Origin of the sequence: Serratia sp. TMDUHS_CL (assembly GCF_037137105.1) — a bacterium.
Taxonomy (GTDB): Bacteria; Pseudomonadota; Gammaproteobacteria; order Enterobacterales; family Enterobacteriaceae; genus Serratia; species Serratia nevei.
Genome location: NZ_JBBBDV010000003.1, coordinates 282975 through 397058 on the forward strand (window position 1 = coordinate 282975; position 114084 = coordinate 397058).

A 114084-nucleotide genomic window follows, 5' to 3' on the forward strand; every position below is an offset into this window, starting at 1 on the left:
ATGGACTGTCGCAGCGACTGCGGCGCCTGCTGTATCGCGCCGTCAATATCCAGCCCGATCCCCGGCATGCCGAACGGCAAGCCCGCCAATACCCGCTGCATTCACCTGGATGAACGGCTGCGCTGCGGCCTGTTTCATTCGCCGCTGCGGCCGAAAGTGTGCGGCAGCCTGCAGCCGAGCCGCGACATGTGCCACGATCACCGCGATCAGGCGCTGATTTATCTCGCCAGGCTGGAAGCGGACACCGCGCCCTAAGCGTCTTTCAACCGCCACAGGCACAGCGTGGCCCCCACCGTCATCGCCAGCGCGGCGTAAAACACCGCATGGTAGTTCCAGATTTCCGCCACCGCGCCGGCGATCGAGCCGGCGATGATCCAGCCCACCCGGGTGGTGTTGGTGAACAGCGTGGTGGCCGCGCCGGCCTGGCCGGGCATCAAATCCTGAAAATAGAGCATGCCGATCCCCGCCAGCACGCCGATAAACGCCGCATTCAGCAGCTGCAGGGCGATGAGCTGCCAGCTGCCGGTGATAAACAGCAGGCCGCAGTAGAACAGCACGCCGGCGACCACCGCCCCGCGCATCAGGCGGCGTTTGCCGCAGCGCTTCGCCGCCAGGCCGGCGAGCAGCATGACCGGGATCTCCAGCCCGGCGGCGGCGCCCATCAATATCCCGGCCAGCCGCTCCGGTAGCCGCAGCTCGTGCACCACGTACAGCGGCATGTTGATCAGGTACATGCTGTTGGCGGTCCACATCAGGGTGCAGGCGACGAACAGCAGCAGCGAATCGCGGCGGTGCTGCCGCGGTGCGGCCAGGGGCGCGTTCGTCGCCGCGGTTTTCGGCATCGAGGGCAGCCGTTTCCACACCAGCAGGCCGCACAGCACAAAGGCCGCCGCGCCCGCCAGATACATGGCCTTAAAGCCGAAGCCCAGCGCCAGCGCGAAGGCGATCGGCGGGCCAATGACCCAGGCCAGGGAGACCTGGGCGCGCATGATGGAGGTGAACATCACCGCCTCGCGGCCGGTACGGTCGGCATGCTCACGTGCCAGCGCAAACATCTGCGGGTTGGCGGTGGAGCCGAAGCTGGTGAGCACCACGCCGACGATCAGCAGCAGGTAATAGTCGCGGTTCCAGGCGAACAGCGTGAACCCCAGCGCACCCAGCATGCAGCAGAGGAAGATCAGCGATTTGCGGTCGCCTTGTTTATCCGAACGGCCGGCGAGAAACTGGCTGACCAGAATGCCGATCACCGCGCTGCCGGTAAAGAACAGCCCGACCAGCGCCGGCCGTACCTTGACCTCGGTTTCCAGAAACAGGCTCAGCGTCGGGGTTTGCAACGCACCGGCGATACCGGTCAGGAACGCCACCGCCAAAAAGGCCAGCGAAGTGAGATCGGGCGCGCGTCGCGTTACTGCGGATGAAGTCGGCATGGTGGTTGAGAATTCGTCGAAAAAGGAAGGTCGCGCGCATCATACGCCCGTTGAAATGAAACGCAAACCGCTCCCTTGCGGCGAAGGGTAAACGGATATGTCGTGCGGCGACGAGAAAAAAGGGGCGCGTCGCGCCCCCCAGACCGTTGACAAAGGAGGAAAAAACGTGGTTTTTCCTCCTTTGTGGTCATCAGCCGAAAATCAATTCATTGATTTTCCCTGTTTGTTATCCGCTGCTTTCTGCAAACCGGGCAATGACATGAGGTTTGTCATCAACCTCAGGGGCGCGTCGCGCCCCTTTGCTTGCCGGTAAATCAGGCGCCTTGTGGCACCGCGTGCGCGGTATTTTTCAATACCGGCCCCCGATACTTCTCGATCTGCAGCTGCGCCATCTGCCCGCAGTTGCCCTGCGCCAGGCTGGAAGAGCCGATGTCGAAGGTCAGGCAGTTGACATTGCCGTTCTTGCACAGCGAGCCGGGTTGCGCCGGATCGGCCGGATCGAACCAGGCACCTTCGCTGATGCGCACCACGCCCGGTCGCACGTCTTCGCTGACCACCGCGCCCACCAGGATCTGGCCACGATCGTTGAACGCCCGCACCAGATCGCCGCCGCTGATGCCGCGCGGCTGCGCGTCCTGCGGATGGATCAGGATAGCTTCACGATCCGCTACCGCGTATTTCTCGCGCAGCGGCGTGTTGTCGAGCTGAGAGTGCAGCCGGTTGGTCGGGTGCGCGGTATTGAGCGACAGCGGATATTTGGCCGCTTCCGGCCCGCGATACCACTCGTGCGGCGGCATCCAGGTCGGGATGCCGGGGCAATCCTCGTAATGCATTTTGGCGATGGCGTCGGAGTAGATCTCGATCTTGCCCGACGGCGTGCCCAGCGGGTTCAACAGCGGGTTGTCGCGATAGTCGGCGAAGCGCACCCACTGCGTGTTGGCCTCCGGCACCGGGAAGCGCACGTAGTTGTTGGATTGCCAGAACATGTCGAACGGCGGCAGCGCCACCCGGGCCGCGCGCGCCTGGTTCTTCATGTCGTCGTACATGCCTTTCAGCCACTGGGTTTCGTCTTTGCCCTCGGTAAAGGCCTCCTGCACGCCCAGCCTGGCCGCCATCGCCGAGAAGATGTCGAAGTCGCTGCGCGACTCGTGCTGCGGCGGCACGCATTGATGCATCGGGAACACATAGAGCTGCGAATAGTCGCCGCCCATTTCCAGATCGTTGCGCTCGTAGCTGGTGGTGGCCGGCAGCACGATGTCGGCATGCTTGGCGGTGGCGGTCCAGTAAGGCTCGTTGACCACGATGGTGTCCGGCCGCTGCCAGGCTTTGACCAGGTTATTGGTGTCCTGATGCTGGTGGAAGGTGTTGCCGCCCGCCACATACACCATTTTCACCTCAGGGTAAGTGACCTTGGCACCGTTGAAGTCGATGGTTTTGCCCGGATTGCTCAGGCATTCGGCGATGCGCGCCACCGGGATCGGCGCCGGGGAGTTCTTCGGCGCGTTGCCGGCGGAGATGCCGGCGATGATGCCGCCCTTGGCGGTCGGGCTGCCGCCGGAGGAATAGTGGTAGCTGAAGCCGAAGCCGCCGCCCGGCAGGCCGATCTGGCCGAGCATCGCCGCCACCGTCACCAGCAGCCAGTGCTGCTGTTCGCCGTGGTGCTGGCGCTGAATGCCCCAGCCGCCCATGATCATGGTGCGATGCTTCGCCATCTCGCGCGCCAGACCGCGCAGAGTGTCGGCATCGACGCCGCTGATGTCGGCCGCCCATTCGGCGGTTTTCGCCACGCCGTCGCTCTCGCCCAGCAGGTAGGCCTGGAACTTGTCGAAGCCGACGGTGTAGGTTTTCAGGAAGTCCGGGTTATGCAGCTTCTCGGTCAGCAGCGTGTGGGCGATGCCGATCAGCATGGCGCCGTCGGTATAAGGACGCGGGGCGATCCACTGCGCATTGACGAACTTGGCGCTGTCGCTGTGCACCGGATCGATGCTGATCACCCGGGTGCCTTTCTTCTTCAGCGCCTCGAAGCCGGTCTGGCCGACGTGATCCGGCACGTTCCAGCTGTTTTTCAGCGTGACCATCGGGTTGCAGCCCCACAGGATCACCAGCTCGCTGTTCTCGATCACGTTCGGCCAGGCGGTCTGCTGTTCGTAGACCTCCATCGAACCGACCACGTGCGACATGATCACCTGCGCCGCGCCGGTGGAGTAGTCGCCGGCGTAGCCGAGGAAACCGCCGGTCAGGTTCATCAGGCGCTGCAGCAGCGTGCGGCTGTTGTGCAGCATGCCGACGCTTTTCCAGCCGTAGGAACCGGCGTAGATCGACTGCGGCCCGTGATCTTTTTGCAGGCGAACGATCTCATTGCACACCAGCTCGGTCGCTTTGTCCCAGCTGACGCGCACCCACTCGTCGCGGCCGCGCAGCTCGGTATGGCTGCCGGGGCCGCCTTCCAGCCAGCTTTTACGCACCATCGGATATTTGATGCGGTTCTCGGCGTGCACCTGATAAGGCGCCATGGTGATCAGCTCATTGGGGTACGGATCGTCCTGCACCGGCTGCACGCCGACCATCTTGCCGTCTTGCACGATGGCCTCGAATGCGCCCCAGTGGGCGCCGGTCAGAATGCCTTTTTGCGCCTGACGCAAGACGATGAATTGCGGCAGCGCTTCGCTGATGGCCTGCGCCAGCGCCGCTTTGGGCCATAAGCCTGCCAGCAGCGGGGCGGCGGCCAGCGCGGCGGCCCCGGTCAGGAAGCGGCGGCGGCTCATTGTTAACGGTTGTTGGTTGCTCATTGCGCTTCTCCCTTAAAGCTTGGCCGGTGCGGCAGGTGGCATGTCGCTGGCGTGTTTTTGTACGTATTGCGTCAGCACGCGCAGCTGTTCCTGCGTCAGCGAGGTGCGCGGCGCCATGCCTTTGATGACGCCGATCCATTGGTTGGCGTTGAAGCGATCGAGCGCGGTCAGCCCGTGGCAACCGGTGCAGTTGGCCGACATCATGTCCGCGGCGTAGCGCCAGATTTTTTGCTGATCGTCGATCAACTGTTTACGCGGCAGCCACACCTGCAGAGAAACCTGATGCCAGACCAGGCCGGTTTCCGCATCGGTCTGGGTGGAGGCGGTCTTCAGCTGTTGGCGCGCGTCTTCACCCAGCAGCACGCTGAGGATGCGTTTGCCCTGCGCGGCGTAGAACACTTCGCTGACGCCGTCCTGCTGCCAGCCGCTGACGGTGGCCAGCACCTTGTCGCCCTGCTGCTTAACCACCTGCACTTCGGTGGACGGCATCAGGTTGCCGGCGTTATGGCTGTCATCCGCGCTGAGGAAGAACGGCTCGGTGGCGATGGTGTAGAGGGTGGTGGCGTCCGGTGCGGTCAGCGCCGCGGCCTTCGCCAGCTCGGCGGCGCCGGCCTGGGTTTCGCCGCTCATGTCTGGCAGGATGTGGGCCACGCCCTTATGGCAATCGATGCAGGTCTCGCCCTGTTTGATCGCCACCGGGTGCTGCAGGCGCGCCTCAGGGCGCTGGGCGGTGATGTCCATGGCGTCGTAGCTGTGGCAGGAGCGGCAGGTGGCTGAGTCGTTCTCTTTCAGCGTTTTCCAGACTGACTGCGCCATCGCCAGCTTGTGCGCTTCGTATTTTTCCGGCGTATCGATGGTGCCGACCATCTCGCCGTAAATGTCTTTCACCGCGCGGATTTTGGTCCACAGGTAATCGATCGGCTGGTGCGGCACGTGGCAGTCGGCGCACTCGGCGCGGATGCCCTTGGTGTTTTGGAAGTGGACGCTGCCCTGATATTCGGCCAGCGGTTGTTGCATGGTGTGGCAGGAAACGCAGAAGGCGGTATCGCTGGTTTTATGGAAGACGGTGGCGGTCCCGGCCAACAGCGCCGCGCCGAGGATAATCCCCAGCAGCAAAAGCCATAGCCACCCCCACCGGCGCTTTTTTTCAAAGCCAGTCAGTTTTTTGCTCATGATAAACCCGCTTATAATTATGAATTTAAAATAAAATCTTGCCAAAAGGCCGCCGACCGGAGGTCAGAATGCCACGTCGATTGCAGGGGTAATAATAGAAGAGGGTTAACCCCATAGGGTTATCCGTAGTCAAAAAAAGGGCATATATCGCAAAAAATAGCGTTATATTCTAATTTATACAGCGATGAGGCAGGGCGGCAGGGGAAGCGAGCGCAACATGCGCTCGCGATGGGTCAGGCCGTGGGCACATAGGCCTGGCCGCTCAGCCACAGGCGGATGGCGGTGCGGCTGGCTTCGAAATGCGGCTCCGGCAGGGCGTCTGGCGCGCACCAGCGCCACTCGGCGCACTTTTCAGGTTCTTTCAACTCGGCGCTGCCGCCGGGATGATCCACCTGCAGGCAAACAGACACCGTGTGTTTGCCTTCGGCGCGCCAGGTTTGCAGATTGTTGCTGACGCCCACGAAGCGCGGCGGGTCGATAAGCAACCCGGTCTCTTCGGCGATTTCGCGCTGGGCACACTGCTCGAAGGTTTCACCGGCCTCCAGATGCCCGCCGGGGATCGACCAAAAGGGCGCGTGCGGGCCGCAGCGTTTGCCCAACAAAATCTCGCCCTGCGGGTTGACGATGATCACCCCGACGCCCGTCACTACGTTCATGCTTTTCTCCGTCAGCAAAGTTTCAGCACAGTATGTCATTTTGCCCTGGCGCTGACCAATGCGCCGGCGAAAGTGTGCGTAAGCTCAAAAATCTGCAATGGCGAAAGGGAGAAAGCTTGCTTTCACCTTGCGCTGCTTACACACTCCTTGAAACGTTTCAGCGTTATCCGGCCGCTTGTGGCGAGCGGGTAGCGCTCCTTTTTCTCAATGAAGCTGAAACGATTCAATTCAGCAGGAGAGGAGAATCATGTTCCAGTTGTCACCGCAAGACATTCATCTGGGCGCCGCTGCCGACGGTAAGCAGGAGGCCATCCGCCAGGTGGCCGCCGCCCTGACCGAAGCCGGCTGCGTCAGCGCCGGTTACGTGGACGGCATGCTGCAGCGCGAACTGCAGACGTCCACCTATCTGGGCAACGGCATCGCCATTCCGCACGGCACCACCGATACTCGCGATCTGGTGCTGAAAACCGGCGTGCAGGTATTCCAGTTCCCGCAGGGCATCGCCTGGGGCGAAGGCCAGACCGCCTATGTGGCGATCGGCATCGCCGCCCGTTCCGACGAGCATTTGGCGCTGCTGCGCCAGCTCACGCACGTGCTGAGTGATGACAGCGTGGCGGAGCGGCTGGCGAAAACCACCTCCGCGGAAGAGCTGCGCAGCCTGCTGATGGGCGAACAGCAGAGCGCCGAATTCCAGTTCGACGTTTCGCTGATTGCGCTCGACGTCGCGGCCGACAGCCTGATGACGCTGCAGGCGCTGAACGCCGGCCGGCTGCAAAAGGCCGGCGCGGTCAACGCGCAGTTCGTCAGCGATGCCATCACCCGCAAGCCGCTGAACCTGGGGCAGGGCATCTGGCTGAGCGACAGCGTCGAAGGCAACCTGGCCAGCGCGGCCACCGTCAGCCGTCCGGCGCAGGCTTTCGTGGAAGACGGTGAGCCGGTGGCGCTGCTGCTGACGGTGTCGGTTGCCGATGCGCAGCCGCTGGCGGTGCTCAACTACCTCAGCGACCTGCTGCTGGCCAACAAAGCTGAACGCCTGCTGAAGGCGGATGCCGCCGGGGTGCTGGCGCTGCTGACCAGCGAAGTGGCCGAGGAAAGCAGCGTGCTGAGCGCCGAGTTTGTGATCCGCAACGAGCACGGCCTGCACGCACGGCCGGGCACGGCGCTGGTCAACGTGATCAAAAGTTTCAACAGTAACATCACCGTCACCAACCTGGACGGCAGCGGTAAGCCGGCCAACGGGCGCAGCCTGATGAAGGTGGTGGCGCTGGGCGTGAAGAAAGGGCATCACCTGCGCTTTACCGCCAATGGAGAAGATGCTGAAGCCGCGCTGAAGGCGATCGGCGAAGCGATTAATGAAGGACTGGGCGAGGGCGCAGCATGAGCAGAAGAGTAGCAACGATCACCTTGAACCCGGCGTACGATCTGGTGGGCTTCTGCCCGCAGATCGAGCGCGGGGAAGTCAACCGGGTAAAAACCGCCGGCCTGCACGCCGCCGGTAAGGGCATCAACGTCGCCAAAGTGTTGAAGGATTTGGGCATCGACGTCACCGTCGGCGGTTTTCTGGGCAAAGACAATCAGGACGGTTTCCAGCTGCTGTTCAGCGATCTGGGGATCGCCAACCGCTTCCAGGTGGTGCCGGGCCGCACCCGCATCAACGTCAAGCTGACGGAAAAAGACGGTGAAGTGACCGACTTCAACTTCTCCGGTTTTGAAGTGACGCCGCAGGACTGGGATCGCTTCGTCAGCGACTCGCTGAGCTGGCTGGGCCAGTTCGACATGGTGGCGGTGAGCGGCAGCCTGCCGGCCGGTGTCGATCCCGATGCCTTTACCGACTGGATGACCCAGCTGCGCGCCAAGTGCCCGTGCATCATTTTCGACAGCAGCCGCGAAGCGCTGGTCGCCGGGCTGAAGGCCTCGCCGTGGCTGGTGAAGCCGAACCGCCGCGAGCTGGAAATCTGGGCCGGCCGCCCGCTGCCGACGCTGGCGGACGTGGTCGAGGCCACGCATGCGCTGCGCGAACAGGGCATCGCCCACGTGGTGATCTCCCTCGGCGCGGAAGGTGCGCTGTGGGTTAACGCGTCCGGCGCCTGGATCGCCAAACCGCCGTCCTGTGAGGTGGTCAGCACCGTGGGCGCCGGCGATTCGATGGTCGGGGGCCTGATTTACGGCCTGCTGATGCGCGAATCCAGTGAACATACCCTGCGTCTGGCCACGGCGGTAGCGGCGCTGGCGGTCAGCCAGAGCAACGTCGGCGTGACCGATCGTCCCCAGTTGGCCGCGATGATGGCGCGCGTCGATCTGAAACCTTTCAATCAATAGCAGGAGGCAGAATGAAAACGCTGCTGATGGTAGACAGTTCGCTGGGGCAGGCCCGAGGCCACCTGGCGAAACGCATGCTGGAGGCTGCCGCGGCCAAAACCGGCCTGACGCTGGTCGAGTCGCTGCAGGACGCCGAACTGGTGGCGGTGGCGGGGCAGTCTGCCCCTGCTGACGCCGGGCTGAACGGCAAATTGGTGTATGTGGGCGACGTAGAGCAGGCGGTGCGTGAACCGGACGCTTTTCTGGCGCGCGCCAAGGCCGAAGCTGAAACCTATCAGGCACCGCAGGCGGCGGCGCCGGTGAAAGCCGATGGGCAAAAACGCATCGTGGCGATCACCGCTTGCCCAACCGGCGTGGCGCACACCTTTATGGCGGCCGAGGCCATTGAAAGTGAAGCGAAGAAACGCGGCTGGTGGGTGAAGGTGGAAACGCGCGGCTCCGTCGGCGCCGGCAACGCCATCACCCCGGAAGAAGTGGCGGCGGCGGATCTGGTGATCGTCGCGGCGGATATCGAGGTGGATCTGGATAAGTTTGCCGGCAAGCCGATGTACCGCACTTCCACCGGCCTGGCGCTGAAGAAAACCGCCCAGGAACTGGACAAGGCGCTGGCCGAGGCCGAGGTGTTCCAGCCGCAGCAGCGCGGTAGCGCGGCGCCGGCGGGTAAAAAGAAAGAGGGCAACGGCCCGTATCGCCACCTGCTGACCGGCGTGTCCTACATGCTGCCGATGGTGGTGGCCGGCGGTCTGTGTATCGCGCTGTCGTTCGTGTTCGGCATCAAGGCGTTTGAAGTCAAAGGCACGTTGGCGGCGGCGCTGATGCAGATCGGCGGCGGCTCCGCCTTTGCGCTGATGGTGCCGGTATTGGCCGGTTTCATCGCCTTCTCCATCGCGGATCGCCCGGGCCTGACGCCGGGCCTGATCGGCGGCATGCTGGCCGTGAGCACCGGCGCCGGGTTCCTCGGCGGCATCATCGCCGGTTTCCTGGCGGGTTACGTCGCCAAGGCGATCAGCAGCAAGCTGCGCCTGCCGCAAAGTATGGAAGCGCTGAAGCCAATTCTGATCATTCCGCTGGTCGCCAGCCTGATCACCGGCCTCATCATGATTTACGTAGTCGGCACGCCGGTGGCGAAAATCATGGAAGGCCTGACCCATTGGCTGCAGTCGCTGGGCACCGCCAACGCGGTGCTGCTGGGGGCGATTCTCGGCGCGATGATGTGTACCGACATGGGCGGCCCGGTGAACAAAGCGGCCTACGCCTTTGGCGTGGCGCTGCTCAGCTCCTCGGTGTATGCGCCAATGGCGGCGATCATGGCCGCCGGCATGGTGCCTCCGCTGGCGATGGGGCTGGCGACGCTGCTGGCGCGCCACAAGTTCGAGAAATCCGAACGGGAAGGCGGCAAAGCGGCGCTGGTGCTGGGCCTGTGCTTTATCTCTGAAGGGGCGATCCCGTTCGCCGCCCGCGATCCGATGCGCGTGCTGCCTTGCTGCATCGCCGGCGGTGCGCTGACCGGTGCGCTGTCGATGGCGTTCGGCGCCAAACTGATGGCGCCGCACGGCGGGCTGTTCGTGCTGCTGATCCCGGGTGCAATCACGCCGGTGCTGCTGTATCTGGTGGCGATCGCCGCCGGTACCCTGCTGGCGGGCGTGGCTTATGCCCTGCTGAAGCGTGCTGAAACGTCGGTCGCCGCCGCGGCGTAACTGACGTCGGTATCGCCAAAACGCGCAGCCCTGGGTTGCGCGTTTTTGTTTGTGGTTGAGGCAGTTAGCACGATTTACCCCTGGCCAAAAGCCACACCGCTTTCTAAGCTGACAGCGCGACTTTGTTCATGCGAACAAGGAATGACTCAAGGAGATTCATCCGTGGCTAAAAAAGTGGCGATCGTACTGGCATCCGGTTTCGCCGATTGGGAATACGCGCTGATTGCCGGCGTTGGCGGCCCGTTTTATGGGCTGGAGGTGGCGTTTTTTGCGCCGCAGGTCGGAAAGTTTCGCTCACAGGGCGGGCTGACGGTAGAGATTGAAAAAGGCGTGGCCGAATTGGCGGATTGGCGCCCCGAGGTGCTGGTGGTGGTCGGTGGCACTCTATGGGAAACCGAACGGGCACCGGATATCAGCGCGTTGCTCAACGAGCAGTTTCAACGCGGCGCAACCCTGGCGGGCATTTGCGGTGGAACGTTGGCGTTGGCGCGGGCCGGCCTGTTGAACGGCAGGGCGCATACTTCCAACGATGCCGGGTTTTTGACGCGCCATGCTGAGGGCTACACCGGGCAGAGCCATTTCGTTGCGAGCGCCGCCGCCGTCGTGGATGACCGTGTCATTACGGCACCGGGATCGGCACCGGTCAGCTTTACCGCCGCCGTGTTCAGGGCTGCGGGCCTGGATGAAGAGACGCTGCGCCAGTTCAGCGCCATGTTGGCGGCGGAGCACGCGGTGGGGGAAACCGCTCGCGCCTAGGCGAGCGGCCAGAGGTGGGTTACTGCTGCGCCTTCAGCCAGGCGATCTCTTCCGCCCAGATATCCGGATTTACCGTTTCCAGAATCAGCGGGATATTGTCGAAACGCGGATCGCGCATGATGTAGCTGAACACCGTTTTGCCGATGTTGCCCTCTCCCAGGCTGTGGTGGCGGTCGACGCGGCTGTTGAACTCGCTCTTGGCATCGTTCAGGTGCATGCCGCGCAGGTAGTTGAAACCGACGATGTCGCCAAGCTGCTTAAAAGTGCGCTCGCACTCTTCTTCGGTACGCAGATCGTATCCGGCGGCGAAGGCGTGGCAGGTGTCGATGCAAACGCCGACGCGGCTCTTGTCTTCCACGCCGGCGATGATCGCCGCCAGATGTTCGAATTTGAAGCCCAGGTTGCTGCCCTGGCCGGCGGTGTTTTCGATCACCGCCGTCACGCCGGCGGTTTTGTCCAGCGCGATGTTGATCGATTCGGCGATGCGCGCTAGGCACTTGTCTTCATCGATTTGCAGCAGGTGGCTGCCCGGGTGGAAGTTCAGCAGCGTCAGCCCCAGCTGTTCGCAGCGCTGCAACTCGTCGATAAACGCCTCGCGCGATTTTTCCAACGCCTCGGCCACCGGGTGGCCCAGGTTGATCAGGTAGCTGTCGTGCGGCAGGATTTGCCCCGGCCCGAAGCCGTACTGCGCGCAGGCGCTCTTGAACTTATCGATCACGTCGGCGGCCAGCGGCGCGGCCTTCCATTGACGCTGATTTTTGGTGAACAGGGCGAACGCGGTCGCCTCCAATTCGTGCGCGCGGATAACCGCCTGATCCACGCCGCCTGACGCGCTGACATGTGCACCGACAAACTTCATCTTCATTCTCCTGTGTTATCGGTGACATTATGGCATTGATGGCGGGCGGATTGAATGATGAAAAGCGGCGGCCCGCCGAAGCGGGCCGCTGAAGGGGATGATTAGAGCCAGTGTTGCACCAGCTGGTTTATCGCGCCGCCGCCGACCAGCAGCCAGACGAACAGCAGCGTGGCCAACAGAATCGGTTTCATCCCGGCCTGGCGCACGGCGCTGATGTGGGTGGTCAGCCCCAACGCCGCCATCGCCATCGCCAGCATCCAAGTGTCGGCGGTGATCAGATGGTGCACCAGCGTGGCCGGCAGCAGGTTGAAGGAGTTCAGCCCGGCGACGGCGATAAACAGCACGGCAAACCACGGAATGGTGATGGCGGATTTTTCCGCCTTGCCTGCGCTGCCGCGGCTGATGTAGCCCGACAGCAGCAGCAGGAACGGCGCCAGCATCATTACGCGGATCATCTTGGCGATCACCGCCGCATTTTCGGCGTCCGGCCCGATGGCGTGCCCGGCCGCAACCACCTGAGCCACTTCGTGGATGGTGGAGCCGGCGTAGATGCCGAAGGTTTCCTGGCTGAACGGCAGCCACTGGAAGTGTTCATTCAGCTGATACAGCCATGGGTAGGCGAAGATCGCCAGGGTGCCGAACACCACCACGGTCGAGACCGCCACCGCCACTTTGCTGGAGTCGGCCTTCAGCACCGGCTCGGTGGCCATCACCGCCGCCGCGCCGCAAATGCTGCTGCCGGCGCCGATCAGCATCGCGGTCTGGCTGTCGATGCCAAACACTTTCTTGCCGAGCCAGCAGGCCAGCAGGAAGGTGGTGGTCAGGGTCAGCGCATCGATGATGATGCCGCTGGCGCCCACGTCGGCGATTTGCTGAAAGGTCAGGCGGAAGCCGTAAAGGATAATGCCCAGACGCAGCAGGCGTTGTTTGGCCAGCTGTACGCCGCCGTGACAAACGGTTTGCCAGCGGGGATACAGCGTGTTGCCCACCAGAATGCCGAACAGGATCGCCAGCGTCAGCGCCCCCAGGCCCAGCTCCGCCACCCAGGGAATGTCGCCGGCCCAGACGGCCAGCGCGGTGAGCGCGCCGGTGAGCGCCAGCCCCGGCACCAGGCGCGGCAGGCCGAACAGCGGAAAGCGTCGCTCGGGATAAGTGTGAGTGGTATCAGTCGCCATAAAAGTCAGTCCTTCAGTCTGTTTCTTGCTGCTAAGAGTACGTTTGGGCTGAATAAAAGAGAAATTGATTATATATTTATAACCTATCTGAATAAGTGGTATGGCGTCAGGCATTGGCATAAAGCCGCATTGCGGCTAGGGTGAGGAGGAGCGGCGAGCCGCCGTCAACTTTCCAACTGAACAGGAGCAGGCGATGGATACCGACGATCAACGCAGAGAGCAGATAGACCAGGAAGTGGGGCGCGCGGTGCGGCGGTTGATTGAAGAAAACAAGGTGGTCGATCGCGATCGCCTGGTGGCGATGCTGCAATTAATACAGCGGGACGAAGCCGGCACGCCGCGCGAGGCGGTGCTGGCCGCGGCGGCGCAGCTGGTCGCCTTGGGCAAGTAACGCGCCGAATTGGCCGTAAACCGGGTAGCCTCGCCGGGCTACCCACATCATGTTGACATCATTTTGCGGTTCTCTGGCAGAACCCTTTTTCACTACCGGGACGGCTATGCATATCACGTTGCGTCAACTGGAAGTCTTCACCGAAGTGCTGAAAAGCGGTTCGACCACTCAGGCCTCGGTGGTGCTGGCGCTGTCGCAGTCGGCGGTCAGCGCGGCGTTGGCGGATCTGGAGGGGCAACTGGGCGTGCAGCTGTTCGATCGCGTCGGCAAACGGCTGGTGATCAACGAGCACGGCCGGTTGTTGTATCCCAAGGCGCTGGCGCTGCTGGAGCAGGCGGGGGAGATCGAGCAGCTGTTTCGCCATGACGGCGGGGCGCTGCGCATCGCCGCCAGCAGCACCATCGGCAACTACATGCTGCCGGAGATGATCGCCCGTTACCGCCGGGACTTTCCGGCCACGCCGCTGGAGCTGAACGTCGGCAACAGCCAGGACGTGATCGTGGCGGTGGCGGATTTCCGCGTCGATCTGGGGCTGATCGAAGGGCCTTGCCATATGCCGGAGCTGGTGACGCAGCCGTGGCTGGAGGACGAGCTGGTGGTGTTCGCCGCGCCGGACAACCCGCTGACCCGTCAACCGCCGACGCTCGAGGCGTTGGCCAATGCGCCGTGGATCTTGCGCGAGCGCGGTTCGGGCACCCGCGAGGTGCTGGATCATCTGCTGTTGGCGCACCTGCCGCACTTCCAGCTGGTGATGGAGCTCGGCAACTCGGAGGCTATCAAGCACGCGGTGCGGCACGGCATCGGCATCAGCTGCCTGTCGCGGCGGGTGGTGGCGGAACAGCTGGCCAGCGGCGCGCTGGTAGAACTGCCGGTACCGCTGCCGCCGCTGCGGCGCACCCTGTACCTGATCCGCCATCGGCAAAAGCACATTTCCAACGCATTACAGCGTTTTCTCAGCTATTGCGCGCTGTAATCGGCAGCGCGTCACGCCCTCTGCTGCCGCGCAGGCCGGAAAAAGCATAAAAACCTGCGCGCGCTCACATTAATGAGAGTAAGTAAGGCCATAAGGGCCGCGGCTAATAATTGCCTCTGAATTATGAAGCTATCTTATATCAGTGCAATGTTGCTAGTTCACCGGCGGGTATTTGTTACAATCCGCCCTCATTTTTCAAAGAGCAGATAGGGTACGAATGGCTCAGCAGGATATAAAAACATCGGGGCAGCAAGCACCCGGATTGCGCCGCGAGCTGAAAGCCCGGCATTTGACCATGATCGCCATCGGCGGCTCCATCGGCACCGGCCTGTTCGTCGCCTCGGGGGCCACGGTTTCTCAGGCAGGCCCCGGCGGGGCGCTGTTGTCTTACGCGCTGATCGGTTTGATGGTGTACTTCCTGATGACCAGCCTGGGCGAGCTGGCGGCCTTTATGCCGGTCTCCGGTTCATTCTCCACTTACGGCGCCAAATACGTGGAAGAAGGCTTCGGCTTCGCGCTGGGCTGGAACTACTGGTACAACTGGGCGGTGACCATCGCCGTTGATCTGGTGGCCTCGCAGTTGGTGATGAGCTACTGGTTCCCGGACACCCCCGGCTGGATCTGGAGCGCGCTGTTCCTCGGCCTGATGTTCCTGCTGAACTACATTTCGGTGAAAGGGTTCGGCGAGGCGGAATACTGGTTCGCGCTGATCAAGGTCAGCACCGTGATTATCTTCATCGCCGTCGGCGTGCTGATGATCGTCGGCATTCTGAAGGGTGGCGAGCACGCCGGCTGGCAGAACTGGACGATAGGGGACGCGCCGTTCGCCGGTGGCTTCTCGGCGATGATCGGCGTGGCCATGATCGTCGGCTTCTCGTTCCAGGGCACCGAACTCATCGGCATCGCGGCCGGCGAATCGGAAAACCCGGGTAAAAACATCCCGCGCGCGGTGCGTCAGGTGTTCTGGCGTATCCTGCTGTTCTATATCTTCGCCATTCTGATCATCAGCCTGATCATTCCGTATACCGATCCGAGCCTGCTGCGCAACGACGTGAAGGACATCAGCGTCAGCCCGTTCACCCTGGTGTTCCAGCATGCCGGCCTGCTGTCGGCGGCGGCGGTGATGAACGCGGTGATCCTGACGGCGGTGCTGTCGGCCGGTAACTCGGGCATGTACGCCTCTACCCGCATGCTGTTCACCCTGGCGTCGGAAGGCAAGGCGCCGCGCATCTTCGCCAAGCTGTCGAAAGGCGGCGTGCCGCGCAACGCGCTGTACGCGACCTGCGTGGTGGCCGGGCTGTGCTTCCTGACGTCGATGTTCGGCAACCAGTCGGTTTACCTGTGGCTGCTGAATACCTCGGGCATGACCGGTTTCATCGCCTGGTTGGGCATCGCTATCAGCCACTATCGCTTCCGTCGCGGTTACATGCTGCAGGGGCGCGATCTGAACGACTTGCCGTACCGTTCCGGGTTCTTCCCGCTGGGGCCGATCTTCGCCTTCGTGCTGTGCCTGATCATTACCCTGGGCCAGAACTACCAGGCCTTCCTGCAAGACAAGATCGACTGGTACGGCGTGACCGCGACCTACATCGGCATTCCGCTGTTCCTGCTGATCTGGTTTGGTTACAAGCTGTCGCGCGGCACCCGCGTCGTGAAGTACAGCGAAATGGAATTCCCGAAGATGGACGTGAAGTAATTTTCGGAGAGTGAGACGCGGCGGGGGTTCCCGCCGCGTGTGGTTTTACTTTTTCCCGCCTTTGGCTTCCGCCAGCGCCTGCTGCGCCGAGCTCATCAAATCTTCCACCGTCGCATAATCCTGCGTCAACGCCAAAATGCCGGCGTTGAGCTGCATGTTCACCTCGCCGAATGCGCCAAAATCGTAGGGCGCCTCCAGCGGCGGCACGATGCGCGCGAGGAACTCGCTTTCCGCGCCGTAGGGCAGATCGTGCACCAGTATCAAAAACAGGCCGCCGGTATAGCGGCAGACGTAGTCGCTGGGGCGGATCAGCGTCTTGAGGCGCTCGCCGACGGTGCGCAGCACGTCATCGCCAATCTGGACGCCGTGGCTTTGGTAGAGCGCAGCCAGCGGACCGAACTCAAGAATGAACAGGTGGGAGATCGTCTGCGCCGCTGCGGGGCGGCAGATGCTGCGCATCACCACCTCGCCGCCCGCTCGGTTGAGGAAGCCGGTCAGGCGATCGCGGTGCGACGCCTGCTGCTTCTCCCAAGCCAGCGTGACGTGCTGTACCCGCTGACGGTGGTAGCGAGCGATCATGCCATGGGCCAGCACCAGCCACAGCGGCGCGAGGTCCGCCAGGACAAACAGGTTTTGCACGCGCGACAGCGGTGCCGCCAGCAGGTAGGGCAGCGTCAGCGCGATCACCTCAAGCAGCGCGAAGCGCGGCGCGGCGGCGTGGCGCTGCATCAGCCAGCAGGCCAGGGCGGTGATCGTCAGCCCGGCGAACAGGATTAAAACGAAGCGGCCTGACAGCATCGCCAGCGCGGCGCTGGCGCCGACCAGCAGCATCCACAGCAGCACCGTCACCAGCATGGCGTCCGGCCAGGCGGGTTGGCGCCGCTGCGCCAACCCGGCGCGTCCGGCGGTTAACAGCAACAGCAGCAGCAGCAAACCGATACCGACCAGCCGCTGGTTCAGCCAGGCATACCCCACCAACAGCGCCGCCGGCCCCACGGCATTCAGCCAGGGGGTGAGGGGAGAGGGCGTCAGCGTGAGCCGCAGCTGGCGTTGAAACGGCTCGTCGTCGGCGTGCAGCGGGCTGTACAACAGCCAGTTCAGCAGCGCCGGGCGTTTGGGCGTTACCGCCGGAGATGGACTTCTCATTACAGCCTCGTCAATAAAGGCCGCTCTTGCGGCGGCCTGAAGGTTTTTTGCACGCGCGGTGCTGTGGTTTTGGATTCTAAGTGGTTTTTTCGTTATTTGTCAGAGTCTGGTCGGATCAGGAATAACTTTCAGAATAATGAACCTAATGGCCGTTGGCGGGGTAAAGGCGAGGGGATGAAAAATGGCGATAGAAAACAATTTATTACATTTTCATAACGCCGTTTTCACCTATTGATATGATTGATAAGTATTATCGTTTGCTTTATTGTTAACGGCTGCGCGCAGGCTGTCGCCGCGCGCTTTCCGGTTTACGGCGGACGCTTTCGCACCGCTGTCATGATGGTTGTAACAGGTATCCTAACTAATGAGCGTATCCACCGATCCCATGACTGAAGCCAAGGGGCAACCCGACGCCGGCGTGATGGGGCGTTATCAGCATATTCTTCGCCATCGCCTGTTGATGATGGGCGTGTTGGCACTGGCAATCCTGGGCTCGCTGCTGCTGGATTTCACCATGGGGCCGTCCGGGCTGTCGCTGTCGTCCTTATGGCAAACGCTGCTCGATCCCGCCGCGGCCGATGCCGGCACGCGGGTGATCGTCTGGGACATCCGCTTGCCTTACGCGCTGATGGCGGTGGTGGTGGGCTTTGCGCTCGGCCTGGCCGGGGCGGAAATGCAGACCATCCTGAATAACCCGCTGGCCAGCCCCTTTACCCTCGGCGTGTCTTCCGCCGCGGCCTTTGGCGCCGCGCTGGCGATCGTGCTCGGCATCGGCATTCCGGGCATTCCCGATCAGTGGTTCATCTCCGCCAACGCCTTTATCTTTGCGCTGTTCGCCGCGCTGATGCTCGACGGCATCACGCGCTGGACGCGGGTCGCCACCTCCGGCGTGGTGCTGTTCGGCATCGCGCTGGTGTTTACCTTCAACGCGCTGGTATCGATGATGCAGTTCATCGCCAGCGAGGACACGCTGCAGGGGCTGGTATTCTGGACCATGGGCAGCCTGGCGCGCGCCTCGTGGGACAAGCTGGGCATCCTGTTCGGCGTATTCGCCGTGCTGCTGCCGCTGTCGATGATGAGCTCGTGGAAACTGACCGCGCTGCGTCTGGGTGAAGATCGGGCGGTGAGCTTCGGTATCGATGTGCGCCGTCTGCGGCTGGCCACGCTGCTGCGCATCAGCATTCTCTCGGCGCTGGCGGTGGCCTTCGTCGGGCCGATCGGCTTTATCGGCCTGGTGGCGCCGCACATCGCCCGCATGATCTTCGGCGAAGATCACCGCTTCTATCTGCCGGCCAGCGCGCTGATTGGCGCGCTGGTGCTGTCGATGGCCTCGGTGGCGTCGAAAAATCTGGTGCCCGGGGTGATCATTCCGGTGGGCATCGTCACGTCGCTAGTCGGGGTGCCGTTCTTCCTGAGCATTATTCTGCGCCACCGGGGGAACGTATGATCCAGGGCTTACGAATAGAAAACTTCTCGGCGGGCTACCCGAAGCGCCCGGTGATCGACGATCTCTCGGTGCCGATGCTGCCACGGGGGCAAATCACCGTGCTGCTGGGGCCGAACGGCAGCGGCAAATCGACGCTGCTGCGCTCGCTGGCCGGGCTGAACCCGGCGCAGGGCAAGCTGTGGCTGGACGACGGCGATCTGATGCAGATGCCGTTCGCCCGTCGGGCGGAGAAAGTGGTCTATCTGCCGCAGTCGCTGCCCGCCGGGGTGCATCTGCACGTGCTGGAGTCGATCATCGTGGCGCAGCGCGCCTCGGGCGGCCGCAGCAACGCCGGCAGCGAAGCGGAAGTGATGGCCCTGCTGGAGCAGTTGGGCATCGCGCACCTGGCGCTGAGCTACCTCGATCAACTGTCCGGCGGCCAGAAACAGCTGGTGGGATTGGCGCAGTCGCTGATCCGTCAGCCCTCGCTGTTGCTGCTGGATGAGCCGCTGAGCGCGCTCGATCTCAACTATCAGTTCCACGTGATGGATTTGGTGCGCCGCGAAACCCGCAAGCGCAATATCGTGACGGTGGTGGTAGTGCATGACATCAACATCGCGCTGCGCCACGGCGACCACGTGCTGATGCTGCAGGATGGCGATCTGATCGCCGACGGTGCGCCGGAGCAGGTGATTACGCCGCAGAGCCTGGCACGGGTCTACGGCGTGCGCGGGCGCATCGAACGCTGCTCGCAGGGCACGCCGCAGGTGCTGATAGACGGCCTGGTAAACCAGCCGACGATTTAACCCAAGAAAAAGCCCGGCATCGCCGGGCTTTCTTTATCGCGCAGTGTGGTTCAGCGCCTCGCTCACGCGTTCGACGACGTGCTGGGCGGTGACGATGCCGCCGGACAGATACACCTCGGCCGCCGGCAGGTAAACCACCTGGCCTTTTTTCACCGCTGTGGTTTTCTTCAGCGCGGTACCGGTAAGGATTTTCTGCGGTGCCACCGCGTTCGGCCGTCCGGTCGCGGCGTCTCTGTCGATAACGAACAGCCAGTCCGGATTCAGTTTGGCCACCTGCTCAGGCGTCAGCTTGTTGCCGCGCACGTCTTTTTCGTCGGACTGCAGCGCAGACGAGAAGCCGAGGGCGTCATAGACGAAGCTGAAACGGCTCTTGGGGGCGTAGGCGCTGATCTTGCCGCCGGAGAACAGCACCACCAGCCCGCGCCCGGCCTGAGCGGCCTGTGGTTTGACCGCCGCGATCTGCGCATCCAGCTTATCGACCGCCGCCTGCGCCTGCTGCCGCTTATCGAACAGCTCGCCCAGCTGCAGCGTGCGCTGTTTCAGGCTGCCCAGCTGATCCTGCGGATCGACGGACATGTTCAGCGTCGGCGCCAGCGCGTTCAGCTCGTCATAGGCTTTGGACGCCCGGCCGGCGATCAGGATCAGATCCGGCTTGGCGGCGCGCAGCACGGCCATATCCGGCTCGAACAGGGTGCCGGCATTGAGGTATTTGTCATCCTGATAACGCTTCAGATTATCCGGCAAGTTCTTGCGGTTGCCGGGCAGCGCCAGCGGCTCGACGCCCAACAGCTGCAGCGTTTCAAGCGAGGCGTAATCCAGCACCACGATGCGCTGCGGGTGCTTTTTCACCTCGGTGCTGCCGTTCAGGTGCTGGACGTTGACGGTGGCCGGCGCCACCGGCGCGTCGGTTTTGCTGTGGCAACCCGCCAGCGCCATCGCGGCCAGCAGGGCGATCATCAGGGGGGAGCGGCGTAATCTCATGGGGCTTCCTCACGGTGATGGAATGAAAAGGGCGCGCAGCGCGCGCCCAGGGGCATCAGAAGTTGTAGGTCATGCCGACGGTGTAACGGCGGCCGTCCAGCGTGGTGCGGTAGTGGTCGTAATCCACGGTTTTGTCGAGGATGTTGTAAACCCCGCCGGTCAGCTGCAGGTTCTTCGCCGCCTGATAACTCAGGCCCGCATCGACAAAGGTGTAGGATGGGGTGCTGGTCTCCATCGACGTGCGGCTCAGGTAGTCAGAGGTGCGGCTGCGGAAGTTGACGCGCGACCACAGGCTGAGGTCCTGCGTGGCCTGCCAGTCCAGCACGGTGTTGAGCATGTGCTTCGGCATCTGGTTGAGCGCCTTACCCTGGAAGTCGCCGCTCTTCTGTTCGGAAGCGGTGTAGGTGTAGTTGGTGTTCCACTTCCAGTCTTTGTTGATCTGCCAGCCGAAGGTGGCCTCTACGCCGCGCATATTGGCTTTGTCGACGTTGACGCGATCGCTGATAAAGTCATAGACATCGTTGCCGATCTTGCAGTCCGGCGTGTCTTCGCAGCGGCGTACTTCGGTGATCTTGTTCTTGAAGTCGGTGTTGAAGACCGTCACGCCGGCGTTGACGCCTTTCAGGCTATCCCACATCAGGCCGATCTCTTCGCTCAGGCTCTTCTCCGGCTGCAGATCCGGGTTGCCGACGATGATGCCGTTACGCACGCCGCCGCCGGTGACCTGGCCCCAGCTGGCGGAGGATTGGCGCAGATCCGGCGAACGGTAGCCGGCGGAGACGCCGCCTTTCATCGTCCACTGCTCGGTCAGGTGCCAGACGCCGTACATGCGCGGCGACCAGTGGCTGCCGAAGTTCTGATCGCGGTCCATACGGATGCCGCTGGTCAGGCTGAAGTCGTTGGTCAGCGCCCATTCGTCTTCGGCGAACAGCGCCCAGCTCCAGCGCGTCAGCTGGTTGACGTCTTTCGCCGAGCTCAGCTGGTTGCCGCTGTCGCCCAATTTCTCATAGCGGTATTGGCCGCCGAGGTTCAGCATATGGGAACCCAGCTCGAACTGGTTCTGGGTGTTGAAGATGGTGTTATACATCTTCATCTTGCGACCCGGGTTATTGGTCTCTTCCCGCTGAACGTAGCTGGTGGAGTTGCCGAAGTCGTAATAACCGTTGTGGGTCAGCGAGTAGTTGGTGCGCGTGTAGAGATCTTCGCTGCGAGAGGTAGGTTTGCACTTGCCTTTGCTGCAACGCTCTGCCACCACCGATTTGCCCGGTGTGCTGTTGCGATCCTGCAGCGAGCGGCCGATTTCGAAGTCGAATTCGTTTTTCTCGTCCGGCGTCAGGGTGAACACCGCGGTGCCGCTGCGCATGCGCTGTTCGTTGTAACCGTTGGCGATTTTATCTTCGGCGCGGCGCGACAGCAAGCCGTTGACCCGCACGCCGAGCAGGCCTTCAATCAGCGGGCCGGAGGCGTAGGCGTTGGTCTGGAACAGATCGCCGGAATCGCGGTTTTCCTGAAGGGTGGCGTCGCCGTGCAGCGAGCCTTTCCACTCGGTGCGGGAGGTCTTGCGGGTGATGACGTTGATCACGCCGCCCATGGCGTCGGAACCGTACAGCGAAGACATCGGCCCGCGCACCACTTCGATACGCTCGATGGCTTCCATCGGCGGCAGCCAGCCCTGTTCGATGCCGGCGTTGTCGCTGTTCGGACGGGTACCGCGGGTGTCAACGCGCTTGCCGTCCACCAAGATCAGCGTGTACTTGGAGGACATGCCGCGGATGCTGATGTCACTGCTGCTGGCGCCGCCGGTGACCACCACGCCCGGCACGTCTTTCAGCGCGTCGGTCACGTCGCGATAGGCCTTGTCTTCAATTTGCTGGCGTGGGATCACCGAGATGGAAGCGGCGGAGTCCTGAATTTTTTGCTGGAAGCCGGAGGCGGTGACGACCATGGTGTCCTGGGTGTCATCCTGCGGCGCGGCCAGCGCGGCGGTGGCGCTGAGTGAGGCGACGACCAGAGCGGCGAGCTTGCTGTAACGTGGCGTTTCCATGAGGTAAACCTTTCCTGGATTGAAGTGAAAGTAATTAACCAATTGAATTTCTAATGAAATTATTCATCGTTCGCTGAGAAATACTTCGCTTCGTCAGCGTTGCGTGAGGGTATTGTAAGGATTTTTTACTGAATGTAAACGCTAATGATAATTCATATCATTTGTATGCTTGTTCTGCTGACGGGAAAGGGTAACCGGATGAATTAAAGGGAAAAGCGGCGCAGCGAGCGTGCGCCGGGGAGGATCAGCGTTTCTGGATGTAGGTGATGGCCAGCGCCAGCGCCAGCACCAGGCCTTTGATAATGTCCATGGCGTAGTAGGGCACCGACAGCATCACCAGGCCGTTTTGCAGCACGCCGAGGATCACCGCGCCGATCAGGGTGCCGAGCGCATTGGGTTTACCGGCCCCGGCCAGCGAGAAGCCGATATAGGCCGCCGCCACCGCGTCCATCAGATAACCGCCGCCGGCGTTGACCTGCGAAGAGCCGATACGTGACGCCAGCAAGATGCCGCCAAGCGCCGCCAGCCAAGAGGAAATGACGTAAGCGGCAACCCTGTAACGCACGGTGCGGATGCCCGACAGACGCGCCGCTTCGGGGTTGCCGCCGATGGCATACATGCGGCGGCCATGCTTGGTCAACGACAGGAACAGCTGCACCGCGACGGTGACCGCCAGCATGATCAGCACGATCACCGGCACCTGGCCGAGGGCGGAAAACATTTCCGGGATCAGGCCTTCCGCCATGTCACCATTCGGCAGCACCATGTTTTGGGTGATGGATCCGCCGTAGCTGTAGGTCATCGCCACGCCCTGGATCACGAACAGGCTGGCCAGCGTCGCCAGCATATCGGGAATTCTGAACACCACGATCAGCAGGGCGTTGAACAGGCCGACCAGCGTGCACAGCAGCAGCGTTACCACGATGGCGCCGGTGGTGCCGAACCCGTGCCAGACGAACAGCGAAATCACCAGCGCGTTGGCCAACGAGGCGGTTGAGCCGACCGACAGATCGAAACCGCCGACCGACAGCGAGATAGAGACGCCGATGGCGATCACCGTCACGATGGCGATCGAACGCAGGATATTGATGATGTTGTTGGCATCGAGAAAGTTGTCCGACGCCAGGCCGAACAGGGCGATCAGCGCCGCCACGGTCAGCAACATGCCCCATTTGTAGAGGAAATCGAACAGCTGTTGGCGCCAGGGCAGCGCAGGCCGCTGGGCTAATTCTTTACTCACGCAGGGGTTCCTCCGGTGGAATAGAGCAATAAGGTTTCTTCGTCGATGTCGGCGGCGTTCAACTCCGCCACGATGCGGCCGTCCCACAGCACGCAGATGCGATCGCACAGGCCAACCAGCTCGGCGAACTCGCCGGAGGCGTAAATCACGCCTTTGCCGGCGCGCGCCAGGCCGTCGATCAGGCCAAACAGCTCCTGCTTGGCCTTGATGTCCACGCCCTTGGTCGGTTCATCGAAGATCAGCACCTCGGCGTCGCCGCGCAGCCATTTGCCGATCGCCACTTTTTGTTGATTGCCGCCGGACAGGCGCGCCAGCCGCTGTTGCGGGCCCGAGGCGCGAATGTTCAGGCGTTGCATGATCTCGCGCGCCCAGCGCAGCTCTTGCCGCCGGCTGAACAGGCTCCAGCGCGAGAAGCTGTCGTCGGCGCTGACGCTCAGGTTCATCGGGATCGCCTCATCGATGAAGATGCCCTCTTTGCGGCGCTCTTCCGGCACCAGCGCCAATCCTTGTTCGACCGAGAGGTGCGGCGCGCGCGGTGCCCAGGGTTGCCCGCGCAGTTCGCCGCGCTCGAGCTGCACGGCGCTGGCGCCGAACAGCGCTTTGCACAGCTCGGTTTTGCCGGCTCCGGCCAGCCCGGCGATGCCGAGAATTTCGCCCTCATGCAGCCGCAGCGAAACGTCGCGCAGCTTGTGGCGATCGCGCAAGCCTTGCACCTGCAGCAGCATTCGCTCGGCGTGCGGCGGGCGCGGCGGCGGGAAAATGTCGTCCAGCCGATGGCCGAGCATCTTCTCGACGATCTGCTCGCCGCTCAGCCCGCGCATGGGGTCTTCACTGACGCGCCGGCCGTCGCGCAGTACCGTCAGCCGATCGCAAATGTCGCTCAGTTCGTGGATGCGGTGGGAAATAAACACGATGCCGATGCCTTCGGATTGCAGGCGGCGCACCACGTTAAACAGGCGCTCGCTCTCGGCGCGATCGAGCGGCGCGGTCGGTTCGTCGAGCACCAGAAAACGGCAGCGGTGCGACAGCGCACGCGCCAGCAACACCTGCTGTTTTTCCGCCAGCGTGCAGTCCGCCAGCCGCCTGCGCGGGTTGAGCGGCAGCGCCCATTGCTGCAGCAACTGCGCGGCGCGGCGGTGCAGCTCCGCCCAGTTCAGCCAGTGGCCCGGCTCGTTCAGCCAGTCCAGCATGATGTTTTCCGCCACCGACAGCGTGGGGATCAGCGCGACGTCGACCTCTTGCTGCACCACGTGAATACCGTGGCGGCGCGCCTGCAGCGGGGAGTGGATCGCCACCGCCTGGCCGTCGATCAGGATCTCGCCGCGATAATGATCGTGGGCGCCGGAGAGGATCGCCATCAGCGTCGACTTGCCCGCGCCGTTGGCGCCGACCAGCGCGTGGATTGAACCGCCCTGCAGCGTGAAGTCCACGTCCTGCAGCGCGTTGAAGCCGGCGAAGGCGATCGAGATATTGCGCATCTCGAGGCGTGAAGGCGTTGCGGTTGGCATAGAGCAATAAGGCCGTTTAGATGTTTAGATGGCTGTTCTGCTCTGTTGTAACACAGATTGCGCCGTTGGCAACCAACAAAATGGCATAACGGCGGTGAAAAACGCGTTGGCGGGCAGGGGCGCAACCCGCGTCAGGCTGCGCCGGTGCGAGAAGCGTCAGAAGGTGGTGGGGGTGTGAGCGCTGACGATGCGGCAGATGCGCGCCGAGGTATTGCTGAAGCTGTGCGGGATGCCGGTATTAATGGCGTAGCTCTGACCGGCGGTCAGGCAGTAGCTCTGGCCGTTGATGGTCAGCACGATCTCGCCTTCCAGCAGGGTGCCGATCTCTTCGCCCTGGTGTTTGATCTTTTCGCCGGTGGTGGTGCCGGGCTGGTAGGTTTCCAGCATCATCGCCAGGTTGCGCGTCGGGCTGCCGTTGTGCACCAGCTTCATCGACACCCCCTGGCTGCCGATCTCAATCAGGTCCTCGGCGTCGATCACCACGCGCGGTTCGTCGGCGGCTTCCGGTTCGGCAAAGAATTCAGACAGCGACAGGCCATACACCTTCAGCAGCTTTTGCAGCGTGCTGATGGCCGGGCTGACCTTGTCCTGTTCGATGGTGCTGATCGCACTGTGGGTTAACCCGGACAGTTCGGCGACCCGGCGCTGCGACAAACCCAATTGCTGACGGATCTGCGACAGGCGTTTGCCCGGTGCCAAGCTGGCTTCGCTCATAGCGGTACTTCCTTCTGGTAGGGGCGACAGGCAGACATGAATATCGCTATCGGGCGCCTGTCTGGGCGATAACGATGCTGCATGATATCGGTAGTTAGGGCAGGTTTGGAAAATATATTGCCCATGTTCACTCTCGGTGCGTTGGACGAAATAGTTGACGCAAAAAGGACGGTAAGGCCTTTTCGGTCAATATTTTATCAATTTAGCAGCCGGTGGCGAATAATCAAACAGGATTGTAACATTTGCAAACCTATTCTGTTAAGGCTATGTTTCATATTGTGGATGTTATTTTGAGCGCCCAGCAGCGGCGCGGCCTGGCGAGAAATCCAATCATGTGTTGAATCGAACGGCGGACGGGCGCCAACGCGCCTTAAGAGCATAATGGCGGGTGACGTATGCAAACCAATAGCGCAGCAGTTGAACATTTTGCACAGCATCATGAAGAGAGGCGAAGTAGCGCGTTCCAAAATGAGGTTGCTCATTATTTGGAACGCCATCCCGCCACGCAGTATGTCGATATCCTTCTCACCGATCTCAATGGTTCCTTCCGCGGCAAACGCATACCCGTCTCAGGGTTGAAAAAACTGGAAAAAGGCAACTACTTCCCCGCGTCGGTGTTCGCCATGGACATCCTCGGCAACGTGGTGGAGGAAACCGGTCTTGGGCAGGAGCTCGGCGAACCGGACCGCGTATGCCTGCCGGTGCCCGGCTCGCTGACGCCGTCGGCCGCCGATCCGGAGCATATCGGCCAGGTGCTGCTGACCATGCTGGATGAAGATGGCACTCCCTTTGACGTTGAACCCCGCAATGTGCTGAACCGCGTGTGGCAGGCGCTGCGACAGCGCGGCTTGTTCCCGGTGGCAGCGGTAGAGCTGGAGTTTTATCTCATCGATCGGCAGCGCGACGCGGAGGGCGATCTGCAGCCGCCGTGTGCGCCCGGCACCCAGGAGCGCAACACCCAAAGCCAGGTGTATTCCGTCGATAACCTGAACCATTTCGCCGAGGTGCTGAACGACATCGACGCGCTGGCGAAACTGCAGGGGCTGCCGGCGGACGGCGCGGTGGCGGAGGCGTCGCCGGGGCAGTTCGAGGTCAACCTGCGTCATACCGACGATATCTTGCTGGCCTGCGACCACGCGCTGGCGCTGAAGCGGCTGGTGCGGCTGGTGGCCGAGAACCACGACATGCACGCCACCTTTATGGCCAAACCCTATGAGGATTACGCCGGCAGCGGCATGCACGTGCATGTCAGCATGCAGGACGGGGCGGGCAACAACCTGTTCGCCGACGCGGAAGGCGAGGATTCACCGCTATTGAAACAGGCGCTGGCCGGGATGATCACCCTGATGCCGGCATCGATGGCGCTGCTGGCGCCGAACGTCAACGCCTACCGGCGCTTCCAGCCGGGGATGTATGTGCCGATCCAGGCCGCCTGGGGCCACAACAACCGCACCGTGGCGCTGCGCATTCCCTGCGGCGAACCGGAGAACCACCGGGTGGAGTACCGCGTGGCCGGTGCCGACGCCAATCCCTATCTGGTGATGGCGGCGATCCTGGCAGGCATGCTGTACGGGCTGGACAACGCGCTGCCGCTGCCAGAGCCGGTGACCGGCAACGGCCTGGAGCAGGACGGGCTGCCGTTGCCGATCCGCCAGAGCGACGCATTGTACGAGTTCGAACACCAGCACGCGCTGACCCATTATCTGGGCGAGCGTTTTACCCAGGTTTATCACGCCTGCAAGACGGACGAACTGCTGCAGTTTGAACGGCGGGTGACGGAAACCGAGATCGACTGGATGTTGAAAAATGCCTGAATGGGCGTATAAAGTAAGAGGTATGTGCGGGCGACCGGCCTGCTGGTAGCGGATTAATTCGCCTGCCGGGCTGGTTTTCCGTTCGATCGACAAAAAGAATTTGTATTTGAGGGCTTCCGGATCTTGTCATCCGGAGGCATTCTGGTGCAAAATATCTCAAATGCAGATAGCCGACGTTTTAACGCGTCGGTTATTTTTTTTGCATTAAGTTTTACCAACGTAGCGTTTCATACACCAAGCGAGGCCGGACACCGATCCGGATAGATAAATAGTTTCGTGCACGATCAAACAAAACTTTATGGTCGTGACTCATGAGGATTAGAAAGATGGGGCAATTTTTCACTTTAGCACCGGTGCCCGCCGGTTTCCGCTGTGGCCGCAGCGACTATGGAGCAGCCGAGGTTTCCTCGACCCGTTATCCAGCTTACAATCCCCTTCTTTTAGAATTAAGTCGCTCGTTGCGAAGTTTCCCCGCAACCTTAAGTCTTGGCGTGTCCGCCATCCGCAAGGCTCAAGGTAAGGGGGGGCTGAACAATGTCCGATAATACCCTCAACGCCGCTCCGGCTCAGCGCACCCAGCTGCGCAAAACCCTGACTTTGGTTCCGGTAGTGATGATGGGCCTGGCTTATCTGCAGCCAATGACCATCTTCGATACCTTCGGCATCGTATCCGGCCTGACCGATGGTCACGTCGCGACTGCGTACGCCTTCGCTCTGCTGGCGATCCTGTTTACCGCCCTGAGCTACGGCAAGCTGGTGAAGAAGTTCCCTTCCGCCGGTTCTGCCTACACTTACGCCCAGAAAGCCATCAGCCCGCACGTCGGCTTTATGGTGGGCTGGTCATCGCTGCTGGACTACCTGTTCATGCCGATGATTAACATCTTGCTGGCCAAGATTTACCTGGAAGCGATTTTCCCGGGCGTCCCGTCCTGGATCTTCGTGGCGGTGCTGGTCGGCTTGATGACGATTTTCAACCTGCGCGGCATCAAGCTGGTGGCTAACCTGAACTCCATCATCGTGGTGGTGCAGGTGGCGATCATGATCGTGTTCCTCGGCCTGGTGATCAACGGCATTTACCACGGCGAAGGCGCCGGTACGCTGGTCAGCAGCCGTCCGTTCTGGTCCGATAACGCCCACGTGGTGCCGATGATTACCGGCGCGACCATCCTGTGCTTCTCGTTCCTGGGCTTCGACGGCATCAGCTCGCTGTCTGAAGAGACCAAAGACGCAGAGAAAGTGATCCCGAAAGCCATCTTCCTGACGGCGCTGATCGGCGGCATCATCTTTATCGTGGTGTCTTACTTCGTGCAGCTGTACTTCCCGGACATCTCGCGCTTCAAGGATCCTGACGCGTCGCAGCCTGAAATCATGCTGTACGTGGCGGGCAAGTTCTTCCAGTCGGTGATCCTGGTGTTCTCCTGCGTGACGGTATTGGCGTCTGGCATGGCGGCACATGCGGGCGTTTCGCGTCTGATGTACGTGATGGGCCGCGACGGCGTGTTCCCGACTCGCTTCTTCGGCTATGTGCATCCGAAGTGGCGTACCCCGGCGCTGAACGTGCTGCTGGTGGGCGCCATCGCGCTGTCCGCGGTATCGTTTGACCTGGTGACCGCGACCGCGCTGATCAACTTCGGTGCGCTGGTGGCCTTCACCTTCGTCAACCTGTCGGTGATCTCGCAGTTCTATATCCGCGACAAGATGAACCGCACCGTGAAGGACACGTTCAACTACCTGATCCTGCCGGTGATGGGCGCACTGACCGTCGGCGCGCTGTGGGTCAACCTGGAAGCCAGCTCGATGACGCTGGGTCTGGTCTGGGCGGCTATCGGCCTGATCTACCTGGCCTTCGTCACCCGCAGCTTCCGTTTGCCGGTGCCGCAAGCGAGCGAAGACGCCGCCTAAGCGCGAGCCGTCTCCTCTGCCATCAAAAAGGCCGCATTCGCGGCCTTTTCCTTTTCTGCTTGCAGCGGGTTTTACCCCACCAATTCTTTGCCGTAATCGAACAGCGCTTTCAGCAGGGCGGTTTTCTCTTTGTCGCCTTCGTGCAGGTTATACAGCGATTCGAGCTGCAGCAGGTAACTCTGCACGCGCTCCGCGCTCAACGCTTCCTGGCGGTGCTGCAGCCAGCGGCGCTGCTCGGCATCGTCCAGCGTATTCGGGTAGTTGCGCGCGCGGAAGCGGAACAGCAGCTCTTTCATGCGGCCGTCGCTGAAGGCCAGATCCAACGCCGGCAGGTTTTGCGGCTTGGTCTGCTGAATAATCCTCATTGCCGCCTTGTCGGCGTCGCTGAAGAAACCGTCGTACAACCGGGCGTCGACGTCGTCGGAGCCTTTGAACGGCTCGGCTTCGGCGAACAGCGCCACCACTTTCTCGCGCACTTCCGGGTGCTGTTTCAGCAGCTGCAGGTTCTGCAGGCAGGTCTGGCGATCGATGCCCAGCCGCTCGGCGTTCTCCGGCAGCAGGGTTTTGGCCGGCGCCAGCACCGGGCATTTGTTGATGTGCACCAGCTTGATCGGCACCGGCGCCTGATCCGGCGCCAGGTCGTCGCGGCGGGTATACAGGCGTTCACGCAGCTGCTCGGCGCTCAGCGTCAGCAGCGGCGTCATATCGCCGGCGAGATCGCACATGATCACCGCGTTCTTGTTGTCCGGGTGCCAGGCCAACGGCGACACCCAGCTGGTGTTGCCGCGTGCTGCGCCGAACATGCCGGAGACATGCACCAGCGGCGTCATTTCGGCGACGTCGATCAGGGCGTTCAGCTTGTGCTTGTTGCGGTGCTGCAGCAGGAAATCGAACAGCCGGGGCTGCGCCTGCTTGACCAGTTTGGCCATGGCGATGGTGGCGTAAACGTCCGACATCGCGTCGTGAGCCTGCGTGTGCTCGACGCCGTTGGCGCGCGTCAGGTGTTCGAGGCGGAAGCTGGGGAAGCCGTCTTCGTTTTCCGGCCAGACGATGCCGTCGGGGCGCAGGGCATAGCAGGCGCGCATCACATCCAGCAGATCCCAGCGCGAGTTGCCGTTTTGCCAGCTGTAGGCATAGGGATCGTAGAAATTGCGATAGAAGATATTGCGGCTCACTTCGTCATCGAAGCGGATGTTGTTGTAACCGAGAATGCAGGTGCCGGCCACGCTGAAGGCCTGATGGATTTGGTGGGTGAACTCGGCCTCGTTAACGCCTTTGGCGCGCGCCACCTGTGGCGTGATGCCGGTGATCATCACCGCCTCGGGTTCCGGCAGGTAGTCGTCGGCCGGGGCGCAGTAGATGACCAGCGGCTCTTCGATAATGTTGAAATCCATATCGGTGCGCACGCCGGCGAACTGCGCCGGGCGATCCAGCGACGGGCTTTTGCCGAAGGTTTCGTAATCGTGAATATAAAATGTGGCCGTTGCCTTGCTGCTCAAAATCGCGTCTCTTCAGTGGCGGATACAAGATGCCCCTATTGTAACGGCGTGGGGAGCGATGCCAAGCGGCGGTTAGCGAAATGCGCGCAATTACGCACGGCGATAATAATCCAGCCGTTGATGAAAGTAGGGGAGCAGGTGGTCGGGGATCTGTTGTTCCGTTTCCGCCTGGGTCGAGGCGATGCCGTAGCGCTCGTTGTAGATCACGCTGATGGCCAGCAAATCGGTTTCTATTTTTTCGCGTTGTGCCTGCGGTAAGCTATCCAGCTTTCGAGCCATCGTTATCTCCCTGTTAACCTTAGGGCATAATAGGATCGTTAGCGGGTCTTGTCCCTACCCATTCCGGGGGGCGGTGGACGCCTGAGCGCCTTGCTGCGAGCAGGGGGCCAGGCTGTGGCGCGCGGCGAACTCGCTCTGCGGCTGGTGTGCATTGAGGCGATCCGCCCGGTTATACAGCGAACAGGCGCCGCCGATGACCGCCACCCAAAACAGGGTGCACAGCAGCAAAACCCCCAACCAGGCTTTTTGGTTATAGGTCATAAGTCCTCCACGGACGAGAAGAGAAATAACATTGACCGTTAAATTAAATCAGGGGCTACATCAATGGTATTTAAACAGTAGGGATTAATCGCAATGCGTGCCCGACTCTTTTGTTACGAAATCCATGATGGATGTTTCAAAAGATTCCTTAAGATAATATTAAGAAAATTGAGTAGGGGCGCCGTAATTCTATTTAATATTTGTTTAATTATCCGCAGATACAATCTTCCACATTCAATGCCAATGTGGGTGACAATTATGAAAACGCTACTGTTGACCGGCGCTACCGGCTTTCTCGGTGGTGCAGTTCTCGAAAAATTATTGATTGAAAATCAGTCTATTAATTATCTTTTACTGGTGCGCGCCGATGATGCGCAGCAAGGGCTGGCCCGTATTCGCGCGAATATGGAAAAGTTTAATATCGATGCGAACCTGCTGGCTAAAATTACGATAGAAAATATATTGTTGGGCGACCTTTCCGAGCCGGCCGACTTTTTAACTGACGCACGTATTAACAATGTCACGCACGTTATTAACTGTGCGGCCGTTGCTTCATTTGGTAATAACCCGCTCATTTGGAAGGTAAACGTAGAAGGCACTCTGGCCTTTGCCGAAAGAATGGCGCAGGTGCCGGGATTAAAACGTTTCCTGCACGTCGGTACCGCCATGTCTTGTTCGCCGGAGCCGGGTTCGCTGGTGGCGGAGAGCGGCGAGTTTGAGGAAGACGCCGAGCACCTGGTGGAATATACGCGTTCCAAATCCACCATCGAACAGCTGATGCGGCAACGCTGCCCGCAAATGCCGCTGACCATCGCTCGTCCGTCGATCGTGGTGGGGCACACCCGCCTGGGCTGCCAGCCTTCCAGCAGCATTTTCTGGGTGTTTGGCATGGCGCTGATGCTGCGCAAATTCATGTGCTCGCTGCAGGACAATATCGACGTGATCCCGGCGGACTACTGCGCGGATGCGCTGGTGATGCTGATGAACAGCGAAACGCTGGAGAACGACGTGTATCACATCTCCGCCGGCGTGGAGAGCAGCGTCAGCTTTGCCGAAATTGACAACGCCATGGCGGCCGCGCTGGAAAAAGCGCCGGTGGGCGATGAGTATGCGCAGGTGACGTATGACGCGCTGGTGAAAATGCGCCGCCAGCTGAAAGACATTTTCGGCCCGTGCAACGAGCGGCTGATGCTGAAAGCGATGCGCCTGTACGGATCGTTCGCCATGCTCAACGTGCGTTTCAGCAACGAGAAGATCCTCAAGCTGGGCATGCCGAAGCCGCCGCGCTTCACCGACTACATCGCCGGCTGCGTGCAGTCGACCCGCGGGCTGTCTATCCAGCAGCAGATGGTGGTGGACTTCAAATAACCGCCGGGCGCAGCGGGCCCCGAGGTTGTTCCGCTACCAGGACGAAGAGGACCAGAAGACGCGGCCGAGCACCACCAGTTGCTCTTTGCGCTGCTGATAGCTGAGGTGCTCGTCCTGGTACTCTTCCCGGTTGAGGGAGCGGATGATGACGCCGCCGTCCGGCTGCTCGATCAGCACCTTCACCCGCAGCAAATTGCCGTGGCGGATGGCGTAGGTCTTGCCTTCCCGGATGCGCGTGTCGTCGGTGTTGATGCCGACCACGTCGCCGTCCTGCAGGCGCGGCTCCATGCTTGAGCCGGAGATGCGAATAATACGCGCGGCGTTGACCGCCACCCCCATCTTGTGCAGGTAGTAACGGCGGAAGATCAGCGAAAACTCCTCGCGATCGACGATTTCGTAGCAGCCGTCGCCGGCGGAAAAATCAATATCCAGCAGCGGGATCTCCACAAACTCTTCCTTGTCCTGTTCGGTATCTTCCCATACCACCGGTTTCAAACGGGCGGGCTGGAAGTCCGACTCCGCCGCCACGTTGTCAAACGGGCGCACCAGCTGCTTTTCGTGAAACACGTCGAACCAGCCCTTGGGCAAATTCAGCCTGGCCTCGATCCGCCTGGCCAGATTGTCGCCAAGATTGCGGGAGGATTTTTCCCCGATGATTTGGCTCAGCGTCGGCGCGGAAGACTCAACCAGCGTGGCGAACTCATTCTGGTTGACGCCTTGCCGGGCGTAGCGGGCCATCAATTCGCGCAGATTGTTGCGCCTGATTTCTTTAGTTTCCATTGTTCGATGATCGCACTCTTTAGCAAAAAGGTAAATAACGGTTTTGCTAAAAAACGCTTGCGCATAATTTAGCAATTAGCTAAAACAAAAAGGGTGAGCCAAAGGTTCACCTGTGCGGAGCGGCCTGTCATGATGAGAGGCCGCTCAGTGAAATCAAACGAGAGAGGGACTTTACGATGTACAAGATTGATTACAATAGCTACCGATCGGTCGCCAGCTTCGGCCACCGCGTGCGCTTTCTGGTGCTGCACTACACGGCGCAAAACTTTGCCGACTCGGTGAAGTCGTTGACCGGAAAATCGGTCAGCGCGCACTATCTGGTGCCGGATCCGGCCGAGGCCACCTATCAGGCCGCCGGCTTTAGCGGCGTGCGCATTTTCAACCTGGTGGACGAGAACGAGCGCGCCTGGCATGCCGGTACCAGCCAGTGGGGCACCCGCAGCAATATCAACGACACCTCGATCGGCATCGAGATCGTCAACCTGGCGAGCGGCGACGGTGAAAACATCACCTTCCCGCCGTTCAACCCGCAGCAGATCGAGGCGGTCACCCAACTGGCGCAAAACATCCTGCAGCGTTACCCGGACATCTCGCCGGTGAACGTGGTGGCGCACTCCGACATCGCGCCGGGCCGCAAGAGCGATCCGGGCCCGCAGTTCCCGTGGCAGCAGCTGTATCAGGCCGGCGTCGGCGCCTGGTATGACGAGGCGACCAAGCAGCAGCGCCAGCAGGAATACTGCCACCAGGGGCTGCCGGCGCAGGCCGAGCTGCTGAAGCTGTTCGCCCAATACGGCTACGACACCTCGGCGGCCAATACCGCAGAAGGCTATCGCCAGCTGGTGCGCGCGTTCCAGCTGCACTTCCGCCAGCAGAAGTATGACGGCGTGATGGATGTCGAAACCGCCGCCGTGCTGCGCGCGCTGGTCGACAAGTACGCCGCCTGAGCCTGACCGCGAATGGGGGACGCCTCATTCGCCTTTTCCTTGCCGGGCTTCCTCCGCTAAAATAGCGGCCTGGCTGGTCTTTATCGGAGGCATTGTGCGCCTCGATCGAAAAATCTCTTCCCTTGAATTGCTGACCTACCGCCACTATCGCATTGTCCACGGCGTGCGCATCGGGCTGGCGTTTATTCTGACCTTTCTGCTGATCCGCTTGCTGGCGGTGCCCGAAGGCACCTGGCCGCTGATCACCCTGGTGGTGGTGATGGGGCCGATCTCGTTTTGGGGCAACGTGCTGCAGCGGGCGCTGCAACGCATTGCCGGCACGGTGTTCGGCGCCGTGTCCGGCCTGATCGCCCTGTATCTGGAACTCTATTCGCTGCCGCTGATGCTGGCTTGGTGCGGCGTGGTGATGTTCGTCTGCGGCTACCTGACGCTGGGCAAACGGCCGTATATGGCGCTGCTGGTGGGGATCACGCTGGCGGTGGTGTGCGGCGCTGGCGCCGGCGACATGCATACCGCGCTGTGGCGCAGCGGCGACGTGATCTTCGGCTCGCTGCTGGCGCTGCTGTTCACCAGCATCTACCCACAGCGCGCCTATATTTTGTGGCGCATGCAGATGGCGGACTGCCTGCAAACCGCCGCCCGCCTCTACGGCGCGTATTTTTCGCCGAACGTCATTGAGCGGCCGCGGCTGGAGCCGCAGCTCAAGGATCTGCTGAATCAGGTGGTGAAGCTGCGCAGCCTGATCGTGCCCGCCAGCAAGGAAACCCGCATCCCCAAAGCGGTGTTCGAGGCGGTGCAAACCCTCAGCCGCAATCTGGTGTGCACGCTGGAGCTGATGGCCGACGCCTACTGGGCCTCGCGCGAAACGCACTTCATCATGTTGAACGCCCGCACGCTGCGCAGCACCCAGCTGCTGACGCTGAGCTCGCTGGAATCGCTGGCGGTGCTGATGCGTGAAGGGCCCCAGGCGCAGCGGCAGGCGGCGGCGGGGCAGCTGGCGGAGATCGCCGGCGAGCTGAAAACGCTGATGCAAGAGGTCAGCCTCGGCCAGCACGGCGAAGCGCCGATTTACGGCTATGTCTGGCTCAGCATGGAGCTGGCGCAGCAGCTGGAAGAGCTGGGGGATCTGCTCCAGGTCTGCACCGCCGCCGGGCGCGAATAAGGGGTCAGATCATGAAGGCGGCGCTTTGGGTTTTGGCCGCCGGGGCAAAGTGGGTAAGATAAGGCAATCACTGTTGTGCCGGACCGCCACAAACCTGTATCTTGGTGCCATGTGGCCGTAAGCAAATGAATCTGTGTATTACTAAAGCAAGGGTATAAAGATGGATAATGCAAATAAGCCGAGTTTCCAGGATGTGCTGGAGTTTGTGCGTATGTTCCGCCGCAAAAACAAACTGCAACGCGAGATCGTCGACAACGAAAAGAAAATTCGTGATAACCAGAAGCGCGTGCTGCTGCTCGACAACCTGAGTGAGTACATCAAGCCCGGCATGAGCATTGAAGACATTCAGGGCATCATCGCCAATATGCGCAGCGACTACGAAGATCGCGTTGATGACTACATCATCAAAAATGCCGATCTGTCCAAAGAACGCCGCGAGCTGTCCAAAAAGCTGAAAGCGATGGGCGAAGTGAAGTAACCCGCTTTAGCGGGCCGGGCGTCCTGCCTGGCCCGCATCCTTATCCCGCCTGATTTTCCGTTCTTGCCGACACTGCCGTTTCCGTTGGGGCGTTCCCCGGCGGCCGAAGGCGCCTCCCCATCCTGCAGGATCTGCAGGTGACCGCCGGGGAACGCTGGTTACTGCTCCGCGCCGTACATGTCGAAGTCGAAATACCTGTCGTTGATTTTCTTGTAAGTACCGTTGGCGCGGATCGCCTGCAGCGCGGCGTTGAAGGCGTTCAGCAGCGCGGTATCGTCTTTGCGCACCCCGATGCCGTCGCCGACGCCGAAGTATTTGCTGTCGGTCAGCTCGGCGCCGATAAAGGCGAAATCTTTGCCGCCGGGCGTTTTGAAGAACTCGCTGGCGCTGACGCTGGCCAGCAGCGACTCATCCAGGCGGCCGTTGGCCAAATCTTCGTTCACTTCCTGTTGGCTTTGGTAAGCCACCACGTTAACGCCGGCCGGGCGCCACAGCGCGTTGGCGTAGGCCTCCTGGCTGGAGCCTTGCTGCACGCCGACCGATTTGCCTTTCAGGGAGGCGACGGTAGGCTGCAGGTTGCTGCCCTTATGCGCCACCAGCCGCGCCGGGGCGTTCGAGACTTTGCTGGAGAAGGCGATCTGCTGCCGGCGCTGCGGCGTGATGGTCATCGACGAGGCGATGGCGTCGAACTTCTTCGCCTGCAGGCCGGGGATCATGCCGTCCCAGCTGCTTTCTACCCACACGCATTTGGCCTGCATCTGGTCGCACAGCGCCTGGGCGATATCGACGCCGAAGCCGGTCAGCTTGCCCTGCGGGGTTTTATATTCCAGCGGTGGAAAGGTGGGATCGATGCCTAGCTTGATCACTTTGCCGCTGAATTCACCGCTCAGCGCGGGAAAGCTCGCGGCCAGCGGCAGCAACAACAACAGCCCTTTGATGGTTTTCATGTCATTTCCTCAGCGTTGGCGATTAAACCGCAGGGCGAGCCAAAAAGCGCTCGACCAATTTGACCCAGTAGGTGGCGCCCAGCGACAGACTGTCGTCGTTGAAGTCATAACCGGGATTGTGCAGAGAATTGCCCGGCGTGGCGGGGCCGTTGCCGATCGAGATATAGCTGCCCGGGCACTTCTCCAGCATAAAGGCGAAATCTTCGCTGGCGGTGAACGGCCGCAGCGTGGGGATAACCCGGCTCTCTCCGGCCCATTCCAGTGCCACCGCGCGCGCCAGCTCGGTTTCTGCCGGATGGTTCACCAGCACCGGGTAGCCGTGCTGATAGTCGATCTCCGCGCGGGCGCCGAAGCTGGCGGCCTGCGCCGTGACCAGCTCGGTGATGCGCTGCTCCAGCCGCTCACGCACCGCCGCCGTCAGCGCGCGCACGCTGAGCGTCAGGGTGGCGGTCGCCGGGATCACGTTGGCGGCCTGGCCGGCCTGCATCGCCCCCACGGTGACGATCGCCGTTTCCTGCGGATCGATATTGCGCGCCACGATGGTTTGCAGGCTCATGACGATGGCCGCGCAGGCCACCACCGGATCGACGGTGCTCTGCGGCACCGCGCCGTGGCCGCCGTGGCCGTGCAGGGTGATGTGTACCGTATCGGCCGAGCACATGAAGGGGCCGCTGGCGAAGCCCAGGTGGCCGGTGGGGAAGCCGGGCACGTTGTGCATGGCGAACACCGCGTCGCAAGGGAAGCGCTCAAACAGGCCGTCTTCAATCATCACTCTGGCGCCGCCGCCGCCTTCTTCCGCCGGCTGAAAGATCAGGTGCAGCGTGCCGCTAAAGTTCGGCTGCTGCGCCAGATAGCGCGCCGCCGCCAGCAGCATGGCGGTGTGCCCGTCGTGGCCGCAGGCGTGCATCACCCCGGCATGGGTGCTGGCGTGCGGCAAACCGGTCGTTTCGGCAATCGGCAGGGCGTCCATGTCGGCGCGGATGCCGAGCGATTTTCCCGGCCCGCGCTGCAGTGTGGCGACAACGCCGGTTTGTCCTACGCCGCGCGTGACGCGGTAACCCCATTCCTCCAACCGCTGCGCCACCAGATCCGACGTCGCGAACTCCTGGAAGCCCAGCTCCGGGTGGGCGTGAATGTGGCGGCGAAGCGCGACCATCTCATCATGAACGGCGGCGATCTCAGGCAGTACGAGTGAAGGGTTCATCACGGTCTCCGGCAAAAGAGTCCCGACCAACGGGCACGGAACGGGGCAGAGGGATAGGCATCGAGACTAGCAAACTCCGTTTTTGCCGGGTAGCCGCCGTTCGGTTATGCTGACAACCAATGATTGTCAGGAGGTGAACATGAAACTGCACCAACTGCAGGCGCTGGTGGCCAGCGCCGACAGCGGCAGCATTCGCGCGGCGGCGCGGCATCTGGGGCTGTCGCAGGCGGCGGTGACACGCGCGCTGCGCGAACTGGAGCAGGAACAGGCGCTGCCGCTGCTGATCCGCACCCCGACCGGGCTGGGCTTTACCCCCTACGGCAAAACCCTGCTGGCGCACGCCCGGCTGGTGTTGAATCAGCTGGAGCAGGCTCAGGGAGAAATGGCGGCGCTGCGCGGGCGGGCGGCGGATCTGGTCAAGGCGGCGATCACCCCCTGGTTGATGCTGACGGTGCTGCCGCCGGCGGTGATGGCGTTTCGCAGCAAGGTGCCGGCGGTGCGGCTGGAACTGTCGGAAAGCCTGATGGCCAACGCCCAGTCGCAGCTGCGCGAGGGCACGATGGACTTTGCCATTACGCCGCTGCCGGCGTCGTCGGCGCCGCAGGAGTTCCACTGCGAGCCGCTGCTGGAGTATGAAACGGCGTACATGGTGCGGCGCGGCCACCCGCTGGCGCACAGTACCTCGCTGCATCAGCTGCTGGAGCAGGATTGGGTGATGAGCTATACCCCGGAAAGTTTCGATGCGCTGCTCGACGAGGTGTTTCACCGCCACGGCGCGCGCCTGCCGCGCCAGCGCATTATCCAGGCGCATTCGTTCGGCATGCTGCAGGCGCTGGTGGAGTCCGCCGAGATGTGCACCTGGTGCCCGCGGCCGATCGTCGCGCTGCCGCAGTTCGCCTCCCGCGTGCAGCCGCTGGCGCTGCGGGAGAGCTGCCAGCCGGCGCAGCTGAATATCGTCACCCGGCGTAACAGCATTCTGAGCGCCGCCGCCCATGCGTTTATCGACACGCTGGTGCGCACCCTGCGCCAGCAGACGCGATCGTCGCGGCCGGAAGATCGCCAGATCTACGATCGCGTGCGCCTGCTGATTTAGCGGATCCCCCCGGTTCGCCGATCTCGTAAATGGGATCGCGATCCGCATTTGTAGCATTTTTAGCCGCAATGTTAACGATATGTGATTTCGCTCAAATAATTATTTTTGCAGCTTTGGTTATATGTCGCTCTATGTTCACGTTGTCATTTTGAGTTTTCCTGGGTGTTTGATGATTAATCAATTGAAATTTATCACTTTATAACGTTGGTTGTTTTTTGTTGGATAAAAATGACAACGTCAACATTAAGAAAATTCAAGCGTTTAACGAGTGTATTGGAGGAAGAGATGAGCCAGTTGCCGGAAAAAATGCGTGCGGTCGTTTGCCACGGCCCGCAGGACTATCGTTTCGAACAGGTGCCCACGCCGCTGCCGAAGGCGCGCGAGCTGGTGATCAAGGTGGAAGGCTGCGGCATCTGCGCCGGCGACTGCAAGTGCAAGAATGGCGCACAGATGTTTTGGGGGGAGAACCCGTGGGTTAAACCGCCGGTGGTGCCGGGCCACGAGTTCTACGGCCGCATCGCCGCGCTGGGCGAGGGCGCGGAAGGCAAATACCGGCTCGGCGAGCGGGTGATCGCCGAGCAGATCGTGCCGTGCTGGGAGTGCCGCTACTGCAAATCCGGCAGCTACTGGATGTGTGAGACGCATAACATTTACGGCTTTCAAAAAGACGTGGCGGAGGGCGGCATGGCGGAGTACATGCGCTTTTCCGAGAACGCCATCGTGCACAAGATCCCGGAAAGCCTGAGCCATGAAGACGCGGTATTGATTGAACCGATGGCCTGCGCCATCCACACCGTGGCGCGCGGCGACATCCAGCTGGACGACGTGGTGGTGCTGGCTGGCGCCGGGCCGCTCGGGCTGTGCATGGTGCAGGTGGCGCGCCTGAAAACGCCGAAGAAACTGATCGTGATCGACGCCATCGACGAACGGCTGGCGCTGGCGAAGGAATTTGGCGCCGACGTGGTGATCAACCCGCTGAAGGAAGACGCCGACCAGATCGTCAAATCGCTGACCGGCGGCTACGGCTGCGACGTCTACATCGAGGCCACCGGCGCGCCGATCGGCGTCACCCAGGGGCTGCAGATGATCCGCAAGCTGGGCCGCTTCGTGGAGTTCAGCGTGTTCGGTAAGGAAACCACCGTCGACTGGTCCATCATCGGCGATCGCAAGGAGCTGGACATTCGCGGCGCGCACCTGGCGCCCTACAGCTACGAAATCGCCATCGATCTGTTCGAGCGCGGGCTGGTGACTTCCAACGGCGTGGTTACCCACAGCTATTCATTGAACGACTGGGACGAAGCCTTCGCCCTGGCGGACTCGACCGACTCCATCAAGGTGATCCTGGTTCCCTGACCCTCCCGCTGTACCGCTGTTGCAGTCACGATCGCCGGCCCGCTCGCAATGGGGGGCCGGCCGGTCGGTCAAACGTAAAGACATGCTGTTGCTCTGATAACCACAACAAGAAGCTTCCCTACAGGAGAATTGGCTATGTTTTCATTATTCAAAAAGACCCTGCCTTTTATCGTCGCCGGTGGAATGTTGGCGGCCAGCCATGGGGCGCTGGCCAAGCAAATCACTATCGGTATGTCGTTCCAGGAAATGAACAACGACTACTTCGTCACCATGAAGCAGGCGCTGGATCAGGCGGCGGCGGATATCGGCGCCAAGGTGTACGTGGCCGATGCGCGCCATGACGTCGCCAAACAGATCGGCGACGTGGAAGACATGCTGCAGAAGAAGGTGGACATCCTGCTGATCAACCCGACCGATTCGGTAGGGGTGCAGTCGGCGGTGATCTCCGCCCATAAGGCCGGCGCGGTGGTGGTGGCGATCGACGCCCAGGCGGAAGGGCCGCTGGACGCGTTCGTCGGCTCGGAAAACTACGACGCCGGCTTCCAGGCGGGTGAGTACCTGGCGAAAGCGCTGGGCGGCAAAGGCAAGGTGGCGATCCTCGACGGCATCCCAGTGGTGCCGATCCTGGAGCGCGTGCGCGGCTTTGAAGCGGCGATGAAGAAATACCCCGACATCAAGATCGTCACCAAGCAAAACGGCAAGCAGGAACGCGACACCGCGCTGACCGTGACCGAAAACATGCTGCAGTCGGCGCCGGATCTGGCGGGTATCTTCAGCGTCAACGACGTCGGCGCGCTCGGCGCCCTGGCGGCGATCGAAAGCAACGGCGCCAAGGTCAAGCTGGTGAGCGTCGATGGCCAGCCGGAAGCCATCAAAGAGATCCTCAAGCCGAACTCGCCGTTTATCGCTACCTCGGCGCAGTTCCCGCGCGACCAGCTGCGCATCGCGCTCGGCATTGCGCTGGCCCGCTACTGGGGCGCCACGGTGCCGAAAACCGTGCCGGTCAAAGTGAAGCTGATCGACCGCAGCAATGCGGCCGGCTTTAGCTGGTAACAGCGGCCAGGTTCGCCCCGCTGCGGCGGGGCGTTCGGCGCGGAGGGCAATGCGGTGACACCTTTACTGGAACTGAAGCGAATAAAGAAGAGCTTTCCCGGCGTGAAGGCGCTGGACGGCATCGATCTGGCCATTCAACGCGGCGAAGTGCACGCCCTGTTGGGCGAAAACGGCGCCGGCAAATCGACGCTGGTGAAAATCATGTGCGGCATCTATCAGCCGGACGAGGGCGATATTTTTATCGACGGCGAGCAGCGCCGCTTTAACAACTATCGCCAGGCGATCGAGGCCGGGGTCGGCATTATTTTTCAGGAATTCTCGTTGATTCCCTACATGAGCGCCATCGACAACATCTTCCTCAACCGGGAGATCCGCAACCGCTGGGGCCTGCTGGATCGGCGGGCGATGCGGCGCAAGGCCGAGGCCATTTTCAAGCGGCTGACGGTGGCTATCGATCTCGATTGCCCGGTGGAGCAGCTGAGCGTGGCGCAGCAGCAGTTCGTTGAGATCGCCAAAGCGCTGTCGCTGGAGGCGCGGGTGCTGGTGCTGGACGAGCCGACCGCCACGCTGACGCCGGGCGAGGCTGAGCACCTGTTCAGCGTGATGAGCGATCTGCGGTTGCTGGGCGTCGGCATGGTGTTTATCTCGCACCACCTGGACGAGATCTTCACCATCTGCGATCGCATCACCGTGCTGCGCGACGGCGCCTACATCGAAACGCTGGCTACCGGCGACACCAACGTGGAAGAGCTGGTGCGGCTGATGGTCGGGCGCAAAATCGAGAACGCTTTCCCGGTGAAACAGCACCCGGTCGATACCGCGACGGTGCTGCTGGAGGCGGAGATCCAGCGCGAGAAGCACGGCGCGACCGACCGTTTCCGGCTGCACAAGGGCGAGATCCTCGGCTTCGCCGGGCTGGTGGGCTCCGGGCGCACCGAGACCGTCTCGGCGCTGATCGGCGCCAGCCGCTGCCACCGCAAACGCGTCAGCCTCGGCGGCCAACCGGCGGCGCTGCGCTCCCCGGCGCAGGCGCTGGCGCAGGGCATCGGCCTGCTGCCGGAGAGCCGCAAAACCGAAGGCCTGGTGCTGCCGTTCTCGGTAGCGCAGAACATCACCCTCAACCGGCACCACCGGCGCGGCAAGATCTTCGTCAACGCCCGCCAGGATCGCGACGTGGTGCAGCGGCTGATCCGCGCCGTGGGGGTGAAAACCCCGGACGCCGAGACCGCCGTCAGCACCCTGAGCGGCGGCAACCAGCAGAAGGTGGTGATCGCCCGCTGGCTCAACAACGACTGCAACATCCTGATCTTCGACGAGCCGACGCGCGGCATCGACGTGGGCGCCAAGGCCGAGATCTACCAGCTGATGCAGCAACTGACCCAGCAGGGCATCTCCATCATCATGATTTCCTCCGAACTGCCGGAGATCATCGGCGTGTGCGATCGCGTGCTGGTGTTTCGCGGCGGCCACATTGTCGCCGAGCTGACCGGCGACGACATCGAATCCAACCACATCATGCTTCACGCGACCGGGAGTGCCTTATGATCGGAATTGAACAACCCGCCGTGGCGCGCCGCGCCGCCGGCCCCAGCCTCGGCAAGCGCTGGGAAAAACTGCTGCATCACCCGGCGGTCTTGCCGTTTATCGGCTTCGCTGTCTTGTTCGTATTGATGAGCCTGTTGAACGACAGCTTCCTCAGCGTCAACAACCTGACCAACGTGGCGCGCCAGGTGTCTATCAATGCCATCATCGCGGTGGGCATGACCTGCGCCATCCTGACCGGCGGCATCGATCTTTCGGTGGGGCCGGTGATGGCGCTGGCCGGCTCGGTCGCAGCCGGGCTGATGCTGGCGGCGGTGCCAATCCCGCTGGCGATGGTGGCGGCGTTGGCGGTCGGCGCGCTGTTCGGCCTGGCCAACGGCGCCTGCATCGCCTACCTGCGCATGCCGCCGATCATCGTCACCCTGGCGTCGATGGGCATCGCCCGCGGCCTGGCGCTGCTCTATACCGGCGGCTACCCGATCTCCGGCCTGCCCGACGTCTTCTCGTTCTTCGGCCGCGGCACGGTGCTGGGCATTCAGGTGCCGATCCTGATCATGCTCGGCGTGTACCTGCTGGCCTGGCTGATGCTCAACCAGCTGCCGTTCGGCCGCTACGTCTACGCGATGGGTGGCAACGAAGAGGCGGCGCGCCTGAGCGGCATCCGCGTGCCGCGCTACAAGATGCTGGTGTACGTGATCAGCGGCTTGACCGCCGCGCTGGCCGGGCTGGTGCTGACCTCGCGCCTGATGAGCGGGCAGCCCAACGCCGGCGAAGGCTTCGAGCTGGACGCCATCGCCGCCGTAGTGCTGGGCGGGGCGGCGATCTCCGGCGGGCGCGGCGCCATCATTGGCACGCTGGTGGGGGCGATGATGCTCGGGGTACTCAACAACGGCCTCAATCTGATGAACGTATCGCCGTATATCCAGAACGTGGTGAAGGGGGGCATCATCCTGGCTGCCATCTACCTCAGCTCCGTGCGGCGCAAATAGGAGGCGCGATGGCAGTCTTTCTTGGCATAGACGTCGGCGGCACGGTGATCAAGGCCGGGCTGTACCGGGCAAGCGGCGAAGAGCTGGCGATCGCCGAGCGCGACGGCGCGGCGATTGCCGCCCAGCCGGGCTTCAGCGAACGCAATATGGACGCGCTGTGGGATGACGTTTGCGCGGCGATCCGCCAGACGCTGCACGCGGCGGGGCTGGAGGCCGGGCAGGTGCGCGGCGTCAGCTTTTCGGCGCACGGCAAAGGGCTGTACGCCATCGACCGCCACGGCAAGCCGGTCGGCAACGGCATCCTCTCTTCGGACAACCGCGCGGCGGCCACGGCGGCTGAGCTGCGCCGCGCCGGCGTGGACGCGCAGACCTACCCGCGCAGCCTGCAGCCGCTGTGGCCCAGCCACCCGGCGCTGCTGCTGCGCTGGCTGAAGCAGCGGCAACCGGCGCAGTACGCCGCCGTCGATCGCATCCTGATGGCGCACGATTACCTGCGCTTTCGCCTCACCGGCGAGGCGGCGGCCGAGGTGACCAACATCTCCGGCAGCAACCTGTTTAACCAGCACAGCGGCGCTTACGATACGGCGCTGATGGCGGCCTTCGGCATCGAAGAGGCGCAGGAGAAGACCGCGCCGGTGATCGGCTCGGCGCAGCTGGCCGGGCGGGTGACGGCCACGGCGGCGGCGCAATGCGGCCTGCGCGCAGGCACCGCGGTGTACGGCGGCCTGTTCGACGTGGTGGGCGCAGCGCTCAGCTCCGGCGTGGCCGACGATCGCACGCTCAGCGCGGTGGCGGGCACCTGGTCGATCGCCACCTGCGTGACCGAGCGCATCATTCCTGCCGATTCCCCCTACGCCTGGGGGCGCTACTGCATCGACGACCGCTATTTCGTGCACGAAGGCAGCCCGACCTCGGCCGGCAACCTGGCCTGGTTCCTGCGCCAGTTCTGCGCCGACGACCGGCAGCGCTACGCCCAGTTCAACGCCTGGGTGGCCGAGCGCCGCGAGCAGCCCAGCGGGCTGCTGTTCCTGCCTTATCTGTACGGCTCCAACCTCGGCGGCAACACGCCGGGCGGGCTGATCGGCCTGAGCGCCCACCACGAGATGGCGGACGTGGTGCAGGCGATCTACCAGGGCATCGTGTTCTCGCACCTGATTCACCAGGAGCGCATGGTGCAGCTGAACCCGCGCATCGAGCGGGTGCGCATGACCGGCGGGCCGACGCAGTCCGAGGTCTGGATGCAGATGTACGCCGACGCCGGCAACCTGCCGCTCGAGGTGGTGGAAACGCGCCAAAGCGGCTGCCGCGCCGCCGCCCTGTGCGCCGCCGTCGGCGCCGGGGAGTACGCCGGGTTCGCCGAAGCGATCGCCGCCGCGCCGCCCAAGCTGCGTTGTTATTATCCCGCGACCGCCGCCCACCGGCGCCTGCGCGCCCAGCAGGCGCGCTATCTGGCGGTCGCTCAGGCTTTGAGTGAGGTGACTGATGCAAACGACTAACGCCGCCTGTCTGGGGCTGTATGAAAAGGCGCTGCCCGCCGATCTGAGCTGGCCGCAGCGGCTGGCCACCGCCGCCGAGCTGGGCTTTGAGTTCGTGGAGATGTCGATCGACGAGCAGCCGGCGCGCCAGCAGCGGCTGGACTGGGATCGCCGCCAGCGGCTGGCGTTTATCCAGGCGCGGCTCGACAGCGGGGTGACGGTGCCGAGCCTGTGCCTGTCGGCGCACCGGCGCGAGCCGTTCGGCAGCCATGACGCTGCCACCCGCGAGCGGGCGCGGGGGCTGATGAGCAAGGCGCTGGAACTGGCGACGGATCTCGGCATCCGCAACATCCAGCTGGCGGGCTACGACGTCTATTACGAACCCGCCGATCGCCACAGCCGCGAGCGTTTTATCGAGGGCATGCAGTGGGCGGCGGCGCAGGCCGCCAGGGCGCAGGTGATGCTGTCGGTGGAGGTGATGGACACGCCGTTCATCAACAGCATCAGCAAATGGCGCGACATCGCGCGCCACGTCAACAGCCCGTGGTTCACGGTGTATCCCGATCTCGGCAACCTCAGCGCCTGGGGCAACGACGTCGCCGCCGAGCTGGCGCTGGGCATCGGCAGCATCACCGCCGTGCACCTCAAAGACACCGTGGCGGTGGGGCCGGGCAGCGCCGGGCAGTTCCGCGACGTGCCGTTCGGCGAAGGCTGCGTGGATTTCGTCCACGCCTTTTCCGTGCTCAACGCGCTCGGCTATCGCGGCCCCTATCTGCTGGAGATGTGGGCGCGCGAAGACGGGCAGGACAAGCAACGCATCGCCCAGGCCAAGGCCTGGATCGAACAACAGATGAATGAGGGAGGCATCGCATGCTGAACGAACTCAAGCGGCAGGTGCTGGCCGCCAACCTTAGCCTGCCGGCATACGGGCTGGTGACCTTTACCTGGGGCAACGTCTCGGCGATCGACCGCCAGAGCGGGCTGGTGGTAATCAAGCCTTCGGGCATCGCCTACGAGGCGATGACGCTGGAGGATCTGGTGGTGGTGGATCTGGAGGGCAAGGTGCGCGAAGGGCACCGCAAGCCCTCATCCGACACCGCCACCCACCTGGCGCTGTACCGCGCCTTCGCCGATATCGGCGGCGTGGTGCACACCCACAGCCGCAACGCCACCATCTGGGCGCAGGCCGGGCAGCCGATCCCGGCGCTGGGCACCACCCACGCCGACTACTTTTACGGCGACATTCCCTGCACCCGGCCGATGAGCGAGGCGGAGATCGCCGGCGACTACGAGGGGGAAACCGGCAAGGTGATCATCGAGACCTTCAATCAGGCGGGGCGCGATCCGCAGCAGGTGCCGGGAGTACTGGTTTATTCCCATGGCCCGTTCGCCTGGGGCAAGGACGCGGCGGATGCGGTGCACAACGCGGTGGTGCTGGAAGAGGTGGCGATCATGGCGATGGCGACGCGCCAGCTGGCGCCGGCCATCGCCCCGATGCAGCCGGAGCTATTGGACAAACATTTCCTGCGCAAGCACGGCAAACACGCCTACTACGGGCAATAGCGCCCGTCAGCGATTCAACAGCGAGCCGGTGAAGAACTCTCTGCGCACCGGCAGCTCGCCGCGCGGGCTGTTAATGGCGCTGAACAGCAGCTCCGCGGCGATCTCCCCCAGTTTCTGCGTATCGTGATACACCCCTGGAATGTGCAGGCCGTAAGCGCCGGCGCGCGGCGGCTCGTCTATCGAGAAGAACTTCACCTGCTCATAAAGCCCCATCTCGTGGCAGATGGCGATGGCGCCCAGCGTGATGATGCCGTTCAGGCCGATGATGTAATCCGGGCGGTTCTCCGGCTGCGCCAGATAGGCGCGCACCTCACTTTCCTGCGAGGTGAAATCGTAGTCGCCGTTGATGATATGAATCTCACGCCCGCTGCCCTGCAGCGCCGCGACGATGCCGGCGGTGCGCGTTAAGGTTATTTCCGAATCCGCCGGGCCGCCGATAATCAGCAGCTTCTGCTCCGGCTGCTCCGCCAGATAACGCCCGGCCAGCACGCCGATCTCGCGGTTATCGAGGAACACGCCGCTCAGCTGCTGATCGTAGAGATCGCGGTCGATCAGGATCAGCGGCACGCCGTACACCTCGGCCAGCTCGAGATAGGCGGGGCGGTAGCGCTTATCATCGCGCACCGCCGACAGCAGGATGCCGCGCGCCTTGTAGCCGAACAGCGCCTGAATGGCGCGCATTTCCGCCTCTTCGCTGCCGTCGGTGTCGAACAGCATGATCTGGTAGCCCTGCTGACGCGCAATGCGCGACACGGTCTTGATCAGGCCGGAATAGAACGGGTTGTACATGCTGCTGGTGACGATGCCGATAATCTGGCTGCTGCTGCTTTTCAGCCCCTGCGCGAACGCGTTGGGCACATAGTTCAGCTCTTTGGCGATGGCGTGAATGCGCTCGCGGGTTTCCGGCTTGACCAGCTCGGGCTTATTGAAGGCGCGGGAAACGGTGATATTGGTCACCCTGGCGCGGCGGGCGATATCCACGATAGTGGCATTGGGATTGGCTTTCGACACCGTCTTTCCTTGCGTTATGCCTCAACAGATCCCTTATTGTAGGGAAAGGGCGGGGGCGGTGCTAGGGGGGAGTAGATTTGTTTGTAGGGGGAGAGAATAATAAAATGCAAAGAAATCGAATAATAAATTTTGTTGATTTATGTTTTATTTAATTATTTGGAGTGGAGGGGGTTTATTGCCGAAAATTTCAGTAAGGGGTGTTCCATGGGATAGGGTTGATATAGAAGGCTGTTTTGTGCCAAGAGCAGAAGTCGCCAATGTTGATGTTTGTATATTTGTGAACAATAGCTCACTATCAGATACCCTCAATTGACAGAGGGATACCTCCATCTGAAGATGACTGGAGTGGATCATGGCTCTGACAAAAAAGAGTGCCGTTAGTCGTGCCTAGGTAAATAGGGTAGGGTTCACAGAGCAGCTACAACTATCTTAATAGATTAGGGTTGTAAAATATGAAGTATTTTTATGAAAACTTTGATAAATACAATGGGATTTTACAAGGTGATGTATTTAGAGTAAATAATCGCTGTGACTCACCATTTCAGGATGGCGAGCAATTTGCTATTTTAATTACAGCAGATTGTGACTTGGCTAATCGGAATAAAAATGTAAATTATCTTACATTTCTCCCTATTGTCTCAAGTACATGCTACTTGGAAAAAATATGGATCCCAACATATTTTGAAAAGATTCGCATAGAAGTAGCCAAGTCACTTCATAAATTAATAAATAATTTGGAAGTACATAAAAAACATGAGTGCAATGAATTAAAAGAGTCAGACATTAGAGTGTGGCTTGAAAAAAACAAGTACATTGATATTTTAGATGATTTATCTATAATCGACCGCAATCAATCCATTGAAATAGATATAAAGCTTGACGAGTTATCGAGATGTGAAGAAACGATAGGTAATTTTTTTAAGATAAAAGAAATTAAGGGTTCTAAGTTTAAAAATATAACTAATGAATTAAGAGAAGCCATTAAAAAACCCAAAGAGGAATTTTTTGTATTACCGATGATTGACTCTTTATTTGATGAGTGTGGAATTCTAAAGCTCAGAATGATAAGGCCGATTCACAGAAAGAATGTTTATGTTCAGGAGATTGATGCAAGGTTATCAAACCATTCTGATTCTACTAGCCTCGTTCGTATTGGTAGATTGAGTGATTATTTAAGATATAGCATCTCTCAGAGTTTTGCATCTCTTTTCTCTAGAATTGGGATGCCAGAAAATTATGAAAATGACAGAGAAGAATCAATAAATTTATTAATTGAAAAAATTGAAGGTGGATATGACAAATAACACTATTGTTCTAGATGAAGGGGCGATCAATCTTCTCGAGCGTTCAATTATAAATGAAGGGTGGTTTAATGATCTTAAAATCCCTTCCTCATATAGGAACAGCTTATGCTCACTAAAACACAATGGCATTAACTATATATTATCAAAAAAAGCAAGTGTGGATAGTAAATATCTCGTTATTAAAACAGGAGATGAATTGGCTTTTTGGGGATTAACAGGTAAAGATCTAATCTATGCTTTTGAAAGATGTTTATCATTTGCAGTACGTCATTTCAATAAAGATAGTACCAGCGGACGTCATTGGGGCAAGTATATCGATGGGAATATAATATCTTTTTTCGCAACACAGAGAAACGCAGAGGACTCCCTTAGATTATATTTCAATATATTTCCCATGGACACTAAAAATATTTACCTATATAACGCCACGGAGAAGTTCCCACGCAATCCTGATGAGTTAACAGAGGATGAAATATTTGTTGATGCAATCAGTAATGTAAATTTAGTCATACCAAAAACCACTTATCCTGATGAAGGGAATAAAGATGGCGAAGTAAACTTCGGCATCGAACTCACTGAACAGATAAATGACAATCTTTACTATAACTATTCTTTTCAACAATGGTATGATAACAAACTAACAACTGAGCAAAGGGATTTTGTTGATAAGGATTACAATGATCCCGTTCGGCTGAGAGGAGCAGCAGGAACTGGAAAAACTATTTCCATGGTAATAAAGTTAATTAGAGATAGTTATTCATTTGAAAATTTAGGTGTGAAGAAGAGATTTTTATTCCTTACACATAGTCACTCAACTAGTGACTTAGTAAACAATATGATTTTGTCTCTAGATAAAGAGAGTAATATCAGGAAATTAAAAAATATCAAGATTAAAGTTTGTTCATTATATGATTTAGCTCAAGAGATATTAAATTACAATCACAAGAATATATTCCCAATCTCGACTGATGGAAAAGAAGGCCGGGAAAATCAATACGAAATAGTTGATAATCTTATTGATGAAAGTGTCAAGGACTTGCGGTTTCGCACTTCAATAATAAATAAATGCTCTTCAGGTTTACAAGAAAAAATAATTAATCCTGAGCGTAGACATTTTATTTGTATAGAGATTTTAAACGAATTTGCTTGCATTCTTGATGCTGAAAATATTTATTTAGGATCGGAAAACTCTAAAGATTATTTACAAGGACATCGTGAACCATGGCAGATGGAATTAGTTACCAATGAAGATAGACTTTTTTTATTGAATTTGCATAATATATATCGAGAGAAGTTGAAGGAGTTGAATGCATTAAGCATGGACCAAATGATTGCAGATCTAAGTAATTATTTGCACTCGCATATTTGGAATAGAATATGTGAAGAGGAAGGCTACGATGCTATTTTTATAGATGAGTTACATTACTTTACAAAACCAGAGCGGATGGTATTCAACGACTTGTGTAGGTCTAGACATACAAGTGGCCGATACCCTCTATTTATGGCTTATGATATTAAACAATCAATGAGTGATGTTTTTTTAAATTCAATAAGAAATGAGTCTATAGCCAATGTCTTCAAGTCTACGGGGGTTGGTGCATCTGAACTAGTTGAATTAACTAAGGTCTTCAGATATTCACCAGAAATAGCTTCTTTTCTAACGGATTTAGACGGTGCATTTCCTGCTCTAGATCTTTCTTCTGAATGGAATAAGTTAAAGTTATCTTCGGAAAATGTCAGGGGTGAATTACCAATAATACATGTATATAAAAGCGACATGGATCTTATTGACAACGTTTTTCAAGAGGCATCGCGATTGGCGAGAAAGGAAAAGTCTAAGTCAGTAGCCATACTTTGCCTTAATTTACGTATATTTTCTCGATATTTAAATGTTGGGAGGATAAAGAAACTTTATGAACCATTAACCTCTAGGGATGAAATGTTAAAGCCGATGAAATACAAAGGTAAGTGTTTGTTTAGCATGCCAGAATATGTGGCGGGAATGCAATTCGATACAGTATATTTAATACATATTGATCGGAATGAACTTCCAGATGAAATCACTCATAGTGGTATCCACAGAAGGTTTGTCTCTCAAATTTATTTAGGTGCAAGTAGAGCTAAGGAACGTTTAATTCTTGCAAGCTCTGATGAAAGACGTGGTATGTCACCTATCCTAAATAGTGCAATTTATAATGGAACCCTTGTTTTGCACGGCAAGGCAAAAGATTAGTTGTGTTAACTAGTCAGCCTCACTAGTTACTCTGTTATTCTTTTAGATAGTTCCTAGACGTTACTACCTTGTTTTTTCGGGGGAACGTCCTCTCTTTGCTCAAAGCCGCCCCTCAAATGTCATCAGCCAAAGCACTCAACTAGCGCCAACAGCGATGGAGCAACGATGATGAGGGGCTCATTGCAGAAAGCATCAATCCCCGTTTAAAGGCGAGCGGAGAAAAAACATAGGTGATGAGCTCTAAGATCGACTATCGGCAACAACACCGCTAATCTAGCAGCAACTTTTCACCCCCCAACTTTCCGCCACAACCCCGGCAACAACCCCAACGTCTCATCAATCAGCGCCCGCCGGTCATTGCCCGGCTTCCAGATGGTCACCATGGTTTGGCTGATCCCCTGGCTGCCCACTTCGGTGCGCAGCGTGTTGACGTTTTTCCACCGTTCGGCATGCATGTGCGTCGGCAAGAATCCCCAGCCGCAGCTCTGTTCAAGCAGGGCGCGCAGCATTTCCAGCTCGTTGGTAAATATGGTATGCCCCGAAATTTGCAGGCGGCGCGCCACCGGTTCGTCAGAATCCGGGTGCATGATCACCTGCGGCGTTAGCGAGAGCTCCAGCAGCGAAAGCGGCTGTTCCGCGCCGGGGAAAAGCGCTTTGGCGGCGTAAAAATCCATCTCTATCGCCCCTAGGGCGCGCCACTCCATGGCGTCGCCCACGCTGCGGTTGCGCGCCTGGCAGATGCCCAGATCGGCCTGGCCGTTTGCCAGTAGCCTTTCCGCCTCATCGCGCGAGGCGTTAATCAGGCTCAGGCGCGTGTTTCGCTGGGCCATGGCGGCAATCAGCGCCTGCAGCAACGCGCGGGGCGTAAAGGGATCGTAGACCAGCGAGATTTCCTGCGCCGCGCTCTTCGGCACGTCTTTGGCAAATGCCTCAAACGCTTTCACCTGCCGCATCAGCAGGTGCGCCTGGCGCTGCAGCTGTTCGCCCTCCGGCGTCAGGTGCAGGCTGCGCCCCTCGCGCAGGAACAGCGCATAGCCCAAGCCATCCTCGAGAAAATCAATCAAATCGCGCAGCGTCGTGCGGTCTTTGCCCAGCTTGAGCGCGGCTTTCGCCAGGCTGCCGTGCTCGGCCACGGTGGTGAAGGCTTCCAGTTGGGCAAAGGAATAAATCAGGCTCGGCACGCGGTTCTCCCGTCGATTTTGCGGGGGATTTTCCCCCATCAGGCGTTTTTTATTATAGGCCGCGTTTTTTTAAGCTGAACGCCTTCCTGAGCTAAGCGAGAAAAAATATGAAAAGCAAAGTGTTTAACCGCAGCCTGCTGGCGGGCGTTGTCATCAGTCTCTGCAGCGGCCTGTTGGCGCCCGCCGCGCTGGCCGCCTGTGCGGGCACCGAACTCAGCGCCTGTCCCGCGTCTTTCGATGCGCAATTGCCGGACACGCACAAGATGCTCACCTGGAGCCAGAGCGACCGGGTGGTCGGTTTTCGTAATGACTACCGCAACTATGCCGGGGATGTGTTTCACCACGGCAATGCCACGCCGCTGCCGGCTGCCGCTAAACCTTTAACCGACGCCAGCTATCGGGTGAATGGCAAAACCTACCACCTGCAGGATTATCTGCAGCGCCAGAACGTCAGCGGCATGCTGGTATTGAAAGACGGCAAAATTGCCTGGAAATATCTGGGGCAGGGCAATACCGACGCCACGCTGTGGACGTCGCGCTCGGTGGGCAAATCGGTGGTCGCCACGCTGGTGGGCGTGGCGATTAAACAGGGCAAGATCCGCTCGCTCGACGATCTCATCACGCAATACGAACCCGATCTCAAAGGCACCGCGTGGGACGGTGTGACCCTCAGGCAGCTGATCACTCATACCTCCGGCGTGGCGTGGAATGAGGATTACACCAACCCGAAATCAGACTTCGCGCAGTTGACCGAGTGTGAAGCCAAACCCGGCACCTACGCCTGCGTGCGCAAGCTGGTGGCCGGTCTGCAGCGTGCGCATTCGGCCGGGCAGAACTGGTCTTACTCCTCCGGCGGCGCATGGCTGCTGGGCGACGTGCTGGAGCGCGCCACCGGCATGCCGCTGGCGGCCTATCTGCAGCAAAGCATCTGGCAGCCGTACGGTATGGCGAGCGACGGCGTGTGGCATGCCTACGCCAAAGGCCAGCACGACGTGGGCGCGCACGGGTTCAACGCCACGCTGGAAGACTGGGGGCGCTTCGGCGAATTCATTCTGCATAACGGGACGTTGCCGAACGGCAAACAGATCTTGCCGGAAGATTGGGTAGCCCAGTCGTCCGACTGGACGCGGGCGGCGGGCTCGGTATCGGCGGCGCATCCTGACGGTATTTACGGCTTCCAATGGTGGAACAACGAAGTGCCGGTGAATGCGACTAATGTAGAACCCGCTCCGCAGGCGTCCCTCAAGCATTCCCTGTGGGCGCTGGGTATCTTCGGCCAGATGATTATGGTCAATCAGGCGGAGAATCTGGTGATCGTCCAGTGGTCTACCTGGCCGCAGGCGGAGCCGTCCTTCAGCGCGCAACCGCTGGAGGCATCGCTGATGTTTAGTGCGATAGCCAAGGAACTGCGTTAATCCCACGGCGCGAACAGGGGCGGTTGCCACTCCGCCCCTGTTTGAAGGCGATGGCAAAAATGCGCTCACACATATAACAGCGCGGAAATGGCGATCTGGGCTATGCTTTTCACCACATCCACTTTGTGCCGAAACGGGCGTGACAAAAGTGCGATAGGTCAGGCCAGGCTGAAGCTCTTTATCGAACGGCTCTTCACAGGAGTGGGTAAATTGAAAATCGATTGGCATAGCGCATTGCTAACACGCGCCACGATCGTGGACAAAAGCTACAAAAATACGCAAAACGTTCGTCGTTTCATGATTGAGGCGTGCGGAGAAGATTTTCGCTTCGATCGTGAGTTTATGGCATGGATACGCAATGACATGCCAAAGACGTTAGGTGATGTCGTCGATGAGTGGCGGCGCAGGCACATCATCAACCCTGGCAAATAGGGTTCAATCTGGGGGCCGGTTGAGGGTATACCTACCTTCATTGCCAGGCAGATTGGCTTAGCACGTAAAGCGGAACCTTGCCCCTGTACTGTATGTGATGGCATTGTTCCGCTTGGTACTCTCCCTTGCCAAGATTGCCTCTAAACCAGCGCTTTCGCTAACCACGCCGATCAAACCGATAAAGCAGCGCCGGGATCAGCAGCGGCGGGGCGATTGAGGTTCTTTGGGGGAGAGCCCCTCGCATCGGCATAACAAATATAGCGTTAGACTCTAACTAGCGACTCAGTTTGAGTGAGCGAGAGCTGATAGCGTTTCACTGCCTCTGCAAAGGCTTGGGCGGCATCGGCATTCGAGACCATATATTCTTCAGTTACACCCGTTTGAGACTGGAAAGTCATATTCCCATAAATACAAATAGGGATTTGATAGTTGTCTTTGAATCTGCGATCTGGCGAGCCATTTTTGTTCGTTTTAGCCCATGTATGCCCAGCTATACTGGCATCACTTGGAACACCATCTTCTTCATGGAACCCGCGAGGTTCTGCACTAATTTGTAATTCGCGTAAGTCAATTAGAGCAAATGCCCCATCAGCGCGTGGCATGACTGCAACACCAGGGTAAAGCAAAATATCGTCACCATTGGCATTTTCAAACCGCATCGCTCGTCCTGTAAACTGTATGAGATCAGTTGAACTAAAATCGAAGGTAACCGGATGACGATTAACAGACCGTGTGGCTAACGTCCTTTCGGCAAACTGGTCTATAGCCTTATCAGCAGTAATATCCCATTTCTTGACGCTCGATTTTAAAACGTCGAATGCACGAACCATTGCGTCATAAGCTCTCTGTGAGGCATCGCTGCTTTCGAAAGTGATAGCAATTTTTGTACTGTCTTCCCAAGACACTAGGCGAGATATTTCTGCTTGGGTTTGCGGAAGTTTGATCTCAAGCTCTGCAATACGACGCTTGTAGAACAAACGGAACAGGCTTGATTTACGCCGAGCCAATTCGCTCTTTTGTTTTGACTCTTCAGCGATTGCCTCTTGTAAATCAGCTTTTACCTCAGCTCTTTGTTCACGTGCTTTGGCGAGCAAGTCTCGTAAAGGTAAAAGAGATGTGCTGGTCAGAACTTCAACAGAAGCGCTGGAGATTTCATTCATGCCAGCTTGAGGCATATAAATTTTGGCGTTTGAAGGAACGTTACCTGGCGCTGTCTCCGGTATTTCAAGATGAGCATCTGTAGCAGACGGATCCGGTGGATTTGTAACTGAATGCTTGGCTCCGTAGGAAAAAGTAGGTGTTGTATAAGATAAACCAGAACCCGGTAGTCCTACGGTTGCTCTAACCCCTTTTTGCCCAACATTGACTGTTGCGCCAGGTACACCGATGCTCGCGCTTATTCCACGCTTACCAATATTGAGGCGAACGCCGGGGAAAAGAGTAAAGGTTTGTCTGAAGCGGAGAGACATAAGGTAATCCCTGTGTAGTAATACGCATCAAAGTCTGAAATTTTCTTCGTATGAACATTAAGTTGATACTGAAGCCTAATTCTTAGCCTATTCCAATGCTGACTTATAGAAATTGATTATTGCTTCAAAAAACACAGCAATAAATTGGCTTCTTCATGCGTAATTCTCGCACTCAACGGGATAAATATCCATATGAATTATGGTGATGGTGATCAAGATTAACTTGCGAGCAGTATTATTATGGCTGTTAATTATAATGATTAATCGCCAGAAATGTCTGTGCGTCGACCATGAAAGATATTCTCTGCCTACATTTCCCATGTGCCTCACAATGTGGCCAATAGGAGGCAGTTCACTCTGCTTGTCATTCATATCCGCCAGCACCCACCAAAATCTAGCGTGTGAACTCAGGCGCTGTGTTAACGCCGCTTGCGGACGAGTAAATCACCTGCAGCCCTTCCCATCATTCCACGGTTCTCACTCCTAACCCCGCCGATCAAACCGATAAACCAGCGCCAACGCCAGTGCCAAAATCAGCAGCGGTGGGGCGAGGGCGGTGAAGGGCGCGTTGAGGGCGAACAGCAACCCCAGGTTGAGGACAATCTGATAAGCGATGTAGGTCAGCAGCCCGACGATCACGCCGAGCGCCAACCGGCTGCCCATGCCGGGGGCGCGCGGGGCGGTAAAGGTAAACGGGATGGCCAGCAGAATCATCGCCAGCACCAGCAGGGGCTGGCCGAGTTTTTTCCACAGCGCCAGGCGGTATTCGGTGCTGGGCTGCCCCGAGCCCTGCAGGTAATCGATATAGCGATCCAGCTGCCGGAGCGAGAAGCTGCCCGCCGGCAGGGTCAGCTCTTTCAGGCTCGGCACGGCGAACAGCGAGCGCCACGGCAGGCTGCTTTGCCGCTCAATCGTCTCCTTTCCGCCTTGCCAGCTTTTTTGCATCACGTTGTGCAGCAGCCAGCTGCCGTCGGCGGCGGTGCTGGCGCTGTCGGCGTAAAGGTAAGATTCCAGCGCGCGGTTGGCCTGATAACGGAAGATCTCAATGCCGTGGGGCTGGTCGTTCTCATCGACGGTGTTGACCGTCACAAACTCGTTGCCGCGCCGTGCCCACAGTGGGTTAACGGTGACGTCGTTATCGTTCGACTGCGCCAGCGCGTTGTTCTTCATCTGCAGCGCGCGTTGCTGCAGCGGCGAGGCCGCCCACTCATCGAGGGCGCCGAGTGAGAGGTTCATCAGCAGCCCGGCGGCGAGCATCACCAGCGCAATGCGGAATATCGACATCCCGGCCGAGCGGATCGCGGTCAGTTCCAGGGTTTTCGACAGCTGCCCCAGCCCGACGATGCCGCCGAGCAGCGCGATAAACGGCCCCAGATCGACCAGGCTGCGCGGCAGGGTCAGCACGGTCACCAGCAGCGCCTGCTGCCAGCGGTAGCCGCCCGGGGCCACGTCCTCCAGCTCGTTGATCAGCGTAAAGGTGGTGAACAGCGGGATGAGCAGCCCGGCCGCGGCGGCGAAGCCGATGAACACGTTGCGGATCAGGTAACGGCTAAAAATAGTCATCGGGAGGGTTTCCGCAGCAGGGATAAGTCGCGTGCCAGCAGCAGGGCGATGCCGACAGCCATGGCTATCGGCACCAGCCAAACGCCGGGGATCGTCGGCAGAGAGCCGTTGGCCACCAGCGTGCGGCAAATGTTGCCGCCATAGAAAATCACGGTAAACAGCACCGTCAGGGGCAACAGCGCGGCGTAGCGCCCTGCCGCGGTTTGATGCGGCTAAAGGGGATCGCCAGCAGCACCATCAGCACGGTGGTCAGCCCGCGGCTTTCGCGCCATTGCAGTTCGGCGGCGTCGCCCGGATCGGCGGAGCGCGCCAGCTCCGCCGGCGAGGCCGATTTGTGCCGGCTCTCGGCGCTGGGCACGAACGGTTTGAGCGCGATATCAAAGCTGTCGTAGTTCTGCCCGTTGTCGTCGGTGCCCTGGCGATCCAGCACATAGGCGGTGCCGGTTTTCAGCCGCACGGCGGGGCTGGCGGGGGAGGCGTCGAGCACCTCCACCGACTGCGTGCGGTACAGGTTGGTGTGATGGCCGCCGCGCACATAAATCAGGGCGTCCGTCAGATGATTGGCCGTTTTGTCGACGTGACTGGCGAGGATCATGCGGCCGTTGCCGCTGACGTTGAATTTGTCGGCCTGCAGGTGGCTCACGTCCAGCACCGACTGCGACTCTTGCTGCAGCTGATAGATATTGGCGTACGCCCAGGGCCTGCCATACAGCGACAGCAGCGTGACCGCGATCGCCAGCGGCACGGCCAGTATCAGCACCGCTTTATACAGCCGCAGCGGGCTGGCGCCGGCGGCCAGCATGGCGGTGATCTCCGCATCGCTGTACAGCTGGCTCAGCGCCACCGCCACCGAGACATACAGCGCGACGGGCAATATCATCTCCAGCGCGATCAGCGACTTATAGAAAACCACCTCGGCTACCACCCGCAGCGCCAGCGTGCCGTTGGCGGCGTCGGTCAGGTAGCGCTGGGCGGAGTAGCTGGCGAACATGAAGATCAGAAACCCGGCGATCATCATCACCAGGCGGCGGATCTCAACCGTGATATAGCGTTCAATCAAAGACATGCGTTATCGGCTCCCGGCGGCGTGCACTTCATGGCGTCTCCCGGTCGATCAGGGTGCGCAGCAGGGCGATCACCTGGTCAACCTCCTGCGGGGTGAGTGCGCCGTCCTTCGCCCACTGCACGCGCCCGGTCTTGTCCAGCACCACGATGGTGGAGCTCTCTTCCGGCAGCCGCCAGGCCATGCGCCCCAGCCCGTCGCTGTCGACGATGAACTGCGCCCAGGGGTAATGCCGCTTGTTTTTCTCTATCTTGCCGCGCACGAAGAAGCCGGAGCCCGGTATCGCGTCGTCGGTGTTGACGATGGTGGTGGGCTGGAAGCGATCGACCGGCAGGTTCGCGTCTTTGACGGCGTTGATCAGCAGCGAGTTCTTCTTTTTGGCGGAGGTGCGCCCGGCGATGTACTGGATCACCCGCACCTTGCCCGCCAGCTTTGCGCTGTTCCACGGCCGGTAGTAGAAATCGCCGTTGCGCAGCAGCAGCTCGCCGCGATCGGTGATGGCGATCGGCGCCACCGGCCGGCCATGCACGAAGTTATGCGCAGGCGCCGCCAGCGGCGTCAGCAGCAGGGCGAGGGGCAGCAAGCGGCGTAACGTCATCATGGCTCTGAGCAACGCGCTTATCTGCCCGCCGCGATGGCCGGCTGGGAAAACGACAGCGGAAAGCGCGCCAGCAGCAGCTCCAGGCGCTGGCGGATGTCGATGTCCAGCGTCGCCGGCCGGTCATAGATATCGCCGCCGGCCAGCTTGTCCGCCACCATCACGTCGTGCCGGTCACCCATCAGGCCGTTAATCGCCGCCAGGAAGCGCGAGATCTGCCGGGCTTCGCGGTTGTCGGGATCGATCGATCTCAGCGTGTCGTAAAACGACACCTGCCGGCTGACGATTTTGCGCACGTCGTGGAACTGATGCCCGGTCAGCGCCGGGCTGGCGATCAGCGTCTGCAGCTGGCGCATCTGTTCCTGGCGGTAGGTGATAAAGCCTTGCGGGTTTTCCAGCCGGGTGTGGCGCAGCGCATAGCGCACGTAAGACCACACCGGCTTGCTGAGCAGCAGCCGCAGCAGGTTGCCGTACAGCGTCAGGTTCTTCTGGTTGCCGTTGCGAAACGCATCCTGAAAATGGCCGAGCACCACGGTGGTGGTGTGGAACAGGCGGTTGGCGCGGTGGGGCGCGCCGTACAGCTGCTGGGCGAAGCGCAGGTGCTTATAGCGGGCGCGGATATATTTGTAGCGCATGCGGGTGGCCGCCGCCAACTGCGGGTCTTGCAGGAAACCGTTCACCAATTGCAGCAGCTCGCGGCGGGAAAAGCCGTCTTCCCAAAACTGCAGGCACAGCGCGTAGTTGTCCCGAATGCTCTCGGGGGAACACTGCAAATCAATCTGCTGCGGCAGGCTGATATTCGCCTCAACCAGGTCATCCTCTTCCACCGCGACAAACAGCGCCTGGGTGGTTTCGGCGGAGAACTTCTTCCAATTATCGTTAGCGGTCATTAATTACTCTCTTTGGGCACATTCAGCCCCAACATAAAGCGATTGCGGTAGGCGCCGATCGTCGGTATCAGGGATAACAGAACGTCTAAACATTGCCCCAGTAAATAAGCGAAGGCGGCGCCCTGCACGCCGAAGGCATATGCCATCGACACCAGCAGCGCAATGTAGGCCGCCGAGGCCGTCGCCTGCGCGATCAGGAAGGCGCGCTGCTTGCCTGCCATAAACAGTAAGGATTCCTGCGGGAAGCCCATCATGGAAACGATGATCGCGCCCAGCATGATTTGAATCAGGTCATAGGCTTCCAGGTATTGCTGCCCGAAGACGGCGGAAATGGGCGGCTTGCCCACCAGCAGCATCAACACCGCGACGGCCAGGCCGATGCCGCCGGCCAGCAGCGAGGAGCGCAGGCCCAGCAGCCACGGGGTCTTGGTGCGCGGGTCCAGGCGCATGATCTCGGGATAGAAGCTTTTCTCCAGCAGCTTGGCCGGGGTGCCCGTCGCATCGAAGAAGGTCATGGCGATCTTGAACAGCCCGGCGGCGGCCGGCCCGAGCACCACGCCCACCAGCACGGTGGTGCAGGAGTTGCGTGCGGCCCAGATGGTATGGGCGATGTTGGTGGTCCAGACGAAGTTCCAGGCGCCCTCGATGCGGCGCGCGACGTTGAACAGGCGCGGCCTCAGCGCGCCGTGGATATCGCGGCGGCGCAGTTCGCGCGCGGTGAACCACCAAAACAGCGTGCCGCCGATCAGGTTAGAGGCGTACCAGGTGACGATAAAGCCGGGGAATCCCAGATCGAAATAATAGGAGATGACGCTGCCCACCGCCTGCAGGAACGGCTTGATCGCCTGCTGGATGGCGATGAGATCGAAGCGGTTGAAGGCGCGCAGCACGCCGGTCGGCGTGGACGAGGTCATCGACGGGATCAGGGTGCAGTACAGCATGGCGAGCCAGAAACTTTCGCTGTCCAGCCCCAGGGCGTGGGACAAGAACGGCAGCATGATCATGCCGCCCAGTACGGCGATGACGCCGCTGGCGATATCCAGCCCGAAGGAGAAGGCGACGACGTCGCGGAAGCGCCCGGTGTTTTGGTGCTCCAGCGCCGGGGTACCGAATTGCACCACAAACTGCCAGGTCTGGAATTTGATGAAATCGCTGACCGCTTTGGTATAGGCCTGGATCACCACCAGCACACCGAACATTTCAGGCGACATGCCTTTACCGGCGCAGGAGAGCGCCAGCAGGCCGAGCAGCGCGCTGGCCACGCTGCCGGAGCCTAAGTAGGCGGCATTACGTAAAATGGAGCGAAACGCGCCATCGGAAAACCACCGTTTCATAACCCAAACCAGCCGTTATCGTTGTTTTGCTGCATCTTGTGTTCCGCTGTCATGCACTTGCCCTGTATGCGTTTAATAAATCTGAGTTTCTTCGCCGGCGTTTTCGCCGGGTTGCCCGATGTCGCTCTGTGGGCGCTTCACGGGGGGCACCACGGCCGAAATGGCGTTGAGCGCGTTGCTCAGCACCTCGTCGTAAGGGGCTCTGGCGTCCAGCTCGATGATGCGCGCGCCGTTGTACTGCAGGCGCACCATGGCGGAAATCTTGTCTTTCAGCTCTTCATAGCTGTGATCGGGCTTACGGGAAAACGCCGTATCGACGTCGATATCGAGGCGAATGATCAGCGCCGGCCGATAGACGGCCATGCGTTGATATAAACGGCGTTCGCGCGCCGCCAGGCGGCTCAATAGCCAGCCTTTTGCGCGCTCCACGCCGATGCCGGGCCCGTCGTAGTAAAAACCTGAAATTTCCGCCTGCGGGTAGCGATCGCTGATCACCAGCATGCCGCTCTGCGCCAGCCGCCGCACCTTGCGCAGGTTGGATGCGCGCCACAGCGAAAAGCCGTACATGATCAGCGCCGCCCACAGCGCCGGCGGCCTGTTGCTCATACGCTGGGTTTTATCGGATTTGGCCGCCAGGCGCCGTTCCAGCCACACGCCGATGAACGGCAACTTCTTGATTTTGTCGCCGTCTTCGCCGGAGATCAGCCCCAAATAGCGCCGCTCCGTGGGGCGATGCTGCTGCAGGTTTTTCACTAGATCGGCGGTCAGCGTGGACTTGCCCGTGCCGTCGCTGCCCACCACGGCAATCAGCCCGCTAATGCAGGTGGAAGAGGAGTGCTGTTCGGCAGTGAGTTTATTTTTTTTCATCTGTTTCGGTACGAAAAGGTTATTTGGCGGCTAGGCATTGGCGGCCCTCAGCGATATTTTAACGGCGCGCAGCGATTCGTCGAAAATATGGCTGGCCGGTTCGCGGCCGTCTAAATCCAGTATGTTAGCGCCGTTAAACGTCAGGTGTGGGATGACGGCGATCTTTTCACGCAACACCGCCAGCGAGTGATCGGGTTTGCGTGAATAGGCCGTTTGTTCGTCAATATCCAGCCGAATTAATAATAGGGGCTGATAAGACGCCATCCATTGGTACAGGTGTTGTTCGCGCTTTCTCAGCCAGCGTACCCAGCGATTGCCGCCGGCGGTTTTTGCCAGCTGCGGGCCATCGAAACGAAACCCTGCCACTTCGGCCTGCGGATAACGATCGGTAATCAACAATGCGCCGCGGCGACTTTTCTTCAGCATGCGGCGGAATTTATAGACGCGCCAATAGGAAAGTAAAAAAATCACCAGCGCCGTGGCATTATCCGGCGGTGCGGAAGGGCGATCGTGCACGCGCTGCGACTTCTTCAGCAAATAACGCCCGAAGGGCGCGCCAATAATCGGCAGTGAACTGATCCATTCGCCGATACGCCCGGAAGACTGGCCGAGATAAAGCAGTTCGGCAGGTTCTTTTGCCGATAAGGCGTTGACCAGACTGGCGGCCAAGGTGGATTTTCCCGAGCCGTCACAGCCGGTTATCGCTATTACGCGCACGGGCGAGCGATCAGATGAAGGTCTTATCTGCTGACTCACAATAATTGATCCAATGCGAAAAAAACTATTGTATTCCAATACGCCTTGGGTTCAAGATATTTATTGTGCTTTGCCACGATAAAATAATGAGATGGGTATTTTGGTTCGTTATTTGAATTGATATTCATGGCGTTCGTTCTTGTTATTTTGTGCTAATTGTTCGCGCGCAGGTCAGTTTCGCTTTTTATGTTAATTTCCGGCATGGCCCGCAGCGGAAAAAGAGCAGGGGTTTTTAATTTTCGCTTAATCTTTTGTGCTGTTTGGCACTGCGCTGAGGCAATTTATTTTGCGCGGCTGCCGAGCAAGGTTAAGCGTGATTTCGCTGCAAACATGGCACGCCGTTTCTGGTGTATTGAAAGAGAGTCTTATTATGAGTGCAAAATTTCCGCCGTTGATTGCGGTTATTGGCAGCGACGGATCGGGTAAGTCCACCGTTTGTGAACATCTGATCGAATATGTGAAACATTATGGCCCGGCGGTGCAGGTGCATCTGGGCAAACAGGCGGGCAACGTCGGGCGCGCGGCGGCGAAATTGCCGCTGCTCGGGCGCTCGGTGGGCAAGGCGATCGAGAGCAATACCAAAAAAGTCAAAACGAAAAAATCCCGGATTGGCCTGTTGCCGTCGGCGGTGATCATCGCTTTCGTGGGGCGGCGGCTGCTGCGTTTTCGCCGCATGCTGGCGTTTCGTCGGCAAGGGTTCATCGTGTTGACCGACCGTTTTCCGCAGGCGCAAATTCCCGGCGCTTACGACGGCACGGTATTTCCCGTCGACGTTGAAGGGAGCCGGTTTGTCCGTTGGCTGGCGGCGCGCGAGCGGGCGGCGTTCCAATGGATGGCGGGGCAAAAACCGGATCTGGTGCTCAAGCTGAATGTCAGTCTGGCGGTGGCCTGCGCGCGCAAACCCGATCACCGCAAAGCGGCGCTGGAGAAGAAGATCGCCGTCACGCCGTTATTGACGTTCGAAGGTGCCGACATCGTGGATCTTGATGCCGATCGGCCGATCGAGGAGGTGCTTTCGGCGGCGGAAAAAGCCATCGCGGAATTTATGGCGGCGCAGGGCTATCGCTATTCGGCTGATGAGGTATCAACGGCTGCGCACTGAGGCGCGCATCGGTTCGGCAGGGCGGCGATGCCATTTTCGGCACCGCCGCCGCGGCCGAGAGGGAAAGGCTTTATTTTTTCAGCGCCGCAAAGGCGCGCACGATGGTGTCGATCTCTTCATCGCTGTGCGCAGCATTGACGCTGCAGCGCAGCAGGGTAACGCCCGCCGGCGCGGCCGGTGGCAGCACCAGATTCACATACACGCCGTGGGCGATCAGCTCACGCCAGAAATGCAGCCCTTCTTCCTTTGAGCCGATCATCACCGGCACCACCGGGCTGATGCGCGGCCCCAGGGTATACCCCAGCTCGACGAGGCCGTGGTAGAGGCGGTGCGCATTGCTCCACAGTTTTTCCCGCAGTTCGGGATGGCGCGCGATTTTTTGCAGCGCCGTGCGCACCGACGCGATGCTGGAGGGCGACGGCGACGCGGTAAAGATATACGGCCGGCTGCTGTAGCGCAGCACGTCCATCCCCTTGCCGCCGACGGCGAAACCGCCGATCGAAGCCAGGCTTTTGCTGAAGGTGCCCAGGATGATATCCACGTCTTGCTCGACGCCCAGCGCTTCGGCCAGGCCGCGGCCGTGCTCGCCCATCACGCCGAAGGAGTGCGCTTCGTCGACCAGCAGATAGCCGCCGAGCCGCCGCTTGATGTCGACGATTTCCACCAGCGGGGCCACGTCGCCCAGCATGCTGTAGATGCCTTCCACGATAATGATCGCCTCGCGGGCCCGTTCGCCCAGGCGCAGCATGCGGCGCTCCAGATCGGCGGCGTCGTTGTGGCGGAAGCGAATAATCTCCGCGCCGCCGAGGGCGCAGGCGTCGTAAATGCTCGCGTGGCTGTCCGCGTCGATCAACACCACGGAGCCCGGCCCCGCCAGGGTGCTGATGACGCCCAGGTTGGCGGTATAGCCGGTGGAGAACACGATGGCGCTGGGGCGATCGAAGAATTCCGCCAGCTCCCGTTCCAGCGTCAGGTGCGATCCGTAGCTGCCGTTCGCCATGCGCGAGCCGGTGGTGCCGGTGCCGAGTGCGGCCAGGGCCGTTTGGCCGGCGGCGATCGCCTGCGCATCGAAGGTCAGGCCGAGATAATTATTGGTGCCGGCGAGGACAATCTTTTGATCGCCGATGCGGCCCTGGGTGGCGGAATACACTTCGTCGATACAGGTGCCGAACGGATTCAGACCGGACGTTTGAAATTGTTCACGGTCATTGGCGAGCCGCGCAAACTTATCATACAGTCCCATGGCTTTTCTCCAGATAAGGGCGCAGCGCGTCAAGCAGTTGCTCAGGCGTTCTGACATCAAGCAATATATTGATAGGAATGGAGATATCTAATTCATCTTCCAGCATCATCAGCAGATCCAGGACTCTGATGGATTCCAGGCCAAGATCATTGACGAGATCGCTATCAGGTTTTATTTCCACTCCGCCTTCGACGATACCTTGCAAACACGTCAGGATATAATCCATTACAGCATCGCGATTTAGCATAAGAACGTTGACACACCTCTATTTGGAATAATTAAAACAGCCCTTCACGCAGCGCGCGTTCCAAACTCACCTGTGGAAACCAATTAATCTGTTGCGACAGCGCGTGATTGCTGGCGGACCAGTCGTGATGGGTTAACTCGCGTATTTTGCTGCGCGTCAGCATCGGTTCCTGTTTGACCAGGCGGTTCCACACCACGCTGATATCCGCCAGGGCTTTCAGCAACGGCAGCGGAATGCCTACCAGACGCACCGGCCCGTGCCGCACGGCGGCGCCGATGTCCCGCAGGCGCAGCCAGTTATAGCCTTCGGCCACGCCGTCGCACAGCTCGTAAATATTCGGCTGCGCGGGTTCGGCCTGCACCCATTGGCTGACCGCCTTGGCCAAATCGCTCACGTGCAGAAAAGAGAGCCTGGCGTCAGGCGCGCCCAGCCGGGGCAGCACGCCGCGCAGCAGGCCGTTGAACAGCGGCTTCAGCTCTTTATCGCCGGGCCCGTAAACCGCCGTCGGGCGGAAAATTCCCAGCGCGATGTCGCCCGTGGCGGCGATGAGTTGCTGCTCGGCGGCCTGCTTTGAATGGGCGTACCAGGACAGCGCCGGATGGCGGGCCGCCAGCGACGACATGAACAGGAAGCGATGGCAGCGGCCGTTCTGCCTGGCGGCCTGCATCAGGTTCAGGCTACCGGTCACGTTGCAACGGGTGAACACCGCTTCCGCATGCCCGCGTACCTGGCCCGCACAGTGCACCACGCACTCCGCGCCGCGCACCAGCTCGGTGAGCGAGGGCCGATCTTCCAGCGCGCCGGGGATCCACTGTAGGTTGTCGATGGCGGCTTTTCCGGCTTGCCGCGTCAGGGCGCGCACGCTAAACCCTTGCGCCAGCAGTTCCTGGACGATGTGCCGGCCGATAAAACCGGTCGCGCCCGTCACCGCCACGGTGCCGCTCATTGCGCGAAACCGGCCAGCTGCGGCATTTGCGGGTAGAGCGAAGCGCTCAGCCAGCGTTTTTTGGCCTCGGCGCGGGCGGGTTTGCCCGACGACGTGCGGGGAATGCTGTGCGGCGGCAGCAGTTCGATGTCCACCGCGATGCCGAACTCGCTTTGAATGCGCGCGCTCAGCGAATGCACGATTTGCTCCCGGCGTTCTTCCGAGCTGACTCGGCACTGGATTTGCAAAATGATCCTGGCCGCCTCGTCGTGTTCTTCGGTCACGAAGGCAATCGCATCGCCGGAACGGATTTCAGGCTCGGATTCCGCAACGTACTCAATATCCTGCGGCCAGATATTGCGGCCGCGAATGATGATCAGGTCCTTCTTGCGGCCGGTGACGTACAGATAGCCGTCCAGCAGATAGCCCAGATCGCCGGTGTCCATCCAGCCGGTCACCTGGATCTGCTGTTGGGATTCGTCATCGCAGAAATAACCGTTCATCAGACTGGGGCCGGAAATCGTGATGTGGCCGACCTGGCGTTCCGGCAGCGGCTGCCCGGTTTCGCTGCGGATCTCGATGCGGTGGCCGGGCAACGCTCGGCCGCAGTTGACGAAGGTCGAGACGGCGCGGGTCTTCTTGCCGGGCGCGACCGCTTTGCCCTCGTACTCCAAAATATCGCGGTCGACCGCGTTGGTTTGCGGGCCGGAGCAAGGGTCGGAAAAGCTCACCGCCAGGGTGTTCTCGGCCAGGCCGTAGCACGGCATGAAGGCTTTGCTGTCGAAGTTGATGCTGCTGAAGTGTTCGCCGAACTGGCCGAGCAGCTCGGCCGGGATCGGCTCAGCGCCTACACCCGCGACCCGCCAGCTGGAGAGATCCAGATCGGCCAGCTCTTTGGCGTTGCTGCGGCGCAGGCACAGGTCGTAGCCGAACGGCGGGGCGACGGACACCGTGCCGCGATTCTTGGCGATCAGTTTCAGCCACTGCATCGGGCGCATGGCGAAATCTTGCGTGCGCAGGTAATCGACGGACAGCTGGGTCGCCACCGGGGTCAGCAGGAAACCGACCAGGCCCATATCATGATAGAAGGGCAGCCAGGAGACGCAGCGGTCGCCCGCGCGCAGCTTGATCCCGTCGCGGCTGATCGCGTTCAGGTTCGCCATGGCCGCCCGCTGGGTAATGATCACGCCGCGCGGAAGCGGGTGCTGCCCGAGGTGTATTGGAGATAGGCGATGTCGTCGGGCGAAGGTGCGGGCAACGCGATTTCCGGCTCCGGCAAGGCGTTAAAATCCTCGTCGCTGAGGATGTGCAGCGACGGCGCCTTTTCCGTGGCCGAGGCGATCAGCGGCGTCCACTCTTCGCTGCTGATGATTGCCGCGGGGTTACAGCTGGCGATCAGCCCCTTCAGCTTGGCGGTGTAGGAGTCGCGCTGGCCCACGCCCATCGGGATCGCCAGCGGCACCGCCACCAGGCCGGCATATTGGCAGGCGAAAAACGCTTCGACGAATCCCGCGCTGGTTTCGGCGATCAGCGCCACGCGATCGCCTTTCTTGAGTTTCAGCGACAATAAACGCCGCGCGCCCGAGATCGCTTTTTGCTGCAGCGTGCGGTATTCGAGCACGGTCACGAGTTGATTGCGCCGATCGTAAAAATTCATTCCCGTATTGCCCAGCGCCGCGTAATCCAACGCGTCCACTAAAGTGGGGAAGTCCGCATAGCGCATGGGAAGAGAATGAACGGAACTTGTTTCAGACATAGACAAACTAGCCATAGATTAAAAATCACCAAAAGAGATAAAAGACTCTTGGCGAGGTAATTGATATTTTACTATGAATAGGTTTTGAATAAGTTTGTTATTCAACCATCTTCATTCCGCGAACAGCGTATATTACCGTGCTTGAACGGTACGCCGGTTATTACCCGGGCAGAGTGTGAGTTGCCCGTTTTATCAGCCTTGTACGGCACCCTGGCGATATACAGGGGGCTATTGTAAGCTCCGGGTTTCGCCGTTCTTTAGCCTGAATGTGTCGGGCAGGAAATAACTGTCGACTCATAGGTTTTGACCTCGTGCATGGCTATCTTAGAACTTAAACACTTCCTAAACAGTATGCCGCAAGAAATCAAAAAGTGAATGGCTCATTTAAGCTGAATCTTAAAAAGAGCATTAAGTGGTAAAAATGGCGATCCCGCTCCTGATTAAAGTCGGTACACTAAATACGGCAGATTTCTTTTGCCAAAACAGCACGAAATAATAAAAGAGCATCATTAGCGTAGCATGTCAGCGCCGCTTTTTGTTTCCCTTTTTTCGAACAATCACGGAAACCTCAGGGTGAATATCGGGCAATGAGCACGCTGATTCACCGGGGGTAATATTCGGTTTTTCTTATCGTTGAACCGGAGGCAATACACAATCCAATTAAAGAGAACAGCATAAAAAATGCTAAAGGCGTTGTCGCGCGCTTATTTAATTATTTTATTAAAACGTAAGGCTATTTATGATCCGCATTGAGAAAGTTCTGGATAAACGCGAGCTTAAAGAATTTATTGCTTTCCCCTCGTTACTGTTTCGCGATGATCCAAACTGGATTGAGCCGCTGTATTTAGAGCGCGAAGAGCATCTGTCAAAGAAGAATCCCGGCACCGACCATATCGAATGGCAGGCGTGGGTGGCCAAAAAGCAGGGGAAGGTCGTTGGGCGCATCACCGCACAAATTGATTCCCTGCACCGCGAGCTGCATGGCGAGGATACCGGCCACTTCGGCATGATCGACGCCGTTGACGATCCCGCCGTATTCAGCGCGTTGTTCACAGTGGCGGAGGAGTGGTTGAGGTCGAAAGGCGCGCGCAAAATCACCGGGCCGTTCAGCCTCAATATCAATCAGGAAAGCGGCCTGTTGGTCGAGGGGTTCGACACTCCGCCCTCGGCGCTGATGACGCACGCCAAGCCTTATTACGCGCCCCAGATAGCGCAGCAGGGCTATAGCGAAGGGATTGATTTGCTTGCCTATTGGATGAAAAGAACCGATCTGCACTTTTCGCCGTCGTTAACCCGGATGATGGACCAGGTGCGCAAAAAGGTGACCGTTCGCCGCCTCAACCGCAAGCGCTTTCGCGAGGAGATGCAGGTGCTGCGCGAGGTGTTCAACTCCGGGTGGCAGCATAACTGGGGGTTTGTCCCGTTCACCGAGCATGAGTTCGCCACCATGGGGGATCAGCTGAAGTTTCTGGTGCCCGACGATATGATCCATATCGCCGAGGTGGATGGCGCCCCCTGCGCCTTTATCGTCGGCTTGCCGAACATTAACGAAGCGATTGCCGATCTGCAGGGGCGGTTATTGCCGTTTGGCTGGGCGAAGTTATTGTGGCGGCTGAAGGTCAGCGGCGTGCGCACCGCGCGCGTGCCGTTGATGGGCGTGCGCCGGGAATATCAATTCAGCCGCATCGGGCCGATTATTGCGCTGTTGCTGATTGAGGCGCTGCGCGAGCCTTTCGCCAAGCGCAATATCGACGCATTGGAAATGTCTTGGATCCTGGAAACCAATACCGGCATGCGGACGATTTTAGAACGCATCGGCGCGGTTCCCTATAAGCGCTACCGCTTGTACGAGAAAACGCTTTAACCGGCTGATAACGTTTCGTCTTTTAACGTCCTCAGGATAATAAGCCCGCCAGGGCATTTTTCGCGCTGGTCGTTTCACTGTTGTGCGGGCATCGCGTGAGCGAATGAATCCTCTCCTGAGGGCAAACGGTTAAGGTCTTTAATTAATAAACCCGAGATAAATTCACGGCGCGTGATTTATTTGCGGGCGTTGTCGTCGTGTTGATGAGAGCAAATGCTATGCCTGGAAATAAGAAAAAGGGAATAAGCCGATTAACCTACAGCATAAGGAACTCATGGGCCGGGGTTATTGACGCGGTGCTTACCGAAGATGCGTTCCGCCAATTATTGGTTATTAACGCCATTTTACTGGTTGTTACATTTGGTTTAGATATTACAAAAATGGAGCGGCTGTTATTAATTATCTGCAGTTTCCTGCTATTGGTGGTGGAGCTGCTGAATACGGCGATTGAAACCGTGGTCGACCGTATTTCACTGGCGCTGCATCCGTTATCCAAACGCGCCAAAGATCTGGGCGGCGCGGCGCAATTGGTGGCGGTGCTGATGACCATCGTTGTTTGGGCAACGGTGCTGCTGGGGCGATAGGGGCGAGGCTCGCTTAGCCGTAACGCGGATGTCACGTGTCGCTCACCCATAGCCCGCTCGCTGCCTGTGACATCAAGTGCTAAGGTCGTGGCCAACGCGCAGGCGCTGGCGGCGGACATCATGCTGAACATTCACCTTGCCGAGCTGCGCGAAAAAGTACAGAAAACGCAGGTTGAAATGGCGCAGGCGCTGGGGATCCGGCAGCCGACCGTGGCCGTGATGGAAAAACCGGGCCGCGATCTGAAACTGTCTTCGCTAAAACGCTACGTTGAGGCGGCCGGTGGCAAACTGCGGCTGGATGTTGAACTGCCGGACGGCTCTCACTACGAAATGGTGCTGTAGACGCCGTTGCTCGGTTAACGGCAGAAAGCAAAAAGCCCGCTCGGGTTTCCCTGAGCGGGCTTCTCTAAATATGGCTCCTCTGACTGGACTCGAACCAGTGACATACGGATTAACAGTCCGCCGTTCTACCGACTGAACTACAGAGGAATCGTGTGAACGGGGCGAATAATAGCGGGGCGCCTGGGGTTTGTCAAAGCGCTAAACTGCAAAAAAAGTGCGTTTGCTGAGGGAATGAGCACCTTGCGCTGTTTTTCGGCATTTTACATCGCCAGGCGGTGATGTTTGCCGCCGGTCTCGTTATCGCGTCGCTTGCACATGCCCTTGCACGGCGATGGTGCAGGGCCACTCTCCCTCTCATGCCCCCTCTCATGCTAGCCGTACGGCCCCGACCCCGTTATCCCCGCCACACGCCGCGCCGCCACTGATATGTAGGATGAATAAGCAAGCAATATGTATTCGTCGTCACAATGGCTGGATTTTTGCTTACCCATTTTTGGGGAATGCGACTGCGCTCTCAAGAAAATTATTTTCCCCGTCTACACATAAAGTGACTGATCCGCGCCCCCGGGCGTTTCGCTACAACAGTGCTGAGGGAGATAACAATGTCATCGAAATTGATAAAAAGTCCGCTCGCTGCTTTGCTCATCGGTTGTTTAGGTACGGCGTTTTCCGCGCAGGCCGATATCGTCATCGGCGTCGCCGGGCCGTTCTCCGGGCCGAACGCCACCTATGGCGATCAGTATTGGCGCGGGGCTTCGCAGGCGGCGGCGGACATCAACGCCGCCGGCGGCATCAAAGGGGAAAAAATCAAGCTGGTGCAGGGGGATGACGCCTGCGAACCGAAACAGGCGGTCGCGGTCGCCAACCGGCTGGTGGATCAGGACAAGGTCTCGGCGGTGGTCGGCCACTTCTGCTCCTCTTCCACCATGCCCGCCTCCGAGGTGTATGACGAGGCCGGCATCATCGCCATCACCCCCGGCTCCACCAACCCGCAAATCACCGAGCGTGGCATGAAGACCATGTTCCGCATGTGCGGGCGCGACGATCAGCAGGGCGCGATCGCCACCAACTACATGCTGGATACCCTGAAGGCCAAACGCATCGCGGTGATCCACGATAAAGACACCTACGGCCAGGGGCTGGCGGACGCCGCCAAGGCGGCGATGAACAAGCGCGGAGTCAAAGAAGTGCTGTATGAGGGGCTGTCGCGCGGCGAGAAAGACTTCAACGCGCTGGTGACCAAGATCGCCTCGGTCAAGCCGGACGTGGTCTACTTCGGCGGCTGCCATCCGGAAGCCGGGCCGCTGGTGCGCCAGATGCGCGAGCAGGGCGTGACCGCCAAGTTCTTCTCCGGCGACTGCGTAGTGACCGAAGAGCTGGTGACCGCCGCCGGCGGGCCGCAGTACACCAACGGCGTGCTGATGACCTTCGGCAACGATCCGCGTCTGATCCCGGAAGGCAAGGCGGTGATCGCCAAGTTCCGCGCCAGCGGCTTTGAACCGGAAGGGTACACCCTCTACTCCTACGCCTCGATTCAGGCGATCGCCGCCGCCTTCAACGCCACCGGCGGCAAAGACAGCGCCAAGGCCGCCGAATGGCTGAAGTCACACGACGTCGATACCGTGATGGGCAAAAAGGCCTGGGACCAGAAGGGCGATCTGAAGGTCTCGGACTACGTGGTCTACCAATGGGATGACAAGGGCAAATATCACCAGCTGTAAACGGCCGAACCTTGAAGTTGTAACCCTATGACCGACGGGCTCGCCGCTCTGGCGAGCCCGTTCCGCGATGACCTTTGGGCCGCGTCGGACTGCGTTGGCGGCCTTACCAGGCGAGACTGCTCATTATGGATGTATTCTTTCTGCAACAGCTGATCAACGGCCTGACCCTTGGCGCGGTGTATGGCCTGATCGCCATCGGCTACACCATGGTTTACGGCATCATCGGCATGATCAACTTCGCCCACGGCGAGGTGTACATGATCTCCGCCTACCTGTGCGCCATCGGCTTGGCGCTGCTGTCGTTCTTCGGGCTGCACTCGTTCCCGCTGCTGATCCTCGGCACGCTGGTGTTCACCATCGTCATCACCGGGGTGTACGGCTGGGTGATCGAGCGCATCGCCTACAAGCCGCTGCGCAACTCCACCCGCCTGGCGCCCTTGATCTCCGCCATCGGCATGTCGTTAATCCTGCAAAACTACGCGCAGATAAGCCAGGGGCCGCGCCAGCAGGGCATCCCGACGCTGCTGAGCGGCGTGTTCCGCCTGGAGTTCGACGGCGGCGTGGTGCAGATCACTTACACCAAGGTGTTTATTCTGGTGGCGTCGCTGCTCGGCATGGCGATCCTCACCTACATCATTCAGCGCACCCGGCTGGGACGCATCTGCCGCGCTACCCAGCAGGATCGCAAAATGGCTTCGATTCTCGGCATCAATACCGATCGGGTGATCTCGCTGGTGTTCGTGATCGGCGCCGCCATGGCCGGGCTGGCCGGGGTGCTGATCACCATGAACTACGGCACCTTCGATTTTTACGTCGGCTTTATCATCGGCATCAAGGCCTTCACCGCCGCGGTGCTGGGCGGCATCGGCTCGCTGCCAGGCGCCATGCTGGGCGGGCTGTTGCTCGGGGTGGCGGAGGCGCAGTTCGCCGGCATGGTGAACTCGGATTACAAGGACGTGTTCTCCTTCGGGTTGCTGGTGGCGATCCTGATCTTCCGTCCGCAGGGCCTGCTCGGCCGGCCGCTGATCGCCAAGGTTTAAGGAGAACGCCATGTCGCAATCCGTGATCAACGGCGGGCTGGACGTTAAACGCAGCCTGCTGGACGCCGTCTTGGCCGGGCTGATCGCCCTGATCGTGTTCGGGCCGATCGTCGGCATCGTGCTGAACGGCTACAGCTTCAACTTCGAGCCGCACCGGCTGGTGTGGATTATCATCGCGGTGATGGCCGGGCGGCTGTTGCTGAGCCTGTTCTTGCAAACCGCGCCGGGGCGCAGGGTGCTGGCGCGCTTCGACGGCGGCAACGACGGCGTTTACGTGCGGCCGCTGGGCTATAAATCCAACCTGCGCTGGATCCTGCCGCTGATGGCGGCGATCGCGCTGCTGTTTCCCTTCGTCGCCACCAAATACCTGCTGACGGTGGCGATCCTCGGCCTGATCTACGTGCTGCTCGGCCTGGGGCTGAATATCGTGGTCGGCCTGGCGGGGCTGCTCGATCTGGGGTACGTGGCGTTTTACGCCATCGGCGCCTACGGGCTGGCGCTGGGCTATCAGTACCTCGGGCTGGGGTTTTGGGCGATGCTGCCGCTGGGGGCGCTGATGGCGGCGCTGGCCGGCGCGCTGCTGGGCTTTCCGGTGCTGCGCATGCACGGCGACTACCTGGCGATCGTCACGCTGGGGTTTGGGGAGATCATCCGGCTGGTGCTGAACAACTGGATGTCGCTCACCGGCGGGCCGAACGGCGTCTCGGTGCCGGCGCCGACGGTGTTCGGCCTGGAGTTCGGCCGCCGCGCCAAAGACGGCGGGGTGCCGATCCACGAGTTTCTCGGCATCGATTACAACCCCAACCTCAAGTTCATTTTCATTTACGCGGTGCTGTTTTTGGTGGTGCTGCTGGTGCTGTACATCAAGCACCGGCTGACGCGCATGCCGATCGGCCGCGCCTGGGAGGCGCTGCGCGAGGATGAGATCGCCTGCCGCTCTCTCGGGCTCAATCACGTGCTGGTGAAGCTGTCGGCGTTTATGCTGGGTGCCTCCACCGCCGGGCTGGCGGGGGTGTTTTTCGCCACCTATCAGGGCTTCGTCAACCCGACCTCGTTCACCTTCTTCGAGTCGGCGCTGATCCTGGCGATCGTGGTGCTGGGCGGCATGGGCTCCACCCTCGGCGTGGTGCTGGCGGCCTTCGTGCTGACGGTGGCGCCGGAGCTGCTGCGCAGCTTCGCGGAATACCGGGTGCTGCTGTTCGGCGTGCTGATGGTGGCGATGATGATCTGGCGGCCGCGCGGGCTGGTGCGCATCAGCCGCGCCAGCTTCGCCGAACGCAAGGGGGTGGCGCCATGAGCGACGCCATTTTGCGGGTGGAGCACCTGATGATGCGCTTTGGCGGCATCAAGGCGCTGAACGACGTCAATCTGGAGGTGGAGCGCGGCTCCATCACCGCCCTGATTGGCCCCAACGGCGCCGGCAAGACCACGGTGTTCAACTGCCTGACCGGCTTTTACCGCGCCAGCGGCGGCGCGATCCTGCTCAATACCCACAAGCGGCCGACCGACGTGATCCAGGTGCTGGGGCAAAAGTTTCGCGCCGGCGACTGGATACGCCCGAAGCGGCTCGGCTCGCGCCTCTATTACAAGATGTTCGGCGGCACCCACCTGGTCAACCGCGCCGGGCTGGCGCGCACCTTCCAGAATATCCGCCTGTTCCGCGAAATGTCGGTGGTGGAGAACCTGCTGGTGGCGCAGCACATGCAGAGCAACCGCAACCTGATCGCCGGGGTGCTGAATACGCCGGGCTACCGCCGGGCGGAGAGCGCTGCGCTGGATCACGCCTTCTACTGGCTGGAGGTGGTGGATCTGGTGGACTGCGCCAACCGGCTGGCGGGGGAGATGTCCTACGGTCAGCAGCGGCGGCTGGAGATCGCGCGCGCCATGTGCACCGCGCCGGAGATGATCTGCCTCGACGAGCCGGCCGCCGGGCTGAACCCGGTGGAAACGGCCACGCTGAGCCGCATCATCCGTTTTCTGCGCCAGCATCACGGCATCACGGTGCTGCTGATCGAGCATGACATGGGCATGGTGATGGAGATCTCCGATCGGGTGATCGTGCTCGATCACGGCGACGTGATCGCCCGCGGCACGCCGCAGGAGATCCAGCACAACGAGGCGGTGATCGCCGCCTACCTGGGCGCGGACGAAGAGGAGCTGGCGGGATGAGCGAAGCGATGCTGGAATTTCGCGAAGTGGACGTGTTTTACGGGCCGATCCAGGCGCTGCGCCAGGTGTCGCTGCAGGTCAACGCCGGGGAGACGGTGGCGCTGATCGGCGCCAACGGCGCGGGCAAATCCACGCTGTTGATGTCGATCTTCGGCCAGCCGCGCATCGCCGGCGGGCAGATCCTGTTTGGCGGCGAGGACATCAGCCGCCGCTCCACACACTACGTGGCGGCCGGCGGCATCGCGCAGGCGCCGGAGGGGCGGCGCATCTTTCCGGACATGAGCGTGGAGGAGAACCTGCTGATGGGCACCATCACCGTCGGCAATCGCTATCTGGAAGAGGATTTGCCGCGCATGTTCGAGCTGTTTCCGCGCCTCAAGGAGCGGCGCAACCAGCGTGCGATGACCCTGTCCGGCGGCGAGCAGCAGATGTTGGCGATCGCCCGCGCGCTGATGAGCCGGCCGAAGCTGCTGCTGTTGGACGAGCCGAGCCTGGGGCTGGCGCCGATCGTGGTGCGGCAGATCTTCGGCGTGCTGCGCGAGCTGACCCGCAGCGGCATGACGCTGTTTCTGGTGGAGCAGAACGCCAACCATGCGCTGAAGCTGTCCGATCGCGGCTATGTGATGGTCAACGGCCAGATCCGCCTCACCGGCAGCGGGCAAGAGCTGTTGAACGATCCGGAGGTAAGAAAGGCCTATCTGGGCGGCGGTTGAGCGCCGCCCCACGGGCAGGGAGGCCCGCGTTCATCCCCCGGCGGCGCTTCGTTCTTGCTCATCGTAGCGCGAGCGGGCCGCCCTGAAGGCGTCGGCGGAGGCGATAATCCACGACCAGAGCGGCAGCATGTTGAGCAGCATCTCTTTCCCCGCGTCGGTGATGGTGTAAACCACGCGGGGCAGCTTTTCCTGATAATCGCAGCGCGATATCAGCCCGTCCCGTTCGAGATGGCGCAGCGTCCGCGTCAGCATTCTCTGCGTCACGCCCGCTAATTGGCGGCCTATCTCGCCGTGGCGCAGCGGCCCGTGGGTGCCCAGGATATGCAATGCCCCCAGCGACCAACGGTTGCCCGCATGCGCGAGGATCTCACGCTTCAACCCTTCATCGTCGTTGCTCAATTCTTCACAGAACGCCTGCGAAAATTGCAGCAGCGCTTCCCGATCGTTCGTCATATTCCTCTCCGGTATCACGCGTGTACCTAATTGAACCCGTTTTTGTCAGCTGTCAGGATGGCGCAGTGTCAAGACAGGAGGCAAGAATGAAATCCACAAATCCATCCATCAATAACGTGCTCATACTCGGCGCCGGTGAACTGGGGCTGCCGGTATTGCGCGCGATGAGCCGGCAGGCCCGGTTACACCACGCTTTAAACATCAGCGTGCTGCTGCGGCCGGAGGCCGCCCGCGCCGTCAGCGGCCCGCATCGGGCGCGGCGGGATGCGCTGGCGCGGCTCGGCATCGCCGTGGTGGAAGGCGATCTGCAGCAAAACAGCGTGGAGGCGCTGAGTGCGCTATTCTGTTCCTTCGACGCGGTGATCAACTGCAGCGGCTTTGTCGGCGGGGCGGGCACGCAGATAAAGATCACCCAGGCCGTTTTGCAGGCGGGCGTGGCGCGCTACTTCCCGTGGCAGTTCGGCGTGGACTACGATGTTGTCGGCACAGGCAGCGGGCAACAGGTGTGGGATGAACAGCTCGAAGTGCGCCACCTGCTGCGTGCGCAGAAGGCGACGGAGTGGGTGATTGTTTCCACGGGCATTTTCACCAGCTACCTGTTTGACCCGGGTTTTGGCGTGGTGGACGCGGCAACCAAAACGGTGCGCGCGTTGGGCGACTGGCGTTACGCGGTGACGCTGACCACCCCCGAGGACATTGGCCGGCTGACGGCCGCGATTTTTTTCCATCGGCCCGCGTTTCGCAACCAGGTGGTCTATATCGCCGGGGACACGTTGACCTACCGCGAGCTTGCCGATGTCATGCAGGCGCACTGGGGCGTTGAGGTCAACAGAGTCCTGTTGAACAAAGAGCGGCTACAGGAGGAGGTGCTGAACCATCCGCGTGACGTCGGCGCCAAATACCGGCTGGCTTTCGCCCGGCCCGACGGCGTGGCCTGGGATAAGGCGAAGACCTTCAATGCGCGCCAGGGCATAGCCACCACCACTGCCGAGCAGTGGCTGGCGCAGCAATGCCCGACCTCCCGGGACGGGTAGTCGCCTGGGCGCCGGACTTAGAACTGGCGCTGCATCCAGCGCACGTTCAGCCGCACCAGGGCGATGATGGCGCTGGAGAGCAGCCGCAACCCGCCGGGCATGTCGCGGCGGCGGATGTCCAGCAGCAGCACGGTGCGCACCTGCGCGCTGTCGTTCCACACCTCGTGTTCGAAGGTATCGTCCCACAGCATGAACTCCCCCTCGTGCAGCCGGTATTCGCGGCCGTCCACTTTCAGCACCGCCGCCGGCACCCCGTCGGCGCGTTTGGGCATGTCCAGCACCAGATAGCCGCGCAGAATGCCGCGGAACGGCCCGCGGTGGGGTGGCACCTGTTTACCGGGCGCCAGGAAGGAGAGCGAGGCGGACAGCACGTCCGGCGACGAGGCGATCAGCGCTGCCAGCGTCGGGCAGCGTGCCAGGTTGCGGGCGATCGGCTGACCGTAGGCCTTCATGATGAACATGCGCCAGTCGCGCGCGTCGTTGGCGGAGATCGATTCCTGCTGGATCATGATCTCGTGAAAACGGGGAATATTGTGCAGATCGTGGGCGACGGTCAGCGCCTCTTCGCGGATCTGCCGCCATTGGGCGGTGAAACGTTCGGCGTCGGGGAACAGCGCGGCGCTGTCGAGCACCGGCTTGCCCTGAATGCGGCGATCGTAAACATTGCGCAATGCGAGCACGGACCAATCATAAATCGCGGACATAATGACCTCGCCTCAGAAAACGCCAAATGGACACTGCGCGCGGTTCTTCGGCGCGGCGCGTCGTCTGCGGCGGCCGGAGGGGAAGAGCGGCAGGAAAAATTGGTACGCTTCAAGAGATTAGCACAGCATTTGTGCAACCGTGTGTCTGCGAATGTGTCGAAATGCGGCGAAAAAAACCACACAATTAAAGTGTGACGCGTATCGCATTTAGCGGGCCGGTTGGTTAAAATATCGCTACTTACCCGCACCTGTCCGGATTTTGTTTACCATGGAACACGCTGCCGTTTCGCGCTCAACCGCCTGGTTGCGCGTGGTTATCCTCGCCGTCTCGGCCTTTATCTTCAACACCACCGAATTTATTCCGGTCGGTCTGCTGAGCGACATCGCCGCCAGCTTCTCGATGCAAACCGAACAGGTCGGCCTGATCATCACCATCTACGCCTGGATCGTCGCCGCCGCCTCGTTGGCGTGCATGCTGCTGACCAGCAAAATCGAGCGCCGCAAGCTGCTGATCGGCGTGTTCATGCTGTTTATCGCCAGCCACGTGCTGACCGCCGTGGCCTGGAACTTCACCACGCTGGTCATCTCGCGCGCCGGCGTGGCGCTGGCACACTCGGTGTTCTGGTCGATCACCGCCTCGCTGGCGATCCGCGTGGCGCCGCCGGGCAAGAAAGCCCAGGCGCTGAGCCTGCTGGCGGGCGGCACCGCGCTGGCGATGGTGCTCGGGCTGCCGCTCGGGCGGGTGGTGGGGCAGCTGCTCGGCTGGCGCATGACCTTTATCGGCATCGCGGTGTGCGCCACCCTGGCGCTGGTGCTGCTGTGGCGCTTGCTGCCGGTGCTGAAAAGCGAGCACTCCGGTTCGCTGGCCAGCGTGCCGCTGCTGTTCAAACGCCCGGCGCTGCTGGCGCTGTACATGCTGACCGTCATCGTGGTGACGGCACACTTCACCGCCTACAGCTACATCGAGCCGTTTATCCAGACCGTGGCCGGGCTGTCGGAGAACTTCACCACGCTGATGCTGCTGCTGTTCGGCGCCGCCGGCATCGTCGGCAGCCTGCTGTTCAGCCGCTACAGCGAGCGTTTTCCTTCCGGCTTCTTTATCGGCGCCATCGCGCTGCTGGCCTTGAGCCTGCTGCTGCTGTTGCCGGCCGCCGGCAGCGAAAGCCACCTGACGGTGCTGTGCATCTTCTGGGGCATGGCGATCATGGCCATCGGCCTGTCGATGCAGGCCAAAGTGCTGAGCCTGGCGCCGGACGCCACCGACGTGGCAATGGCGATCTTCTCCGGCCTGTACAACTTCGGCATCGGCAGCGGGGCGCTGCTGGGCAACCAGGTGAGCCTGCATCTGGGTATGGGCAACATCGGTTTCGTCGCCGCGCCGCTGGCGCTGATCGCCCTCGGCTGGTGCCTGCTGAGCTTCTACCGCAGCGAACGGCTGCAGCAGCACCCCAGCCGTTAAGCCACCGATTCGGGATGCCGCTGCGGCATCCCGCGTTGCATTTTCCTGCTATAAAACAGGCTGCTGCAGCGTTTTATGCTTAACTTTTTTTCATAGTCTGCTAATTAAAAATTTAACTCCGACGCCGCTTCGCTAGCATAGAAAGTCATCAAAAATGTTAATGCGAGGTTAACGGTGAGTGACTCTGTAGCGGCGTCGCCGATCCATGCGCGGGATTTGGCGGCCAGAATCGACGCCTTGCCCGCGTCGGCCGGTCTGTGGCGCTTTATCATTCTGCTGTCGCTGGGCGGCTTTTTCGAACTCTACGATCTGTTCCAGACCGGCTATATCAGCACCGGCCTTATCGCCGACGGCATTTTCCACACCGGCGCGCTGGGCGTCTTCGGCGTGTCGGATCAGGCGGCCTTCGCCTCCGCCACCTTTCTCGGCCTGTTCGTCGGCGCCAGCCTGCTGAGTCCGTACGCCGATCGCTTCGGCCGCCGCGCCACCTTCATGTTCGCCCTGATCTGGTATGGCGCCTTCTCGCTGCTGCTGGCGTTTCAACAGCAGGCGGAGTGGGTGATCTTTCTGCGCTTTCTGGTGGGCGTTGGGCTCGGCATTGAGCTGGTGACCATCGATACCTACCTGACGGAGTGGGTGCCCGCGCATCTGCGCACCCGGGCTTTCGCCTTCGCGTTCTTCGTGCAGTTCCTGTCGGTGCCGGCGGTGGCGCTGATGTCCTGGTGGCTGGTGCCGCAGACGATTTGGGGCCTGAGCGGCTGGCGCTACGTGGTGATCGCCGGCGCGCTGGCTTCGCTGGTGATCTGGCTGGTGCGCAAGGGGCTGCCGGAGTCGCCGCGCTGGCTGGTGCAGCAGCGGCGCTATGCGCAGGCCCGGCAGGTGATGCGGGATATGGAGCGGCGCTGCGGCGTGGCGGCCACGGACTTCCCGTCGCGCCCGGTTGACGATGCCGAGGGAGCGCCGCTGCGCGGCCGCTTTCGCGATATCTGGGCGCCGCAGTATCGCGATCGCACGCTGATGCTGGTGGTGATGAATTTCTTTCAGGCCATCGGCTTCTTCGGCTTCGGCAACTGGCTGCCGGCGCTGCTGTCGGGCAAGGGCGCTTCGGTCACCCACAGCCTGCTGTACGCTTTCTTCATCACGCTGGCCTACCCGCTGGGCTCGCTGCTGTGCAGCTTCTACGCCGACAAGATGGAGAACAAGTGGCAGATCGTGTTGTCTTGCCTGGTGACGGTGATCTTCGGCTCGCTGTTCGCGCTGCAGAACAACCCGCTGTGGCTGATCCTGTGCGGCTTCTTCATCACCTGGTCCAACGCCTGGCTGACCTACAGCTACCACTCCTATCAATCCGAGATCTTCCCGACCCACATCCGCGCCCGCGCCGTCGGTTTCTGCTACTCCTTCAGCCGCCTGTCGACGGTGTTCAGCAGCATCATCATCGGCATTATCTTGCAGTACGGCGGCTCGCTGGGGGTGATCGCGTTTATCGTCGCCAGCATGCTGATCGTGATGCTGGTGATCGGGCTGTTCGGCCCGAAAACGCGCGGCATCGATCTGGAAAACATCTGACGTTTTGCGCCGGTGGCGACGCCGGCCTCTTCAGCAAAAAAACTCGCGATCATGCGAAAATTATTCCGTTATCACTGCCTTTGCGCCTGCCGTACTGTTACCCGGTACAAAATCCAATTCAATACCGAGCGAGGAACACGTCATGAGCATCCTCACCGCGCCCGATGGCGCGCGCATTTTCTATAAGGATTGGGGCCGCGGCCAGCCGATCCTGTTCTCCCACGGTTGGCCGCTGTCCGCCGACGCCTGGGACAACCAGCTGCTGTTTTTCGGCCAGAGCGGATTCCGGGTGATCGCCCACGATCGCCGCGGCCACGGCCGTTCGGATCAGACCTGGCACGGCAACGATATCAACCAATACGCCGACGATCTGGCTCTGCTGATTGAAACGCTGGATCTGCGCGATCTGATCCTGGTCGGCCACGCCATCGGCGGCGGCGAAGTGGCGCGCTACATCGGCCGCCACGGCAGCGATCGGGTGGCGAAGGTGGTGCTGGTGGGCGCCGTGCCGCCGCTGATGCTGCAAACGCCGGCCAACCCGGAAGGCGTGCCCATGGCGGCCTTCGACGGCATTCGCAGCGGCGTGGCGGGCAACCGCTCGCAGTTCTTCAAAGATCTGGCGGTGCCGTTCTACGGCTTCCACTGCGACGAGGTGGAGAGCAATGCGGGGCTGATCGACCACTTCTGGCTGATGGCCATGCAGGGCGGCGTGAAAGGGCAGTACGACGGCGTGAGCTCGTTCTCCGAAGTGGATTACACCGCCGATCTGCTGGCGATCGACAGGCCGACGCTGCTGGTGCACGGCGACGCCGATCAGATCGTGCCGATCGGCGCCTCGGCGCTGAAAGCCGCTAAGCTTATGCAACAGGCGGAGCTGAACGTTTACGCCGGCGGCGCTCACGGCTTGGCGCAGGTCGATCCCGATCGCTTCAACGCCGATCTGCTGGCCTTTATCCAGAATTCGCCGTTCTAAGGGGGCGCGATGAACCTGACTGCTATCGCCGCCCGCTGCGCGCAGCGGCTGCATGCGCCCGCGGTGCGCTGGCTGCTGCTGCTCGCCATTTGCGCCGCCTACATCCAGGGCGGGTTGGTCAAGGCGCTGAACGTCGAAGGCGCGGTTGCCGAGATGACCCACTTCGGCCTGCAGCCGGCGGCGCTGTTCGCCGTGCTGGTCACGCTGCTGGAACTGGCGGCGTCGGCGCTGATCCTGAGCGGCTTTTATCGCTGGCTCGGCGCGTTGGCGCTGGCCGGTTTTACCCTGATGGCGACGCTGATGGCCAACCCGTTCTGGCAGTTCGACGGGGCGGAGCGCGGCCAGATGATGAACGGATTTTTTGAACACCTCGGGCTGGCCGGCGCGCTGTTGCTGGTGGCATTTAACGATTTGAAGGAGCGAACGGATGGCTGAACAGACGGAAAACAAGGCGGCGGCGGGCGGCTTCGCGCCGCTGAAAATCCCATTATTTGCGGTGCTGTGGGGCGCCACGGTGCTCGGCAACGTCGGCAGCTTTATGCGCGACGTCGCCAGCTCGTGGCTGATCACCGATCTGTCGAGCAACCCCTCGGCGGTGGCGCTGATGCAGACCGCCGCCACGCTGCCGGTGTTCCTGCTGGCGATCCCGGCCGGGGTACTGTCGGACATCCTCGATCGGCGGCGCTTTCTGATCTTCGTGCAAATTCTGCTGGCCTGCGTCAGCGGCAGCCTGCTGGTGCTGTCGCAGACCGGTGCGCTGACGGTGGAATACCTGCTGGCGCTGACCTTCGTCGGCGGCATCGGTGCGGCGCTGATGGGGCCGACCTGGCAGGCGATCGTGCCGGAGCTGGTGCCGCGCACCGAGCTGAAAAACGCCGTGGCGCTGAACTCGCTCGGCATCAACATCGCCCGCTCCATCGGCCCGGCGGCCGGCGGCCTGCTGCTGGCCAGCTTCGGTGCCGGCGCGGCCTACGGCGCGGACGTGATGAGCTATGTGCTGGTGATCGCGGCGCTGCTGTGGTGGAAGCGGCCGAAGGCCGAGGACAGCGGCCTGTCGGAACACTTCTTCGGCGCTTTCCGCGCCGGGCTGCGCTATGCCCGTTCCAGCCGTGAGCTGCACGTGGTGCTGCTGCGGGCAGCGGTGTTTTTCGCCTTTTCCAGCTCGGTCTGGGCGCTGCTGCCGCTGGTGGCGCGCCGCATGCTGGGCGGCAGCGCCGGTTTTTACGGCGTTCTGCTTGGGGCGGTAGGCGCCGGGGCGATCCTCGGGGCGATCGCGCTGCCGCGCCTGCGCCAGCGGCTGAATGCCGACGGGCTGGTGCTGCTGGCGGCGGTGCTCACCGCCGTGGTGATGGCGGCCCTGTCGCTGGCGCCGCCGCAGTGGCTGGCGGTGGTGCTGCTGTTGGTGCTGGGCGCCGGCTGGATCATTGCGCTGACCACGCTCAACGGCGCGGCGCAGGGCGTGCTGCCCAACTGGGTGCGCGGCCGCGGCCTGGCCATCTACCTGATGGTCTTCAACGGCGCGATGGCGGCGGGCAGCCTGCTGTGGGGGCTGGTGGCGCAGGAGCTGGGCGTGGCCGCCACGCTGCTGGTCGGCGGCGTCGGCCTGTTGGCGGCGGGGCTGCTGTTCCACCGCCTGCGTTTGCCGACCGGCGAGGCCGATCTACAGCCGTCGAACCATTGGCCGGAGCCGCTGGTCAACACGCCGGTTGAAAACGATCGCGGCCCGGTGATGATTCAGGTGGAGTACCGCATCCGCGAACAGGATCGGCCGCAGTTCCTGCGCACGCTGCTGATGCTGGAGCGGGCGCGTCGTCGCGACGGCGCTTACGCCTGGGGCATCACCGAGCACACCGGCGATCCGGAATGCATCATGGAGTGGTTCCTTGTGGAGTCCTGGGCGGAGCACCTGCGGCAGCACCAGCGGGTGTCGCACGCCGACGCCGATCTGCAGCAGGAGGCGTTGCGCTTCCACATCGGGCCGGAGAAACCGGTGGTGCATCACTTCCTGTCGCTCGACCGGCATCAGGTGAAGCATTAACTGCACGGCCAGGCGGTGAGAAGGTGCTATGCTTTTGGTCGGTTCGGCGGCGCGGCCGCCGTAAGACGAATGTAGTCAGCACAGGGAGACACATTGATGACGGCACCTTCTGCTTTTGCCCGCGAGCTTGGGCTGCGCTATCCGATCGTTCAGGGGCCGATGAACGGCGCGTCGCCGCCGGCGTTGGCGGTGGCGGTGAGCAACGCCGGGGCGCTGGGCTCGTGCGCGGCGGCGCTGTTTTCACCGGCGGTGATCCTCGAACGCGTGCAGCAGATCCGCGCGCAGACCACCGCGCCGTTCAACATCAATCTGTTTCTGCTCGATGAGCAGCACCCGGATCTCGCCGAGCTCAAGCGCGCCCAGCACCTGCTGCGGCCGTTCCGCGAAGCGCTGGGGCTGAGCGAGCCGCCGATCCCCACCCAATTCGCCGAAAACAACCGCGACCAGATCGCGGCCTTGCTGGAGGCGGCGCCGCCGGTGGCCAGCTTCACCTTCGGCGTGCTGCCGCGCGCCACGGTTACGCAGTTCAAGAAGGCCGGCTCGCGGGTGATCGGCACCGCCACCACGGTGGCGGAAGCCCGCGCCTGGGAAGAGGCGGGTGCCGACTTCGTTTGCGTCTCGGGCTCGGAGGCGGGCGGCCACCGCCCAACCTTCCTCGGCGACATCGAGCAATCCTGCGTCGGCCTGATGGCCCTGCTGCCGCAGGTGGTGGCGGCGGTGAAGATCCCGGTGATCGCCGCGGGCGGCATTATGAACGGGCGCGGCATCGCGGCGGCGCGCTTGCTGGGCGCGCAGGCGGCGCAGCTGGGCACCGCGTTCCTGTGCAGCCCGGAGTCGGGCATCGCCGATGCCTGGCGGGTGGCGCTGCGCAACGCCGGCGATGACAGCACGCGCCTGACGCGCGCCTTCAGCGGCCGCCCGGCGCGCGGTATCGTCAATGATTTCATGCGCCAGATGCGCGCGGAAGAGGCGCAGATCCTGCCTTATCCGGTGCAGAACGCGCTCACCGGCGATATCCGCCAGGCGGCGGCCAAGGCCGGGCGCGGAGAGTTTATGTCGCTGTGGTCCGGGCAGGGCGTGGGCCTGGCGCGGCCGATGCCGGCCGCGGAGCTGGTCGCCACCCTGGCGAGGGAGCTGGAAGCGGTGTGAGACAGACGGGGCGCCAGGTTCGGCGCCCTTTTTCTTGGCCTGGCGTTAAAAGCTGTAGGTGCCCTGCGCCAGCACGAAGTTCATGTCTTTCAGCCCGGCATGTTGCTGCAGGCTGTGGCCGACGTCGAAGTAGACATAGGCCACTTTGAACTGGAGATCTCTGCGTGGCGTCCAGGTGGTTTCGACCTGATACTGATTGCCGATAAAGCGCGAGCCCTGCTCGCTGCCTTTCACCGGGCGCATCGGCCCGAGATAGAAGGCATCCTCGCGGCGTTGCCGCCATAGCGCGTCCCAGCTGAAATCGATGGACAGGGTTTGCCACGGCGTAATCGTGACCGAAGGGTGGATGGCGATCAGGTTAGCCGGCGCCACCAGCCCGTTCTCGGTCAGGTAGGGCAGCTTGGGGTACATGGCGTTAAAGGTATTGAGCTGCCCATCGTGACCGTTTTTATCGCCGCTGGCGATGCCAATTTTGCCGCCAAAGCGCGGCTGCCAGCGCCAGTCGCTCACCGTATACCCGGCGTGCGCCGACGCCGACCAGGCGCGGATGTCGCGCTGTTCTGCGCTGCCGAACTGCCAGGCGGCCTCGTTGTCCCAGTCGAATCCCTGCGCCGCGCCGAAAATGCGCGCGCCGACGGTATAACGCCGCTCTTGCCCGCTGAGCTGCGCGTAGTGGGCATCGTTATCCTCAAAGCCGAAGGTGTAGAGATCGAGCGCGGAAGCCAGCGCGGCCAGCGGCGTGGTGCCGTACAGCCCCCACACCTTTTGGCTGTTGTCGGTATCGTCGTCGAAACTGCCGGTTTTAAGGGTGACGGGATGGCCGATAAAGGCGTCGAGGCGGTTTTTATCCTTGGCCCAGCTGGCGCGGACGGCGTCGAAAGAACGGCGCACGTTGGGGCCGTCGCGGGTGCCCATCAGGTGTAGCGAACCCAGCGCAATCTCCTGGCGGCCGACCCGCAGGGTGCCGAGGCCGTAGGCGGTGGGCAGTTTTAAGTCCACATAGCCCTGACCGAGATAGGCATGATCTTCGTCGGTCGGCTTGCGCCCGCGATCGCGCGGCGTGGCCAGTGACGATCCCAACTGAACATAGGCGCCAAAGTTGTCGCCATAGTCGAGGCGTGCGCCAATCAGCAGGCGCTGCATGAAGGTATCGTCGCGTCCGCCGCTCAGATCCCGTTGATCCGTCCATTCATAGCGCTCGCGCAGTGAACCGTCGAAAGACAGGGTGGCCGTATCGCCCAACGGGATGTTTTTCCAGGGGGACGCGGCGGGCTCCGCCGCCAGGGCGGGGAGCGTGGAGAACAGCAACAGTGCGGGAAGCGTGCGTTTCATCATGGATATCCGAAGAAAAAAGCGCGCCGCAGCGCGCCTTGGGTTTATTTAGCCGCCTGGTGAATTTCGGCGATGTAGCCGCCGGGGAAACGCACCAGCGCCGAGGCGCGGCGCTCCGCCGCCGTCGAACGCCACAGCACCTGCGCGCCGCTGGCCGTCGCTTTGGCCAGCGTGGCCGGCAGATCGTCGACGCCATAGCCGGTGCGCTCATGGCCGAACGGATAAGGCAGATGCCCGTCGGTGACGAAAATGCGCGTTTTGCCGAAGCGGGAGTCCAATTCGATCTGACGGATCTTGCCGTTGTCGCTGCGGCCGATCGCCGTATCGCTGACCTGTTCGTCGCTCACGACCTTGCCGTGCGAGAACGCCTGGTAGCTTTTCAGGAAATCGTCGACGCGGTAGGCGGAGAGATACAGGCGGTTTTCCGGCACGCTCAGCAGCGGCTTGTAGTTAGGCGCCTTGGTGTGCCAATAGAGCTGCATGTTGACGCCGCCGGGCCACTGGATCACCGCGTCGCGGCCGATCGGATCGTCGAAAGGCGCAACCTGCACATCGGCGCCGGCGGCCCTGGCTTGGCGGATGGCGGCGTCCATATCCCTGACCAGAAAACCGTTGCGCTCGGTGCCGAACGGGTGCGGGATCGGCGTTTTGAAATCGAACACCGAGAAGCTGCCGGCCGGCGTCAGTATCAGCTGGGAGTAAGTTTCGCTCGGCGTGGGCGTGACGTTGACCAGCACGCGTTCGGTGCTGGTACCGCCGAATGTTTTCAGAATGCTGTCGACAAAAGCATCCATCTTGCCGCGTTCGACGTAGACATGGGTGGTGTCATATTGCGGCCCTACGGCGAGAGACGCCGTATCGGCCGCCCAGGACAGTGCCGGGAGCAGCAGCGCAAGGGCCGATATCCTCAGCCGACGAGAAGAAATACCGATAATATGTTGCATGATGACCTCCAGGTAGCGGTTATTTTCCTGAGTAAAGTGTGATTCCCTATGACCTTTCCCGTCGGTTGAAAAATAAAAAAGAAAAGCGTAGTGCGCGGGGTGAAGCATTAAATAAGGGCGAGCGTCTGGCGCCTAGGAAAATATCACCCAGATGCAGAACCTCTTTTTTATTGGCATAAAAACGGTGGGCGCCTTTGGCGGCCGGGCCCGCAGCCGCTAAGGGGCGGCGATGAGAATAAAGCCCGCCTTGGCGCATATTGAGGTGAATCGAGGATAATCCATAACGGTGTTCTCCTGGATGGGATATATCGCATTAGCCAGCTGAGTTTACGGTCTTCATTGCCGTCTAAATATAAATACAGCATTAAAAGAATTGCCGCCCATCAAATTTTTATATGACTTGTTGAGTAAATACGAATAAGCGGAAAAATGAAATATAACGACGGGCGCTGCGGCTGGCGTTGAGCGGAGGCGGTGTTGATCTCGGGAGGAAAAACGGCCTGCCGAAGCAGGCCGTTGCGGGGTGTTTACGCCAGATCGAAACGATCGAGGTTCATCACTTTGTTCCAGGCGGCGACGAAGTCGTGGGCGAACTTCTCCTGCGCGTCGGCGCTGCCGTAGACTTCGGCCAGCGCGCGCAGCTGCGCGTGTGAACCGAACACCAGATCGACGCGGCTGCCGGTCCACTTGACCGCGCCGCTGCGGCGATCGCGCCCTTCGAACAGGCCGTCTTCATCGACCGGGTGCCAGGTGGTGCCCATGTCGAGCAGGTTGACGAAGAAGTCGTTGGTCAGCGCCTGCGGCCGCTGGGTGAACACGCCGTGCTGCGTGCCGCCGACGTTGGCACCGAGCACCCGCAGCCCGCCGACCAGCACCGTCATTTCCGGCGCGGTCAGGGTCAGCAGCTGCGCCTTGTCGACCAGCAGCGTTTCGGCCGGCACGCGGTATTTGCCCTTCAGGAAGTTGCGGAAACCGTCGGCGAGCGGCTCCATCGCCTCGAAAGAGTCCACGTCGGTCTGTTCCTGCGAAGCGTCCATGCGGCCCGGCGCGAACGGCACCGTCAGGGCCAAACCGGCGTTCTTCGCCGCCTGTTCCACGCCCGCGGCGCCGGCCAGTACGATCAGATCTGCCAGCGAGACGCGCTTGCCGCCGGTCTGCGCATCGTTGAAGGTGCGTTGGATGCTCTCCAGCTTGGCCAGCGTCGCGGCGAGCTGCGCAGGCTGGTTGATCGCCCAGTCTTTTTGCGGCGCCAGGCGAATGCGCGCGCCGTTGGCGCCGCCGCGTTTGTCGGAACCGCGGAAGCTCGAAGCGGAAGCCCAGGCGGTGGAGACCAGCGCCGACACCGGCAGGCCGGAAGCCAGCACGGCGTTTTTCAGCGCGGCGATATCCTGCTCGTCGATCAGCGGATGATCGACCGCCGGGATCGGATCCTGCCAAATCAGCTCTTCCTGCGGCACTTCCGGGCCGAGGTAGCGCGCACGCGGCCCCATGTCGCGGTGGGTCAGCTTGAACCAGGCGCGGGCGAAGGCGTCGGCCAGCTCCTCCGGGTGCTCATAGAAGCGGCGCGAAATCTTCTCGTAGGCCGGATCGAAGCGCAGCGACAGGTCGGTGGTCAGCATGGTCGGGCGGCGTTTCTTGTTCGGATCGAAGGCGTCGGGAATGGTTTCACCGATGTCTTTCGCCACCCACTGATGCGCGCCGGCCGGGCTTTGGCTCAGCTCCCATTCGTATTCGAACAGGTGGCGGAAGAAGTCGTGGTTCCACTGGGTTGGGGTGGTGGTCCAGGTGACTTCCAGGCCGCTGGTGATGGCGTCTTTGCCGACGCCGGTGCCGAAGGTGCTGTGCCAGCCGAGGCCCTGCGACTCCAGCCCGGCCGCTTCAGGATCGGCGCCGACGTTAGACGCCGGGCCGGCGCCGTGGGTCTTGCCGAAGGTGTGACCGCCGGCGATCAACGCCACGGTTTCTTCGTCGTTCATCGCCATGCGGGCGAAGGTTTCACGAATGTCGCGCGCGGCGGCCACCGGATCGGGATTGCCGTCCGGGCCTTCCGGGTTGACGTAGATCAGGCCCATCTGCACCGCCGCCAGCGGGTCTTCCAGGTCACGGTCGCCCGAGTAGCGGCTGTTTGGCCCGCCGCTCAGCTCCAGCCAGATCTTCTCCGAACCCCAGTAGACGTCGTCCGGCTCCCAGGTGTCGGCGCGGCCGCCGGCATAGCCGAAGGTTTTGAAGCCCATCGATTCCAGCGCCACGTTGCCGGTCAGGATAATCAGGTCGGCCCAGGAGATATTGCGGCCGTATTTCTGTTTGATTGGCCACAGCAGGCGGCGCGCCTTGTCGAGGCTGACGTTGTCCGGCCAGCTGTTGAGCGGGGCGAAGCGCTGCTGGCCTTCGCCCGCGCCGCCGCGGCCGTCGCCGATGCGGTAGGTGCCGGCGCTGTGCCAGGCCATGCGGATGAACAGGCCGCCGTAGTGGCCGAAGTCCGCCGGCCACCATGCCTGCGAGTCGGTCATCAGGGCGTGCAGATCCTGTTTGACCGCCGCCAGATCGAGGCTGTTGAAGGCATCGGCGTAGTTGAAGTCTTTGTCCATCGGATCGGACAGGGGGGAGTGCTGATGCAGCGGTTTCAGGCTGAGCTGATTAGGCCACCAATCCTGATTGGTGGGGCCGTCTTGCGGTGCGGGCTGCTTGCCGCCCGAAAACGGGCATTTGCTTTCAGTTGTCATAATGCGCTCTCTGCTTCCGTAAGGGTGCTCCAGCCGCCGGGCGTGGAGCGGTTAACAAGGCATGCGGGTCAGGCTTGCGTCGGGTGTTGCGCTAAATAACTGAACTCAATGGGATCACATCGCCCTGGCCGCTAACGGGCACAGGGCGACTCATGGCTAAGCTTAGTCAGCGGCGGCGGAGAGATAAAATAGGAATGAGTGAATATTGCGATAGCTTGCGGCGATTCATGGCTGTGTTATTGATAGCTGGCACGCCGCCTTATCGACGCCGCAGCATCACCTTGAGCACCGCGTCTGCCAGCTTGCCGAACGGTGCGCGCAGCAGATCGGTGAAGTGCCAGCGGCTTTGGATGAAGACGCCCTTGGCGTGGCTCAGCGCCCGGAATCCTTCAATGCCGTGATAGGCCCCCATGCCGCTGGGGCCGATGCCGCCGAACGGCAGATCGTCCTGGGCAAAATGCAGCAGGGTGGCGTTGACGCTGACGTTGCCGGAGGTGGTGCGCGCCAGCAGCCTGTCCTGCAGCGTGCCGCCTGGGCCAAAGTAGTACAGCGCCAGCGGGCGCGGCCCGGCGTTGATAACGTCGATCGCTTCATCAAAGGCGGCGTAGGTGCGTATCGGCAGCAGCGGCCCGAAGATCTCCTCTTGCATGATCCGGCTGTCGTCGGGGGCGCCGACGATCAGCGTGGGGGCGAGGGTTTTCGGCCGTTCCGCCGCCGAGTCCGGGCGGTGGCCGACCGGATGGATTTGCGCGCCGCGCGCCTGGGCGTCGGTGAGCAGATCCTGCAAACGGTGGTAGTGCCTGTCGTTGATGATGGCGCCGTAGTCATGGCTCGTCGGCCCGTCAGGGTAAAACGCTTTGACCGCCGCGTCGTAGAGCGCGATGAAGTTTTCCACATCGTCCTGATGGATCAACAGGTAATCGGGGGCGATGCAGGTTTGGCCCGCGTTCGACAGCTTGCCGAACGCCAGGCTGTTAACGGTTCTGGCGGTGAGCGCGCCGGGCGCCACGACGGCGGGGCTTTTGCCGCCCAGCTCGAGCGTCAAGGGCACCAGATTTTTACCGGCCGCCTGCATGATCTGGCGGCCGATCGTCGTGCTGCCGGTGAACACCAGGTGATCGAACGCCAGTGTGCTGAACCCGGCCCCGACGTCCGGCCCGCCGGTCACCACCGCGACCTCATCGGCGGGAAACAGCGCCGCCAGCATCGTTTCGATGAGTTGACTGGTGTGCGGCGTGAGCTCCGAAGGTTTCAGCATCACGCGGTTGCCGGCGGCCAGGGCGGTGGCCAGCGGGATGAAGGTCAACGAGAAGGGATAGTTCCACGGCGCCATGACGCCAATCACGCCTTTAGGTTGGTATTGCACGTAGGCGCGCCCGGCCTGGTACGGCAGGGCGACGTGGCGGCGTTCCGGCTGCATAAAGCGCTTCAGGTGGCGCAGCAGATAATCGATCGCCTGCACGGTGACCAGGATCTCCAGAATGTCGGTTTCGTAAGGCGAGCGGTGGCCGAAGTCCGCGCTGACGGCCGCCGTCAGCGCACCGCGCTGGGCCAAAATGGCGCTCCGCAGGCGGCGCAGGGCGGTTTTGCGCTGAGCGATCGTCGGTGCGCCGTCGCGCAGGAAGGCATGGCGCTGGGCGGCAAGCCGTTGCTCCATCGTCATGAGGATGTCATCTCCCTGCACTTGAATTCTCCTGATGCCGAGTGAAAGCGGGAATGCGGTTTGCCGAATCGTGTTTGACCTTAAAGTGAGCTTTAAACCTATACTCGTTAAACGATCAACGCAAGATCGTCGGCCAACCGGGATGAGGGAGCCAGAGATCCCGGCGCCGCGCGCAGTATCAACCTTCTTTTTTAACCATAGTGTAAATGGGAGAAACGACATGGGTTACGTAACAACCAGCGATGGCGTCGAGATTTTCTACAAGGATTGGGGCCCAAAAAACGGCAAGGTTATCTACTTCCACCACGGCTGGCCGCTGTCCAGCGATGACTGGGATGCCCAGATGCTGTTCTTCGTGAACCAAGGGTTCCGCGTGGTGGCGCACGATCGCCGCGGCCACGGCCGCTCCAGCCAGGTGTCGGAAGGGCACGACATGGACCACTACGCCGATGACGTCGCCGCGGTGGTAAAACACCTGGGCGTGCAGGGCGCGATGCACGTGGGCCACTCGACGGGCGGCGGCGAAGTGGTGCGCTATATCGTGCGCCACGGCGAGGACAAGGTGTCCAAAGCGGTGCTGATCAGCGCGGTGCCGCCGCTGATGGTAAAAACCGACGCCAATCCGCAGGGTACCCCCAAAGCGGTGTTCGATGATTTCCAGGCGCAGCTGGCCGCCAACCGGGCACAGTTCTATTACGACGTGCCCGCCGGCCCGTTCTACGGCTATAACCGCCCGGGCGCCAAACCCTCTGAGGCGATTATCTGGAACTGGTGGCGCCAGGGCATGATGGGCGGCGCCAAGGCGCACTACGACGGCATTGTCGCTTTCTCGCAGACCGATTTCACCGAGGATCTCAAGAAGATTGCCATTCCGGTGCTGGTGATCCACGGCGACGACGATCAGGTGGTGCCTTATCAGGACTCCGGCGTGCTGTCGGCCAAGCTGGTGCAAAACGGCACGCTCCATACCTATAAGGGCGCGCCGCACGGCATCCCGACCACCCATGCCGATCAGGTCAACGCCGATCTGCTGGCGTTCGTGAACAGCTAAAGACTCAACGCGTCGCGAGCCTCGCCCCTTACCGGGCGGGGCTTTTTATTGGCTGCGGGAGAGCGGATCACCAATGATAGCTGATGCCCATATCGAGCTTGTCCGACGCATCGACGCCGGCCGCGTGCTGCGAAAGGTTATTGAATTCATAGTTAATGAACACCTGCATATTGCTGTTGAGCAACCAGGTGACCCCCAACTCCTCATAGTTCAATAAGTCCGTGTTCCGGCCTGCCCGGGCCTGTATCAAGCGGGTATAGCCGATGTTGGGTTGAATATGGTCCGTCAGCCGATATTTGGCGAGCGCTTCATAACTTGACGCCGAGCCGCGGTTAGCGGTTTGTTGCGGGCTGATGGCGTTGTCGCTTTGGGTGAACACGGCCGCAAGATAGATTTTTTTCGACGCATAGAGAACCCCTTCGGCCAGCGTGTCGATGCGCCGGCGATAACCGGCGGCGTGTTGCTGCCGCTGCGTGGTTTGAGACGCCGAGGCGGCGGCGATGAGGCTGAGCGCCGGCGTCAGCGCATAACGGAACGAGGCGCCGAATCCGTTGCCGTTTTGTTTGCCCGGCGCTTGCCGTTCGTCGCCGTCTTTGAACTGGTATTGCAGCGCGAGGGCGGCGCGCCGCTGAAACAGGCTGAAAGGTTGGCGGTAGGTGAGCAGGTTATGCGCCCGGCCGCGCATAAAGTTGTCGATATAGTTGTAGGCCATCTCTCTAAACAGCGGAGAGCGACCGGTCAGGGCGGTCACATCATAAAGCACGCCCCAGTTGCGGCCGATATCGAGGCTGCCCAGGGCGGCGTTTTGCACGCCGATATAGGCGAGCCGGGTGCTGTTGCGCGTCGCGTCGGCGAAGCTGACGGTATATTCCCAGTGGGCGTAGGCCTGCCAGCGCGGCGCGATCTTTTTTTTGCCTATCAGGCCGAAATAGAGGTAGCTGCGGTCGCCGTCGTCGCGTTCGTTTTGGCCGCTGTAGCGTCTGGCGATAATCGTGCCGTAGAAATTCAGGCTGTTTTGCTGCGATCCCGTCAACGACACGGCGGAGGCGCCGTACGGCAACAAGGCCAGCAGGGGGAAAAGCATGCCCGCCGAAAAATTACGAGGATTGCGTTTTATCATGATGGCACCGTCCCTGTGCGCGGCAAGCCCGTGAGCTTGCCGCCCCGGCGAAGCTTAAGCGTGCGTTTCGCGTTTAAAGTAGCTGACGATCCCCTGAGCGATCGCCGTGGCAATTTTATTTCTGAAGGCGGGGGTGCCGAGCAGCCTTTCTTCCTCAGGGTTGGTGATGAAAGAGGTTTCCACCAAGACGGAAGGAATATACGGGGACTTTAAGACCACGAAGGCCGCCTGTTCGGTATTTTTGGCATGCAGATGATGGATGGGCGCAATATGTTGAATCAGGTGCGAGCCCAGCGCCAGGCTCTCTTTGATCGTTTCCGTCTGCTCCAAATCAAACAGTATCTTCTGCAAATAGCGGTCTTTCTTGATGACGTTAGGGCCGGCGAGATCGTCCGCCGCGTTTTCACTGTTCGATAAGTATTTCGCCATCGCGCTGCTGGCGCCTTTATTGGAAAGCGCAAAGACCGACGCGCCGCAGGCGCTGGGGCAGGTAAAGCCGTCGGCGTGGATGGACATGAAAAGATCCGCGCCATGCCGGTGCGCGATCTCCACCCGATCGTAAAGCGGGATAAAAACGTCGCTGTCGCGCGTCAGGCGGGCATCGATGCCGTGTCGATCGAGCTGTGCACGCACATTTCTGGCGATCTCCAGAACGACATGTTTTTCCAGCGAACCGGTGTGGCCAATGGCTCCGGAGTCGATGCCGCCATGACCGGGATCCAACATGACCAGGAATCTTTTTCGCGCCCCGTGAGGGCCGTTCTGCTTTTTGGGGCGTGGCAGGCCGTGGGCGTGAGCCAGCGGGGAAACGGCGCCGTTCAGCGCCAGGGCCGCCAACCCTGCCAACATCATTCTGCGGCGAGATAACCGGGTGTTCAAAAGGTCCGTCTTAGCCATAAGGGTAACCAGCATAAAAGGAAAGGGTGTTTTTGTTATAACATAACAATTCCGTGCGTCGGCGGGGTTGTCTGTTAGCGGCTGTTACTTTTAATGTCATTCCTTAAATTCACTGGCTTTTTATGCTGCATTTATTTTGTTTATTGAATGTTCGTATTGCTATTCATTTGTTTTGTATTTGTTAATTCTTATTTTGACACACTATTTAATCTAATATTTCAAATGAGATTTATTCTCCTCTTTAAGTGATATGTTATAACGTAATTACCAAAACGGATAAAAAACGGGGTCTTTGCCGCCGGCATGAAGCCACTCACGTTTTTGGAGCGTTAACATGACTTTTAAACACCAGGAAAAAGAGACATTAAATATATTCGCCGTTCTCGCGGTCTCGTTAAGCACGGTCATCGCCATGCTCGACAGTACCATCGCCAACGTGGCACTGCCGGTGATCGCCAAAGATTTCGGCGTTTCCGAATCGGCCTCCATCATGATTATTAATGCCTACCAGTTTGCCGTCGTCGCCTCTTTAATGCCCTTCGCGGCGCTGGGCCGCGCGGTGGGCAATAAAAAGATCTTTATAGCCGGGGTGGTGCTGTTCGCTTTTTCATCCTTGGGCTGCGCGCTTTCCGCGACGCTGTCGATGCTGACGGCATTCAGGGTGATACAGGGCTTCGGCGCGGCGGCGGTGCTCAGCGTCAATGCGGCGCTGATCAAGGAGATATACCCGGAAAGGCTGCTGGGGCGCGGCCTGGGCATAAACGTGATGGTGGTGTCGGTTTCCGCCGCCGCCGGGCCCTCCATCGCCTCGGCGATACTTTCGCAAACGAGCTGGAACTGGCTGTTTACCATCAATGTTCCCATCGCCTGCCTGTCGCTGTTGCTGAGCCTGATCTTCCTGGCCCCCCGCGAGCGGCGCAGCGTTGGATTCGACAGCGGGGGGGCCCTGTTGGTGTTTGTGCTGTTCATCGCTTTCTCGCTCAGCACCATGAGCATGACCACTCACCATCTGCCGGCGGCGGCGCTGAGCTTTGCGGTATTCGCCGGGCTGGCCGGGTTGCTGTATATCAATCAGAAAAGAAAGGCCAACGCCGCGCTGATCCCGATCGCGATGCTGCATAACCCGACGCTGTCATTGTCTTTGCTGATGTCGATGCTGTCCTACAGCACCCAGCTTTTGGCTTTTGTATCGCTGCCTTTCTATTTCCACAATGTCCTGCAAAGAAACGTGGTGGACATCGGTCTGTTGCTGACCGCCTGGCCGCTGGCCACCATGGCGTCTTCGCTGATTTCCGGCGATTTGGCCAAGAAATACGATCCCAATCTTGTTGCCCTCTCGGGCCTTGCCTGTCTGCTGGCTGGCATGCTGCTGATGGCCAATCTGCCCAGCGATCCGTCGAATGGGGCGATCGTATGGCGCGTGGCGCTGTGCGGCATCGGTTTTGGCCTGTTTCAATCACCGAACAACCTGCTGATCATGACGTCGGTCTCCCATGAAAACAGCAGCATCGCCAGCGGCCTGTTGGGCAGTTCCCGGCTGATTGGGCAAATCGTCGGTTCGGCGTTAGTGGCGATTTTCTTCAATATGCGGGGCGCGCAAGCAACGAATATCAGTTTAATGGCGGGGGCGGCATTCTCGTTCCTTTCTCTGGTCGTGAGCTATATGCGCTTCAAGTCCGCCGTTACGTTAAAAACCAGCAAATAGAAGCACGAGGTTTCCCATGCGATTTATCCCATTAGTGCCGTTGGTTATCGGAATGGCGGCGTTTTCCCTTGCCGGCTGCACGACCTACCACGACGTGGCGTTGCAACAAAAAGAGACGGGGCTCAATAGCCAATATTACCTGCTGCAGCCGCCGGTCTATGTCGGCGACCAGTTGAAATATGGTCTGAAGGACGGCAGCGGCGGCGAGTTGACGGTGGCGAAGGTTGAACCGAAAGACTTGGTTGCCGACAGCGGAAAAATCATTTCTCTGTCGCAGCTCTCTTTCCTGCAACGAAAAGACCTTTCCACAGGAAAAACCGCCGCGTTGGTCGGCGGCGGCGCGGTCGCCACCACGGCAATCGTGTTTGTGGCCGGGATCACCATCATGGCCGCCGGCATCGCCGCGTCGGCCTAAAGCAGCCCATCGACGCACGCCGCCGAGCGTGCGCACAGGAGGCACCATGTGCGTCACAGTGAAATTGATCGCCACCGCTCTGCTGGCAATATTCGCCTTGCCGACGGCGCCTTGCGCCACCGCCGGCCAGCCGGCGGCGGCCGAACCGCCACAAAGCGTGGCGGCGCAAACGCTGCCCGGCAGCTATCCGCGGATCGTCATCACCGGCAACTGCCCCTTCGGCGTGATCCTGGCTAACGAGGCGGCCTACCGGCACGTCGTCGGCGTGGGGCCCTGGGCGTTCATGCATGCCGATAGGCATGTATTGGAGGACATGAAGCCTGACATCGGCAGGATCACCTCCGCCTTCATCAATAAGGACTACCGGGTCAACATGGAATCGTTAATGAATCTACGGCCCGACATTATTTATTACTACGGCAAAAGCCAGGACGATCGGCTGGAAAGGGCGGGCGTGATGACCGTCGATCTGGATGCCGGCGGGAAGACAAAATACCAGCCGATGGCCACCCAGGTGTATTGGGAGAACACTTTCGCCGACACGCTCGGCCTGCCGCGCACGCACAAATTCAAAGACGCCTGGGAAAACACCCTGAAGCAGATCCGCCCCTATGCTGCAGCCATCCATGCGCAGCACGTCAGGGCGTTGTATCTCGAAGAAAGTGACGTCAGGCAGCTGAAGGTGAGTGGCCCGCATACCTACGGCGACACCTACCTGAAAATGGCCGGCATGGACAACGTCGCCGGGGATTTGCCGGTGAAAGGGGATGCCGGCAGGTACATCAACGTTTCGATGGAGCAGGTCATGGCCTGGGACCCGGATGTGATTTTCGTGGTGTTCGGCAGCGCCAAAGCGCTGCTGCACGGGGGGATCCCCGGCCAGGCCTGGGAAACGCTCAGGGCGGTAAAAAACGGCAAGGTTTTCTCGACGCCGGTGGGCATTCATAACTGGGGGGGCCTGTCGGCGGAAACGTCGCTGCTGCCGCTGTTTATGATCAACCGCTATGCCCCTGAAGACATTAGCGACAAGACGCTGCGGGAGGAGACGCGCCGCTATTATCAGACGATGTTCTCCTATGCGATCCCGGACCGGCTGCTGGATGAGGTGCTGGCACAGCGCTAGTGCCACGGTTGAATAGCATTCATTTAATGGGGGGAGCTTGGGGATGCCGGGCAGAGGAAAATATGTGGCGATCCTGATGGGGCTGTTTTTGGCCTTGTGTGTGGCCGCCGTCGCATCACTGTTTGCCGGCCGATACGCCTTGTCGGCCCATGATGTGATGCAGATTTTATGGCAGGGGAACATGCCGGGGGAAAACCCGACCCGCTATTCGGTGATTTTTAACCTGCGTGCGCCGCGGGTGGTGGCGGTGATGCTGGTGGGCGGCGGGTTGGCGGTCGCCGGCGCGACCTTTCAGGCGGTGCTGAAAAACGCGTTAGCCAGCCCGGACGTGCTGGGCACCTCTTCCGCCTCCGCCTTTGGCGCTGCGCTGGGCATTTTATTGAGTTTGCCTTTTGCTCTGAGTGCCATGCTGTCGTTTCTTTTCGGCGTGGTGAGCCTGCTGTTGGTGCTCGGCATCTGCCGCCTGAAACGTCGGCAGGATGCGCTGACGACGATTCTGTCCGGCATGATTATCGCGTCGTTGTTTATCGCGTTTGTCTCGGTCATAAAATATGTCGCCGATCCGCAGGATACCTTGCCGGCGATCGTCTTCTGGCTGATGGGCAGCTTCGCTTCGGTGGCGAAAGCGCAGGTCTATTGGCTAATCCCGCTGTTTGCGGCGTGTTACCTGACAATCTATCGGCTCAGGTGGAAAATGAACATTCTCTCGCTGGGGGATGACGAGGCGCGCATTGCCGGCCTGAATCCGCCCCGGCTGAAGATCCTGCTGCTGATCGCCGCCTCCTTGCTGGTTTCCGCCTCGGTGAGCTTGGCCGGCGTGGTGGGATGGGTCGGCTTGGTGATCCCGCATCTGGTGAGAAGCGTGCTGGGGTATAACCACGGCCGCCTGATCCCGGTCTCGGCGCTGAGCGGGGCGTTGTTTTTGCTGGTGATAGACAATATTGCCAGAGGCGCCACCTACGCAGAAATCCCGATCGGCATCCTGACGGCGCTGATCGGTGCGCCGCTTTTCGCCACGCTTTTTATTATGGGCAATCGATATGATCACCGCTAGCCGACTATCCTTTGGTTTCAAAGGGCGGGAGCCCATTTTCGACAACGTCAGCTTCGAGCTTAAGCGCGGCGAGATCCTCAGCGTGCTGGGCCCGAACGGCGCCGGCAAAACGACGCTGCTGAGAAATATCGCGGGCCTGTGTCGGCCCAGCGCCGGCTGGTGCGAGATCGGCCGCGTCGATAATCGAGAGGCGCGCCTGGCCTATGTGCCGCAGGCGAAGGCGCCACATTTTTCCTATGGCGTACTCGAGTTTGTCACTTTCGGCTGCGTTCGTCAGGCCGGACTGTTCGCCCGGCCGGGAAAGCGCGATTTCGCCAGGGCGCAGGCGGTGCTGCAATCCCTGGAAATCGGCCCGTTGGCGCAGAAAAGCATCGATCAGATCAGCGGCGGTGAACTGCAGATGTGTTATTTCGCCAAGGCGCTGATGGCAGATCCTGACGTCATGATCCTTGATGAGCCGGAGTCGAACCTGGATTTTTACAATCAGGCAAAAATGATTGAGATGCTCTGGCGCCTCGCCAAAGAGCGGCAGATGACGATCGTGCTGAATACGCATTTCCTCAATTACGCCGAACGCATCTCCGACAAGTGTTTACTGATGACAAAACGGCAGTCGTTGTTTGGCGTTAAAAGCGCTGTGCTGCGGGAAGATATCCTGGAGCGCTATTTCCGGGTGCCGGTAAGAAAGTGCCACTATCAACACCAGGGCGCCGGCGAAGAAACCTTTATTATCGCTCTGCGCAATCTCGCCTGAGTTTCGGCTGCAAAGATTGCTTGAGGGATATCCCTCATTGCGGCTCCGCCGGCGGTTATTTAAGCTGAAAGGGCAACGTAACGGTGAATATGGAGATAATCATGACTGATTCAGTGTCCAACGATCGTAATCCCACCCCGGATGTGGCGGAAGACAACGCGTTCTTCCCATCGCCTTACTCCCTCAGCCAGTACACCTCGTCCAAAACCGACTTCGCGGGCGCCAGCTACCCGAATGCCTATCGCGGCGGCAAGTGGAAGGTGCTGATGATCGCCTCGCAGGAGCGCTACCTGCTGATGCAAAACGGCAAATTCTTCTCCACCGGCAACCACCCGGTCGAGATGCTGTTGCCGATGTACCACCTGGATCTGGCCGGTTTCGAGATCGACATCGCCACGCCGTCCGGCGATCCGGTGAAGCTGGAGATGTGGGCGTTCCCGCAGGAAGATGAAGCGGTCAAGGCCACCTACGAGAAGTACCGCAGCCAACTCAAGCAGCCGAAAAAGCTGACGGAGGTGGTGAAGGATCTGGATGGCGGCAACTACCTCGGCGTTTTCATCCCCGGCGGCCACGGCGTGCTGAATGATATTCCGTTCAGCGAAGAGGTGAAAAAGACCCTGCACTGGGCGCACGACAACGATCGCTACGTGATTTCGCTGTGCCACGGGCCGGCGGGCCTGCTGGCGGCGGGCATCGGCGAGCGCAAAGAGGATTTCCTCTATCGCGGCTATGAGATGTGCGTGTTCCCGGACTCGCTCGATACCGGCGCCAACATCGACATCGGCTACATCCCCGGCCCGATGCCCTGGCTGGTGGGCGAACGCCTGCGCGAGCGGGGCGTCAAGATCGTCAACGCCGACATCACCGGCAAGGTGCATAAAGATCGGCGCCTGCTGACCGGCGACAGCCCGCTGGCCTCCAACAACCTCGGCAAGCTGGCGGCGGAGACGCTGTTGGCCGACGTCGCCGCGCGATGAGCGACGAGATCGCACAGCGCGCTTTCCAGACGGCGCTGGCGATGGACCACGAGCGAACCCTGTCCGCCATTCAGGGGCGAGTTCGCGCCTTTGCCGCGCCGTTCGGCTTCGATCGCTTTGTGCTGTTTTCCGCTTCTGCCGCGGCGGAGGCGGGGATCGAGCATATCTATTGGGTCGAGGGCGACTGGTTCGGCGACGGCGAGGCCGTCGATGCCCTGACCTACGTGCGGCACTGCCCGGTGACCCGGCACATGCTGCGGGTCAGCGAGCCGTTTTTCTGGACCAAGACCCGGGCGCAGCAGGGTGAACGCTACCGGATTGTGCGCACGCCGCGCGGCGCGGGCCTGCACGGCGTGCAGATCCCGGTGTTCGGCCCGGCCGGTTTGGAGGGCGCCGTCAGCCTGGGGGGCGAGCGCATCGACGCTTCGCCGCCGGTGCGGCTGGCGCTGTCGCTGGTGGGCACGGCGGCCTTTCAGGCGGCGCGGCGGCTGTTCGCACCGGCGGCCGGCGAGGGAGAGGGCCGGCTGTCGGCGCGCGAGCGTGAGGTGCTGAGCTGGACCGCCATCGGTCGGCGGCAGGCGGATATCGCCGCGATGCTCGGCCTGTCTGAACGCACGGTGGAAAACCACCTGCGCCGCATTCGCCAACGCCTTGGCGCCGCCACCACCGCGCAGGCGATCGGCGTGGCGATCCGCCTGGGGGAGATCGCCCCCGAGCGCCGTTAGCCTGCTGTCATTTGCCGCAGCAACCATTCGCGCAGCGCAATGATATCGGGGCGCTGCGCGGTTTCTTCGGTGGTCACCAGGTAATAGTTGGCGCCGGGTAACGACATCTCGAACGGTGCGGCCAGCACCCCGCGCTGCAACAAATCGCGCGCCAGCAGCCGGCTGGCGATCACCACCCCCTGGCCCGCCACCGCCGCCTGCAGCGCATGCGTCTCGTCGCTGAAGGTCAGCCCGGCTTCCACGTTCAACCCTTCCGGCCCGTAGCGCCGCCGCCAGTTTTCCCAGGTCGGCGCGTCGGCGGGCACCTGCCGATGTTCCACGTGAAACAGCGTCACCCGCTGCAAATCTTCGATGCGCTCCAGCGCCAGCGCCGGGCTGGCCACCACGATAAAGCGATCCTCATGCAGCAGGGTGCAGTGCAGATCGCTTTCCGGCGTTTCACGATAGCGAATGGCGACGTCCACGGTGCGCTGGTTGAGATCGACCCGCTCGACGCTGGTGTGCAGGCGCAGATCGATGGCGGGAAACTCCGCCTTGAAATCCGCCAGGCGCGGCACCAGCCAGTGGGTGAGAAAATTGGAGGTGGTGGTGACGGTCAGTGCCGGCGGCTGCTGGGCGCGGGTGATTTGGGCGACGGACTGCTCCAGCGCCGCAAAGGCGCGCTGGGTGCCGGCATACAGGATCTCGCCGGTCTCGGTCAGGCTGACGCCCTGCGCGCTGCGCTCGCACACCCGGCATTCCAGCACCGACTCCAGCAGCTTGATCTGATGGCTGACCGCCGTCGCGCTGACGCCCAGCTCTTCGGCGGCCAGTTTGAAGCTGCGACAGCCGGCCACGGCGTGGAAGGCGCGCAGCGCGCCCAGCGGCGGCAAACGGGGTTTTCTCATGGCTGAGTTATTCTCATCTAAGGCTGAAAACTATGAGTTTGTCTGACCGATTATACAAGAGATAGGCTACTGACATGTGAGCAGGGGAATGAATTAATTTCATCATTTCCACATGTCGGGAGTTAACGATGAGCCTCTATATCAACAACGGCGCCCTGGGCGCCATGGAATACACGGGAACGGCGGCGAGCGGTCTGGCGCTCAGCGTGCCGGTCGCGGCGGGCGCTTTGCTGTTGGAGGCGGAGAGCCTGCTGGGCATCGGCGCAACGCTGATGCTGCTAACGGCATTGGCGCTGGCGTTTCTCGGCGGCGCCGCGCTGGCCCGCTGGCAGCCGCTGCGGAAGCGGTCTGCGCTGGCTGTGCTCCGCTACGGTTTTTTGCTGGCGGCGGCGGGGTGGCTATTGACGCTGCTGATGCTGTTCGGCGGCCATGATTGGCCGGCCCTGCTGGCGGGCATCGCCCTCGGCGGCCTGGGGCAGGGCGTGGCCTACCGCACGGCGGTGGGGGAGAAAGCGGCGTTCGCCGTGGCGTGCCGGCTGGCGATGGTGGTGAGCATCGTGGCCGTGGTGGTTGCCGCGTTGCTGATTCAAACCTACGCCGCACCGGGGGCGAGAGGAAGCTGTTTCGCGCTGGCGTTGCTGGTCGATCTGGCGCTGTTGGGGGCGTTGATGGCGCGGGTTGCGGAGCGGGATGGGGCCTGAGCCGTCGTGCTGAAGGTAAACAGCCCGCCGGTAAACCCGACGGGCTTCGCTTAGGCGGCCGCGAGCTCTTGCGGCGTAACGGTTTGCAAGCCGACGAGCTGAATGGCCGGCTGCTCCAGCGTGATGCCGAAGTCGCCTTGCGCCCAATTGTAGATATTGACGACGTGCTGATTGAGCGCGCTTTCACCCTGCATGAATATCGACAGATCCTGCGTATGGGTTTGCGCGTTGTAGTTCAGTGAGAAGCTGCTGTTTGAGCCTTCGGCGCCGAAGGCCAGCAGGTGGTTATCGATAGACAGGGAAGAGGCCTGTAAAAAGCCCAGCTCGAAGCTGTCGTCGATGTAGATATTGTGAGTCTGCTTTACGGGAATATTCAGCAGGCTGTTGGGGAAGGGCACATCGTTGGACAGCATGCTCAGGTTCACGCCGAGATAATCCTGCGGCGCGCTTTCACCCGGCGCAGTGGTATAGCCGTGCTCGAAGCGAATCTCGCTGGAGCCTTTGCCCAGGTTGACCTCCAGGCCGTTGGCCGGCGTCAGCACCCGATCGTTAAAGGTGACGTTATCCTTAAAGTCCGTCAGCTTTACCGCCTCGATGTTGTACAGCCCGTCCTTAAAGCCATACAGCCCGATGCCGTTTTTCTCGATCACCCCGCGCCCGCCATAGCTGCCCTGGGCGTCAAACTTCAGGTTTACCCCGTGCGACAGGCTGGAATAATCGACCGTATCATGGCCGCTGCCGCCGTCGATGACCGTCCAGCCGTAGTTGCCGGCGTTGTTTTGCCAGCCGCGCGGCACGCTGATGGTGTCGTCGCCGCTGCCGGTGTTAACGGCGATATTGCCGAACGCCAGCGTGAAATCGTCGTCATACAGCGTACCGACGCGGTACAGATTCGGCGTGGACAGCACGTCGGCAATGTCGTTGAAAATCGCCGAGCCGATATCCAGCTTGCCGGGAATGAGGCTGCCGCCGCCGGTCACGCTGCTGCCGTAGGATTCGGTGTAGAAATCACGCGCCGCTTCGGCGGCGAGGCGGATGGTCTCGTGGCCAATGCCGAGGGTGGTCAAATAGGTGGGCACTTCGCCCGCCAGCAGCGTTTCAACCACGTAGCTGAGGTTTTTCATCTGCATGGAGACCTGCGCCGCCGCAATCAAATCATAGGTGCCGCTTTCGACCTTAAAAGGCGAGGTGTCGTTGGTGGCCACCCATTCGGTAAAGAACGAGGTGTCGCCTAAATAAGAGAACAGCGTGGTGCCGGCCCAGGGTGAATAGTTGGGGGCGCCGGTCGAGGAGGCATCGGTGAACACCTCGGACGCCGCCGCTCCCGCGTCGATCAGGCCGACCTCGTGAATGTCCGGCACTTTGGCGCTGGTGGGCGGGGCATCCGGCAGCGGCGCGTTGGGATCGCTGCTCAGATCGACGCCAAACAGCGTCTTGGCGAAGTTCTTGGCGATGTTGTCGGAGGCATTCTGGATGCGCGTTTCCCAGTCATCGGGCACATGCCCGGTGCGCAGCTCATACTGCAGCTTGGTTTGGTCGCGAATGTAATGGGCAAACGCCCCCTGATTCGAGTTCACGCCATAGGCGCCTTTGATCCAGGTATACACCGCGATGTCCACGCCCTGAATAGGTTGATTGGCATGGTTGGGATCGGTGAGCGCATCGACGGAGGCGGCATACACGGCCGGCCAGTCGCCAGCTTTGGCGGCCTCCCAAATCGCTTGCAGTTTTTCTCGGTCGGTAATGACGTAAGCCATATAAACACTCCTTGTTGCTGAGAGATTGCTGTGAAATTCAACATGATGAATGGAAGCGCGCGATGGAATAAACCGAAACCCGTACAGCCAGAAACGCGCATGCCGCGAACCGCAGCGAACGATGGGCGGCAGGCGCCCATAGCGAAAGGATAGACGCAACTTGCCGAGTGCGAACAATTCGCTTATCGATTGTTTTTACAGGATTATTGCTGTAAATCGGCGGGTTAACCCGCGTATTGGCGCCAGGGAGGGATTTCCGTCAGCTGGGTTAGGAATCTTCTTAGATAAAAGAGTGGGTTTCGCTGGTGGGGGGGCCAAGCGTTGGCGTTATGGCGGTGATTGTGGTTGCCGCTTTGCGGATTCACACCGACGGCAACGCCGGGGGGCGGTTTCTCTCTGACGTTGCTGGGGCGTGGAATGGTGTGGGCGTGGAATGGGGTGGAAATGCTGGAGTGGGTAATCTGACAGTCGGCTTTTTGCCAGAAGCGGACGTATAAACTGCTTGTACTAATTATTAGGTAATAAATTGCGGTCTCTTCCCCGCTTCTACATATTCAGAAAGATCATTCGAAACATCTAGTTGATGTAGATAATTAGTGGTTGAAAGGTGCCAGGAATGACGGAAGAATAGGCCTATATTGCTGAGTTTAAATGGGTTGAGGGGCAAAAAGTGGGCTCGCCTGAAACAGTAAAGAAAATCGTTATGCTGGCCATTTTGGCTAGTCTTACTGCGGGTTGCGCACCGTTACATCCTTCCGGCTGTCATAAGACCACGGCAACGGGTAGTTGCAGTTCAGGACGTTGGGATGATCAGGATGAATGGGGCGTGCAAGCGAGGGCAATCAGGGCGGCAATAAATGCTGAACTTGATGAGCCGCAAAACTGGAAGGGGAAAAAATGCAGGTTGCATATTGAATTTGCTCAGGATGGCACGGCTTTAAACGTATCAACCAGCAATGGCAATACAGCCTATTGCGAAGCGATAAAGTCAGCAGCCCATAAAGCCAAATTTCCAGCCTTCAACAATCCAGAAGTCTATAGAGATTTTCAAAAATCGGGCTTCGATATGCGCGGTTAGCCCGATAATAGCCCTTTCAGTACCCGCTACTCGCTCAAAGCAGGCCCAATGACCACGTAGCCTGTCCGTTGCGTGCCAGAAACGGACATTGATGATGTGAAGATATATAGTGGTAGATTGCCTATCGATAGTTGATATTACCCGAGATTGTCTCCGAAAATTATGATTAACGGATTGCTGATCAGTCGGATCCTAGCAAAAGACTCATATCAAAACCAGTTATCCGAAAACCAAACTCTTTATATAATTTTAAAGCCCTTTGATTGTCCGGTGATACTCTGAGTTCCACCTCATATGCGCCCTGTTGAGTCAGCTCATTCAGGAATGCACGGATAAAATCCCGACCCATTCCCTTACCCTGAAATTCTGGGAGAAGCATTATATCTGACAAAAAGGCTGAGTTATCTTCCAGGCTGAACCACAGATATCCCGCAGCCTGACTGTCATGTTCATAAGTTCTAAAATGGTTATTTTGAGTATTGATACCCGCTGGCAAGGCTGCTTTAAATGATTTCGACGCCTCTATCTGGGCTTTTTTACGACTGTACCGATGATTTGCCATCAGGTCTTCAACATAGTCATTTAAAGAGAGGCTCCCCCAGAGGTCAAACTCGTCGTCATGCATGGGCCTATAAATTGATTTGGGGATTTTTGACTGTTTTGTTTTCAATTTACTGTCTCATTCTTAATAGCAACGTAACGCATACTTAGTACTACTCTACCGAATTATCCGCCGATTCAGCATGATAAAATTGTATCATATAGCGTTGTCCACGGAACGTAATTTTGCTGACGCAGAAGTCTGCATTTCGCTCATAGCGGACTATCGTTTGCCTGACCAAATAAGCCTCAGTGCGATGAAACAAATACCGAGGCAGGCTGCGCGGGCGGAATGGCGAAGTGATGCTGCATACGCTTTATCTCCTCTGCCGGTGGCAGGCCAAACAGACGCTTGAATTCGCGGTTAAATTGCGATGGGCTTTCATAGCCAACGGCGTAACTCGCGGCGGCGGCGGTGATTTGTTGGCGCACCATCAGCATCCGTGCCTGGTGCAGGCGTACCGATTTCACATACTGCATCGGCGGCATCTGCGTTATCGCCTTGAAATGGCTATGAAAGGTCGGCACGCTCATGCCGGCCCTCATCGCCAGCTGCGTCAGCGTTAACGGCTCCGCGTAAGCGGCATGGATGTGCTGCAACGCTTTACCGATTTTGCCAAACAGGCCCTGCAAGGCCAGCGCGGCACGCATTGCGTTGCCCTGTGCGCCTGTCAGCACGCGAAAATAAAGCTCACGCACCCGCGCCGGGCCGAGGATTGCCGCCTCAAGCGGGTTAGCCAGGACTTCAAGTAAGCGAAGTACGGCCATTTTTACCGCGCCGTCCATGGGGCTCGACATCATGCTTTGCGGCGCGACGGGAGGATGCGGGGCGCCATGCTGTTCAATCTGCAGCATCAGTTCCGCGGCAAGCTGAAAATCCAGATGCATATAAATCGCCAGCAGCGGATGTGCTGCCGACGCGTCGGTTTCCATCACAAATGGCACCGGCACCGAAACCGCCAGGTAGTGCTGCTCATCATATAAATAGGTCTGTTGACCGAAATAGCCGCGTTTGCTGCCCTGGCAGACGATCACGATCCCCGGATCGTAAAGCACCGGCGTTCTGGCAAGCGGGCGATCGGAGCGCAAAATTCGCACATCAGGCAGGGCAGTGAGGTTGTATCCCTCTTGCATCGCAAGTCTATTCATCAGGGCAATCATGTCGGACATCCCACCACCTCATAAAATCAGGCAAGAAAAAGAGAAGATACGGCCTAAAAATACGGCAGGGAAGAGAATACCATGCAACCTTCTTGGTTCATGGGAGTTCTTTTTATGGCATCTGCAAAAACGATTTTAATTACCGGTGTCAGCAGTGGCTTTGGTCAGGCGCTGGCGCGGGAAGCCCTCGCCGTAGGGCATCGGGTTGTAGGGACGGTGCGCAACAGCGAAGCACTGCAGGCTTTCGCCGTGCTCGATACGCAGCGGGCTTTTGGCTATCTGCTTGATGTCACGGACGTTGAGCGTATTGATGAGGTGGTTGGAGAGATAGAGTCCGCCGTCGGTCCGATAGATGTGCTGGTGAACAATGCCGGTTACGGCCATGAAGGCATTCTGGAAGAATCCCCGCTTGCAGAGCTGCGCCGCCAGTTTGACGTCAATGTGTTTGGCGCGGTGGCGATGATCAAAGCCGTGCTACCGGGCATGCGCCAGCGCCGTCGCGGCCACATTATCAATGTCACCTCAATGGGCAGCTTCATTACCTTGCCCGGTATCAGCTATTACTGCGGCAGCAAATTTGCACTGGAAGGGATATCAGAAACCTTAAGTAAAGAGCTTGCCCCGTTCAACCTACACGTGACCGCCGTGGCGCCGGGCTCGTTTCGGACGGACTGGGCCGGGCGTTCAATGGTACGTAGCCCTCGCTGTCTCCCGGACTATGACGCGTTATTTGAACCTGTTCGTCAGGCGCGTCAGGAAAAAAGCGGCAAGCAACTGGGCGATCCCGTGAAGGCGGCTCACGCCATGCTGGCATTGATCGAGAGCCGGAATCCACCCACGCATCTGTTGTTAGGCAGTGACGCATTAAGTTTGGTACGGCAAAAGCTCGAGGCGTTAGGCAAGGAAATTGAACAATGGGAGAAGCTTACCCGTTCAACGGATGGCTGAACGGTTTCGGGTAGGGAGAGTGCAGGGGATCATCGATGATGACCGCCCAACAGCAAAAAGCCCGCTCAGGTTTCCCTGAGCGGGCTTCTCTAAATATGGCTCCTCTGACTGGACTCGAACCAGTGACATACGGATTAACAGTCCGCCGTTCTACCGACTGAACTACAGAGGAATCGTTTGAACGGGGCGAATAATAGCGAGGCGCCGTCGGCATGTCAAAGGCGGATTACACATTCTGTGACTGTTTGCTTACAGAATGCGCAACCCGTTGAGTTTTTTGGCAGATTTAGCTCTCGGGCGCCCGCTGCAGGCGCAGCTGATAGCGGTAAACGCCGGCGGTGAGCAGGTAATCCCGGTGCACGCTCGGGCTCCAGGAATCGTCGCCGCCCACCCCCATGTGGAAGCCGTCCAGATGCAGCCAGGTGCCTGCTTCCGGCTGCAGCAGATGCTGGTGGCTGCAGGCCATCAGCTGTGGCAGGCCGTAGCGGCTGAGCGAGAAGTGGAAGCGGCCGTCGATGCGCCAGCCGCCGTAGCGCAGGCTGCGGGTGTCGCAGCGCAGGCCGTTCTCGCCGGGGAAAATATACGGCGTGTGCAGATCTGCCAGCGGCAGGCGCCAGCGCCCGTGCTGCGCGGCCAGGCGGCGATCCGGGTAGTTCTCGTGCGGGCCCAGGCCCAGCCATTCCGCCTGCGGTTGCACCGTTGCCAGTTGGCAGTGCAGGCCGATGCGCGCCGGCGGCGGCAGGGCGTCGGCCACCTCGACCTCCACGTTCACGCTCACCGCGCCCAGCGCATCGAACAGCCACTGTTTGCGGCTAAGCAGCAAAATCTGTCCGTCCACGCCGAACTGGTGTTCGCTCACCACCTGCACGCCGTTTTGCAACGCATCGGCCAGCAGCCGCGTACAGCGTTCCTCCAGCCGGTACAGGCCCGCTAGCTTCCAGCGTTCGGCCCAGGCGTTGGGATCGATATGGTCCGCCTCGCTGACGCCGATGTCGTTATCGATCGGCGCGCGCGCAAAGCCGTCGCGCAGCGGCGTCAGCAGCTGCGGCTGCTCATTCTGCCACCACTGCGTCAGATGGCCGCTGCTGCGCTCGAAGCGCCAGCGCTGGTCGCCGTGGGTGAGGGTCAGCCCCTGATCGTCTTCAATCAGCGTGGGCGGCACGCCCTGCGGCGGCGGCGGGGCGGGATGCAGCGCGCGCGGCACCCGCCACTGATCCCAGGCGCAGCGGTGGTGCGCTTCGGACCAGTCGGTGGCCTGCGGCTGCACCACCTCCACGTTCAGCCACAGCTCGCCGGGCTGGTGCAGCATCGGCAGGCGATCGAGCAGGGTGAAGCGAGCGCTGCCCTGCGGCGGCAGCGCCAGATCGAAGCTGCCGCTGGCGCGCTCCACGCCGTCCAGCTCCAGCCGCCAGTTGAGCTGCTCGTTGTCGGTGTGGCGGAACAGGTAATCGCTGGTGACGGTCAGCGTCAGCGCGGCGGCGTCGAAGGTGAAGCGGAACAGCTGCTGCGCCCGCTGCGCTTCGAACAGCGCCGGGTGCGGGGTGCGATCCGCGAACACCAGCCCGTTCAGGCAGAACTGGCGATCGTTGGGGGTATCGCCGAAGTCGCCGCCGTAGGCCCAGTACTCTTCGCCCTGGGCGTCGCGACTGATCAGCGCCTGATCGACCCAGTCCCAGACAAAGCCGCCCTGCAGGCGCGGATAGTGGTGGAACGCGCGCCAGTAACGCTCAAAGCCGCCGAAGCTGTTGCCCATCGCATGGGCGTATTCGCACAGGATCAGCGGCCGCTGTTCCTCCGGCAGGCCGATCCACTTGCCGATCGCCCATTTGGGCACCGCCGGGAACGGCTGATCCTGATCCACCCGCGCATACATCGGGCAGATGATGTCGGTAGCGGCGGTGTCGGCGCCGCCGCCTTCATATTGCACCGGGCGGGTCGGATCCTGGCTTTTCACCCAGCGGTACAGCGCATCGTGGTTCACGCCGTGGCCGGACTCGTTGCCCAGCGACCAGATAATGATGCAGGGGTGGTTGCGATCGCGCTGCACCATGCGGGTGACGCGCTCGCTCATCGCCGGCAGCCACAGCGGATCGTCAGCCAGGCGGTTCATCGGCTGCATGCCGTGGGTCTCGATATTGGCTTCGTCCACCACGTACAGCCCATAGCGGTCGCACAGCCGATACCACAGCGGGTGGTTGGGATAGTGCGAGCAGCGCACCGCGTTGAAGTTGTGCTGCTTCATCAGCAGGATGTCGTGGCGCATCGTCGCCTCGTCCATCACCTGGCCGTGGCGCGGATGATGCTCGTGGCGGTTAACGCCGCGGATCAGCAGCGGCTGCCCGTTGAGCTTCAGCAACCCGCCGCTGATGTCCACCTGGCGGAAGCCGACGTCATAGGCCTCCACCTCGATAATCTCCCCCTCAGGTGAGAGCAGGGCGACGGTGGCGCGATACAGCGCGGGCGTTTCGGCGCTCCACAGCGCCGGGCGTTCTACCGGCAGGCGCAGCGTGACGCGATCGTTATAGGCGCCGCGCTCGTCCACGATCTCGCTGCCGAGCGGCTGGGTGCGTTCGGCCACCCGTGCGCCATCGCGCCACAGCTGAACCTGCACCTGCAGCGGGCCGGGCCGGCTGGCGCGCGCCGTCACCACCAGTTCGCCGCGGGTAAAGCGGTCATGCAGCGGCGTGGTGATGCGCACATCGCTCAGGTGCGCGGCGGGTTTGTGCAGTAGGCTGACGTCGCGGAAGATGCCGCTCATGCGCCACATGTCCTGATCTTCGAGATAGCTGCCGTCGCACCAGCGCAGCACCATCACCGCCAGCCGGTTTTCTCCCGGCTGCAGCCACGGGCTGAGATCGAACTCCGCCGGCAGGCGGCTGTCCTGCGAATAGCCCACCCAGTGGCCGTTGCACCACAAATAGAACGCCGAGTTGACGCCGTCGAAGATGACGCGCGTCTGGCCGGCGGCCAGCCAGGCCGGATCGACGTTGAAGGTGCGCGAGTAGCAGCCGGTTGGGTTGTCTTCCGGCACGCGCGGCGGATCGACCGGGAATGGGTAGCGCACGTTGGTATAGATCGGCGCATCGTAGCCGGCGAGCTGCCAGTTGCCCGGCACCGCCAGCGGGGCTGCGTCCGGTAAATCCTGCTGCAGCCAGACTTCCGGCGCCGCCTCTGGGCGCGGGAAATAGCTGAAGCGCCACTCGCCGTTCAGCGACTTGCGGCTGGCGCTGGGGGCATCGTCGCGCGCGTCTTCCACCGTGCGCCAGCTGGCGAACGGCGGGTGGGCGTCCAGCCGGCGGGAGTGGGTGCAGGCCGGGTTTTGCCAGTCACGGCGGGCGAGGATCTCGGTCAGGGAAGCAAGGGGCGCAGCGGGCATCGGCGATCGTCCAGTCGGCTAGGTGATGTTCACCAAGATGCTGACCGGCGCATAAAAAGTAAAGCGGTTACACGCAACCTTGCAAGGGCGATCAAATAACCGTTAATGCGGTTCGCCGGCGCGGTAGATCCGCTGCGGGCGGCCGACCTTGCCGTAAATGATCTCGGCGCGCAGCTGCTGCGCGGCGGTGCAAAACTCCAGATAACGGCGCGCGGTGGTGCGGCTGAGCCCCATTTTTTGCGCAACGCTTTCAGCGGTGTGGCGCGCGGCGGGTTCGGCAAACAGCGCGCGGACCTTGCCTAGCGTCAGCTCGTCGATGCCGGCGGGCAGCGCCGCCTGCTGTTCGCCGCGGGCGTAGGTGTTGAACATCTCGTCGATGCGGCGCTGGTTGAGGCGCGCTTTGTCCTTCA

102 protein-coding genes, 2 tRNA genes and 1 pseudogene (1 of these 105 cut by a window edge) are annotated in these 114084 nt (G+C 60.6%); 55 read left to right on the plus strand and 50 right to left on the minus strand.

Features of this window, described 5'->3' with window-relative positions; translation table 11 throughout:
• Positions 1-255: a YkgJ family cysteine cluster protein gene (locus WCL58_RS08440; RefSeq protein WP_015378527.1), complete on the plus strand. Its 255-nt coding sequence runs from the start codon at positions 1-3 to the stop codon at positions 253-255.
• On the opposite strand, the gene WCL58_RS08445 is transcribed toward WCL58_RS08440, so the two are convergent.
• The 4 genes from WCL58_RS08445 to WCL58_RS08460 form a co-directional block, all read right to left on the minus strand.
• Positions 252-1427, minus strand: a complete 1176-nt coding sequence (locus WCL58_RS08445; RefSeq protein WP_049199360.1) for a sugar efflux transporter — start codon at positions 1425-1427, stop codon at positions 252-254. The two genes, WCL58_RS08440 and WCL58_RS08445, sit on opposite strands and share 4 nt — an antisense overlap.
• A 314-nt stretch (positions 1428-1741) precedes the next feature.
• Positions 1742-4216 carry a trimethylamine-N-oxide reductase TorA gene (torA, locus tag WCL58_RS08450; RefSeq protein WP_070914531.1) on the minus strand — a complete coding sequence of 825 codons (2475 nt, stop codon included), beginning with the start codon at positions 4214-4216 and terminating at the stop codon, positions 1742-1744.
• 12 nt (positions 4217-4228) lie between these two features.
• A complete protein-coding gene (locus tag WCL58_RS08455; protein WP_084827383.1) occupies positions 4229-5389 on the minus strand; it encodes a NapC/NirT family cytochrome c in 1161 nt (386 codons plus the stop codon).
• Between the two features lie 233 nt (positions 5390-5622).
• A complete protein-coding gene (locus tag WCL58_RS08460) occupies positions 5623-6045 on the minus strand; it encodes a nucleotide triphosphate diphosphatase NUDT15 (RefSeq protein ID WP_046687518.1) in 423 nt (140 codons plus the stop codon).
• 247 nt (positions 6046-6292) lie between these two features.
• Here WCL58_RS08460 and fruB point away from each other — a divergent pair, with 247 nt between their 5' ends.
• The 4 genes from fruB to WCL58_RS08480 all read left to right on the plus strand — a co-directional run bounded on the left by fruB (position 6293) and on the right by WCL58_RS08480 (position 10817).
• The gene (gene fruB / locus WCL58_RS08465; protein WP_336850873.1) at positions 6293-7426 is read left to right on the plus strand and encodes a fused PTS fructose transporter subunit IIA/HPr protein; all 1134 of its coding nucleotides are present in this window, start codon (positions 6293-6295) and stop codon (positions 7424-7426) included.
• Positions 7423-8364 carry a 1-phosphofructokinase gene (gene fruK, locus WCL58_RS08470; RefSeq protein ID WP_336850874.1) on the plus strand — a complete coding sequence of 314 codons (942 nt, stop codon included), beginning with the start codon at positions 7423-7425 and terminating at the stop codon, positions 8362-8364. Before fruB ends, fruK begins: the two co-directional genes overlap by 4 nt.
• Before the next feature lie 11 nt (positions 8365-8375).
• Complete coding sequence (fruA, locus tag WCL58_RS08475) at positions 8376-10061, plus strand: PTS fructose transporter subunit IIBC (protein WP_087763354.1); 1686 nt, start codon at positions 8376-8378, stop codon at positions 10059-10061.
• A gap of 162 nt (positions 10062-10223) precedes the next feature.
• Positions 10224-10817, plus strand: a complete 594-nt coding sequence (locus WCL58_RS08480) for a DJ-1/PfpI family protein (protein ID WP_336850876.1) — start codon at positions 10224-10226, stop codon at positions 10815-10817.
• A gap of 19 nt (positions 10818-10836) precedes the next feature.
• Here WCL58_RS08480 and nfo read toward each other — a convergent pair whose 3' ends face one another.
• Complete coding sequence (gene nfo, locus WCL58_RS08485; protein ID WP_336850877.1) at positions 10837-11676, minus strand: deoxyribonuclease IV; 840 nt, start codon at positions 11674-11676, stop codon at positions 10837-10839.
• A gap of 101 nt (positions 11677-11777) precedes the next feature.
• Positions 11778-12851, minus strand: a complete 1074-nt coding sequence (locus tag WCL58_RS08490) for a YeiH family protein (RefSeq protein WP_060420222.1) — start codon at positions 12849-12851, stop codon at positions 11778-11780.
• A 193-nt stretch (positions 12852-13044) separates the two neighbouring features.
• Here WCL58_RS08490 and WCL58_RS08495 point away from each other — a divergent pair, with 193 nt between their 5' ends.
• The 3 genes from WCL58_RS08495 to WCL58_RS08505 all read left to right on the plus strand — a co-directional run bounded on the left by WCL58_RS08495 (position 13045) and on the right by WCL58_RS08505 (position 15911).
• Positions 13045-13242 (plus strand): hypothetical protein, encoded by a 198-nt coding sequence (locus WCL58_RS08495; RefSeq protein ID WP_038877849.1) that lies wholly within the window; start codon positions 13045-13047, stop codon positions 13240-13242.
• Between the two features lie 106 nt (positions 13243-13348).
• Positions 13349-14215, plus strand: coding sequence for a DNA-binding transcriptional regulator YeiE (yieE, locus tag WCL58_RS08500; RefSeq protein ID WP_016926991.1), 867 nt, complete (start codon positions 13349-13351; stop codon positions 14213-14215).
• Between the two features lie 217 nt (positions 14216-14432).
• Complete coding sequence (locus WCL58_RS08505; RefSeq protein WP_025160186.1) at positions 14433-15911, plus strand: amino acid permease; 1479 nt, start codon at positions 14433-14435, stop codon at positions 15909-15911.
• 45 nt (positions 15912-15956) lie between these two features.
• Here WCL58_RS08505 and WCL58_RS08510 read toward each other — a convergent pair whose 3' ends face one another.
• Positions 15957-17057 (minus strand): GGDEF domain-containing protein, encoded by a 1101-nt coding sequence (locus tag WCL58_RS08510; RefSeq protein WP_038877854.1) that lies wholly within the window; start codon positions 17055-17057, stop codon positions 15957-15959.
• Between the two features lie 364 nt (positions 17058-17421).
• Here WCL58_RS08510 and WCL58_RS08515 point away from each other — a divergent pair, with 364 nt between their 5' ends.
• Both WCL58_RS08515 and WCL58_RS08520 read left to right on the plus strand, forming a co-directional pair.
• A complete protein-coding gene (locus WCL58_RS08515; RefSeq protein WP_087763352.1) occupies positions 17422-18504 on the plus strand; it encodes a FecCD family ABC transporter permease in 1083 nt (360 codons plus the stop codon).
• A complete protein-coding gene (locus WCL58_RS08520; RefSeq protein ID WP_038877856.1) occupies positions 18501-19289 on the plus strand; it encodes an ABC transporter ATP-binding protein in 789 nt (262 codons plus the stop codon). Before WCL58_RS08515 ends, WCL58_RS08520 begins: the two co-directional genes overlap by 4 nt.
• A 33-nt stretch (positions 19290-19322) precedes the next feature.
• Here WCL58_RS08520 and WCL58_RS08525 read toward each other — a convergent pair whose 3' ends face one another.
• From WCL58_RS08525 to WCL58_RS08550, 6 genes are all read right to left on the minus strand, one after another.
• Entirely contained in the window at positions 19323-20270 is a 948-nt protein-coding gene (locus WCL58_RS08525; protein ID WP_060420230.1) for a siderophore ABC transporter substrate-binding protein, read from the minus strand.
• A gap of 55 nt (positions 20271-20325) precedes the next feature.
• Positions 20326-22314, minus strand: coding sequence for a ligand-gated channel protein (locus WCL58_RS08530; protein ID WP_060420232.1), 1989 nt, complete (start codon positions 22312-22314; stop codon positions 20326-20328).
• A 244-nt stretch (positions 22315-22558) separates the two neighbouring features.
• A complete protein-coding gene (locus tag WCL58_RS08535) occupies positions 22559-23554 on the minus strand; it encodes an ABC transporter permease (protein WP_336850878.1) in 996 nt (331 codons plus the stop codon).
• Positions 23551-25062: a sugar ABC transporter ATP-binding protein gene (locus WCL58_RS08540; protein WP_336850879.1), complete on the minus strand. Its 1512-nt coding sequence runs from the start codon at positions 25060-25062 to the stop codon at positions 23551-23553. Before WCL58_RS08540 ends, WCL58_RS08535 begins: the two co-directional genes overlap by 4 nt.
• A gap of 156 nt (positions 25063-25218) precedes the next feature.
• Positions 25219-25776: an HTH-type transcriptional regulator PuuR gene (gene puuR, locus WCL58_RS08545; RefSeq protein WP_038877865.1), complete on the minus strand. Its 558-nt coding sequence runs from the start codon at positions 25774-25776 to the stop codon at positions 25219-25221.
• Between the two features lie 197 nt (positions 25777-25973).
• A complete protein-coding gene (locus tag WCL58_RS08550; protein ID WP_162215439.1) occupies positions 25974-26258 on the minus strand; it encodes a hypothetical protein in 285 nt (94 codons plus the stop codon).
• Between WCL58_RS08550 and WCL58_RS08555 the strand changes: the two genes are divergently transcribed.
• Both WCL58_RS08555 and WCL58_RS08560 read left to right on the plus strand, forming a co-directional pair.
• The gene (locus WCL58_RS08555; RefSeq protein WP_336850880.1) at positions 26172-27590 is read left to right on the plus strand and encodes a glutamine synthetase family protein; all 1419 of its coding nucleotides are present in this window, start codon (positions 26172-26174) and stop codon (positions 27588-27590) included. The genes WCL58_RS08550 and WCL58_RS08555 overlap by 87 nt on opposite strands.
• Positions 27591-28124: 534 nt before the next feature.
• The gene (locus tag WCL58_RS08560) at positions 28125-29492 is read left to right on the plus strand and encodes an APC family permease (RefSeq protein ID WP_038877871.1); all 1368 of its coding nucleotides are present in this window, start codon (positions 28125-28127) and stop codon (positions 29490-29492) included.
• A 71-nt stretch (positions 29493-29563) separates the two neighbouring features.
• Here WCL58_RS08560 and sbcB read toward each other — a convergent pair whose 3' ends face one another.
• The 3 genes from sbcB to WCL58_RS08575 form a co-directional block, all read right to left on the minus strand.
• Entirely contained in the window at positions 29564-30991 is a 1428-nt protein-coding gene (gene sbcB / locus WCL58_RS08565) for an exodeoxyribonuclease I (RefSeq protein ID WP_336850882.1), read from the minus strand.
• A 90-nt stretch (positions 30992-31081) separates the two neighbouring features.
• Complete coding sequence (locus WCL58_RS08570) at positions 31082-31270, minus strand: DNA polymerase III subunit theta (RefSeq protein ID WP_049200522.1); 189 nt, start codon at positions 31268-31270, stop codon at positions 31082-31084.
• Between the two features lie 54 nt (positions 31271-31324).
• Positions 31325-31531 carry a hypothetical protein gene (locus tag WCL58_RS08575; protein ID WP_038877873.1) on the minus strand — a complete coding sequence of 69 codons (207 nt, stop codon included), beginning with the start codon at positions 31529-31531 and terminating at the stop codon, positions 31325-31327.
• 258 nt (positions 31532-31789) lie between these two features.
• Between WCL58_RS08575 and WCL58_RS08580 the strand changes: the two genes are divergently transcribed.
• Positions 31790-32899, plus strand: a complete 1110-nt coding sequence (locus WCL58_RS08580) for an SDR family oxidoreductase (protein ID WP_336850883.1) — start codon at positions 31790-31792, stop codon at positions 32897-32899.
• A gap of 33 nt (positions 32900-32932) precedes the next feature.
• Here the strand turns inward: WCL58_RS08580 and WCL58_RS08585 are convergent, their stop codons facing one another.
• Positions 32933-33679: a S24 family peptidase gene (locus WCL58_RS08585; RefSeq protein WP_019453597.1), complete on the minus strand. Its 747-nt coding sequence runs from the start codon at positions 33677-33679 to the stop codon at positions 32933-32935.
• A gap of 176 nt (positions 33680-33855) precedes the next feature.
• Between WCL58_RS08585 and WCL58_RS08590 the strand changes: the two genes are divergently transcribed.
• The 3 genes from WCL58_RS08590 to tmaR all read left to right on the plus strand — a co-directional run bounded on the left by WCL58_RS08590 (position 33856) and on the right by tmaR (position 36263).
• Positions 33856-34623 (plus strand): N-acetylmuramoyl-L-alanine amidase, encoded by a 768-nt coding sequence (locus tag WCL58_RS08590; RefSeq protein ID WP_197757130.1) that lies wholly within the window; start codon positions 33856-33858, stop codon positions 34621-34623.
• A gap of 94 nt (positions 34624-34717) precedes the next feature.
• Positions 34718-35785, plus strand: coding sequence for an FUSC family protein (locus WCL58_RS08595; protein WP_197778445.1), 1068 nt, complete (start codon positions 34718-34720; stop codon positions 35783-35785).
• A gap of 160 nt (positions 35786-35945) precedes the next feature.
• Complete coding sequence (gene tmaR, locus WCL58_RS08600; protein WP_004935612.1) at positions 35946-36263, plus strand: PTS system regulator TmaR; 318 nt, start codon at positions 35946-35948, stop codon at positions 36261-36263.
• Positions 36264-36421: 158 nt separating this feature from the next.
• Here the strand turns inward: tmaR and WCL58_RS08605 are convergent, their stop codons facing one another.
• Together WCL58_RS08605 and WCL58_RS08610 are read right to left on the minus strand one after the other, a co-directional pair.
• On the minus strand, positions 36422-37210 hold the full coding sequence (locus WCL58_RS08605) for an ABC transporter substrate-binding protein (RefSeq protein ID WP_336850885.1): 789 nt from the start codon (positions 37208-37210) through the stop codon (positions 36422-36424).
• A gap of 22 nt (positions 37211-37232) precedes the next feature.
• Positions 37233-38414 (minus strand): M20 aminoacylase family protein, encoded by a 1182-nt coding sequence (locus WCL58_RS08610; RefSeq protein WP_193776803.1) that lies wholly within the window; start codon positions 38412-38414, stop codon positions 37233-37235.
• A 139-nt stretch (positions 38415-38553) separates the two neighbouring features.
• Here WCL58_RS08610 and WCL58_RS08615 point away from each other — a divergent pair, with 139 nt between their 5' ends.
• From WCL58_RS08615 to araD, 8 genes are all read left to right on the plus strand, one after another.
• Positions 38554-39507: a LysR family transcriptional regulator gene (locus WCL58_RS08615; protein WP_087763345.1), complete on the plus strand. Its 954-nt coding sequence runs from the start codon at positions 38554-38556 to the stop codon at positions 39505-39507.
• 285 nt (positions 39508-39792) lie between these two features.
• Entirely contained in the window at positions 39793-40860 is a 1068-nt protein-coding gene (locus WCL58_RS08620; protein WP_033643780.1) for a zinc-binding dehydrogenase, read from the plus strand.
• A 135-nt stretch (positions 40861-40995) separates the two neighbouring features.
• Positions 40996-41913, plus strand: coding sequence for an ABC transporter substrate-binding protein (locus tag WCL58_RS08625; protein ID WP_148874970.1), 918 nt, complete (start codon positions 40996-40998; stop codon positions 41911-41913).
• 54 nt (positions 41914-41967) lie between these two features.
• A complete protein-coding gene (locus tag WCL58_RS08630) occupies positions 41968-43458 on the plus strand; it encodes a sugar ABC transporter ATP-binding protein (protein ID WP_336850892.1) in 1491 nt (496 codons plus the stop codon).
• Positions 43455-44444, plus strand: a complete 990-nt coding sequence (locus WCL58_RS08635) for an ABC transporter permease (protein WP_336850894.1) — start codon at positions 43455-43457, stop codon at positions 44442-44444. Before WCL58_RS08630 ends, WCL58_RS08635 begins: the two co-directional genes overlap by 4 nt.
• 8 nt (positions 44445-44452) lie before the next feature.
• Positions 44453-45940 carry an FGGY-family carbohydrate kinase gene (locus WCL58_RS08640; protein ID WP_336850896.1) on the plus strand — a complete coding sequence of 496 codons (1488 nt, stop codon included), beginning with the start codon at positions 44453-44455 and terminating at the stop codon, positions 45938-45940.
• Positions 45927-46796 carry an L-ribulose-5-phosphate 3-epimerase gene (locus WCL58_RS08645; RefSeq protein ID WP_336850898.1) on the plus strand — a complete coding sequence of 290 codons (870 nt, stop codon included), beginning with the start codon at positions 45927-45929 and terminating at the stop codon, positions 46794-46796. The genes WCL58_RS08640 and WCL58_RS08645 overlap by 14 nt, the downstream gene beginning before the upstream one ends.
• Positions 46790-47482, plus strand: a complete 693-nt coding sequence (gene araD / locus WCL58_RS08650; RefSeq protein WP_033632583.1) for an L-ribulose-5-phosphate 4-epimerase — start codon at positions 46790-46792, stop codon at positions 47480-47482. Before WCL58_RS08645 ends, araD begins: the two co-directional genes overlap by 7 nt.
• Positions 47483-47488: 6 nt before the next feature.
• Here araD and WCL58_RS08655 read toward each other — a convergent pair whose 3' ends face one another.
• Complete coding sequence (locus WCL58_RS08655) at positions 47489-48493, minus strand: LacI family DNA-binding transcriptional regulator (RefSeq protein WP_043147707.1); 1005 nt, start codon at positions 48491-48493, stop codon at positions 47489-47491.
• Positions 48494-48945: 452 nt separating this feature from the next.
• Here WCL58_RS08655 and WCL58_RS08660 point away from each other — a divergent pair, with 452 nt between their 5' ends.
• Together WCL58_RS08660 and WCL58_RS08665 are read left to right on the plus strand one after the other, a co-directional pair.
• Positions 48946-49797: a hypothetical protein gene (locus tag WCL58_RS08660; RefSeq protein ID WP_336850900.1), complete on the plus strand. Its 852-nt coding sequence runs from the start codon at positions 48946-48948 to the stop codon at positions 49795-49797.
• Positions 49787-52030, plus strand: coding sequence for a UvrD-helicase domain-containing protein (locus tag WCL58_RS08665; RefSeq protein ID WP_336850902.1), 2244 nt, complete (start codon positions 49787-49789; stop codon positions 52028-52030). Before WCL58_RS08660 ends, WCL58_RS08665 begins: the two co-directional genes overlap by 11 nt.
• Positions 52031-52317: 287 nt before the next feature.
• Here WCL58_RS08665 and WCL58_RS08670 read toward each other — a convergent pair whose 3' ends face one another.
• Positions 52318-53211 (minus strand): LysR family transcriptional regulator, encoded by an 894-nt coding sequence (locus WCL58_RS08670; protein ID WP_336850904.1) that lies wholly within the window; start codon positions 53209-53211, stop codon positions 52318-52320.
• A 107-nt stretch (positions 53212-53318) separates the two neighbouring features.
• Between WCL58_RS08670 and WCL58_RS08675 the strand changes: the two genes are divergently transcribed.
• Both WCL58_RS08675 and WCL58_RS08680 read left to right on the plus strand, forming a co-directional pair.
• Positions 53319-54626, plus strand: a complete 1308-nt coding sequence (locus tag WCL58_RS08675) for a serine hydrolase domain-containing protein (RefSeq protein ID WP_336850906.1) — start codon at positions 53319-53321, stop codon at positions 54624-54626.
• A 210-nt stretch (positions 54627-54836) separates the two neighbouring features.
• A complete protein-coding gene (locus WCL58_RS08680; protein ID WP_336851042.1) occupies positions 54837-55058 on the plus strand; it encodes a DUF6434 domain-containing protein in 222 nt (73 codons plus the stop codon).
• A 263-nt stretch (positions 55059-55321) separates the two neighbouring features.
• On the opposite strand, the gene WCL58_RS08685 is transcribed toward WCL58_RS08680, so the two are convergent.
• The 9 genes from WCL58_RS08685 to WCL58_RS08720 all read right to left on the minus strand — a co-directional run bounded on the left by WCL58_RS08685 (position 55322) and on the right by WCL58_RS08720 (position 63598).
• A complete protein-coding gene (locus tag WCL58_RS08685; protein ID WP_336850908.1) occupies positions 55322-56527 on the minus strand; it encodes a DUF4236 domain-containing protein in 1206 nt (401 codons plus the stop codon).
• 483 nt (positions 56528-57010) lie between these two features.
• Positions 57011-58090: an LPS export ABC transporter permease LptG gene (gene lptG, locus WCL58_RS08690; protein WP_336850910.1), complete on the minus strand. Its 1080-nt coding sequence runs from the start codon at positions 58088-58090 to the stop codon at positions 57011-57013.
• Positions 58087-58266 (minus strand): hypothetical protein, encoded by a 180-nt coding sequence (locus tag WCL58_RS25355; RefSeq protein ID WP_443004963.1) that lies wholly within the window; start codon positions 58264-58266, stop codon positions 58087-58089. Before WCL58_RS25355 ends, lptG begins: the two co-directional genes overlap by 4 nt.
• Positions 58257-59156: an LptF/LptG family permease gene (locus tag WCL58_RS08695; protein ID WP_443004964.1), complete on the minus strand. Its 900-nt coding sequence runs from the start codon at positions 59154-59156 to the stop codon at positions 58257-58259. The genes WCL58_RS25355 and WCL58_RS08695 overlap by 10 nt, the downstream gene beginning before the upstream one ends.
• 28 nt (positions 59157-59184) lie before the next feature.
• Positions 59185-59751, minus strand: a complete 567-nt coding sequence (locus WCL58_RS08700) for a YtfJ family protein (protein ID WP_336851044.1) — start codon at positions 59749-59751, stop codon at positions 59185-59187.
• A 20-nt stretch (positions 59752-59771) separates the two neighbouring features.
• On the minus strand, positions 59772-60641 hold the full coding sequence (locus WCL58_RS08705; protein WP_336850912.1) for a hypothetical protein: 870 nt from the start codon (positions 60639-60641) through the stop codon (positions 59772-59774).
• Positions 60641-61975, minus strand: coding sequence for a lipopolysaccharide biosynthesis protein (locus WCL58_RS08710; protein ID WP_336850914.1), 1335 nt, complete (start codon positions 61973-61975; stop codon positions 60641-60643). The genes WCL58_RS08705 and WCL58_RS08710 overlap by 1 nt, the downstream gene beginning before the upstream one ends.
• A 72-nt stretch (positions 61976-62047) precedes the next feature.
• Positions 62048-62842: a hypothetical protein gene (locus WCL58_RS08715; protein WP_336850916.1), complete on the minus strand. Its 795-nt coding sequence runs from the start codon at positions 62840-62842 to the stop codon at positions 62048-62050.
• A 30-nt stretch (positions 62843-62872) separates the two neighbouring features.
• Positions 62873-63598, minus strand: a complete 726-nt coding sequence (locus tag WCL58_RS08720; protein ID WP_336851045.1) for a hypothetical protein — start codon at positions 63596-63598, stop codon at positions 62873-62875.
• Positions 63599-63968: 370 nt separating this feature from the next.
• Between WCL58_RS08720 and WCL58_RS08725 the strand changes: the two genes are divergently transcribed.
• The gene (locus tag WCL58_RS08725; protein ID WP_336850917.1) at positions 63969-64700 is read left to right on the plus strand and encodes a thymidylate kinase; all 732 of its coding nucleotides are present in this window, start codon (positions 63969-63971) and stop codon (positions 64698-64700) included.
• 70 nt (positions 64701-64770) lie between these two features.
• Here the strand turns inward: WCL58_RS08725 and spt are convergent, their stop codons facing one another.
• From spt to WCL58_RS08745, 4 genes and pseudogenes are all read right to left on the minus strand, one after another.
• Entirely contained in the window at positions 64771-65943 is a 1173-nt protein-coding gene (gene spt, locus WCL58_RS08730) for a serine palmitoyltransferase (protein ID WP_336850918.1), read from the minus strand.
• Complete coding sequence (locus WCL58_RS08735; protein ID WP_019453571.1) at positions 65930-66190, minus strand: acyl carrier protein; 261 nt, start codon at positions 66188-66190, stop codon at positions 65930-65932. Before WCL58_RS08735 ends, spt begins: the two co-directional genes overlap by 14 nt.
• Positions 66191-66221: 31 nt before the next feature.
• Positions 66222-67136: an NAD-dependent epimerase/dehydratase family protein gene (locus WCL58_RS08740; RefSeq protein ID WP_084827418.1), complete on the minus strand. Its 915-nt coding sequence runs from the start codon at positions 67134-67136 to the stop codon at positions 66222-66224.
• A pseudogene (locus WCL58_RS08745) lies at positions 67133-68838 on the minus strand (fatty acyl-AMP ligase). Before WCL58_RS08745 ends, WCL58_RS08740 begins: the two are co-directional and overlap by 4 nt.
• Before the next feature lie 772 nt (positions 68839-69610).
• On the opposite strand from WCL58_RS08745, the gene WCL58_RS08750 reads away from it, so the two are divergent.
• From WCL58_RS08750 to WCL58_RS08760, 3 genes are all read left to right on the plus strand, one after another.
• On the plus strand, positions 69611-70735 hold the full coding sequence (locus WCL58_RS08750; RefSeq protein WP_336850919.1) for an N-acetyltransferase: 1125 nt from the start codon (positions 69611-69613) through the stop codon (positions 70733-70735).
• Between the two features lie 218 nt (positions 70736-70953).
• Positions 70954-71319, plus strand: coding sequence for a diacylglycerol kinase (locus tag WCL58_RS08755; protein WP_336850920.1), 366 nt, complete (start codon positions 70954-70956; stop codon positions 71317-71319).
• 66 nt (positions 71320-71385) lie between these two features.
• A complete protein-coding gene (locus WCL58_RS08760; RefSeq protein WP_336850921.1) occupies positions 71386-71661 on the plus strand; it encodes a transcriptional regulator in 276 nt (91 codons plus the stop codon).
• 71 nt (positions 71662-71732) lie between these two features.
• On the opposite strand, the gene WCL58_RS08765 is transcribed toward WCL58_RS08760, so the two are convergent.
• Positions 71733-71808 (minus strand) — tRNA-Asn (locus tag WCL58_RS08765).
• A 455-nt stretch (positions 71809-72263) separates the two neighbouring features.
• Here WCL58_RS08765 and WCL58_RS08770 point away from each other — a divergent pair.
• The 5 genes from WCL58_RS08770 (at position 72264) to WCL58_RS08790 (ending at position 77304) form a co-directional block, all read left to right on the plus strand.
• Positions 72264-73382: a branched-chain amino acid ABC transporter substrate-binding protein gene (locus WCL58_RS08770; protein ID WP_048234441.1), complete on the plus strand. Its 1119-nt coding sequence runs from the start codon at positions 72264-72266 to the stop codon at positions 73380-73382.
• 125 nt (positions 73383-73507) lie between these two features.
• Positions 73508-74422, plus strand: coding sequence for an ABC transporter permease subunit (locus WCL58_RS08775; RefSeq protein WP_004928592.1), 915 nt, complete (start codon positions 73508-73510; stop codon positions 74420-74422).
• Between the two features lie 10 nt (positions 74423-74432).
• Positions 74433-75719, plus strand: coding sequence for a high-affinity branched-chain amino acid ABC transporter permease LivM (gene livM / locus WCL58_RS08780; protein WP_060420324.1), 1287 nt, complete (start codon positions 74433-74435; stop codon positions 75717-75719).
• Positions 75716-76591: an ABC transporter ATP-binding protein gene (locus WCL58_RS08785; RefSeq protein ID WP_033635209.1), complete on the plus strand. Its 876-nt coding sequence runs from the start codon at positions 75716-75718 to the stop codon at positions 76589-76591. Before livM ends, WCL58_RS08785 begins: the two co-directional genes overlap by 4 nt.
• A complete protein-coding gene (locus WCL58_RS08790) occupies positions 76588-77304 on the plus strand; it encodes an ABC transporter ATP-binding protein (protein WP_041035896.1) in 717 nt (238 codons plus the stop codon). Before WCL58_RS08785 ends, WCL58_RS08790 begins: the two co-directional genes overlap by 4 nt.
• Before the next feature lie 30 nt (positions 77305-77334).
• Here WCL58_RS08790 and WCL58_RS08795 read toward each other — a convergent pair whose 3' ends face one another.
• Positions 77335-77757 (minus strand): winged helix-turn-helix transcriptional regulator, encoded by a 423-nt coding sequence (locus WCL58_RS08795; RefSeq protein ID WP_060420328.1) that lies wholly within the window; start codon positions 77755-77757, stop codon positions 77335-77337.
• Positions 77758-77843: 86 nt separating this feature from the next.
• On the opposite strand from WCL58_RS08795, the gene WCL58_RS08800 reads away from it, so the two are divergent.
• Positions 77844-78791, plus strand: a complete 948-nt coding sequence (locus WCL58_RS08800) for an aromatic alcohol reductase (protein WP_336850922.1) — start codon at positions 77844-77846, stop codon at positions 78789-78791.
• A gap of 17 nt (positions 78792-78808) precedes the next feature.
• On the opposite strand, the gene WCL58_RS08805 is transcribed toward WCL58_RS08800, so the two are convergent.
• Positions 78809-79495, minus strand: coding sequence for an aspartyl/asparaginyl beta-hydroxylase domain-containing protein (locus WCL58_RS08805; RefSeq protein ID WP_041035890.1), 687 nt, complete (start codon positions 79493-79495; stop codon positions 78809-78811).
• 268 nt (positions 79496-79763) lie between these two features.
• On the opposite strand from WCL58_RS08805, the gene WCL58_RS08810 reads away from it, so the two are divergent.
• The 6 genes from WCL58_RS08810 (at position 79764) to WCL58_RS08835 (ending at position 86683) form a co-directional block, all read left to right on the plus strand.
• On the plus strand, positions 79764-80954 hold the full coding sequence (locus tag WCL58_RS08810; RefSeq protein ID WP_033654945.1) for a sugar transporter: 1191 nt from the start codon (positions 79764-79766) through the stop codon (positions 80952-80954).
• 174 nt (positions 80955-81128) lie between these two features.
• Positions 81129-82523, plus strand: coding sequence for an MFS transporter (locus WCL58_RS08815; protein WP_334273795.1), 1395 nt, complete (start codon positions 81129-81131; stop codon positions 82521-82523).
• Positions 82524-82665: 142 nt separating this feature from the next.
• Complete coding sequence (locus WCL58_RS08820; RefSeq protein WP_147840130.1) at positions 82666-83496, plus strand: alpha/beta fold hydrolase; 831 nt, start codon at positions 82666-82668, stop codon at positions 83494-83496.
• A gap of 9 nt (positions 83497-83505) precedes the next feature.
• Positions 83506-83931, plus strand: a complete 426-nt coding sequence (locus WCL58_RS08825; protein WP_033635204.1) for a DoxX family protein — start codon at positions 83506-83508, stop codon at positions 83929-83931.
• Positions 83924-85534, plus strand: a complete 1611-nt coding sequence (locus tag WCL58_RS08830) for an MFS transporter (RefSeq protein WP_025303481.1) — start codon at positions 83924-83926, stop codon at positions 85532-85534. The genes WCL58_RS08825 and WCL58_RS08830 overlap by 8 nt, the downstream gene beginning before the upstream one ends.
• 96 nt (positions 85535-85630) lie before the next feature.
• The gene (locus tag WCL58_RS08835; protein ID WP_203089544.1) at positions 85631-86683 is read left to right on the plus strand and encodes an NAD(P)H-dependent flavin oxidoreductase; all 1053 of its coding nucleotides are present in this window, start codon (positions 85631-85633) and stop codon (positions 86681-86683) included.
• A 45-nt stretch (positions 86684-86728) separates the two neighbouring features.
• Here WCL58_RS08835 and WCL58_RS08840 read toward each other — a convergent pair whose 3' ends face one another.
• The 4 genes from WCL58_RS08840 to WCL58_RS08855 all read right to left on the minus strand — a co-directional run bounded on the left by WCL58_RS08840 (position 86729) and on the right by WCL58_RS08855 (position 93366).
• Positions 86729-88018 carry an alginate export family protein gene (locus tag WCL58_RS08840; RefSeq protein WP_336850924.1) on the minus strand — a complete coding sequence of 430 codons (1290 nt, stop codon included), beginning with the start codon at positions 88016-88018 and terminating at the stop codon, positions 86729-86731.
• 41 nt (positions 88019-88059) lie between these two features.
• Positions 88060-88959: a glyoxalase gene (locus WCL58_RS08845; protein WP_336850925.1), complete on the minus strand. Its 900-nt coding sequence runs from the start codon at positions 88957-88959 to the stop codon at positions 88060-88062.
• Positions 88960-89486: 527 nt separating this feature from the next.
• Positions 89487-91682, minus strand: a complete 2196-nt coding sequence (gene katG / locus WCL58_RS08850; RefSeq protein ID WP_147840133.1) for a catalase/peroxidase HPI — start codon at positions 91680-91682, stop codon at positions 89487-89489.
• A gap of 259 nt (positions 91683-91941) precedes the next feature.
• Positions 91942-93366 carry a coniferyl aldehyde dehydrogenase gene (locus WCL58_RS08855; protein WP_244951323.1) on the minus strand — a complete coding sequence of 475 codons (1425 nt, stop codon included), beginning with the start codon at positions 93364-93366 and terminating at the stop codon, positions 91942-91944.
• A gap of 199 nt (positions 93367-93565) precedes the next feature.
• Between WCL58_RS08855 and WCL58_RS08860 the strand changes: the two genes are divergently transcribed.
• Complete coding sequence (locus WCL58_RS08860) at positions 93566-94396, plus strand: alpha/beta fold hydrolase (RefSeq protein ID WP_060434591.1); 831 nt, start codon at positions 93566-93568, stop codon at positions 94394-94396.
• A gap of 67 nt (positions 94397-94463) precedes the next feature.
• Here the strand turns inward: WCL58_RS08860 and WCL58_RS08865 are convergent, their stop codons facing one another.
• Positions 94464-95516, minus strand: a complete 1053-nt coding sequence (locus tag WCL58_RS08865) for a porin (RefSeq protein ID WP_336850926.1) — start codon at positions 95514-95516, stop codon at positions 94464-94466.
• Positions 95517-95570: 54 nt separating this feature from the next.
• Positions 95571-96413, minus strand: coding sequence for an N-acetylmuramoyl-L-alanine amidase AmiA (amiA, locus tag WCL58_RS08870; protein WP_060420869.1), 843 nt, complete (start codon positions 96411-96413; stop codon positions 95571-95573).
• A 334-nt stretch (positions 96414-96747) separates the two neighbouring features.
• On the opposite strand from amiA, the gene WCL58_RS08875 reads away from it, so the two are divergent.
• The 7 genes from WCL58_RS08875 (at position 96748) to WCL58_RS08905 (ending at position 103166) form a co-directional block, all read left to right on the plus strand.
• The gene (locus WCL58_RS08875; protein ID WP_060451691.1) at positions 96748-98118 is read left to right on the plus strand and encodes an MFS transporter; all 1371 of its coding nucleotides are present in this window, start codon (positions 96748-96750) and stop codon (positions 98116-98118) included.
• A 52-nt stretch (positions 98119-98170) separates the two neighbouring features.
• Positions 98171-98533 (plus strand): hypothetical protein, encoded by a 363-nt coding sequence (locus WCL58_RS08880; protein WP_060420356.1) that lies wholly within the window; start codon positions 98171-98173, stop codon positions 98531-98533.
• Positions 98534-98579: 46 nt separating this feature from the next.
• Positions 98580-99656, plus strand: a complete 1077-nt coding sequence (locus WCL58_RS08885; RefSeq protein ID WP_336850927.1) for an ABC transporter substrate-binding protein — start codon at positions 98580-98582, stop codon at positions 99654-99656.
• Between the two features lie 43 nt (positions 99657-99699).
• Positions 99700-100710: a FecCD family ABC transporter permease gene (locus WCL58_RS08890; protein WP_142110197.1), complete on the plus strand. Its 1011-nt coding sequence runs from the start codon at positions 99700-99702 to the stop codon at positions 100708-100710.
• Positions 100697-101464: an ABC transporter ATP-binding protein gene (locus WCL58_RS08895; protein ID WP_336850928.1), complete on the plus strand. Its 768-nt coding sequence runs from the start codon at positions 100697-100699 to the stop codon at positions 101462-101464. The genes WCL58_RS08890 and WCL58_RS08895 overlap by 14 nt, the downstream gene beginning before the upstream one ends.
• A 101-nt stretch (positions 101465-101565) precedes the next feature.
• On the plus strand, positions 101566-102441 hold the full coding sequence (gene hchA / locus WCL58_RS08900) for a glyoxalase III HchA (protein ID WP_038877961.1): 876 nt from the start codon (positions 101566-101568) through the stop codon (positions 102439-102441).
• Positions 102438-103166 carry a PA1136 family autoinducer-binding transcriptional regulator gene (locus tag WCL58_RS08905; RefSeq protein ID WP_089186172.1) on the plus strand — a complete coding sequence of 243 codons (729 nt, stop codon included), beginning with the start codon at positions 102438-102440 and terminating at the stop codon, positions 103164-103166. The genes hchA and WCL58_RS08905 overlap by 4 nt, the downstream gene beginning before the upstream one ends.
• Here WCL58_RS08905 and WCL58_RS08910 read toward each other — a convergent pair.
• Complete coding sequence (locus WCL58_RS08910) at positions 103163-104053, minus strand: LysR substrate-binding domain-containing protein (protein ID WP_197778503.1); 891 nt, start codon at positions 104051-104053, stop codon at positions 103163-103165. The genes WCL58_RS08905 and WCL58_RS08910 overlap by 4 nt on opposite strands.
• Positions 104054-104181: 128 nt before the next feature.
• Here WCL58_RS08910 and WCL58_RS08915 point away from each other — a divergent pair, with 128 nt between their 5' ends.
• On the plus strand, positions 104182-104754 hold the full coding sequence (locus tag WCL58_RS08915; RefSeq protein ID WP_336850930.1) for a hypothetical protein: 573 nt from the start codon (positions 104182-104184) through the stop codon (positions 104752-104754).
• Between the two features lie 50 nt (positions 104755-104804).
• On the opposite strand, the gene WCL58_RS08920 is transcribed toward WCL58_RS08915, so the two are convergent.
• On the minus strand, positions 104805-106511 hold the full coding sequence (locus tag WCL58_RS08920; RefSeq protein WP_336850931.1) for a hemolysin: 1707 nt from the start codon (positions 106509-106511) through the stop codon (positions 104805-104807).
• 703 nt (positions 106512-107214) lie between these two features.
• Here WCL58_RS08920 and WCL58_RS08925 point away from each other — a divergent pair.
• Positions 107215-107589: a cell envelope integrity TolA C-terminal domain-containing protein gene (locus WCL58_RS08925; protein WP_071883825.1), complete on the plus strand. Its 375-nt coding sequence runs from the start codon at positions 107215-107217 to the stop codon at positions 107587-107589.
• 181 nt (positions 107590-107770) lie between these two features.
• Here WCL58_RS08925 and WCL58_RS08930 read toward each other — a convergent pair whose 3' ends face one another.
• A complete protein-coding gene (locus tag WCL58_RS08930) occupies positions 107771-108259 on the minus strand; it encodes a GNAT family N-acetyltransferase (RefSeq protein ID WP_070914576.1) in 489 nt (162 codons plus the stop codon).
• 179 nt (positions 108260-108438) lie between these two features.
• A complete protein-coding gene (locus WCL58_RS08935; RefSeq protein ID WP_336850933.1) occupies positions 108439-109359 on the minus strand; it encodes an AraC family transcriptional regulator in 921 nt (306 codons plus the stop codon).
• A gap of 105 nt (positions 109360-109464) precedes the next feature.
• Here WCL58_RS08935 and WCL58_RS08940 point away from each other — a divergent pair, with 105 nt between their 5' ends.
• Positions 109465-110298 (plus strand): oxidoreductase, encoded by an 834-nt coding sequence (locus WCL58_RS08940; protein ID WP_336851046.1) that lies wholly within the window; start codon positions 109465-109467, stop codon positions 110296-110298.
• Positions 110299-110394: 96 nt separating this feature from the next.
• Here the strand turns inward: WCL58_RS08940 and WCL58_RS08945 are convergent.
• The 3 genes from WCL58_RS08945 to dpiA all read right to left on the minus strand — a co-directional run.
• A tRNA-Asn gene (locus WCL58_RS08945) sits at positions 110395-110470 on the minus strand.
• Between the two features lie 114 nt (positions 110471-110584).
• A complete protein-coding gene (locus WCL58_RS08950) occupies positions 110585-113674 on the minus strand; it encodes a beta-galactosidase (protein WP_336850934.1) in 3090 nt (1029 codons plus the stop codon).
• Positions 113675-113776: 102 nt separating this feature from the next.
• Positions 113777-114084, minus strand: partial view of a two-component response regulator DpiA gene (gene dpiA / locus WCL58_RS08955; protein ID WP_021505854.1) — the 3' portion only. 379 nt of this gene lie beyond the right edge of the window; 308 of the gene's 687 nt are visible here — the last part of the coding sequence; its start codon lies beyond the right edge, outside the window — the gene reads right to left on this strand; the stop codon is at positions 113777-113779.

What these genes read in the sequence shown, in the direction of transcription:
- WCL58_RS08440 (WP_015378527.1), top strand. Translation starts at nt 1, where the DNA reads ATGGACTGTCGCAGCGACTGCGGCGCCTGCTGTATCGCGCCGTCAATA.
- WCL58_RS08445 (WP_049199360.1), bottom strand. Translation starts at nt 1,427, where the DNA reads ATGCCGACTTCATCCGCAGTAACGCGACGCGCGCCCGATCTCACTTCG.
- torA (WP_070914531.1), bottom strand. Translation starts at nt 4,216, where the DNA reads ATGAGCAACCAACAACCGTTAACAATGAGCCGCCGCCGCTTCCTGACC.
- WCL58_RS08455 (WP_084827383.1), bottom strand. Translation starts at nt 5,389, where the DNA reads ATGAGCAAAAAACTGACTGGCTTTGAAAAAAAGCGCCGGTGGGGGTGG.
- WCL58_RS08460 (WP_046687518.1), bottom strand. Translation starts at nt 6,045, where the DNA reads ATGAACGTAGTGACGGGCGTCGGGGTGATCATCGTCAACCCGCAGGGC.
- fruB (WP_336850873.1), top strand. Translation starts at nt 6,293, where the DNA reads ATGTTCCAGTTGTCACCGCAAGACATTCATCTGGGCGCCGCTGCCGAC.
- fruK (WP_336850874.1), top strand. Translation starts at nt 7,423, where the DNA reads ATGAGCAGAAGAGTAGCAACGATCACCTTGAACCCGGCGTACGATCTG.
- fruA (WP_087763354.1), top strand. Translation starts at nt 8,376, where the DNA reads ATGAAAACGCTGCTGATGGTAGACAGTTCGCTGGGGCAGGCCCGAGGC.
- nfo (WP_336850877.1), bottom strand. Translation starts at nt 11,676, where the DNA reads ATGAAGTTTGTCGGTGCACATGTCAGCGCGTCAGGCGGCGTGGATCAG.
- WCL58_RS08490 (WP_060420222.1), bottom strand. Translation starts at nt 12,851, where the DNA reads ATGGCGACTGATACCACTCACACTTATCCCGAGCGACGCTTTCCGCTG.
- WCL58_RS08495 (WP_038877849.1), top strand. Translation starts at nt 13,045, where the DNA reads ATGGATACCGACGATCAACGCAGAGAGCAGATAGACCAGGAAGTGGGG.
- yieE (WP_016926991.1), top strand. Translation starts at nt 13,349, where the DNA reads ATGCATATCACGTTGCGTCAACTGGAAGTCTTCACCGAAGTGCTGAAA.
- WCL58_RS08505 (WP_025160186.1), top strand. Translation starts at nt 14,433, where the DNA reads ATGGCTCAGCAGGATATAAAAACATCGGGGCAGCAAGCACCCGGATTG.
- WCL58_RS08510 (WP_038877854.1), bottom strand. Translation starts at nt 17,057, where the DNA reads ATGAGAAGTCCATCTCCGGCGGTAACGCCCAAACGCCCGGCGCTGCTG.
- WCL58_RS08515 (WP_087763352.1), top strand. Translation starts at nt 17,422, where the DNA reads ATGAGCGTATCCACCGATCCCATGACTGAAGCCAAGGGGCAACCCGAC.
- WCL58_RS08520 (WP_038877856.1), top strand. Translation starts at nt 18,501, where the DNA reads ATGATCCAGGGCTTACGAATAGAAAACTTCTCGGCGGGCTACCCGAAG.
- WCL58_RS08525 (WP_060420230.1), bottom strand. Translation starts at nt 20,270, where the DNA reads ATGAGATTACGCCGCTCCCCCCTGATGATCGCCCTGCTGGCCGCGATG.
- WCL58_RS08530 (WP_060420232.1), bottom strand. Translation starts at nt 22,314, where the DNA reads ATGGAAACGCCACGTTACAGCAAGCTCGCCGCTCTGGTCGTCGCCTCA.
- WCL58_RS08540 (WP_336850879.1), bottom strand. Translation starts at nt 25,062, where the DNA reads ATGCCAACCGCAACGCCTTCACGCCTCGAGATGCGCAATATCTCGATC.
- puuR (WP_038877865.1), bottom strand. Translation starts at nt 25,776, where the DNA reads ATGAGCGAAGCCAGCTTGGCACCGGGCAAACGCCTGTCGCAGATCCGT.
- WCL58_RS08555 (WP_336850880.1), top strand. Translation starts at nt 26,172, where the DNA reads ATGCAAACCAATAGCGCAGCAGTTGAACATTTTGCACAGCATCATGAA.
- WCL58_RS08550 (WP_162215439.1), bottom strand. Translation starts at nt 26,258, where the DNA reads ATGAGCAACCTCATTTTGGAACGCGCTACTTCGCCTCTCTTCATGATG.
- WCL58_RS08560 (WP_038877871.1), top strand. Translation starts at nt 28,125, where the DNA reads ATGTCCGATAATACCCTCAACGCCGCTCCGGCTCAGCGCACCCAGCTG.
- WCL58_RS08570 (WP_049200522.1), bottom strand. Translation starts at nt 31,270, where the DNA reads ATGGCTCGAAAGCTGGATAGCTTACCGCAGGCACAACGCGAAAAAATA.
- WCL58_RS08575 (WP_038877873.1), bottom strand. Translation starts at nt 31,531, where the DNA reads ATGACCTATAACCAAAAAGCCTGGTTGGGGGTTTTGCTGCTGTGCACC.
- WCL58_RS08580 (WP_336850883.1), top strand. Translation starts at nt 31,790, where the DNA reads ATGAAAACGCTACTGTTGACCGGCGCTACCGGCTTTCTCGGTGGTGCA.
- WCL58_RS08585 (WP_019453597.1), bottom strand. Translation starts at nt 33,679, where the DNA reads ATGGAAACTAAAGAAATCAGGCGCAACAATCTGCGCGAATTGATGGCC.
- WCL58_RS08590 (WP_197757130.1), top strand. Translation starts at nt 33,856, where the DNA reads ATGTACAAGATTGATTACAATAGCTACCGATCGGTCGCCAGCTTCGGC.
- tmaR (WP_004935612.1), top strand. Translation starts at nt 35,946, where the DNA reads ATGGATAATGCAAATAAGCCGAGTTTCCAGGATGTGCTGGAGTTTGTG.
- WCL58_RS08605 (WP_336850885.1), bottom strand. Translation starts at nt 37,210, where the DNA reads ATGAAAACCATCAAAGGGCTGTTGTTGTTGCTGCCGCTGGCCGCGAGC.
- WCL58_RS08610 (WP_193776803.1), bottom strand. Translation starts at nt 38,414, where the DNA reads ATGAACCCTTCACTCGTACTGCCTGAGATCGCCGCCGTTCATGATGAG.
- WCL58_RS08615 (WP_087763345.1), top strand. Translation starts at nt 38,554, where the DNA reads ATGAAACTGCACCAACTGCAGGCGCTGGTGGCCAGCGCCGACAGCGGC.
- WCL58_RS08620 (WP_033643780.1), top strand. Translation starts at nt 39,793, where the DNA reads ATGAGCCAGTTGCCGGAAAAAATGCGTGCGGTCGTTTGCCACGGCCCG.
- WCL58_RS08625 (WP_148874970.1), top strand. Translation starts at nt 40,996, where the DNA reads ATGTTTTCATTATTCAAAAAGACCCTGCCTTTTATCGTCGCCGGTGGA.
- WCL58_RS08635 (WP_336850894.1), top strand. Translation starts at nt 43,455, where the DNA reads ATGATCGGAATTGAACAACCCGCCGTGGCGCGCCGCGCCGCCGGCCCC.
- WCL58_RS08640 (WP_336850896.1), top strand. Translation starts at nt 44,453, where the DNA reads ATGGCAGTCTTTCTTGGCATAGACGTCGGCGGCACGGTGATCAAGGCC.
- WCL58_RS08645 (WP_336850898.1), top strand. Translation starts at nt 45,927, where the DNA reads ATGCAAACGACTAACGCCGCCTGTCTGGGGCTGTATGAAAAGGCGCTG.
- araD (WP_033632583.1), top strand. Translation starts at nt 46,790, where the DNA reads ATGCTGAACGAACTCAAGCGGCAGGTGCTGGCCGCCAACCTTAGCCTG.
- WCL58_RS08660 (WP_336850900.1), top strand. Translation starts at nt 48,946, where the DNA reads ATGAAGTATTTTTATGAAAACTTTGATAAATACAATGGGATTTTACAA.
- WCL58_RS08665 (WP_336850902.1), top strand. Translation starts at nt 49,787, where the DNA reads ATGACAAATAACACTATTGTTCTAGATGAAGGGGCGATCAATCTTCTC.
- WCL58_RS08675 (WP_336850906.1), top strand. Translation starts at nt 53,319, where the DNA reads ATGAAAAGCAAAGTGTTTAACCGCAGCCTGCTGGCGGGCGTTGTCATC.
- WCL58_RS08685 (WP_336850908.1), bottom strand. Translation starts at nt 56,527, where the DNA reads ATGTCTCTCCGCTTCAGACAAACCTTTACTCTTTTCCCCGGCGTTCGC.
- lptG (WP_336850910.1), bottom strand. Translation starts at nt 58,090, where the DNA reads ATGACTATTTTTAGCCGTTACCTGATCCGCAACGTGTTCATCGGCTTC.
- WCL58_RS08695 (WP_443004964.1), bottom strand. Translation starts at nt 59,156, where the DNA reads ATGTCTTTGATTGAACGCTATATCACGGTTGAGATCCGCCGCCTGGTG.
- WCL58_RS08700 (WP_336851044.1), bottom strand. Translation starts at nt 59,751, where the DNA reads ATGACGTTACGCCGCTTGCTGCCCCTCGCCCTGCTGCTGACGCCGCTG.
- WCL58_RS08705 (WP_336850912.1), bottom strand. Translation starts at nt 60,641, where the DNA reads ATGACCGCTAACGATAATTGGAAGAAGTTCTCCGCCGAAACCACCCAG.
- WCL58_RS08710 (WP_336850914.1), bottom strand. Translation starts at nt 61,975, where the DNA reads ATGAAACGGTGGTTTTCCGATGGCGCGTTTCGCTCCATTTTACGTAAT.
- WCL58_RS08715 (WP_336850916.1), bottom strand. Translation starts at nt 62,842, where the DNA reads ATGAAAAAAAATAAACTCACTGCCGAACAGCACTCCTCTTCCACCTGC.
- WCL58_RS08725 (WP_336850917.1), top strand. Translation starts at nt 63,969, where the DNA reads ATGAGTGCAAAATTTCCGCCGTTGATTGCGGTTATTGGCAGCGACGGA.
- spt (WP_336850918.1), bottom strand. Translation starts at nt 65,943, where the DNA reads ATGGGACTGTATGATAAGTTTGCGCGGCTCGCCAATGACCGTGAACAA.
- WCL58_RS08735 (WP_019453571.1), bottom strand. Translation starts at nt 66,190, where the DNA reads ATGCTAAATCGCGATGCTGTAATGGATTATATCCTGACGTGTTTGCAA.
- WCL58_RS08740 (WP_084827418.1), bottom strand. Translation starts at nt 67,136, where the DNA reads ATGAGCGGCACCGTGGCGGTGACGGGCGCGACCGGTTTTATCGGCCGG.
- WCL58_RS08750 (WP_336850919.1), top strand. Translation starts at nt 69,611, where the DNA reads ATGATCCGCATTGAGAAAGTTCTGGATAAACGCGAGCTTAAAGAATTT.
- WCL58_RS08755 (WP_336850920.1), top strand. Translation starts at nt 70,954, where the DNA reads ATGCCTGGAAATAAGAAAAAGGGAATAAGCCGATTAACCTACAGCATA.
- WCL58_RS08770 (WP_048234441.1), top strand. Translation starts at nt 72,264, where the DNA reads ATGTCATCGAAATTGATAAAAAGTCCGCTCGCTGCTTTGCTCATCGGT.
- WCL58_RS08775 (WP_004928592.1), top strand. Translation starts at nt 73,508, where the DNA reads ATGGATGTATTCTTTCTGCAACAGCTGATCAACGGCCTGACCCTTGGC.
- livM (WP_060420324.1), top strand. Translation starts at nt 74,433, where the DNA reads ATGTCGCAATCCGTGATCAACGGCGGGCTGGACGTTAAACGCAGCCTG.
- WCL58_RS08785 (WP_033635209.1), top strand. Translation starts at nt 75,716, where the DNA reads ATGAGCGACGCCATTTTGCGGGTGGAGCACCTGATGATGCGCTTTGGC.
- WCL58_RS08790 (WP_041035896.1), top strand. Translation starts at nt 76,588, where the DNA reads ATGAGCGAAGCGATGCTGGAATTTCGCGAAGTGGACGTGTTTTACGGG.
- WCL58_RS08795 (WP_060420328.1), bottom strand. Translation starts at nt 77,757, where the DNA reads ATGACGAACGATCGGGAAGCGCTGCTGCAATTTTCGCAGGCGTTCTGT.
- WCL58_RS08800 (WP_336850922.1), top strand. Translation starts at nt 77,844, where the DNA reads ATGAAATCCACAAATCCATCCATCAATAACGTGCTCATACTCGGCGCC.
- WCL58_RS08805 (WP_041035890.1), bottom strand. Translation starts at nt 79,495, where the DNA reads ATGTCCGCGATTTATGATTGGTCCGTGCTCGCATTGCGCAATGTTTAC.
- WCL58_RS08810 (WP_033654945.1), top strand. Translation starts at nt 79,764, where the DNA reads ATGGAACACGCTGCCGTTTCGCGCTCAACCGCCTGGTTGCGCGTGGTT.
- WCL58_RS08820 (WP_147840130.1), top strand. Translation starts at nt 82,666, where the DNA reads ATGAGCATCCTCACCGCGCCCGATGGCGCGCGCATTTTCTATAAGGAT.
- WCL58_RS08825 (WP_033635204.1), top strand. Translation starts at nt 83,506, where the DNA reads ATGAACCTGACTGCTATCGCCGCCCGCTGCGCGCAGCGGCTGCATGCG.
- WCL58_RS08830 (WP_025303481.1), top strand. Translation starts at nt 83,924, where the DNA reads ATGGCTGAACAGACGGAAAACAAGGCGGCGGCGGGCGGCTTCGCGCCG.
- WCL58_RS08835 (WP_203089544.1), top strand. Translation starts at nt 85,631, where the DNA reads ATGACGGCACCTTCTGCTTTTGCCCGCGAGCTTGGGCTGCGCTATCCG.
- WCL58_RS08840 (WP_336850924.1), bottom strand. Translation starts at nt 88,018, where the DNA reads ATGATGAAACGCACGCTTCCCGCACTGTTGCTGTTCTCCACGCTCCCC.
- WCL58_RS08845 (WP_336850925.1), bottom strand. Translation starts at nt 88,959, where the DNA reads ATGCAACATATTATCGGTATTTCTTCTCGTCGGCTGAGGATATCGGCC.
- katG (WP_147840133.1), bottom strand. Translation starts at nt 91,682, where the DNA reads ATGACAACTGAAAGCAAATGCCCGTTTTCGGGCGGCAAGCAGCCCGCA.
- WCL58_RS08860 (WP_060434591.1), top strand. Translation starts at nt 93,566, where the DNA reads ATGGGTTACGTAACAACCAGCGATGGCGTCGAGATTTTCTACAAGGAT.
- WCL58_RS08865 (WP_336850926.1), bottom strand. Translation starts at nt 95,516, where the DNA reads ATGATAAAACGCAATCCTCGTAATTTTTCGGCGGGCATGCTTTTCCCC.
- amiA (WP_060420869.1), bottom strand. Translation starts at nt 96,413, where the DNA reads ATGGCTAAGACGGACCTTTTGAACACCCGGTTATCTCGCCGCAGAATG.
- WCL58_RS08875 (WP_060451691.1), top strand. Translation starts at nt 96,748, where the DNA reads ATGACTTTTAAACACCAGGAAAAAGAGACATTAAATATATTCGCCGTT.
- WCL58_RS08880 (WP_060420356.1), top strand. Translation starts at nt 98,171, where the DNA reads ATGGCGGCGTTTTCCCTTGCCGGCTGCACGACCTACCACGACGTGGCG.
- WCL58_RS08885 (WP_336850927.1), top strand. Translation starts at nt 98,580, where the DNA reads ATGTGCGTCACAGTGAAATTGATCGCCACCGCTCTGCTGGCAATATTC.
- WCL58_RS08890 (WP_142110197.1), top strand. Translation starts at nt 99,700, where the DNA reads ATGCCGGGCAGAGGAAAATATGTGGCGATCCTGATGGGGCTGTTTTTG.
- WCL58_RS08895 (WP_336850928.1), top strand. Translation starts at nt 100,697, where the DNA reads ATGATCACCGCTAGCCGACTATCCTTTGGTTTCAAAGGGCGGGAGCCC.
- hchA (WP_038877961.1), top strand. Translation starts at nt 101,566, where the DNA reads ATGACTGATTCAGTGTCCAACGATCGTAATCCCACCCCGGATGTGGCG.
- WCL58_RS08905 (WP_089186172.1), top strand. Translation starts at nt 102,438, where the DNA reads ATGAGCGACGAGATCGCACAGCGCGCTTTCCAGACGGCGCTGGCGATG.
- WCL58_RS08910 (WP_197778503.1), bottom strand. Translation starts at nt 104,053, where the DNA reads ATGAGAAAACCCCGTTTGCCGCCGCTGGGCGCGCTGCGCGCCTTCCAC.
- WCL58_RS08915 (WP_336850930.1), top strand. Translation starts at nt 104,182, where the DNA reads ATGAGCCTCTATATCAACAACGGCGCCCTGGGCGCCATGGAATACACG.
- WCL58_RS08920 (WP_336850931.1), bottom strand. Translation starts at nt 106,511, where the DNA reads ATGGCTTACGTCATTACCGACCGAGAAAAACTGCAAGCGATTTGGGAG.
- WCL58_RS08925 (WP_071883825.1), top strand. Translation starts at nt 107,215, where the DNA reads ATGCTGGCCATTTTGGCTAGTCTTACTGCGGGTTGCGCACCGTTACAT.
- WCL58_RS08935 (WP_336850933.1), bottom strand. Translation starts at nt 109,359, where the DNA reads ATGTCCGACATGATTGCCCTGATGAATAGACTTGCGATGCAAGAGGGA.
- WCL58_RS08940 (WP_336851046.1), top strand. Translation starts at nt 109,465, where the DNA reads ATGGCATCTGCAAAAACGATTTTAATTACCGGTGTCAGCAGTGGCTTT.
- WCL58_RS08950 (WP_336850934.1), bottom strand. Translation starts at nt 113,674, where the DNA reads ATGCCCGCTGCGCCCCTTGCTTCCCTGACCGAGATCCTCGCCCGCCGT.